This is a genomic window from Bacillus pretiosus, assembly GCF_051294775.1.
Taxonomy (GTDB): domain Bacteria; phylum Bacillota; class Bacilli; order Bacillales; family Bacillaceae_G; genus Bacillus_A; species Bacillus_A wiedmannii.
Window position 1 is genome coordinate 1 of the sequence record NZ_JBPPHF010000001.1, and the last position, 115,343, is coordinate 115,343.

The 115,343-nt window shown below is 35.7% G+C and carries 111 protein-coding genes, 3 other RNA genes, 2 pseudogenes and 3 riboswitches (1 of these 119 running past the window's edge); of the genes and pseudogenes, 94 read left to right on the forward strand and 22 right to left on the reverse strand.

The features are described 5' to 3' along the window. A pseudogene (locus tag ACSG5Z_RS00005) lies at positions 1–338 on the reverse strand (integrase core domain-containing protein); the annotation flags it as partial. A 140-nt stretch (positions 339–478) separates the two neighbouring features. Between ACSG5Z_RS00005 and lhaT the strand changes: the two are divergent. The 5 genes from lhaT to ACSG5Z_RS00030 all read left to right on the forward strand — a co-directional run bounded on the left by lhaT (position 479) and on the right by ACSG5Z_RS00030 (position 4,215). After that, on the forward strand, positions 479–1,072 hold the full coding sequence (gene lhaT / locus ACSG5Z_RS00010; protein ID WP_435710345.1) for a lipoprotein heptaprenylglyceryl N-acetyltransferase LhaT: 594 nt from the start codon (positions 479–481) through the stop codon (positions 1,070–1,072). Positions 1,073–1,097: 25 nt separating this feature from the next. Continuing rightward, on the forward strand, positions 1,098–1,784 hold the full coding sequence (gene lit, locus ACSG5Z_RS00015; RefSeq protein WP_435710346.1) for a lipoprotein intramolecular transacylase Lit: 687 nt from the start codon (positions 1,098–1,100) through the stop codon (positions 1,782–1,784). 107 nt (positions 1,785–1,891) lie between these two features. Next, complete coding sequence (gene ypjB, locus ACSG5Z_RS00020; protein ID WP_088062706.1) at positions 1,892–2,680, forward strand: sporulation protein YpjB; 789 nt, start codon at positions 1,892–1,894, stop codon at positions 2,678–2,680. 101 nt (positions 2,681–2,781) lie between these two features. Next, positions 2,782–3,465, forward strand: a complete 684-nt coding sequence (locus tag ACSG5Z_RS00025) for a zinc metallopeptidase (protein WP_073517780.1) — start codon at positions 2,782–2,784, stop codon at positions 3,463–3,465. A 108-nt stretch (positions 3,466–3,573) separates the two neighbouring features. After that, positions 3,574–4,215 carry a uracil-DNA glycosylase gene (locus ACSG5Z_RS00030; RefSeq protein WP_435710347.1) on the forward strand — a complete coding sequence of 214 codons (642 nt, stop codon included), beginning with the start codon at positions 3,574–3,576 and terminating at the stop codon, positions 4,213–4,215. Positions 4,216–4,243: 28 nt separating this feature from the next. Here ACSG5Z_RS00030 and ACSG5Z_RS00035 read toward each other — a convergent pair whose 3' ends face one another. Continuing rightward, the gene (locus ACSG5Z_RS00035) at positions 4,244–5,125 is read right to left on the reverse strand and encodes a YitT family protein (protein ID WP_000203306.1); all 882 of its coding nucleotides are present in this window, start codon (positions 5,123–5,125) and stop codon (positions 4,244–4,246) included. Between the two features lie 353 nt (positions 5,126–5,478). On the opposite strand from ACSG5Z_RS00035, the gene ACSG5Z_RS00040 reads away from it, so the two are divergent. Genes ACSG5Z_RS00040 through ACSG5Z_RS00070 form a run of 7 tightly spaced genes read left to right on the forward strand, consistent with a single transcriptional unit; the run spans position 5,479 to position 11,034 of the window. After that, a complete protein-coding gene (locus ACSG5Z_RS00040; RefSeq protein ID WP_048543622.1) occupies positions 5,479–5,820 on the forward strand; it encodes a nucleotide pyrophosphohydrolase in 342 nt (113 codons plus the stop codon). Then, positions 5,820–6,620: a dihydrodipicolinate reductase gene (dapB, locus tag ACSG5Z_RS00045; RefSeq protein ID WP_048543525.1), complete on the forward strand. Its 801-nt coding sequence runs from the start codon at positions 5,820–5,822 to the stop codon at positions 6,618–6,620. The genes ACSG5Z_RS00040 and dapB overlap by 1 nt, the downstream gene beginning before the upstream one ends. A gap of 14 nt (positions 6,621–6,634) precedes the next feature. After that, positions 6,635–7,030: a methylglyoxal synthase gene (mgsA, locus tag ACSG5Z_RS00050; protein WP_046955216.1), complete on the forward strand. Its 396-nt coding sequence runs from the start codon at positions 6,635–6,637 to the stop codon at positions 7,028–7,030. Positions 7,031–7,041: 11 nt separating this feature from the next. Next, a complete protein-coding gene (gene bshB1, locus ACSG5Z_RS00055) occupies positions 7,042–7,743 on the forward strand; it encodes a bacillithiol biosynthesis deacetylase BshB1 (RefSeq protein ID WP_137012290.1) in 702 nt (233 codons plus the stop codon). Then, the gene (bshA, locus tag ACSG5Z_RS00060; protein ID WP_435710348.1) at positions 7,744–8,889 is read left to right on the forward strand and encodes an N-acetyl-alpha-D-glucosaminyl L-malate synthase BshA; all 1,146 of its coding nucleotides are present in this window, start codon (positions 7,744–7,746) and stop codon (positions 8,887–8,889) included. Continuing rightward, entirely contained in the window at positions 8,876–10,069 is a 1,194-nt protein-coding gene (locus ACSG5Z_RS00065) for a CCA tRNA nucleotidyltransferase (protein ID WP_435710349.1), read from the forward strand. The genes bshA and ACSG5Z_RS00065 overlap by 14 nt, the downstream gene beginning before the upstream one ends. Beyond that, a complete protein-coding gene (locus tag ACSG5Z_RS00070) occupies positions 10,054–11,034 on the forward strand; it encodes a biotin--[acetyl-CoA-carboxylase] ligase (protein WP_087985554.1) in 981 nt (326 codons plus the stop codon). Before ACSG5Z_RS00065 ends, ACSG5Z_RS00070 begins: the two co-directional genes overlap by 16 nt. Positions 11,035–11,060: 26 nt before the next feature. Here ACSG5Z_RS00070 and ACSG5Z_RS00075 read toward each other — a convergent pair whose 3' ends face one another. Next, positions 11,061–11,450 carry a cupredoxin domain-containing protein gene (locus ACSG5Z_RS00075; RefSeq protein WP_435711245.1) on the reverse strand — a complete coding sequence of 130 codons (390 nt, stop codon included), beginning with the start codon at positions 11,448–11,450 and terminating at the stop codon, positions 11,061–11,063. 408 nt (positions 11,451–11,858) lie between these two features. Here ACSG5Z_RS00075 and panB point away from each other — a divergent pair, with 408 nt between their 5' ends. From panB to ACSG5Z_RS00125, 10 genes are all read left to right on the forward strand, one after another. After that, complete coding sequence (gene panB / locus ACSG5Z_RS00080) at positions 11,859–12,695, forward strand: 3-methyl-2-oxobutanoate hydroxymethyltransferase (RefSeq protein ID WP_435710350.1); 837 nt, start codon at positions 11,859–11,861, stop codon at positions 12,693–12,695. After that, complete coding sequence (panC, locus tag ACSG5Z_RS00085) at positions 12,695–13,543, forward strand: pantoate--beta-alanine ligase (protein WP_435710351.1); 849 nt, start codon at positions 12,695–12,697, stop codon at positions 13,541–13,543. The genes panB and panC overlap by 1 nt, the downstream gene beginning before the upstream one ends. 12 nt (positions 13,544–13,555) lie before the next feature. Beyond that, positions 13,556–13,939: an aspartate 1-decarboxylase gene (panD, locus tag ACSG5Z_RS00090; RefSeq protein WP_088608757.1), complete on the forward strand. Its 384-nt coding sequence runs from the start codon at positions 13,556–13,558 to the stop codon at positions 13,937–13,939. A 128-nt stretch (positions 13,940–14,067) separates the two neighbouring features. After that, complete coding sequence (gene dinG / locus ACSG5Z_RS00095) at positions 14,068–16,872, forward strand: ATP-dependent DNA helicase DinG (protein WP_098857570.1); 2,805 nt, start codon at positions 14,068–14,070, stop codon at positions 16,870–16,872. A gap of 250 nt (positions 16,873–17,122) precedes the next feature. Next, complete coding sequence (locus tag ACSG5Z_RS00100) at positions 17,123–17,293, forward strand: YpmA family protein (RefSeq protein ID WP_000358351.1); 171 nt, start codon at positions 17,123–17,125, stop codon at positions 17,291–17,293. Positions 17,294–17,300: 7 nt separating this feature from the next. Further along, on the forward strand, positions 17,301–17,804 hold the full coding sequence (locus ACSG5Z_RS00105) for a cell wall elongation regulator TseB-like domain-containing protein (RefSeq protein ID WP_088608759.1): 504 nt from the start codon (positions 17,301–17,303) through the stop codon (positions 17,802–17,804). An 18-nt stretch (positions 17,805–17,822) separates the two neighbouring features. Beyond that, positions 17,823–19,010: an aspartate transaminase AspB gene (aspB, locus tag ACSG5Z_RS00110; protein WP_435710352.1), complete on the forward strand. Its 1,188-nt coding sequence runs from the start codon at positions 17,823–17,825 to the stop codon at positions 19,008–19,010. Between the two features lie 121 nt (positions 19,011–19,131). Beyond that, positions 19,132–19,839 (forward strand): DNA replication protein DnaD, encoded by a 708-nt coding sequence (gene dnaD / locus ACSG5Z_RS00115; RefSeq protein ID WP_000728534.1) that lies wholly within the window; start codon positions 19,132–19,134, stop codon positions 19,837–19,839. A gap of 15 nt (positions 19,840–19,854) precedes the next feature. Beyond that, positions 19,855–20,502 (forward strand): endonuclease III, encoded by a 648-nt coding sequence (gene nth, locus ACSG5Z_RS00120; protein ID WP_435710353.1) that lies wholly within the window; start codon positions 19,855–19,857, stop codon positions 20,500–20,502. Positions 20,503–20,505: 3 nt separating this feature from the next. After that, the gene (locus tag ACSG5Z_RS00125; protein WP_098857569.1) at positions 20,506–21,024 is read left to right on the forward strand and encodes a YpoC family protein; all 519 of its coding nucleotides are present in this window, start codon (positions 20,506–20,508) and stop codon (positions 21,022–21,024) included. A 23-nt stretch (positions 21,025–21,047) separates the two neighbouring features. On the opposite strand, the gene ACSG5Z_RS00130 is transcribed toward ACSG5Z_RS00125, so the two are convergent. Next, complete coding sequence (locus ACSG5Z_RS00130) at positions 21,048–23,768, reverse strand: PBP1A family penicillin-binding protein (protein ID WP_435710354.1); 2,721 nt, start codon at positions 23,766–23,768, stop codon at positions 21,048–21,050. A gap of 65 nt (positions 23,769–23,833) precedes the next feature. After that, a complete protein-coding gene (recU, locus tag ACSG5Z_RS00135) occupies positions 23,834–24,436 on the reverse strand; it encodes a Holliday junction resolvase RecU (protein ID WP_046958934.1) in 603 nt (200 codons plus the stop codon). Positions 24,437–24,539: 103 nt separating this feature from the next. Between recU and ACSG5Z_RS00140 the strand changes: the two genes are divergently transcribed. Then, positions 24,540–25,565, forward strand: coding sequence for a DUF2515 domain-containing protein (locus ACSG5Z_RS00140; protein WP_087985630.1), 1,026 nt, complete (start codon positions 24,540–24,542; stop codon positions 25,563–25,565). Between the two features lie 308 nt (positions 25,566–25,873). On the opposite strand, the gene ACSG5Z_RS00145 is transcribed toward ACSG5Z_RS00140, so the two are convergent. After that, on the reverse strand, positions 25,874–26,050 hold the full coding sequence (locus ACSG5Z_RS00145) for a phage portal protein (RefSeq protein WP_087985562.1): 177 nt from the start codon (positions 26,048–26,050) through the stop codon (positions 25,874–25,876). Between the two features lie 85 nt (positions 26,051–26,135). On the opposite strand from ACSG5Z_RS00145, the gene ACSG5Z_RS00150 reads away from it, so the two are divergent. Next, the gene (locus ACSG5Z_RS00150) at positions 26,136–26,378 is read left to right on the forward strand and encodes a hypothetical protein (protein WP_435710355.1); all 243 of its coding nucleotides are present in this window, start codon (positions 26,136–26,138) and stop codon (positions 26,376–26,378) included. A gap of 15 nt (positions 26,379–26,393) precedes the next feature. After that, positions 26,394–26,738 (forward strand): YppE family protein, encoded by a 345-nt coding sequence (locus tag ACSG5Z_RS00155; RefSeq protein ID WP_000872967.1) that lies wholly within the window; start codon positions 26,394–26,396, stop codon positions 26,736–26,738. A 28-nt stretch (positions 26,739–26,766) separates the two neighbouring features. Here ACSG5Z_RS00155 and ACSG5Z_RS00160 read toward each other — a convergent pair whose 3' ends face one another. Beyond that, positions 26,767–26,958 carry a YppF family protein gene (locus ACSG5Z_RS00160; protein WP_000242661.1) on the reverse strand — a complete coding sequence of 64 codons (192 nt, stop codon included), beginning with the start codon at positions 26,956–26,958 and terminating at the stop codon, positions 26,767–26,769. A gap of 177 nt (positions 26,959–27,135) precedes the next feature. Between ACSG5Z_RS00160 and ACSG5Z_RS00165 the strand changes: the two genes are divergently transcribed. The 8 genes from ACSG5Z_RS00165 (at position 27,136) to ACSG5Z_RS00200 (ending at position 34,072) form a co-directional block, all read left to right on the forward strand. Next, complete coding sequence (locus tag ACSG5Z_RS00165; RefSeq protein WP_435710356.1) at positions 27,136–27,759, forward strand: YppG family protein; 624 nt, start codon at positions 27,136–27,138, stop codon at positions 27,757–27,759. 155 nt (positions 27,760–27,914) lie between these two features. Beyond that, positions 27,915–28,331, forward strand: coding sequence for a CotD family spore coat protein (locus ACSG5Z_RS00170; protein WP_088608764.1), 417 nt, complete (start codon positions 27,915–27,917; stop codon positions 28,329–28,331). Positions 28,332–28,387: 56 nt separating this feature from the next. After that, a complete protein-coding gene (locus ACSG5Z_RS00175) occupies positions 28,388–28,942 on the forward strand; it encodes an SLOG family protein (RefSeq protein WP_000862919.1) in 555 nt (184 codons plus the stop codon). Positions 28,943–29,039: 97 nt separating this feature from the next. Continuing rightward, positions 29,040–29,378 carry a cell division regulator GpsB gene (gene gpsB, locus ACSG5Z_RS00180; protein WP_435710357.1) on the forward strand — a complete coding sequence of 113 codons (339 nt, stop codon included), beginning with the start codon at positions 29,040–29,042 and terminating at the stop codon, positions 29,376–29,378. A gap of 87 nt (positions 29,379–29,465) precedes the next feature. Continuing rightward, positions 29,466–29,856: RNase P RNA component class B (gene rnpB / locus ACSG5Z_RS00185), an RNA gene on the forward strand. Between the two features lie 180 nt (positions 29,857–30,036). Next, positions 30,037–31,176, forward strand: coding sequence for a THUMP domain-containing class I SAM-dependent RNA methyltransferase (locus ACSG5Z_RS00190; RefSeq protein ID WP_000521230.1), 1,140 nt, complete (start codon positions 30,037–30,039; stop codon positions 31,174–31,176). Positions 31,177–31,337: 161 nt separating this feature from the next. After that, on the forward strand, positions 31,338–32,249 hold the full coding sequence (locus ACSG5Z_RS00195) for a tyrosine-type recombinase/integrase (RefSeq protein WP_242298019.1): 912 nt from the start codon (positions 31,338–31,340) through the stop codon (positions 32,247–32,249). A gap of 689 nt (positions 32,250–32,938) precedes the next feature. Then, positions 32,939–34,072, forward strand: a complete 1,134-nt coding sequence (locus ACSG5Z_RS00200) for a site-specific integrase (protein ID WP_435710358.1) — start codon at positions 32,939–32,941, stop codon at positions 34,070–34,072. 42 nt (positions 34,073–34,114) lie between these two features. On the opposite strand, the gene ACSG5Z_RS00205 is transcribed toward ACSG5Z_RS00200, so the two are convergent. Continuing rightward, positions 34,115–35,359 (reverse strand): hypothetical protein, encoded by a 1,245-nt coding sequence (locus ACSG5Z_RS00205; protein WP_435710359.1) that lies wholly within the window; start codon positions 35,357–35,359, stop codon positions 34,115–34,117. 325 nt (positions 35,360–35,684) lie between these two features. Between ACSG5Z_RS00205 and ACSG5Z_RS00210 the strand changes: the two genes are divergently transcribed. Continuing rightward, positions 35,685–36,458: a hypothetical protein gene (locus tag ACSG5Z_RS00210; protein ID WP_435710360.1), complete on the forward strand. Its 774-nt coding sequence runs from the start codon at positions 35,685–35,687 to the stop codon at positions 36,456–36,458. Positions 36,459–36,603: 145 nt separating this feature from the next. On the opposite strand, the gene ACSG5Z_RS00215 is transcribed toward ACSG5Z_RS00210, so the two are convergent. Then, positions 36,604–37,116 (reverse strand): hypothetical protein, encoded by a 513-nt coding sequence (locus tag ACSG5Z_RS00215; protein ID WP_435710361.1) that lies wholly within the window; start codon positions 37,114–37,116, stop codon positions 36,604–36,606. 834 nt (positions 37,117–37,950) lie between these two features. On the opposite strand from ACSG5Z_RS00215, the pseudogene ACSG5Z_RS00220 reads away from it, so the two are divergent. The 3 genes and pseudogenes from ACSG5Z_RS00220 to ACSG5Z_RS00230 form a co-directional block, all read left to right on the forward strand. Next, positions 37,951–38,058: pseudogene (locus tag ACSG5Z_RS00220) on the forward strand (N-acetylmuramoyl-L-alanine amidase); the annotation flags it as partial. A gap of 101 nt (positions 38,059–38,159) precedes the next feature. Beyond that, entirely contained in the window at positions 38,160–38,528 is a 369-nt protein-coding gene (locus ACSG5Z_RS00225) for a hypothetical protein (protein WP_435710362.1), read from the forward strand. After that, positions 38,528–38,713 (forward strand): hypothetical protein, encoded by a 186-nt coding sequence (locus ACSG5Z_RS00230; protein ID WP_435710363.1) that lies wholly within the window; start codon positions 38,528–38,530, stop codon positions 38,711–38,713. The genes ACSG5Z_RS00225 and ACSG5Z_RS00230 overlap by 1 nt, the downstream gene beginning before the upstream one ends. A gap of 111 nt (positions 38,714–38,824) precedes the next feature. Here the strand turns inward: ACSG5Z_RS00230 and ACSG5Z_RS00235 are convergent, their stop codons facing one another. Next, positions 38,825–39,292: a stress protein gene (locus ACSG5Z_RS00235; RefSeq protein WP_435710364.1), complete on the reverse strand. Its 468-nt coding sequence runs from the start codon at positions 39,290–39,292 to the stop codon at positions 38,825–38,827. 141 nt (positions 39,293–39,433) lie between these two features. Continuing rightward, on the reverse strand, positions 39,434–39,670 hold the full coding sequence (locus tag ACSG5Z_RS00240) for a helix-turn-helix domain-containing protein (protein ID WP_435710365.1): 237 nt from the start codon (positions 39,668–39,670) through the stop codon (positions 39,434–39,436). A 142-nt stretch (positions 39,671–39,812) separates the two neighbouring features. On the opposite strand from ACSG5Z_RS00240, the gene ACSG5Z_RS00245 reads away from it, so the two are divergent. The 21 genes from ACSG5Z_RS00245 to pbuX all read left to right on the forward strand — a co-directional run bounded on the left by ACSG5Z_RS00245 (position 39,813) and on the right by pbuX (position 60,121). After that, on the forward strand, positions 39,813–40,118 hold the full coding sequence (locus ACSG5Z_RS00245; RefSeq protein ID WP_098646295.1) for a hypothetical protein: 306 nt from the start codon (positions 39,813–39,815) through the stop codon (positions 40,116–40,118). 14 nt (positions 40,119–40,132) lie between these two features. Beyond that, on the forward strand, positions 40,133–40,258 hold the full coding sequence (locus ACSG5Z_RS00250; protein ID WP_435710366.1) for a DUF3961 domain-containing protein: 126 nt from the start codon (positions 40,133–40,135) through the stop codon (positions 40,256–40,258). 156 nt (positions 40,259–40,414) lie between these two features. After that, positions 40,415–40,696: a hypothetical protein gene (locus ACSG5Z_RS00255; protein WP_435710367.1), complete on the forward strand. Its 282-nt coding sequence runs from the start codon at positions 40,415–40,417 to the stop codon at positions 40,694–40,696. Positions 40,697–40,899: 203 nt separating this feature from the next. Further along, entirely contained in the window at positions 40,900–41,316 is a 417-nt protein-coding gene (locus ACSG5Z_RS00260) for a hypothetical protein (protein WP_435710368.1), read from the forward strand. A 394-nt stretch (positions 41,317–41,710) separates the two neighbouring features. Beyond that, positions 41,711–43,591 (forward strand): hypothetical protein, encoded by a 1,881-nt coding sequence (locus tag ACSG5Z_RS00265; protein ID WP_435710369.1) that lies wholly within the window; start codon positions 41,711–41,713, stop codon positions 43,589–43,591. An 823-nt stretch (positions 43,592–44,414) separates the two neighbouring features. Next, the gene (locus ACSG5Z_RS00270; RefSeq protein ID WP_435710370.1) at positions 44,415–44,639 is read left to right on the forward strand and encodes a helix-turn-helix transcriptional regulator; all 225 of its coding nucleotides are present in this window, start codon (positions 44,415–44,417) and stop codon (positions 44,637–44,639) included. A gap of 65 nt (positions 44,640–44,704) precedes the next feature. After that, a complete protein-coding gene (locus tag ACSG5Z_RS00275) occupies positions 44,705–44,941 on the forward strand; it encodes a hypothetical protein (protein WP_305455556.1) in 237 nt (78 codons plus the stop codon). Positions 44,942–44,946: 5 nt separating this feature from the next. Next, positions 44,947–45,093 (forward strand): hypothetical protein, encoded by a 147-nt coding sequence (locus ACSG5Z_RS00280; RefSeq protein WP_435710371.1) that lies wholly within the window; start codon positions 44,947–44,949, stop codon positions 45,091–45,093. A 49-nt stretch (positions 45,094–45,142) separates the two neighbouring features. Next, positions 45,143–45,913 carry a hypothetical protein gene (locus ACSG5Z_RS00285; RefSeq protein ID WP_435710372.1) on the forward strand — a complete coding sequence of 257 codons (771 nt, stop codon included), beginning with the start codon at positions 45,143–45,145 and terminating at the stop codon, positions 45,911–45,913. Between the two features lie 83 nt (positions 45,914–45,996). Next, positions 45,997–47,040 carry a major capsid protein gene (locus ACSG5Z_RS00290; protein ID WP_435710373.1) on the forward strand — a complete coding sequence of 348 codons (1,044 nt, stop codon included), beginning with the start codon at positions 45,997–45,999 and terminating at the stop codon, positions 47,038–47,040. A 44-nt stretch (positions 47,041–47,084) separates the two neighbouring features. Then, a complete protein-coding gene (locus ACSG5Z_RS00295; protein WP_435710374.1) occupies positions 47,085–47,336 on the forward strand; it encodes a hypothetical protein in 252 nt (83 codons plus the stop codon). A gap of 2 nt (positions 47,337–47,338) precedes the next feature. Next, entirely contained in the window at positions 47,339–51,193 is a 3,855-nt protein-coding gene (locus ACSG5Z_RS00300) for a phage tail tape measure protein (RefSeq protein WP_435710375.1), read from the forward strand. A gap of 4 nt (positions 51,194–51,197) precedes the next feature. Continuing rightward, positions 51,198–51,779: a hypothetical protein gene (locus ACSG5Z_RS00305; protein ID WP_435710376.1), complete on the forward strand. Its 582-nt coding sequence runs from the start codon at positions 51,198–51,200 to the stop codon at positions 51,777–51,779. Between the two features lie 12 nt (positions 51,780–51,791). Further along, positions 51,792–52,214, forward strand: coding sequence for a phBC6A51 family helix-turn-helix protein (locus tag ACSG5Z_RS00310; protein ID WP_435710377.1), 423 nt, complete (start codon positions 51,792–51,794; stop codon positions 52,212–52,214). A 364-nt stretch (positions 52,215–52,578) separates the two neighbouring features. Continuing rightward, positions 52,579–52,761 (forward strand): DUF3921 family protein, encoded by a 183-nt coding sequence (locus ACSG5Z_RS00315; RefSeq protein ID WP_000376888.1) that lies wholly within the window; start codon positions 52,579–52,581, stop codon positions 52,759–52,761. 138 nt (positions 52,762–52,899) lie between these two features. Beyond that, entirely contained in the window at positions 52,900–54,837 is a 1,938-nt protein-coding gene (locus ACSG5Z_RS00320) for an ATP-dependent DNA helicase (protein WP_060489642.1), read from the forward strand. 100 nt (positions 54,838–54,937) lie between these two features. Next, the gene (ypwA, locus tag ACSG5Z_RS00325; protein ID WP_088062731.1) at positions 54,938–56,455 is read left to right on the forward strand and encodes a carboxypeptidase; all 1,518 of its coding nucleotides are present in this window, start codon (positions 54,938–54,940) and stop codon (positions 56,453–56,455) included. A 47-nt stretch (positions 56,456–56,502) separates the two neighbouring features. Continuing rightward, on the forward strand, positions 56,503–56,976 hold the full coding sequence (locus tag ACSG5Z_RS00330) for a GNAT family N-acetyltransferase (RefSeq protein ID WP_435710378.1): 474 nt from the start codon (positions 56,503–56,505) through the stop codon (positions 56,974–56,976). Between the two features lie 154 nt (positions 56,977–57,130). After that, complete coding sequence (locus tag ACSG5Z_RS00335; RefSeq protein WP_088062732.1) at positions 57,131–57,877, forward strand: type I methionyl aminopeptidase; 747 nt, start codon at positions 57,131–57,133, stop codon at positions 57,875–57,877. A gap of 116 nt (positions 57,878–57,993) precedes the next feature. Then, a riboswitch (purine riboswitch) is annotated at positions 57,994–58,095 on the forward strand. A gap of 106 nt (positions 58,096–58,201) precedes the next feature. Beyond that, a complete protein-coding gene (locus tag ACSG5Z_RS00340; RefSeq protein WP_000866483.1) occupies positions 58,202–58,795 on the forward strand; it encodes a xanthine phosphoribosyltransferase in 594 nt (197 codons plus the stop codon). 3 nt (positions 58,796–58,798) lie between these two features. Beyond that, on the forward strand, positions 58,799–60,121 hold the full coding sequence (gene pbuX, locus ACSG5Z_RS00345) for a xanthine permease PbuX (RefSeq protein ID WP_000809222.1): 1,323 nt from the start codon (positions 58,799–58,801) through the stop codon (positions 60,119–60,121). Positions 60,122–60,136: 15 nt separating this feature from the next. On the opposite strand, the gene ACSG5Z_RS00350 is transcribed toward pbuX, so the two are convergent. Beyond that, positions 60,137–61,300 (reverse strand): DUF418 domain-containing protein, encoded by a 1,164-nt coding sequence (locus tag ACSG5Z_RS00350; protein WP_088608768.1) that lies wholly within the window; start codon positions 61,298–61,300, stop codon positions 60,137–60,139. A 549-nt stretch (positions 61,301–61,849) separates the two neighbouring features. Between ACSG5Z_RS00350 and ACSG5Z_RS00355 the strand changes: the two genes are divergently transcribed. Continuing rightward, complete coding sequence (locus ACSG5Z_RS00355) at positions 61,850–65,509, forward strand: dynamin family protein (RefSeq protein WP_435710379.1); 3,660 nt, start codon at positions 61,850–61,852, stop codon at positions 65,507–65,509. 3 nt (positions 65,510–65,512) lie between these two features. On the opposite strand, the gene ACSG5Z_RS00360 is transcribed toward ACSG5Z_RS00355, so the two are convergent. Then, positions 65,513–65,767, reverse strand: coding sequence for a DUF3931 domain-containing protein (locus ACSG5Z_RS00360; protein WP_000369740.1), 255 nt, complete (start codon positions 65,765–65,767; stop codon positions 65,513–65,515). Between the two features lie 72 nt (positions 65,768–65,839). On the opposite strand from ACSG5Z_RS00360, the gene ACSG5Z_RS00365 reads away from it, so the two are divergent. From ACSG5Z_RS00365 to ssrS (ACSG5Z_RS00385), 5 genes are all read left to right on the forward strand, one after another. Beyond that, positions 65,840–66,307: a GNAT family N-acetyltransferase gene (locus ACSG5Z_RS00365; protein ID WP_060489657.1), complete on the forward strand. Its 468-nt coding sequence runs from the start codon at positions 65,840–65,842 to the stop codon at positions 66,305–66,307. 21 nt (positions 66,308–66,328) lie between these two features. Beyond that, the gene (locus tag ACSG5Z_RS00370; RefSeq protein ID WP_000451816.1) at positions 66,329–66,601 is read left to right on the forward strand and encodes a YpbS family protein; all 273 of its coding nucleotides are present in this window, start codon (positions 66,329–66,331) and stop codon (positions 66,599–66,601) included. A 2-nt stretch (positions 66,602–66,603) separates the two neighbouring features. Next, entirely contained in the window at positions 66,604–67,437 is an 834-nt protein-coding gene (locus ACSG5Z_RS00375; protein ID WP_000637539.1) for a sulfurtransferase, read from the forward strand. Between the two features lie 116 nt (positions 67,438–67,553). Next, a non-coding RNA gene (ssrS, locus tag ACSG5Z_RS00380) (6S RNA) lies at positions 67,554–67,736 on the forward strand. Between the two features lie 21 nt (positions 67,737–67,757). Beyond that, a non-coding RNA gene (gene ssrS / locus ACSG5Z_RS00385) (6S RNA) lies at positions 67,758–67,941 on the forward strand. Between the two features lie 54 nt (positions 67,942–67,995). Here ssrS (ACSG5Z_RS00385) and ACSG5Z_RS00390 read toward each other — a convergent pair. Next, the gene (locus tag ACSG5Z_RS00390) at positions 67,996–68,445 is read right to left on the reverse strand and encodes a hypothetical protein (protein WP_087985572.1); all 450 of its coding nucleotides are present in this window, start codon (positions 68,443–68,445) and stop codon (positions 67,996–67,998) included. Positions 68,446–68,528: 83 nt separating this feature from the next. On the opposite strand from ACSG5Z_RS00390, the gene ACSG5Z_RS00395 reads away from it, so the two are divergent. From ACSG5Z_RS00395 to ACSG5Z_RS00465, 15 genes are all read left to right on the forward strand, one after another. Beyond that, a complete protein-coding gene (locus tag ACSG5Z_RS00395) occupies positions 68,529–68,840 on the forward strand; it encodes a hypothetical protein (protein WP_000169026.1) in 312 nt (103 codons plus the stop codon). Between the two features lie 3 nt (positions 68,841–68,843). Beyond that, on the forward strand, positions 68,844–70,079 hold the full coding sequence (locus tag ACSG5Z_RS00400; protein WP_137014298.1) for a glutathionylspermidine synthase family protein: 1,236 nt from the start codon (positions 68,844–68,846) through the stop codon (positions 70,077–70,079). Continuing rightward, complete coding sequence (locus ACSG5Z_RS00405; protein WP_000606860.1) at positions 70,076–70,462, forward strand: DUF350 domain-containing protein; 387 nt, start codon at positions 70,076–70,078, stop codon at positions 70,460–70,462. The genes ACSG5Z_RS00400 and ACSG5Z_RS00405 overlap by 4 nt, the downstream gene beginning before the upstream one ends. Before the next feature lie 125 nt (positions 70,463–70,587). Beyond that, a riboswitch (M-box (ykoK) riboswitch) is annotated at positions 70,588–70,753 on the forward strand. Positions 70,754–71,095: 342 nt separating this feature from the next. Continuing rightward, positions 71,096–71,821 carry a P-type ATPase actuator domain-containing protein gene (locus ACSG5Z_RS00410; RefSeq protein ID WP_048543464.1) on the forward strand — a complete coding sequence of 242 codons (726 nt, stop codon included), beginning with the start codon at positions 71,096–71,098 and terminating at the stop codon, positions 71,819–71,821. Positions 71,822–71,951: 130 nt separating this feature from the next. Beyond that, on the forward strand, positions 71,952–72,818 hold the full coding sequence (locus tag ACSG5Z_RS00415) for a 5'-3' exonuclease (protein WP_087980021.1): 867 nt from the start codon (positions 71,952–71,954) through the stop codon (positions 72,816–72,818). Between the two features lie 360 nt (positions 72,819–73,178). Then, positions 73,179–73,319: an FbpB family small basic protein gene (locus ACSG5Z_RS00420; RefSeq protein WP_046955196.1), complete on the forward strand. Its 141-nt coding sequence runs from the start codon at positions 73,179–73,181 to the stop codon at positions 73,317–73,319. Between the two features lie 328 nt (positions 73,320–73,647). Further along, positions 73,648–74,841 carry an acyltransferase family protein gene (locus ACSG5Z_RS00425; protein ID WP_097857373.1) on the forward strand — a complete coding sequence of 398 codons (1,194 nt, stop codon included), beginning with the start codon at positions 73,648–73,650 and terminating at the stop codon, positions 74,839–74,841. After that, complete coding sequence (locus ACSG5Z_RS00430; RefSeq protein ID WP_060489665.1) at positions 74,842–75,585, forward strand: YveK family protein; 744 nt, start codon at positions 74,842–74,844, stop codon at positions 75,583–75,585. It abuts the gene before it with no gap. Continuing rightward, positions 75,572–76,192, forward strand: a complete 621-nt coding sequence (locus tag ACSG5Z_RS00435) for a CpsD/CapB family tyrosine-protein kinase (protein WP_137035195.1) — start codon at positions 75,572–75,574, stop codon at positions 76,190–76,192. The genes ACSG5Z_RS00430 and ACSG5Z_RS00435 overlap by 14 nt, the downstream gene beginning before the upstream one ends. A gap of 18 nt (positions 76,193–76,210) precedes the next feature. Continuing rightward, on the forward strand, positions 76,211–76,849 hold the full coding sequence (locus tag ACSG5Z_RS00440) for a sugar transferase (RefSeq protein ID WP_060489669.1): 639 nt from the start codon (positions 76,211–76,213) through the stop codon (positions 76,847–76,849). Positions 76,850–76,886: 37 nt separating this feature from the next. Further along, the gene (locus ACSG5Z_RS00445; RefSeq protein ID WP_435710380.1) at positions 76,887–78,323 is read left to right on the forward strand and encodes an oligosaccharide flippase family protein; all 1,437 of its coding nucleotides are present in this window, start codon (positions 76,887–76,889) and stop codon (positions 78,321–78,323) included. 3 nt (positions 78,324–78,326) lie between these two features. After that, positions 78,327–79,544: an O-antigen ligase family protein gene (locus ACSG5Z_RS00450; protein WP_087985578.1), complete on the forward strand. Its 1,218-nt coding sequence runs from the start codon at positions 78,327–78,329 to the stop codon at positions 79,542–79,544. Further along, positions 79,516–80,316 carry a glycosyltransferase family 2 protein gene (locus ACSG5Z_RS00455; protein ID WP_087985579.1) on the forward strand — a complete coding sequence of 267 codons (801 nt, stop codon included), beginning with the start codon at positions 79,516–79,518 and terminating at the stop codon, positions 80,314–80,316. The genes ACSG5Z_RS00450 and ACSG5Z_RS00455 overlap by 29 nt, the downstream gene beginning before the upstream one ends. Next, complete coding sequence (locus ACSG5Z_RS00460) at positions 80,313–81,365, forward strand: glycosyltransferase family 4 protein (RefSeq protein WP_087985580.1); 1,053 nt, start codon at positions 80,313–80,315, stop codon at positions 81,363–81,365. The genes ACSG5Z_RS00455 and ACSG5Z_RS00460 overlap by 4 nt, the downstream gene beginning before the upstream one ends. 92 nt (positions 81,366–81,457) lie before the next feature. Next, positions 81,458–83,005 (forward strand): glycoside hydrolase family protein, encoded by a 1,548-nt coding sequence (locus ACSG5Z_RS00465; protein ID WP_435710381.1) that lies wholly within the window; start codon positions 81,458–81,460, stop codon positions 83,003–83,005. A gap of 111 nt (positions 83,006–83,116) precedes the next feature. Here the strand turns inward: ACSG5Z_RS00465 and ACSG5Z_RS00470 are convergent, their stop codons facing one another. Continuing rightward, the gene (locus ACSG5Z_RS00470) at positions 83,117–98,170 is read right to left on the reverse strand and encodes a beta strand repeat-containing protein (protein ID WP_435710382.1); all 15,054 of its coding nucleotides are present in this window, start codon (positions 98,168–98,170) and stop codon (positions 83,117–83,119) included. A gap of 122 nt (positions 98,171–98,292) precedes the next feature. Between ACSG5Z_RS00470 and ACSG5Z_RS00475 the strand changes: the two genes are divergently transcribed. Next, positions 98,293–99,153 (forward strand): GNAT family N-acetyltransferase, encoded by an 861-nt coding sequence (locus tag ACSG5Z_RS00475; RefSeq protein ID WP_435710383.1) that lies wholly within the window; start codon positions 98,293–98,295, stop codon positions 99,151–99,153. A gap of 33 nt (positions 99,154–99,186) precedes the next feature. Here ACSG5Z_RS00475 and ACSG5Z_RS00480 read toward each other — a convergent pair whose 3' ends face one another. Then, positions 99,187–99,747: a cysteine hydrolase family protein gene (locus tag ACSG5Z_RS00480; RefSeq protein ID WP_435710384.1), complete on the reverse strand. Its 561-nt coding sequence runs from the start codon at positions 99,745–99,747 to the stop codon at positions 99,187–99,189. Between the two features lie 182 nt (positions 99,748–99,929). On the opposite strand from ACSG5Z_RS00480, the gene ACSG5Z_RS00485 reads away from it, so the two are divergent. Beyond that, positions 99,930–100,190 carry a DUF6123 family protein gene (locus tag ACSG5Z_RS00485; RefSeq protein WP_001195212.1) on the forward strand — a complete coding sequence of 87 codons (261 nt, stop codon included), beginning with the start codon at positions 99,930–99,932 and terminating at the stop codon, positions 100,188–100,190. A gap of 2 nt (positions 100,191–100,192) precedes the next feature. Here ACSG5Z_RS00485 and ACSG5Z_RS00490 read toward each other — a convergent pair whose 3' ends face one another. The 3 genes from ACSG5Z_RS00490 to ACSG5Z_RS00500 form a co-directional block, all read right to left on the reverse strand. Next, the gene (locus ACSG5Z_RS00490; protein WP_435710385.1) at positions 100,193–101,098 is read right to left on the reverse strand and encodes a DMT family transporter; all 906 of its coding nucleotides are present in this window, start codon (positions 101,096–101,098) and stop codon (positions 100,193–100,195) included. 13 nt (positions 101,099–101,111) lie between these two features. Then, the gene (locus ACSG5Z_RS00495; RefSeq protein WP_435710386.1) at positions 101,112–101,498 is read right to left on the reverse strand and encodes a reverse transcriptase-like protein; all 387 of its coding nucleotides are present in this window, start codon (positions 101,496–101,498) and stop codon (positions 101,112–101,114) included. 70 nt (positions 101,499–101,568) lie between these two features. Continuing rightward, on the reverse strand, positions 101,569–102,441 hold the full coding sequence (locus ACSG5Z_RS00500; protein ID WP_435710387.1) for an aldose 1-epimerase family protein: 873 nt from the start codon (positions 102,439–102,441) through the stop codon (positions 101,569–101,571). Between the two features lie 132 nt (positions 102,442–102,573). Further along, positions 102,574–102,618: riboswitch (PreQ1 riboswitch) on the forward strand. Between the two features lie 6 nt (positions 102,619–102,624). Here ACSG5Z_RS00500 and ACSG5Z_RS00505 point away from each other — a divergent pair. The 3 genes from ACSG5Z_RS00505 to ACSG5Z_RS00515 all read left to right on the forward strand — a co-directional run bounded on the left by ACSG5Z_RS00505 (position 102,625) and on the right by ACSG5Z_RS00515 (position 104,110). Next, positions 102,625–103,113 (forward strand): QueT transporter family protein, encoded by a 489-nt coding sequence (locus ACSG5Z_RS00505; protein WP_001026482.1) that lies wholly within the window; start codon positions 102,625–102,627, stop codon positions 103,111–103,113. Positions 103,114–103,261: 148 nt separating this feature from the next. Further along, on the forward strand, positions 103,262–103,921 hold the full coding sequence (locus tag ACSG5Z_RS00510; protein WP_435710388.1) for a ribonuclease H family protein: 660 nt from the start codon (positions 103,262–103,264) through the stop codon (positions 103,919–103,921). A 12-nt stretch (positions 103,922–103,933) separates the two neighbouring features. Then, positions 103,934–104,110 carry a zinc-finger domain-containing protein gene (locus ACSG5Z_RS00515; RefSeq protein WP_000358801.1) on the forward strand — a complete coding sequence of 59 codons (177 nt, stop codon included), beginning with the start codon at positions 103,934–103,936 and terminating at the stop codon, positions 104,108–104,110. A 33-nt stretch (positions 104,111–104,143) separates the two neighbouring features. Here ACSG5Z_RS00515 and ACSG5Z_RS00520 read toward each other — a convergent pair whose 3' ends face one another. Both ACSG5Z_RS00520 and cspB read right to left on the reverse strand, forming a co-directional pair. Beyond that, on the reverse strand, positions 104,144–104,392 hold the full coding sequence (locus ACSG5Z_RS00520) for a DUF2564 family protein (RefSeq protein WP_000534395.1): 249 nt from the start codon (positions 104,390–104,392) through the stop codon (positions 104,144–104,146). A 119-nt stretch (positions 104,393–104,511) separates the two neighbouring features. Next, on the reverse strand, positions 104,512–104,709 hold the full coding sequence (gene cspB, locus ACSG5Z_RS00525) for a cold shock-like protein CspB (RefSeq protein ID WP_001161731.1): 198 nt from the start codon (positions 104,707–104,709) through the stop codon (positions 104,512–104,514). Positions 104,710–104,975: 266 nt separating this feature from the next. Here cspB and ACSG5Z_RS00530 point away from each other — a divergent pair, with 266 nt between their 5' ends. The 8 genes from ACSG5Z_RS00530 (at position 104,976) to ACSG5Z_RS00565 (ending at position 111,594) form a co-directional block, all read left to right on the forward strand. After that, entirely contained in the window at positions 104,976–105,704 is a 729-nt protein-coding gene (locus ACSG5Z_RS00530; RefSeq protein WP_087985587.1) for a YqcI/YcgG family protein, read from the forward strand. 138 nt (positions 105,705–105,842) lie between these two features. After that, on the forward strand, positions 105,843–106,475 hold the full coding sequence (locus ACSG5Z_RS00535) for a LysE family transporter (RefSeq protein ID WP_000466560.1): 633 nt from the start codon (positions 105,843–105,845) through the stop codon (positions 106,473–106,475). A gap of 19 nt (positions 106,476–106,494) precedes the next feature. After that, positions 106,495–106,788, forward strand: coding sequence for a hypothetical protein (locus tag ACSG5Z_RS00540; RefSeq protein WP_000286360.1), 294 nt, complete (start codon positions 106,495–106,497; stop codon positions 106,786–106,788). Positions 106,789–106,870: 82 nt separating this feature from the next. Next, a complete protein-coding gene (locus tag ACSG5Z_RS00545; RefSeq protein WP_435710389.1) occupies positions 106,871–107,500 on the forward strand; it encodes a sterol desaturase family protein in 630 nt (209 codons plus the stop codon). A gap of 309 nt (positions 107,501–107,809) precedes the next feature. After that, positions 107,810–108,151: a DUF485 domain-containing protein gene (locus ACSG5Z_RS00550; RefSeq protein ID WP_000817375.1), complete on the forward strand. Its 342-nt coding sequence runs from the start codon at positions 107,810–107,812 to the stop codon at positions 108,149–108,151. A 2-nt stretch (positions 108,152–108,153) separates the two neighbouring features. Continuing rightward, complete coding sequence (locus ACSG5Z_RS00555; protein WP_001027730.1) at positions 108,154–109,704, forward strand: solute symporter family protein; 1,551 nt, start codon at positions 108,154–108,156, stop codon at positions 109,702–109,704. Between the two features lie 180 nt (positions 109,705–109,884). Next, complete coding sequence (locus ACSG5Z_RS00560) at positions 109,885–111,234, forward strand: aspartate aminotransferase family protein (RefSeq protein WP_435710390.1); 1,350 nt, start codon at positions 109,885–109,887, stop codon at positions 111,232–111,234. Positions 111,235–111,315: 81 nt separating this feature from the next. Beyond that, positions 111,316–111,594 (forward strand): DUF3986 family protein, encoded by a 279-nt coding sequence (locus ACSG5Z_RS00565; protein WP_435710391.1) that lies wholly within the window; start codon positions 111,316–111,318, stop codon positions 111,592–111,594. 60 nt (positions 111,595–111,654) lie between these two features. On the opposite strand, the gene ACSG5Z_RS00570 is transcribed toward ACSG5Z_RS00565, so the two are convergent. Beyond that, positions 111,655–112,818: a cation:proton antiporter gene (locus tag ACSG5Z_RS00570; RefSeq protein WP_048543422.1), complete on the reverse strand. Its 1,164-nt coding sequence runs from the start codon at positions 112,816–112,818 to the stop codon at positions 111,655–111,657. Positions 112,819–113,140: 322 nt separating this feature from the next. On the opposite strand from ACSG5Z_RS00570, the gene ACSG5Z_RS00575 reads away from it, so the two are divergent. Together ACSG5Z_RS00575 and ACSG5Z_RS00580 are read left to right on the forward strand one after the other, a co-directional pair. Further along, on the forward strand, positions 113,141–114,814 hold the full coding sequence (locus tag ACSG5Z_RS00575; protein WP_435710392.1) for a ribonuclease J: 1,674 nt from the start codon (positions 113,141–113,143) through the stop codon (positions 114,812–114,814). Positions 114,815–114,910: 96 nt separating this feature from the next. After that, positions 114,911–115,343, forward strand: partial view of a MerR family transcriptional regulator gene (locus ACSG5Z_RS00580; protein WP_087985593.1) — the 5' portion only. It continues 413 nt past the right edge of the window; the window shows 433 of its 846 coding nt (coding positions 1–433); its start codon is at positions 114,911–114,913; the stop codon falls past the right edge of the window.

A 115,343-nucleotide genomic window follows, 5' to 3' on the forward strand; every position in this document is an offset into this window, starting at 1 on the left:
TTTAATTTTTCTTGAATTCGCACACAATTGTAGTAATGAATGTATTCTAGCACAATCTTTCGCACAGTTGTGTTGGATACTTTTGTTATCTTTTGTGAATAGAAAGCTTCACTTTTTAAATGACCAAAGAAGCTTTCCATGACGGCATTATCATGGCAATTTCCTCTCCGGGACATGCTGGTGATAATGCCGTTTTCTTTTGCTGTATAAATACTTCCTTGATCCGAGTGAAGAAGGACATCTTTTACTTTTCGCCCTCTCATTGCTTGTAATTCAATGATGACACAACTAATAATTTCACGATTAAAGGCATCCATAATCGTTGATAAATACATGGAAGTGTTTTTTTCATGCACCACTATTCGGGTTCACTTCAAAGTGTAGTGAGTTTTTTATTTTGATGAAAGAAAGTTTACTATATAATAGAGTAGAGTTTGAGGAAAGAATGACTTTGTTTGAAAGGTGTTGGACATACAGCTTGGTTTATTTGTATGCAATGTTAAGACAACGCTCTATATTATTATTTTTATTAGTTGTTAACATATTAGGTACAATATACGGATTTATATGGTATGGAAATCAATTAAAAGAAACCGCACCTATATTTTGGCCGTTTGTACCCGATAGCCCGATGGCGAGTCTCTTTTTTGTCTTTGTTTTAATTGCTTTTTTAAGAAAGAGAAATTGGGGATTAATAGAGGCGCTAGCGATTGTTACTTTGATGAAATATGGTATATGGGCTGTTGTTGTAAATGCAATTATGATCTATGTAAAAGGTCCTATTGGTCTTATGGGGTATATGTTAATGCTTTCGCACTTTGCGATGGCAGTACAAGGATTGTTATATGCACCGTTTTACCGTATAAAAAAATGGCATTTTGCGGTAGCAGCTATATGGACATTACATAATGATGCAATTGATTATTTATTTTGGCAAATGCCGAGATATGGAATTATGCATTTGTTTGTAGAAGAAATTGGTTACTTTACGTTTTGGCTAAGCATCGTCACACTATGTCTTACATATTATTATTATTGCTTGCGTGAGAACCGAAAACAGTTTTCTTTATGATGGTTAGAACATTTAGGGGGAGAAAATGAAGAAAAATAAGAGTGGTACAAAAATATTGGATCGATTGATTACTATAGTTGTTTCATATAGCATAGCATTTTCTATATTTGCACTCGCAACAACAGCGGTTGTATACGGAAAATGGCTATATTATTTTGAAATTGATTTTTTAAACATTCCAGATTTAGCGGATATGACGAAGGATGATATTAAAAGAAATTATGATGTGCTTATTACATATTTATCGCCGTTTTATGATGGAGCATTGCAGTTTCCAACATTAGATATGTCTACAAATGGCCGTATTCATTTTGTAGATGTTAAAAATATTTTAGTAAAGATTCAATATGTAATGTATGCGACAATTATGATTGCAATAATAGGCGGCATTTATTTATTAAAAAAGAAAAATGAAAAGTTTTTACTACACGGATCAATTTTAACAATTATCTTTCCGATAGCGCTTATGTTACCGATCGCTATTAATTTTGAAAAGAGTTTTGTATTATTCCATAAACTTTTATTCAGTAATGATTATTGGATGTTTGATATTGAAACGGATCCAATTATATTAATGTTACCAGAAGAATTCTTTATGCATGCTGCGTGTGCTATTTTATTATTTATTTTATGCGGCAGCATAATTTGTTACAGTTTGTATAGATATTTCGTAAAAAAGAAAAGGGTTTCAAAGGAAAAATTCTCTGTTTAAAGAGAATTTTTTTGTTTGTAAAATGATAATATATTTTTCGGTCCAGTTCTGTTCTATTCTTGTCCAAATTAACATATTTTGTACTAGTAGTTATAGGGGGGACCGTGATGAAGAGAACATTAATTGGATTAATAGCATTTCTAATTATAATGTTTCCGTTACGTATATATGCTGAAGAGTGGAGTGAACTAACAGGGTTGTTAGACGACTCATTACAATTAGTGAAGCGTAATGAAGATGGAAAAGCAGTACAAGTATTACAACATTTCTCCGAGCAGTTTGTTATAAAGGGGAATGAAAAGAAGCAAGAAGTAACGCCAGATCAGGTTAGAGTTATTTCTTTAGCTTACGACAAGGCGAAACAATCTCTCTCGGAAACAGATTTAGGTAAACAAGTTAAAATTGATAATGTGTTAGCCCTGCAGCTCGCTGTTGATGCGCAAGTGTCGAAATATCAACCGCTTTGGATGGAAAGAGAAAGAAAAGTAATGGGTGCCTTTTCTCAAATGGAAAAAGCGATGAAAAAAGAAGATACGGGACAGTTTCAACAAACGTTAAACACATTTTTACATGAATTTAATATTATTTATCCAAGCTTAATGATCGCCCTGCCAGAAAATGAAGTGCAGCGTGTAAATGCCCATTTATCTTATTTGGATGAATTTCGTAACGTTATGTTAAATACGAAAGGGGGGCAAATGCAAGTAGGAATCATTAAAGGGGATTTGCAAAAAATATTTCACACAGTAAAAAAAGATGAAATTGCACCCTCTCTCATTTGGTTTATGACAATTACTGGAGGTCTTATTTTATTCACATTAACTTATGTTGGATGGAGAAAGTATAAAGGAGAGAGAGAAAAAAGAAAAAGTAATGTACACTCTAAGAATAGATAATGCAATAAATAAAGATACGGATTGTAAGTTTTATTCATTGACAATGATGGCAGAAGAAAATAGAATGAGAAGTACTATAATTAAAACTTCAATGGAGGTTCATGATGTTTTATTTAATTTACTTCGCGATCATAATGATCATACCGTTGTATGCACAGTCAAGAGTACGTAGTGCTTATAGCAAGTATTCACAAGTTTATTCAACATCAGGTATGACAGGAGCGGAAGTGGCTCGAAAGATTTTAGATGAAAATGGATTATACAACGTAGCTGTAGAAGAAACACCAGGTCATTTATCAGACCATTATGATCCAACTGCCAAAACAGTTCGATTATCAACAGATAACTATTACGGTCATTCAGTTGCTGGTACAGCAGTGGCAGCACACGAAGTAGGACACGCAATTCAAGATGCAAAAGATTATAACTTTATGCGTATTCGTCATTCGTTAGTGCCTGTGGCGAATTTTGGATCGAATATATCATGGGTATTTATTATGATTGGTATATTTGCGACAATGTCAAAACTATTGTTATTAGGAATTATTTTAATGGCAGCAGGTGTTGTTTTCCAACTCGTTACATTACCAGTTGAGTTTGATGCATCAAAGCGTGCAATGCAACAAATTGAAGCGTTAGGTATCGTATCAACAGATGAATATGGCCAAGCTCGTAAAGTATTAAATGCGGCGGCATTAACATATGTAGCGGCTGCAGCTGTAGCGGTATTTGAATTATTACGTCTCGTATTAATGTATACTGGTATGCAGCGTAGCGACGACTAAAGACTATCATTTGATAGTCTTTTTTTGTATTGTGGATTGAATTATATAATGTACTGCAAATAGAAATAATAGAAGCAATAGAAGTAATGCGGAAAGGCGGTGTGGGAAGTGAAATATCCAAGTCGTTTAGTAAAACAAGTGAAAGAACAAAGCGCTTTTTATCAGTTAGAAGGCTTTTTAAGTGGACAAGGTCCTGAAAATCCAAAATTTATGTTGTTAGGAGAAGCGCCTGGTGAAACAGAAATTCATAATGGGATTCCGTTTAGCGGGAGAGCGGGAAAACAATTAATGGGTTTTTTAGAACGGATTCATGTTACAAGGGAAGAAGTATATATTACGAGCGCTGTACGAAGCAGACCGTATAAGTGGCGAGAGAAAAAAGAACGAAATGGTGAGATCGTACAGAAAAAGTATAATAGAACGCCAAATCAAGGGGAAATACTTGCCCATGCCCCTTTGTTAGATTATGAATTAGAGAAAATAAACCCGAAGCTTATCGTCACGCTTGGAAATATCGGTCTTCAACGTTTAACAGGAAAAAATACAAAAATCACAGATGTACACGGACAATTATTAAAACAGCCTATTCAAAAATTAAAGAATATGCAAAGTGCAGCGTTTACATGGTCAGAGGAAGAATATCATATTTTCCCGACCTTTCATCCTGCTTCCATTTTTTATAATCGGAGTTTATTGGAGCTTATTTATGAGGATTTAGATAAACTTAAAAAATATGTAATAAAAAACTAGAAAAGCTAGAGAGCTTTTCTAGTTGCGTTTATTTATGTAACGGATTTTTATTTTCATCTAACGTAAAACCTTCACCAACTACATCATGTACATCACTTACAGCAACAAAGGCATGAGGATCTACAGAAGTAATAATATTTTTTAATTTCACGATTTCATTTTTAGCAACAACGCAATATAATACGTTCCGTTCCACTTTGGTATACGATCCAACAGCTTTTAAAAAAGTAGCTCCGCGTTCCATATCAGATAAAATTTTGGCAGCAATTTCATCGTTTTTATCTGAGATAATCGTTGCTCCTTTTGCCGCATAGGCTCCTTCTTGCATAAAATCAATGACTTTCGCCCCGATAAAAACAGCAACTAACGTATACATGCCCTCGCGGTATGATAAATAGGTAAGAATAGAGACGATAATGACGATAGCATCAAACATAAACATCGTTTTCCCCATACTCCAGCCAACATATTTATGAGCGAGTCTTGCGATAATATCTACACCGCCAGTAGTCCCGCCATATTTAAATATTATGCCAAGACCGACACCGATAAATGCCCCGGCGAATAAAGCCGCGAGTGTCATATCATTTTGTAAGTTTAAATGTAAGTTAAGAACTTCGTAACGTTGAAAAATCCATAGAAATAAAGATACGCTGAAGGTGCCGATTAGTGTATAGATAAATGTCGTTCTTCCAAGTAACTTCCAACCAATAAAAAATATAGGGATATTTAAAATTAAGTTTGAATAAGAAGGATCAAACTTAAATAGAAAATACAATAATAGTGTAATACCGGTAAATCCACCTTCTGCAAGGTGATTTTCAATATTGATATTCACAATACCGAAAGAAAAAATAGCGGAACCGATTAAAATGAAAATGATATTTCGAATCTTCAAATTTGATGTCATATAGAAATCCTCCTAATTATGTAAATTGCATTGCTCCGCTGATACGGTAAAACATAATGATAAGTAATTTCTAGTTGTTAGTAAAAATAGAGAAGGCTGTAAAAAAACGCAAAAGAAGTTTCTATTTACCTCGTTCCAACGGCTGGTAGGAGATAAAGCTCTGAAGAAGGACAAACCAGCCGTAGGAACCCGATTGGTTCTGGCTGATCTTTTGCAAAAAACGGAAAAGAAAGTTTCACTTTATTATAGTCTATCCAAAAAAGGGTCGCAAATAGGTGTTTGGCGGGGAATAATATTTGTCAAATCGCGATGAATTGGCTAACATGAAAGAGGAAGGATTAGAGGTGAATTGTATGGAAGCAAAAACGATGAAGGATATGCAGAAAGAAGTAGATGCATATATTGGTCAGTTTAAAGAAGGTTATTTCAGTCCACTTGCAATGATGGCTCGTTTAACGGAAGAAATGGGGGAGCTTGCAAGAGAGGTAAATCATTATTATGGTGAGAAACCGAAGAAAACAACTGAAAAAGAACGTAGTCTGGAAGAAGAACTTGGAGATGTATTATTTGTTATGATTTGTATGGCAAATAGTTTAAATATTGATTTAGAAACGGCACATAACATTGTAATGAATAAATTTAATACACGTGATAAAGATCGCTGGACACGTATTGATGAGGGAGAGAAAGAATAATGAAAGAAATTAAAGTAATTATCGCTGGACCAAGAGGACGTATGGGACATGAAGCAGTCCTTCTTATGGAAAGAACGGAACATTTTAATTTGGTAGCAGCAGTGGATTATAAGCATGGTGGAGAGAAAATTTCTGATTTACCGGGCATGCCAGCGTTACAAGCGCCAATTTACGCAGATTTACATACTTGTTTAGAGGAAGTAGAAGCAGATGTGTTGTTAGATTTAACAACGCCAGAAGTTGGGAAACAACACGTTACACTAGCAGTTGAGCGTGGACTTCGTTCTGTTATTGGTACAACTGGATTTACAGAAGAAGAACTAAAGCAATTAAGAGAGAATGCGAAAGAAAAAGCAGTAGGAACAATTATCGCTCCAAACTTTGCAATTGGTGCAGTTCTTATGATGAAATTCTCACAAATGGCAGCGAAGTATTTCCAAGATGTTGAAGTAATTGAATTGCATCATGATCAAAAGTTAGATGCACCATCTGGTACAGCAGTAAAAACAGTAGAATTAATTCGTCAAAATCGTGAATCAAAGCAGCAAGGTCATCCGAATGAAGTAGAACAACTAGAAGGTGCTCGTGGTGCAAATGTAGACGGCATTCACATTCATAGTGTACGTTTACCAGGACTTATTGCACACCAAGAAGTAATGTTTGGTGGAGATGGACAAATGTTAACGGTTCGTCATGATTCATTCAATCGTGCATCATTTATGTCGGGTGTAAAACTATCAATTGATACAGTAATGAATCTAGATCATCTTGTGTACGGTTTAGAAAATATTATCGACTAAAGGGGAGACAACGGATGAAAATTGCCTTAATCGCACATGACAAAAAGAAAGATGACATGGTTTCGTTTGCATACGCATATAAACCAATTTTTGAACAACATGAATTATTTGCAACAGGGACGACAGGACTTCGTATTATGGAGGCAACTGGTTTAGTTGTAACAAGATTTCAGTCGGGTCCTCTTGGTGGCGATCAAGAAATTGGTGCCATGATTGCAAAAAACGATATGGATATGGTGATTTTTTTCCGAGATCCACTAACTGCTCAGCCGCATGAACCAGATGTAAATGCATTGCTTCGTTTATGTGATGTATATGCGATTCCACTTGCAACGAATATGGCAAGTGCTGAAATGTTAATGCACGCATTAGAGCGAGGAGATTTAGATTACCGCAAGTTTAGAAAATGAGGGGAACAATTATGAGTGGATTACATATATTAGCGTTTGGTGCTCATGCCGATGATGTCGAAATCGGCATGGCTGGTACCATTGCTAAATATACGAAGCAAGGGTATGAAGTAGGTATTTGTGATTTAACAGAAGCTGATCTTTCTTCTAATGGAACAATAGAATTGAGAAAAGAAGAAGCAAAGGTGGCAGCTCGTATAATGGGAGTAAAAACGAGACTGAATTTAGCGATGCCAGACCGTGGTTTGTATATGAAAGAAGAGTATATACGTGAAATTGTAAAGGTGATTCGTACATATAAACCGAAACTAGTTTTCGCGCCGTATTATGAAGATCGTCATCCAGATCATGCAAATTGTGCAAAACTTGTGGAAGAAGCTATTTTTTCAGCGGGAATTCGTAAATATATGCCAGAGGTTTCGCCACATCGCGTGGAGTCTTTTTATTATTATATGATTAATGGTTTTCATAAACCGAATTTTTGTATAGATATAAGTGAGTACCTTTCTATAAAAGTGGAAGCATTAGAAGCGTATGAAAGTCAGTTTTCAACAGGGAGTGATGGTGTGAAAACGCCGTTAACAGAAGGTTACGTTGAAACTGTGGTCGCTCGAGAGAAAATGTTTGGAAAAGAAGTTGGAGTCTTATATGCCGAGGGATTTATGAGTAAGAAACCGGTTTTATTACATGCTGATTTAATAGGGGGGATGTAAATGAAATTAAAAATAGGTATTACATGTTATCCTTCTGTAGGTGGTTCTGGAGTTGTTGGAACAGAATTAGGAAAGCAATTAGCGGAACGCGGGCATGAAATTCATTTTATTACATCGGGTTTACCATTCCGGTTAAATAAAGTGTATCCAAACATTTATTTTCATGAAGTGACGGTAAATCAATACTCTGTATTTCAATATCCACCATACGATTTAGCGTTAGCGAGTAAAATGGCAGAGGTTGCACAAAGAGAGAACCTAGATATTTTACATGTGCATTACGCAATACCACATGCCATTTGTGCTTATTTAGCAAAACAAATGATTGGAGAGCGTATTAAAATTGTTACAACCTTGCATGGAACAGATATTACTGTGTTAGGTTCCGACCCTTCGTTAAATAATTTAATTCGTTTTGGTATTGAGCAATCTGATGTTGTGACGGCTGTCTCGCATTCATTGATTAACGAAACGCATGAGCTTGTAAAACCAAATAAAAACATTCAAACGGTATATAACTTTATAGACGAGCGTGTATATTTCAAGCGTGATATGTCTCAATTAAAGAAAGAATACGGTATAAGTGAGAGTGAAAAGATACTGATTCACATTTCAAATTTCCGTAAAGTGAAACGTGTGCAAGATGTTGTTCAGGCATTTGCTAAAATTGTTACAGAAGTAGATACGAAGTTGCTTCTTGTTGGAGATGGACCAGAATTTTGCACGATTTTACAGATAGTAAAAAATTTACATATTGAAGATCGCGTCTTATTCTTAGGGAAGCAAGATAATGTTGCAGAGCTACTTGCGATGAGTGATTTAATGTTGCTTCTTTCAGAGAAGGAGAGTTTTGGTCTTGTTTTATTAGAAGCGATGGCGTGTGGTGTACCTTGTATCGGAACAAGGGTTGGAGGTATTCCAGAAGTCATTCAACATGGTGAAACAGGATATTTATGTGAAGTTGGCGATCCAACAGGAGTGGCAAATCAAGCCATTCAGCTATTAAAGGATGAAGAACTTCACCGTAATTTGGGAGAGCGAGCAAGAGAAAGTGTTTACGAGCAGTTCCGCTCTGAAAAAATCGTCTCACAATATGAAACGATTTACTATGATGTACTAAGGGATGACAAAAATGGAAAGATTTAAAAAAGCTAGTTCTATTATTGAGACTTTAAAGCAACAAGGACATGAGGCCTACTTTGTCGGTGGAAGCGTACGAGATCTTATTATCGATAGGCCGATTGGAGATATTGATATTGCGACATCTGCTTTACCAGAAGAAGTGATGGCTATATTTCCAAGACATGTTCCTGTTGGTCTTGAGCATGGAACTGTAATTGTGGTAGAAAATGGTGAACCTTATGAGGTAACCACTTTTCGAACAGAGAGCGAATATGAAGATTTTCGAAGACCTAGTAGTGTTCAATTTGTTCGTTCATTAGAAGAGGATTTAAAACGTCGTGATTTCACAATGAATGCAATTGCGATGACAGAAGAAGGCAAAATGGTTGATTTATTTGCTGGACAGCAAGCGATTCAAAAGAGAGAAATTGTGACGGTTGGCAATGCTGCGGATCGTTTTCAAGAAGACGCCCTGCGAATGATGCGTGGTATTCGTTTCGTAAGTACGTTAGGTTTTTCTTTAGAAATGAAAACGAAACAAGCAATAGAAACATATGGACATTTGCTAGAACATATTGCAATTGAGCGAATTACAGTGGAGTTTGAGAAACTGTTAACTGGTACATATTGCGTGAAGGGCTTGCAAGAATTAGTAGAAACGAAGCTATTTTCTCATCTGCCATATTTACAAATGTCAGAAGAGAGATTATTAAAAGCTACGCAGTATAACTGGGATTCTTTTGAAACGGACATTGAGGCATGGGCATTCTTCTTATATTGTATTGGGGAAGAGCATCCATCTGTCTTTTTACGTCAATGGAAGTTTTCAAATAAAAAAATAAAAGATATCGTCGCAGTTTTATTAATACTCCGTACGAGAAAGGAGAAGGATTGGGATACAGTCCTTCTTTATAAAACGGGAATTCATATCGCTGAAATGGCAGAAAGAGTATATGAAGCGATGATTGAAAGCTATGATAATACATCTGTGAAACGAGTACAAACGTTGTTTGAAGCATTGCCAATCAAGAATCGACAAGAAATGAATGTGACTGGGAATGATTTATTAAACTGGGCAAATAAAAAGCCAGGTCCGTGGGTTGCTGAAATGATTCAAAAGGTTGAAGAAGCAATCTTACAAGGAAACGTAGTTAATGAGAAAGAGTGTATAAGGGAGTGGCTGCAAGAATGCAATCTACTATAAGAAAGCAGTTATTGCAAGTTTTTTCAGAAGCGGATGGCGCGTTTGTATCTGGCCAAACGATTAGTGATAAACTTGGTTGTTCAAGAACCGCTGTGTGGAAACATATGGAGGACCTTCGGAATGAGGGATATGAACTTGAAGCTGTGCGTCGATTAGGTTATCGAATTGCGAGTAAGCCAGACAAAGTAACTGCTAATGAAATTCAGTTAGGGTTACAAACGAAACATATTGGTAGAACGGTATATTTTGAAGAGTCTATTGAATCTACGCAGCATATTGCAGCAAAACTTGCTTATGAAGGTGCAGAAGAAGGAACGATTGTTGTTGCAGAAGAACAAACAGCCGGCAGAGGTCGTTTAAGTAGGAAATGGCATTCACCAAAAGGAACAGGAATTTGGATGAGTATTATTTTACGTCCATCAATCCCGGTTCATCATGCACCACAACTTACTTTATTAGCGGCTGTTAGCGTTGCACAAGCAATTGAAAAGTGCACGGGTGTAAACGTAGGAATAAAATGGCCGAATGATATTTTAATTCAAGGTAAAAAGGCTGTAGGTATATTAACAGAAATGCAGGCTGATCCTGATAAAATTAATGCTGTCATTATGGGTATTGGTATTAATGCAAATCAAAAGCAAGAGCATTTTGATGAGGAAATTCAGCATATTGCTACTTCTTTAGCGATTGAATCTGGTAAACCAATTGTTCGTGCAGAGCTGATGCAACAAATCTTTTTACAACTAGAAAAATTATATGAAGAGTATTTACAAAATGGTTTCTCTGTCATTAAAATTCTTTGGGAAAGTTACGCTGTGAGCATCGGGAAAGAAATTACCGCTCGAACGATGAGAGAGACAATTACAGGCGTAGCAAAAGGAATTACAGAGGATGGTGTATTGCTTCTGGAGGACCATGAAGGGAAAGTACATCACATTCATTCTGCGGATATCGAAATTAAGTAAAAGAAGTTCCTTTTGGGAACTTCTTTTTATTTGACTATTACTTTGCCTTCCATTCCTTTAAGAAGGTGGTACCGGCATATTAATTCATATGTACCAGTATTTTTAGGTTTCACGGTAATGTCTTTTTCTTTTCCTGACTCGACTACGACATCAATGCCGAGTTTTTTTACTGTAAAGGTGTGTTCATTCTTACCTTTGTTTTTTAATAACAATGTTGTTGACTCTTCAATTGGAATGGTGATGACGTTTGGATGAAAGTAATCATCATTCAGTTCGACCTCAATTACTTTCGTTGAATCGATAGGTTGTGTTACGACGTTAACTGAGGCAAATGCATGGAAGGAGCTAAAAGTTATCATCCCTACAATCATCAGAAGCAAACCGGTGAATAGAAATAACCATTTGTTCATAAACATGCGCAATTCTCCTTTTGTAAGTACTTTTCTCAATTAACCTGCATCATTAGTTTAAGAGTTATACGAGGCATTTTAAACAAAGCTGTATCTTTCTATGATTGAGTTATTTATAAAAATTTCACATACCGTAATAGGAATAAAAAATTATTTTTTCAAAAAAATGTAGTAATTCCTTTTTGGAGTTTGCTATAATTAGTTCGAATGTGGGCAGTATCAGAGCGAACTGCACCATGATTCGAAGCAATACGAAAAATAATAACTTGGATTCTGCCTTGATCCAATAACGGACTGGGACAGAGGGATGAATAATGCCGACTAACACACAACCCTTCTGCCCTTTTATGGCCAGAGGGGTTTTTTATATGATTTCGGCCATCTCCTCTCTCCTGTATAAAGGAGGAGTAGTTTTTGAAAACAAAAACAGATTTTTTGAAGATGAAAGAGCAAGGTGAGCCGATTACGATGCTAACGGCGTATGATTATCCATCTGCTAAGTTAGCAGAAGAAGCTGAAGTTGATATGATTCTAGTTGGAGATTCCCTTGGGATGGTTGTGCTAGGCTACGATTCAACAGTACCTGTAACAGTAGAGGATATGATTCATCATACGAAAGCTGTACGCCGAGGAGCGAAAGAGACGTTTATTGTAACTGATATGCCATTTATGTCGTATCATGTGTCGCCTCAAGATACGATGGTGAATGCACGCCGCATTGTTCAAGAGAGTGGTGCTCATGCACTGAAGGTAGAAGGTGCAGGGGAAGTGGTATCAACTATTCATTACTTGACGAATGCGGGAATTCCTGTTGTGGCACATTTAGGCTTAACTCCTCAATCTGTAGGAGTACTAGGTGGGTATAAAGTACAAGGAAAAGATGCTGAAAGTGCAAAAAAATTAATAGAAGATGCGAAGAGATGTGAGGAAGCTGGTGCGATAGCGCTTGTGTTAGAATGTGTGCCAATGCAGTTAGCGGAAGTAATTTCGAAGCAACTAACAATTCCGACGATTGGAATTGGAGCAGGGAAAAAAGTAGATGGGCAAGTACTTGTTTATCATGATCTTATCTCATACGGCGTAAATCGTGTTCCGAAATTTGTAAAGCAATATACGTCTGTTCAAGAGGAGATTGTGCGAGGGATTTCACAATACGTTACTGAAGTAAAGACAGGGCAATTTCCAGAAGAAAAACATTCATTCACAATGAAAGAGGAAGAATGCTTAGCGTTATACGGAGGAAAACAATAATGAAAATCGTAACTACAGTGCAAGAGATGCAGCAAATTACAAACGAACTTCGTATAAGTGGAAAAAGTATTGGTTTTGTTCCAACGATGGGTTATTTACATGAAGGCCATGCGACTTTATTACGTAAGGCAAGAGAAGAAAATGAAATTGTGGTTTTAAGCGTGTTTGTCAATCCGCTACAGTTTGGGCCGAATGAAGATTTAGATCGATACCCTCGTGATATTGATAGAGATGAAAATGTAGCAAAAGAAAACGGTGTAGATTATTTATTTTATCCGAGCGTAGAAGAAATGTATCCAGCAGAACAAACGACAACAGTAGCAGTTGTGAAGCGTACCGATGTATTATGTGGCAAACAAAGACCTGGTCATTTCGCTGGAGTTGCGACTGTACTAATGAAACTATTTAATATTACATTGCCAACGCGTGCTTATTTTGGTATGAAAGATGCACAGCAAGTTGCTGTCATTGAAGGATTTGTCGCTGATTTTAATATTCCGGTTACGATCGTACCAGTGGATATTGTAAGGGAAGTAGATGGATTAGCGAAAAGTTCTCGTAACGTGTATTTATCACAAGAAGAGCGTGAAGAGGCTCCTCATTTATATCGCAGTCTATGTAAAGCGAAAGAAAGAATTGAAGCAGGCGAACGTAATGCAGAAATCATTACAACTCTTGTGAAAGAGTATATTGAGACGTATACGAAAGGCACTGTAGATTATGCTGATTTATATGCCTATCCTTCACTACAAGTAATAGATAAAATTGAAGGACGAATGATTTTAGCAATTGCAGTTAAATTTGAGAATGTACGATTAATTGACAATGTAACATTAACGGTTAAATAAGGGGGAGCATCTATGTTTCGCACAATGATGAGAGCGAAGTTACATCGCGCTACGGTAACAGAAGCAAATTTAAATTATGTAGGTAGTATTACAATTGATGAAGATTTAATGGATGCAGTAAATATTGTAGAAAATGAAAAAGTACAAATTGTAAATAACAATAATGGTGCGCGCTTAGAGACATATGTTATTAAAGGAGAACGCGGTAGCGGTGTTGTTTGTTTAAATGGTGCAGCTGCAAGGCTTGTACAGCCAGGGGATAAAGTTATTATTATTTGCTACGGTTTAGTGGCAGAAGAAAATATTCATAACCAAGAGCCGAAAATTGCAGTATTAGACGATGATAATCAAATTATCCAAATGTTAGGCACTGAAAAAGCGGGTACGATATTATAAGTAAGAAGGCTATCTCTATTACGGAGATAGCTTTTTTGTGCATCTTTTCATTAAGATGAGATAAAACGTGGTATAGTAACATTATATAATTTTGTGATTGATAGGTAAGAAATTGAGGTGTTACATATATGAGTAAACGTTATGTCGTTGTGGATTTAGAGACGACAGGGAACTCCTGGAAGGACGGGAAGGATAAAATTACCCAAATCGCAGCTGTTGTAGTGGAAGATGGAGAGATACTAGAGATTTTTTCATCTTTTATTAATCCGAAGAGAGAGATTCCGCCATTTATTACAGAATTAACAGGGATTGATGAGAGTATGGTTAAGCAAGCCCCGTTATTTCATGATGTAGCCCCGATGGTTGTTGAGCTATTGCAAGGTGCAGCTTTTGTTGCACATAACGTTCACTTTGATTGGAATTTTTTAACGGAAGAATTAAGGTGGGCTGGATATACAGAAGTACATTGTCCCAAAGTTGATACAGTGGAGTTGGCGCAAATTCTTTTGCCGACAGCTGATAGTTATAAATTACGTGATTTAGCTAAACAACATGAATTAGAGCACGATCAACCGCATCGTGCGGATAGTGATGCTCTTGCAACAGCGGAATTATTTTTACAATTTTTAAATGAAATTGAAAAGTTACCACTTGTCACCTTGCAATCGCTTTATGAATTGAGCGATGTTTTTCAAAGTGATATAGCGGATGTACTTTCTGAAAATATTTTAAAGAAAATGATGCATGGTAGAAAAGTGGCAGAGGGGTATGAAGTGTATCGAAATATTGCGCTTCGAAAACGGAATTATGCTTTAAATCTCAGTGAAACATGTTCATCTAAATTTGATGCTTTCTTGCACAAGGCAATCGATAAACTTGAATTGAATATGCCAAGGTTTGAAAAAAGAGAAAGCCAACAGATTATGATGAAGGAAATATATACAGCACTAAGAGATTCTAGGTTTTCACTAATTGAAGCAGGAACAGGAACAGGAAAGACTCTTGCATATTTACTTCCAAGTATTTATTTTGCAACGAAAAAAGAAGAACCTGTCATCATAAGTACCCAAACAGTACAACTGCAACAACAAATATTAGAAAAAGAAATTCCATTATTACAGAAAATAATGCCATTTTCATTTGAAGTAGCTCTTTTGAAAGGAAGAAAGCATTATCTTTGTCTACATAAATTTGAATATGCTTTGCAAGAGGAAGAGAAAAATTATGATATGGCGCTCACAAAGGCAAAAATTTTAGTGTGGTTATTGCAAACAGAAACTGGCGATCGTGATGAATTAAATATTCCTGAGGGTGGAAAGTTACTTTGGAACCGTATTTGTAGTGATGTACATAGTCCAGGTGGAATGCAAAGCAACTGGTATAGCCGTTGTTTTTATCAACGAGCAAAGAATAAAGCATTATTTGCAGATATCGTTATTACAAATCATGCGTTATTATTTCAAGATTTTTCAAGTGAAGAACCACTATTTGCTTCATGTGAACATATTATTTTTGATGAAGCTCATCATATCGAGGAAGCGGCGAGTAGAATATTAGGTGAACAGTTCTCCTGTATGTATTTTCAATTAGTTTTATCTCGTCTTGGTACGCTAGAAACAGATGATGTACTTTCTAAAGTATATAAAATGATGAAAAAATCAGAGCAAGCCTCTCGTTCGACTTTCCGTATGGTGAGTCATAGTTTGAAGGAATTGAAATTTGATGCGGATGAGCTATTCCAAATGTTACGTGCTTTCATCTTTAAACAAACAAAGCAGGAACAAGGGATAAGCAATATGCCACTCATTTATCGATATAACACGGAAGTAGAGAAAGGTAAGTTATGGGATAGCATTACCGAGTTAACAAATCGTTTTGTATACGATGTAAGAAAATTATTGACTATACTTGAGAAGCAAGTTGATATATTGCAAAGTAAATTAGAATGGGAGATGCATGTTATTACAGGTGAATTTATGCATTTAATTGAGTTGTTGAGAAAGATGGAAAAATCTTTACAATTACTCATTTTAGAAAAAAATTCATATGTGACATGGATGGAGACTGAAACGAAGGGAACAATTCATTCAACCGTTTTATATGCACAGCCTGTTCATATTGGTGAAAGGCTTGCGGATGAATTTTTAACACAGAAAAAGAGTGTTATTTTCACATCAGCAACGTTAACAGTAAACGATTCATTTGACTATATAAAAGAGGAGCTAGGTTTACATGATTTTGCTCCCAATACATTACAGGTTCCATCACCATTCCGTTTTGAAGAACAGATGAAATTAATGGTTTCAACAGATGTGCCTTTTATTAAGCAAGCAAGTAATGAAGAATATATTGAATCTGTGTCGGCACATATTGCAAAAATCGCGAAAGCTACAAAAGGTAGAATGCTTGTTTTATTCACTTCGTATGAAATGTTGAAAGAAGCGTATACGAATTTGAAAAATGATGAGGAATTAGAGGGGTATTTATTATTAACGCAAAGTGTAAATAATAAGAGCCGAAGTCGTCTCATTCGTAAATTTCAAGAGTTCGACAAATCGATTTTGTTAGGAACAAGTAGTTTTTGGGAAGGGATAGATATACCTGGAGATGCCCTTAGTTGTCTTGTTATTGTACGGCTTCCCTTTACGCCTCCTCATCAACCGATGATGGAAGCAAAAGGAGAGTGGTTAAAAAATCAAGGAGAGGACGTATTCGCTAAGTTAGCACTCCCGCAAGCAATCTTGCGTTTCAAACAAGGATTTGGTCGTCTGATTAGAACAAGTACAGATACCGGAACAGTATTTGTATTAGACCGTCGTTTGATAAGCGCTTCTTATGGAAAACGTTTTTTACAATCAATCCCAACTGTTCCGCTTTATGAAGGCCCTCTAGAAGAATTATTAGAACAATTAAAGGCATGGCCAAATAAATAAAATTGGAAGAAAAATACGCCTGAAGTACATTTAAGCTTCAGGCGTAAAAAATGTGGGTAGGAGGAATTTTATTTTTCTTACTTCTTGTATACAAAATGTATTGGTTTTCGACTTGAAACCTTTTTTTGCAGTACATGTCCTGCTATAATAGATGGGTGATGAAGCAGGGGTTGTAAAGAATGTACTCTTATTGTAACCGTATTGCGTTCTTCTATAATTAGAAATTTTTGTGTAACGGAGGAGTTTTTTCATGGATAAGAAAATCGAAGTCCTATCAACGACGCGTATTAAATATTCGTCTGACTTGTATAAAATTGTTGATAGTTTGAATCGTACGTTAAAAGAACAGGACCTCATGTTCGGATTAGCATTAGACGAAAAAGATAAAGAAATAGCTGTATTTACGATTTACAGAACGTAGTGATACAATGAAAAAGTGGATCTTTGCAATCGTTATCGTAATCGTTGCTAGCGGAATATATGGGGCGTATGTTTACAATAAAGCAATGGAAAAGAAAATCCCTAAAGAGGCAAAATCTGTAGAAATTGCGAAAGAAAAGGCAAAGCTTACAAAAGTAAAATCTGTTGATTATTATAATGGAAATTCTTCATATACAGTCGTACAAGGTGTAGACGAAAAAGGAGAACAAATTATTGTTTGGGTGCCTAATAAAAAAGGGAATGTCCTTGTGAAGAAAAAGAGTGAAGGTATTCCTGAAAAAGAAGCTTTGCAAAAGTTGGCTGAACAAGCTACAGGAAAAGGTGATGAGCCAAAGCCAAAGCCAAAAGAAATTATAAAAGTAAAATTAGGTGCTCAAAACGATATTCCGTTGTGGGAAATTACATATATTGATCAGGAAGATCGTTATACGTATTATTATTTAGAGTTTCAAAATGGGGCTTATGCTGGTCACTACAGCATTGAAAAATAGATGTAGGGGGAACTACAAATGAAATTAGCAAAGCGAGTAGCTGCTTTAACACCATCTGCAACTTTAGAAATTACAGCAAAGGCACAAGCATTAAAAGCAGAAGGTCATGATGTAATTGGATTAGGGGCAGGAGAACCTGACTTTAATACGCCAGAACATATTATGGATGCTGCACATAAAGCGATGTTAGAAGGACATACGAAGTATACACCAACAGGTGGATTACAAGCGTTAAAACAAGAAATTGTGAAGAAGTTTACACGTGATCAAGGAATTGCGTATGATCCATCTGAAATTATTGTATGTAACGGTGCAAAGCATGCATTATATACATTATTCCAAGTGTTACTTGATGAAGGAGATGAAGTTATCATCCCAACTCCTTATTGGGTAAGTTATCCTGAGCAAGTAAAGCTTGCTGGAGGTAATCCAGTTTACGTAGAAGGCCTGGAAGACAATGAGTACAAAATTACAGCGAAGCAGCTGCGTGAGGCAATTACAGAGAAAACGAAAGCAGTTATTATTAATTCACCGAGCAATCCAACAGGAATGATTTATAGCAAAGAGGAATTACAACAGCTTGGAGAAATATGTTTAGAACACGATATTTTAATCGTTTCAGATGAAATTTATGAAAAATTAATTTATGGTGGAGCAGAATATACTTCGATTGCCCAGCTTTCTAATGCATTAAAAGAACAAACACTTATTATTAATGGTGTATCTAAATCTCATTCTATGACAGGATGGCGTATTGGATATGCAGCAGGAAATAAGCAGCTTATTAAAGCGATGACGAACTTAGCGAGTCATAGTACGTCAAACCCTACTTCAATCGCTCAATACGGCGCAATTGCAGCATATGCAGGCTCACAAGAACCTGTAGAAACAATGCGTCAAGCATTTGAAGAAAGATTAAACATTATTTATGATAAATTAATTCAAATCCCTGGCTTTACTTGCATTAAACCACAAGGTGCATTTTACTTATTCCCTAATGTAAAAGAAGCTGTAGCTTTATCAGGATACGAAACTGTGGATGATTGGGCAAAAGCTCTATTAGAAGAGGAAAAAGTGGCTCTTGTACCAGGTACAGGATTTGGTGCTCCAAATAACGTTCGTTTATCATATGCGACATCTCTTGAACAAGTCGAGAAAGCATTAGAACGCATTCATACGTTTATGAAAAGTAAAGTGCAAGCTTAATTGTATATTTTATTAACGCAATACAAAAAACCTTCCTACATAATAGGAAGGTTTTTTTGACGAATTGTGGCAAAAAGAAATAGCGAAAGGTGTGTTATACTAGAGAGCGAGGTGTTTGGTGATGAAAAAGAAAATGATGTTACAGTGGTTTGAGCAGGGAAGCATTGCAATTCCAAAATTACTTATGATGCATTATAAAAAATTAGGGTTAAATGAAATGGAATTTATGGTTGTACTTCATGTACACACATTTTTAGAATCGGGCAATTCGTTTCCGACTCCGTCAGAGATTTCAGAACGGATGACGATTACTGAAATGAAATGTATGGAAGTAATTCAGACATTGATTCAAAAAGGTTTTTTATCACTAGAAGGTGGACAAAAATCAGAAGCGATGATGTGTGAAAGTTATTCTTTACAACCACTATGGGAAAAAATATTGCATTTCTTAATGAACGAATCAATAGAGGAAGAACAAAAAGAAATAAAACAACTGCAAGTAAATTTATATACAGTATTTGAAAAAGAATTTGGAAGACCACTTTCTCCGTTTGAATGTGAAACGTTGGGTATGTGGGAAGATCAAGATCAACATCATCCGAATTTAATTCAAGCGGCCCTCAGGGAAGCTGTAATGAGTGGTAAGCTTAATTTCAGATATATTGATCGTATTTTATTTGAGTGGAAAAAGAATGGTATTAAAACAGTAGATCAAGCCCAAAACCAAGGACGGAAATTTAGAGCAAATCAACAACGAACGCAGCAAACGACAAAACAAGAGACGAAATTTACTGGGAAAGTGCCTTTTTATAATTGGTTGGAGCAGTAATGTAGGAGGAAGTATATGTTAAATAAAACGCAAATTCGCTATTGTTTAGACACAATCGCGGATATGTATCCAGAAGCACATTGTGAATTAATTCATGATAATCCATTTGAATTAGTAATCGCGGTGGCGTTATCTGCACAATGTACAGATGCACTTGTAAATAAAGTGACGAAAAATTTATTTCAAAAATATAAAACACCAGAAGATTATTTAAGCGTGTCTTTAGAAGAATTACAACAAGATATACGTTCCATTGGATTGTTTAGAAATAAGGCGAAAAATATTCAAAAATTGTGCCAGATGTTGCTAGATGATTATAACGGGAAAGTTCCAGAAGACCGTGACGAGCTGACGAAATTACCAGGAGTAGGAAGAAAGACAGCGAATGTAGTTGTTTCGGTTGCATTTGGAATTCCAGCGATTGCTGTTGATACGCATGTAGAGAGAGTGAGTAAACGGTTAGCGATTTGTAGGTGGAAAGATTCGGTGTTAGAAGTAGAAAAGACATTAATGAAGAAAGTTCCGATGGATGAATGGGGCGTTACACATCATCGTATGATTTTCTTTGGGCGTTACCACTGTAAAGCACAGCGACCACAATGTGAAGAGTGCCGATTACTAGAAGTGTGTCGTGAAGGAAAGAAGCGAATGAAGGGGAAATAAAGGATGGAGCGAGTTATAGAAATACCGAAAGAATTTCGGTGCTTACCATTTTTTACAGAAAGCGTAACTTCGATTACGTATCATACAGATCAGTCTTTTGAAGAAATAATACAAAATACTTACTTTATATTTGATATTGAAAGACAATATGAGCCGTGGAATGAAATTGAAAATAGTATTCCTGTACTGTTTAATGTATGGAAAAGTAAGCATGAAGACATTGCTACACTATTTCGAAACAGAAATAAGCAAGAAGTTGAAGGTCCAATGATTCTTTTTGCAGCGCATTTGTTATCAATTGTATATTGGTTAAATGAGCAACCTATCCATAGTTTGAACGAAATGGAAGATTACACGAGTATATTGGAAGTACAACCAGTTAATTTTGTAGAGCGATATTCGTTCATTATAAAAAAACCGAATAATTATCATTCTTATATTCAGTTAGCGCAGTTGTATATTGAAATAGAAAAGCTATATGTAAAGAAAATGATAACAAAAAAGAAGTCCTTTTCTCGTTAAGAGAAAGGACTTCTTTTTTTGTATTAAGACTCTGTTATAACAGCATTTCCGTCTGCGTGAGGTGTATCTCCTCCGGTATTTTGTTGTTGTTCTTGTTGCTTGTGTTGTTCTTCTTCAGCTTTTTTTCTAGCAGCCTCTTCTTCAGCTTTCTTTCTAGCAGCCTCTTCTTCAGCTTTCTTTCTAGCAGCTTCTTCATCGGCTTTCTTTCTAGCGGCTTCTTCTTCAGCAGCCTTTTTCTGAGCTTCTTCTTGTTGTTTACGTTGTTGTTCTTGTTGTTGCTGCTGCTCTTGTTGTTTACGCTGCTCTTCAGCAGTTTTTTTCTGAGCTTCTTCTAGTTTTTGTTTATCTTCATTAGCTTTTTTCTGTACTTCCTCATCAGCTTTTTTCTTAGCTTCTTCGTCAGCCTTCTTCTTAGCCTCTTCTTCAGCTTTCTTAGGGTCTGGAGTTCCGCCAGGTGCAGTGAAGGATGCACCAACTGCAGGGCTTGTTCCAGTACCTTTTTTCGCTACTACAGAGAAGCTGTAAGTAACGCCTGGTTTAATACCACCAAGAGTAGCTGTCGTACCATTTATTGATAAACTACCACTTGAACCGTCAGTTGCTTTATAGCTTGCTGCATACGCATCAACTTCTGCTGGTCCAGACCAGTTTAGTGTAACGGTGCTAGCCCCATCGAAAGTAACATTAAGACCACTAGGTGCATCTACTTTAATTTGTTTAATTGCATCTTTTTTCGCACCTTTTACGTATAATTCTCCGTTTATTTCTTGTACAGAAGAAGGACGTTCAAAGCGAGATTTATCTGTAGCAAATTTGCTCATCATTACTTGGAACATTTGTTGTGCAATTCTAGTAGAGCGATCACCAATGTAATTTTCTGGACCATCCTTTTCGTAACCAGTCCAAACAGCCATTGTATATTGTGGTGTATATCCAGCGAACCAGCTATCTCTGTTTGCATCAGCTGGAATACCATATTTTTTAAGAACGTCTTCATCAAAGTTTTGTGTCCCTGTTTTACCAGCTACGTCAAAACCAGAAACGTATGCTGTTGGACCTGTACCACCAGAACCAGGTTTTACTACGTCACGAAGAACGTCAGTAACCATGTAAGCTGTGTAGTCTTGCATTGCACGTTGTTCTTTCGGTTTAAAACTTTTCTTTTTACCGTCTGGGAAGATGACTTCTTTTACGAAGTGCGGTTTATTATAGTTACCATCATTACCAAAGGTTGCATATGCACCTGCTAATTCTAATGGAGAACTATCGTTACTACCAATTGCTGTTGATTCATATGTTTTGCCGTCTTTAAATGTCATACCTAAGCCTTCAGCAAACGCTTGTGACTTAGGAAGACCAACCGCTTGAGCTGTCTTTAAAGCTGGGATGTTTAATGATTTTTTCAAAGCTTCACGTAGTGAAACGTCACCTTTGTAACTTTTTGTTGCATTTCGTATTTTCTTACCATTGGAATACGTATACTCTGAGTCGTTTAATTGATGGTATGTAGACCATTGTAAATTCTCAAATGCTGGACCGTAGTCGAAAATTGGTTTCATCGTTGAACCGACTTGGCGTTTTAAATCAGTTGCCATATTATGACCTTTGAAAGTAGACTTACTTTCTTTACGCCCAGCTCCAATTGCTCGAACTTCGCCAGATTGTGTATCCATAAATACGAATGATCCTTGGAATTGATCGTTCGGATACTTAATAAGGTTGCCATCCATAATTTTTTCAGCGTAATCTTGAGCATCTTGATCAATTGTTGTATGAATTGTTAAACCATCTGAACCGATATTTACATCGGGATATTCTTTTTCAACTTCTTTTACAACAGCATCTAAAAATGCTTGATACTTCATCTCAGTTATTTCTGAAGACGGTTGAAGACCCTCAGTTACAGAGATTTTCATTGCGTTATTCATTTCATCTTTTGTTATATAACCATGTCGATTCATTAATGATAATACGACGTTACGACGTTGTGTAGCTCGTTCAACGTTGTCTTTTTTTGTTGGATCATAAATATTAGGACCTTGTGGTAAACCTGCAAGCATTGCAGCTTCATGTAACTGTAAGTCTTTTAAATCTTTGTTATAATATTTTTTGGCTGCTGTTGCAATACCGTACGAACGATTACCTAAGTTAATCTTATTTAAGTACATTTCTAAGATCTCATGTTTAGAGTATTGTTGCTCTAATTTGTAAGATAGGTACCATTCTTGTACTTTTCTCTTCGCAGTTTTGTCCATCGTTAGAAAATAGTTTTTGACTACTTGTTGTGTAATCGTACTACCACCTTGAGATCCGAACCCTCCAGTGACATTTTCCATAACTGCTTTTGTAGTTCGTTTAAAATCAATTCCATTATGATCATAGAAACGTGAATCCTCAGTTGCAAGGAATGCACTTTCAACTACCTTTGGAATTTGATCATACGTAACGTGGGTTCGTTTTTCAGCACCGTATTCATAGAAAAAGTTCCCATTCTTATCAAGAAACTTTGTTGATAAAGGATTGACAAGTTTTGATTTGTCTAATTTTGGAGCGTCCTTCACCATAACAAAGAAAGCGGAAACGCTAGCTATAAGACCAACGATACCAAGAAGTAGACAACCTATAAGGAATTTTTTAAAAAAGGAGCCTTTTTTCTTTGGTTTTTTTTCTTTATTTGTTTCTTGCTTTTGATTTTGATTTTTTACATGATTTCGTTCTGTACGAGAACGATAATTATCTGACATTATACTTTCTCCTACCTTTCATTCTCTCCCCAAAAGTCGAAAAAAGAGCCTTAGTGATGACTCTATCACGAAAAATAAACCGTGTCTAGTACACGGATATAATCAATCCGAGGGTGATAACCGCATGATAATAAAGATCCATGCTCTTCTATTTCTTCTTTCGTAATCGATTTCCGTCCACCAGTATTTTGACGATTCCAAAATGCAATAATATGTTTTGCATCTAGTAAATAAAGTTCATCAAAAAGTGTAAATTTAATAATAACAAATGCAATTCCATCATGAACGATTACTTGCTTCATATGTTCAATTTGATGAAGGTGGAAGTTTTGAAGTGGAAAGCTGGTTTTATTTTTTGTTTCTTTCGCTTCAAAATCGATGTATTTCCCTTTGTATACACCGTTGTAATCTGTTGTAGAAGGTTGTTTAAAATACGCTTCTTTTACCACTGCAGCACTTCGAGCGGGGTAATCTACTTTTACAATTTGAAGAGGTGTAGGTTTTTTATGTACACATGCAATATTATGGGTTAAGTAATATTCATTTGTTTCATTCAATTCCTCTTCAAGGGACATACCTCTATTACTATAAGTATGTTTTTTAATTGGTGTTTTATGAGGTTGTGAAGCTTGATTGTACCGTTTTCCGTTTGGGTAACGAATGGTCATAGTGTGTCCACTCCCAACTTGCTAAGAATTACTTACAAAGGTGATTATAACAAAAAATGAAAAAAGATGTGACCTTTTTGAAGAAAGGTATGATGACTTATTTATGTTTACATGGAATGATTATGAGAAAATTAAACAATATCGTAAAAATATGGTTTGTACAGACGAAGAAAAAACAATCGTTTATAACATTAAGAGGAAAATAGAAATGGCTAATATGGACAATATTTCTCGAACACAGTCTTATCAAGAATATTATGTAAGGAACAGTGAAATTAGGTGGGCCTTTTTAGCAAGTATGGTCTCGAGAAATGCTGGATGGAATATGACTGATTTAAAAGGGAGATATTATGCTACTGTTTTACCTCAAACAGTAAAAAAACATTTGTTTCTGACTTATGAAGAAGCGAATTGGATTATTTTTTTAGATGCATTTCCTCAGCTATTGTTATACGAAGAAAGTAAGAGGAGGCAGGTACCACTATTCTATTTGTTACAATATTTTAACGTATCAATTTTTATGGAAAAAGAATGGATTTATTTTTGGGAAAAAAAAGATATAAATAGGCTCATGACAGCGCTTATTATAAATGAGCAAAATAAAATTCAAAAACCAGTTATCGAGAATGCATATTTTAAAAAACATGTATTCCATACTGCACTTTTTAAATTGCAAGAAATGCTTCATATTAGTGCTGTTATTTTTCCGACTGTTGAAGGGAGGATGTATGGTTTTTCAGTTTATCAATTTGAAACGTTACAAAAGCGTATAGAACTAGGGCAGAAATTAGCGGAGTTACTGTTTCATCCGAATTATAAAAGTTTATTCCATAGGTTTGCATTGCAAACTATACACACAGGATCAAGAGCAGATTATGAATATTATGTAAGAGAAGCTAGAAAATCTTGTACGCCAGCCCTTAGAGAGGTTTATCCTGTCGTTGCACATAAGGAAATAAGTATGAGAGATTGGTTTTGTAGAGATATGGAAATAAATGAGTTGTTTCTACTGGAAGAGTATAAGGGTGAAGTTGATATAACAGAATGGTATAAAAGAAAGAGGGAGCAAATCTATGTTGCTTCTATCGTAAATCGTTTTGTTAAAAGGATGGATGAGTTCGTGATATAATAAAAAAGAAGTCCCGTCTTCATAAATGAAGACGGGACTTCTTAATGTGAAGTAATCCTGCCGTGTATGCTAACAATTTAATCTCAAAACGTAATGAATATAGGAGATTAAGGATGCTTCAGAAATTAGCTTTTTGTAAAAGTGCTAAAGTTTCACTTTATCCCGCTACTTGCCGGGCAGTAAGACCCACGTCTCAAAATTCAGTGAAAGCAAAGAATTTAGGTGTGGATCAACTGCCCGTAAAAGCCCGATTGAGAAGGCTAATAATCAGTGGGGATGAACAAAACCCCGCTGATTAAAGTTTCACTTTATGTAGCAGGGAAGTTTGGACCATCTAACTTAGGGTTGCCAGTCTCGGGTTTATTTTGTTTGTTTTGTTTTTTCTTTTTGTCGTTTTTGTTCTTTGTCATTTTCATACACCTCCTTTTTGTATTGTTACCATTTCTATAAATGACATACAAAATGATTTCTTTGACGAATAACAACTAGTTTTGTCATGTGAGCAGGAGTGAGGAGTCATTCGGCGAAATTACATGACAAAGGAAAAGCAAAGAAGGGGGCGTTTTGTATATGGCGATGGTTCAGAAGGAAGATGTAATGAAAACAATGGATCAAATGTTAAGTTCTCTCGATTTGCTGGAAATGAATATAGGGATTAGAATGAATCATGCATTGAAGGATACGGGTGAAAAAATATGCAATAAGATAGAAATAACAGAAATGCATATTGAGCATATGGAAAATAAATTAGTGCATCACGAAGAAAAAGGGAATTGGGTGAAGGCATTTCAAAGCGTCGTAGTGAGTGCATAATAAGGTGGGAATAAAATGAAGTATGAAGCATTGATACAATCTTCAGAAAAACTCATGCAGTATAATAATGAAGCGAATGTGAAAAAAAGAGAAATGATTGAGTACGATTTTTATAAGGATATGAAACCATTTGTAGATATGGTAGATGAGGAATTAAAAGTGTGGAAAGAATTAGCTTATAAATGGATTAAGGAAGAAAAACCGAAGTATATACATGTACAGCAAATTGATCAAGTGTACGATAATTTACAGACAAATGTGTTGCAATGTTTTGTAAATAAAGGTAAAGGTAAGCGATTCTTTGAAACACATCAAGCCATTTCGTATACTTTGCAAAATATAATTGAGCAATGTAAGTAACAAGAGGGGAAACCCTCTTGTTTTTTTTTTATGCTTCTGTCATTGTTGTAGGTTTTGTTGCACCGTTTATTTCTAATTCTTTTATTAATGTTCGGTAATCTGAAATGCATATTTTCCCTTCGAGATACCAATGTCTCGCAAAGTCTAACAATTCATTTACATTCTCTGTGTAATACCCCTTTTTTTGAGAAAACGCTTGTTTTAAATCCCCTAATACCATGTTGATTCCTCCCCCATGAGAATCTTCTTCTTCACTATCATAGCATGGAAGGGTTTTCTTTTTTAATTTTTTAAAAATTTAAACTTCCGACAAAAATAGACAGATACTCCGTCACACAAATTATTTTACAAGTACATATTATATATGTAGAAACTTATGTGAAGGAGGAGAGAATGCATGTTTCAACAATCTAACGTATATCAGCAATCTTATCCATATGCACAGCAAAATATGTACCAATATAATACGGATACATATTTACGGTATAATATGTATCCTTTCGAGCCTAATTATGGAAATCAAAATTATTACCAGCCATTTGAAGTATCGTTTATGAATCAACCACAACAACAGCAGCAACCACATACGAATCAACAGCAGCAGCCCTATATGGAGCAACAGCAGCAACCACATACGAATCAACAGCAGCAGCCCTATATGGAGCAACAGCAGCAACCCTATACGAATCAACAACAGCAGCCCTATATGGAGCAACAGCAACAACCCTATACGAATCAACAACAGCAGCCTTATATGAATTCACAATACTATATGCCACCACCATCTCCCTATGGAAATCAACAAGCGATGTTTTATCCACCAAAACAACCGTACCCGACGCAGAATAAACAAAAACAACAACAGCAACCGAGTCAATTTTCTAGTTTTGTTTCCCAATTTAAAAACTCAGATGGTAACTATGATGTAAATAAAATGATGAATACAGCTGGACAAATGATGAATGCGATGAACCAAGTGACAGGTATTGTAAAGCAAGTTGGAGGTTTTTTTGGTAAGTAATTTTGGGGGTTGTCTATAAAAAGCATTACGTATAAAGCAGAAGGCTAGACAAATTTCCTTGTAATAAATGGGTATATATAACAAACGGCTTTCTCTCTTTTCTCATATTGTAAAGTGTAGTCAGATTTTTTTAACGAGAGAGGAGAGAAAAAACTATGCATCATTGTCATCCTTGTTTTGGAGGGCATAAGCCTGTAGGACCTATTTGTACAACTGCTCCTGTCATTCATCCGACGAAACAATGCGTAACACACTCTTTTTCAACAACGGTGGTGCCACACATTTTCCCAACGCATACAACACATGTACACCATCAACAAATTAAAAACCAAAACTTCTTCCCACAAACAAACTCGAATGTAAATGTGGTAGACCCAGTTGATCCAGGATTCGGCGGCGGATGTGGACCATGTGGTCATGGACATCATGGACATTTTGGACATCATGGACATTTTGGACATCAAATATCTCCATTTGGTCCAGGACCAAATGTATCACCATTCTTACCGAATAATGTATCACCAGTAGGTCCGAATATTGGACCAAACGTTGGTGGAATATTTAAAAAGTAAATGATATGTTAGAACTAGCGAAATGCTAGTTCTTTTTTTGTAATTGGAGTGTTGATATGAAAGTTATTGCTGTAACGGGATATAAGCCATTTGAACTTGGTATATTTAAAAATGATCATCCAGGGGTGGAATGTATAAAAAAAGCATTGCATCGAAAATTAACTACTTTTGTAGAAGAAGGTTTGGAATGGGTGATAATAAGTGGGCAGTTAGGAGTCGAATTATGGGCTGCTGAAGTTGTTTTTGAAATTCAAGTAGAATATCCAGATCTAAAATTAGCGGTATTTACTCCGTTTTTAGAACAAGAAGAAAGCTGGAAGGAAGATAACCGTGAATATTACGAATGTATTCTCTCTCAAGCAGACCATATTGATAGTATTACGAAACGGAAGTACGAAAGCCCGGAACAATTTAAATTAAAAAATCAATTTTTTATTGAAAAAAGTGATGCACTTTTAGCTGTATATGATGAAGAAAAACCAGGGAGTCCCAAATATATTGTAGAAGCAGCAAAGAAAAAAGGAGAAATAGAAAATTATCATAGTTATTTTATTCTTTTTTCTGATTTACAAGATATAATAGAAGAGGAACAGTGGAATAATGCTGAGTAATATGTAATATAGTACTCGTATATATGATTGACAAAAGGCATTGTTTCTGAAAAAATTTAGGTAATGAAAGTTTTGGCAAAAATTTGAGGTGAAGAAAATGATTTCGGATAAAATTAAATTAACGGCGAAAGATATTTTAGAAAAAGAATTTAAAACAGGCATGAGAGGCTATCAACAAGAAGAAGTAGACAAGTTTCTTGATATGATCATTAAAGACTATGAAACTTTCCACAAGGAGTTTGATCAATTAAAGCAACAAAATGCTCGTTTAAAGCGTGAATTAGAGGAACAAAAATTAGTAGCAACGCAAGTGCCACAACAACCAGTTGTACAAACACCAGTTGCACAACCTGTATATAACAACACGAATACGGACATTTTAAAACGTCTATCTAATTTAGAAAAAGCTGTATTTGGAAGTAAGTTATACGAATAATTTCTAGTGGTAAAAAGGTTAAAGCATTTTACATAGAAAAAAACATTGCAAAATCTTTTTGTTTCCACTATACTAATGGATGTCATAACGTTTGGGTAATCGCTGCAACGCCAACGTTGTAGAGGAAAGTCCATGCTCGCACGGCCTGAGATGGCTGTAGTGTTCGTGCCTAGCCAATTCATAAGCTAGGGTATTCTGGCTGTAAGGCTGGTTTAACGGCAGGGAAAAAACCTAAGTCCTTTCGGATATGGTTTGACTACCTTTAAAGTGCCACAGTGACGAAGTCCTTGAAGAAATGATAGGAGTGGAACGAGGTAAACCCCACGAGCGAGAAACCCAAATAATGGTAGGGGAATCTTTTCCAAGGAAATGAACGATGGGAAAGGACAGGTTGTATAACCTGTAGATAGATGATTGCCACCGGAGTACGAGGCGTGGGCCGTTTGCAGTACAAAGGAACAGAACATGGCTTACAGAACGTTATGAACCAACTATGAAATAACTCAGCTCTCCTTTGTTAGAGGAGGGCTTTTTATTTGTATGAAGTTATAAATTATGAGTTAAAATGGTTAATGAGAAAATTCTTCGTAAAATGTAATGATTAATAGGACAAATTGCTATTAATTATTGTTTAACTATACATAAGAGGTGAATGCAAATGGGAAAAGTTACTTTAATTGCAACAGCGGCAATGGGTATTGAAGCGTTAGTTGCCCGAGAAGTTCGTGATCTTGGTTATGAATGCCAAGTGGAAAACAGCAAAGTAACATTTGAAGCAGATGAAAAGGCGATTTGTCGCACGAACTTATGGTTACGTACTGCGGACCGTGTGAAAATTAAAGTTGGCGAATTCAAAGCGACAACATTTGATGAGCTGTTTGAAAAGACGAAAGCATTAAACTGGGGAGATTATATTCCAGAGAATGGGGAATTCCCTGTAATTGGTAAATCGTTAAAATCTGAGTTGTTCAGTGTTTCAGATTGCCAACGTATCGTTAAAAAAGCTGTCGTTGAAAAATTAAAAACAACATATAAACGTACAACTTGGTTTGAAGAAGATGGTCCGTTATTCCGTATTGAGATCGCAATGCTCAAGGATATTGCAACATTAACAATTGATGCAAGTGGTGTTGGACTTCATAAACGTGGATACCGTATGGATCAAGGGGAAGCCCCATTAAAAGAAACATTGGCTGCGTCTTTAATTAAGTTAACAAACTGGAAGCCGGATCGTCCTTTCGTGGATCCTTTCTGTGGATCAGGTACAATTCCGATTGAAGCAGCATTAATTGGACAAAATATTGCACCAGGATTTAACCGTGGCTTCGCATCAGATGAGTGGGGCTGGGTTGGTAAACAAAACTGGCGTGAAGCTCGTCAAGAAGCTGAAGATTTAGCGAATTATAATCAACCACTACAAATCATTGGATCAGATATTGATCATCGTATGATCCGAGTTGCTCAAGATAATGCAGAAGAAGTGGGCTTAAGTGATTTAATTACATTTAAACAAATGCAAGTAAAAGATTTCACGACAAAAGAGGATTATGGCTATGTTGTAACGAATCCTCCATACGGAGAACGTTTAAGTGAAAAAGCACTCGTTGAACAATTGTACAAAGAAATGGGACAAGTATTCCGCCCATTAGATACATGGTCAGCGTATGTATTAACCAGCTACGAAGCATTTGAAAAGTGTTATGGAAAAGATGCATCGAAGAAACGTAAACTGTTTAATGGATTTATCCGTACAGATTACTACCAATACTTCGGAAAACGTCCACCGCGTAATTCATAGTATAAAACTCCTCCAGCGCGCATATACTGGCTATTATGTAATGCGTAAAGGAGGACGTGATATGGATAAAATATACTCGGTTCATTGAGAACGGAGTATTATATATCCGTCCTATATTAACCTCATTCTTTTTTCCGACTGGAAGAAAGGGTGGGTTTTTTTTGTTGCATAAATTTGCGATAAAGGAATTTTTAGATGATAGAGAGTTACGGAATTTAAGCCGACATACATTGAAATCGTATAGGGGAATTTTGAAAATATTTGAATCTTTTTGTGTTAGTAAAGGAATATTCGATACCGATGAAATTAAACCAAAAGTAGCGAAAGAGTTTCTAATCTATTGTAAGCACGATCTAAAGAATAATGTTGCAACAATAAATAGTAAAAATCGGGCGCTTAAGGTATTTTTTAAGTATTTAGTAGAGGAAGAAATAGTCGCAGAAAATCCGTTTAAGAAGCTAAAATTTAGTAAGGAAGAAATTATCATGGACGTATTAACTGACGACCAGGTAAGAAAAGTACTAGAGCATTTTGAGCGAGGTCATTTTAAGGGATCTAATTTCGCGCTAATGCGTAATCGACTTGTAATAGTGATGTTAATTGCGACAGGGCTTAGGAGAGAAGAGTTGGTTAATTTAAAGTGGTCAGATGTAGATATGAAGAATCGAACGATTACAACGTATGGAAAAAAGCGTTCAATTGCGACAATCCCTTATACACGAAAATTACAAAAAGAATTAGCGGAATACAAAACTTTTCTCGAATTTTACTTCGAAAAACAGGAATTAATCTATGTATTTACAGATATGAGAAACGGACAATTATCAACGGAAGCGATTTCTACACTATTTAAACGATTAAAAAGGAATTTAAAGATGGAAGGCTTAACATGCCATGCTTTTAGGCGTTACTTTGCTTCTAAATGTTTGAAAATGGGAATGGATTCGTTAAATTTGCAGAAGCTTATGCGTCATGAAACGCTTCAGATGACTGAGAGGTACGTTAAATTATACGGACACGCTTTACATGATGTAAATGATAAATATAATCCGTTGAATTTTATAGAGGTTTAAAAGAAAAAAGTCTCCAGTTGCCGCTGGAGACTCAAAAATAATCGACTTAAAACTAAATAACGGACTCAATCCGATATTCGTTACCTTCATTTTATCGAAAAAAATTCGATGATGCAAGGACTATTAAGTATTGTCTTTTTTAGCTAACTATCGGGTTAGTCACGACGTGGATGCCGTACCAGGTCGTTAATTTAAACACGTAAAAGGTTAGCTGTGCCGATGCAAACAAAAACAGCGTAGACACACATTAAGCGTTCCCTGTTACGTTTGTGTCTAGTCTAGGCGAGGACTGCCATAAAAGGTCTGGACGGTTGCTTGGCGTGTTACGGCACGGATAGCGACGATCATGGAAAGGCGTAATTAGGTTACGAGTAATTGAGGATAACGTCAGTAGTACGATTCCTTCCCTAAGTTTTTCCGCAAGTAGGACAAGCATTACTTGTAGAAAGTTCGTTGTGGGTGAAAACCGACGTTCCAACAGGGTGTACACTACACGGATACCTTAACCCGATAGACCATGGAAGTGACAATGAGCGTCTACTTTATGTCGCTTTAACTATCTGTTTTAGCGATGTAAGGTAGACGTTCTCTGTCCTAGCCGTTGTCCTTACCGCTCATCCCATGATGAAGGACAGAGCGACCAAGGCAAGCGGAAAATACGAAATATATAACGAAGGGAATCGATAAATTTGAGCGGTACGGTAACGAAAGATAAATCGACAGGTAAATGGATGTTTGGTTTCGATAATACGAAGGACCCGATGACTGGGAAGCGGAGGCAAATCCGTAGAAGGGGATTCAAAACGAGACGTGAAGCACACGACGCTATGGTGAAGTTAAAAGCGGAAATATTAGGAGGTGAGCATTCGGACTTATCGAAACTATCATATGCTACGTTTGTGGACGAGTGGATGAAAGAGCGATCATTTCATTTACAAGAGTCTACTTACGAAATTCACAAAATGTATTTAGAAAACGTAATTAAACCTAGAATAGGGCATTTTCAATTAAGGCAGATTGAATCGATACATATGCAGAAGTTTGTTAATGATTTAGTTATTGATGTGGGTTATGCTCCGGCTACCGTTCATATTATTTTTAGGATAGTGAGCGCCTCTTTACGAAAAGCTAAAATTTTAAGATTGATAAGGGATAATCCTACGATAGGGATTACGCTACCAAAGATGAGGAAAAAGCCAGAAATAAACGTATGGAGCTTAGAACAGGTTAATTATTTTATTGATGAGTCGAAGAAAGTTCACCGGCTTACTAGATGTTATATTGTATTTGTAATTGCGTTACTAACAGGTATGAGACAAGGTGAAATTATGGGGTTACGATGGAAAGATATCGATTTTCAGAATCAAATCATATACGTAAGACAAACGTTAACCCAGACCGCTAAAATTAAATTTGGCGCTAAAAATAACGCAAGTGTACGTAATGTGCATTTTCCAGCGAAACTGATAGAAGAACTAGAGTTGCACAAAAAACGAATAGTCGAAGAGAAGAAGTACTATCAACGAGATTACCGGGATCACGGCTTAGTAATATGTACACGTGATGGCCGACCGATGCTACCACGTAATTTGCGAAAAGAATTCTATAACCTAATCGAAAAACTCGGATTACCTAAAATACGTTTTCATGATCTACGACATACGCACGCAACGATGCTAATTCAGCAAAACGTTAATGTAAAGCTTATATCAGAACGGTTGGGGCATACGGATATCCAGACTACCTTGAATACCTATAGTCATGTGCTGCCGACGATGCAGCGTGAGGTGGCGGATAAGCTTGATGAGATGTTTGGGGAGTAGTGAGAAAAAGAGCGCTATGCAAAGCGCTCCAATCATCCCAAGCTACACAACTCTATTTTCTTCTCGCTGATTATCAAACCACCTTATTACTTGTTGAGCAAGAATATCAACACACATAACAAATTCGTAAAGTTGCTCTTTTGGACACTCCATTCCCTTTTTTTCGTAATTAGTTTTCGCATGGGCAAACATATTTCTTGTATTATTGATGGCGGTAGATACTTCTTCAATCGCTTTTTGTTTATTATCTGGAGTGTTAGCTGAAACTAATCGTTTTGTCGCCTTTAAGAAAGGGGGAGCTATTGATAAAATTTCAGAAATATCACAGCAAGTTTGAACTGTTAATTTTATTGCTTGATGCTCTTTTTTGTTATTGCGGTAATCTTCAAATACTTTACCTAATTCAAGTATATACTCTGCATCTGGTTTTAGTGCTTTAGGACTAGCTAGTTTCTTTAAAGCCTCTTCAATTAATTCTTGTTGAATAACTGTTTGAGATACGTATTCTATTACTTTTGTATAATTCAGCATTAAAATTTCTGCATCAGCTGTGGACAATGTAGAATTATATATTTGTAACAACTCTCTAATCCCTTTCCCCTCTAATAAAGGTCGAGCTCTGGAAGGTATGTCATCATCTTCTTCATCATTTGTGTCAGTTAATTCAGGGATTACTCTTTGTGATGTATGTATATTTAATTTAAATGATGATTTTAATTCGAATAGATAAGCCTGTGCTAAATCGTCAATAACGGTTTCATCTATTCCATCGTCACATCTTATCTCTATAAAAATATCCTCGTAATTGAAAGCAGGTATATATTCTGTATACAAATCCTCAATAATAAGAGACATTCCGTAACTAGTTATATCCTCCACAATTTTAATAGTATATTTTTTATTTTTTATATATTGTGTTACGATATCCGGAGCTTGATACCTTGCTTTTAAAATAGAATCATCATGACTATCAATTGGAATTAATGCGACCTTATCTCCTATAAACTTGTAATCATCTATGGTTTTTCTTTTTTTTGCTTCTGATACTACATCTAGCAGCCTTTCGAGGCTAACATTATGATTTTCATATTCATTATTTCCACTATCGAAGTAGAAACTAAATTGTATCTGTCGGTCAACGAAAACATCTTGATCAGTATCTTCCCCGGTATAAAAATAAGATTCTAAATCAAATTCATCATTAGCAGTAATATTGTATTCCTCAAAAAAGGTAAATAACTCCTCTGCTTCATCCTTTAACTTCTCTGGAATAAACTTTATAGACATATATCTCCCACCTTATCTTGAAACGTATCTTAATTATAATGGAATTAAAATGCATATTAAACAAAAAAGGCAGCTATTGCAAGTGACTACCGCTAACTAAGCGAGGTGTAAACGCTAAGGGAGATCGGTAAGAGGACAGAGGGAAGGAAGACGTCAAGTTTAAGCTGAAATAACGAGATAATACATTGATAAAACGGAGGAGGAATTACGGTGATTAGGGATAAGATCGGCCTTGCATATTTCCTTATAATATATAGATAATAAAGAGTGAAATTAGTATAATTGTAGTGAAAATATAAAGGGCATAAAGAAAGGAATTATTTAGATGAATGAATATTACGGGGAACGTCACGGTTTAGCCAATAAGAATAAATATGACCTACGAGACTTAAGGGATTTATTTGTATTATTTCATGATAATTTACGTAAAGATGGGTACCTAATTAAATTCTATGGCGGTAAAGATAGCTGGGGAGGTTTCCATTCAGGTATTTGTGGGGATAATATGGACGTTTTTTGTTTTTCTAAAACTGGATATAAAGGACTCTTGCCAGTAGATTACGGTATCAGATATAAAGAATCTCAAATATTTACTTTGATAGAGATGTTTTATGCATATGTTAACGATAATGATCCTTTTTCTGATGGCGACGGAAAAATAGAGTATAGAAAGCGTATAAACAAAATACTTAACAATTATGGGGAAGGTTGGGAATTGACTGATGAAGGCTATGTGCGTGAATTAGTGGATAATGGATTATCAAATCTTTTAGCACAAGAATACGATGATTCAGATATCTATACTGATATCAGTGAAGCTAAACAAAAATTCCTTAAATATGGAGCAACACTAGACGATAAAAAAGACGCGTTAATCCGTCTAGGTAATATAATGGAGCCCCTTCGTGATGAAATGAAGGCATCACTATCTAAAGCAGATACGAGCGATATTTTTAATCTATTAAACAACTTCCAATTACGCCATAACAATGCTAAACAAAAAACGGATTATGATAAAGAAATTTATTATCCATGGATGTTCTATCAAATGTTAGCTGCGCTAGATGCATTTTTGAAAATCAAAGAGCGAGGGCAATAAAGGCGAGTGATATCTGCCAGGAGTACGGTTATTAAAAAGAGGCTACCTTAATTGGCGGCCTTTTTTGTTTTCCTATAACTGATAGCTAGCAAGGGGAGTAATTAGTGATATTTTACAAAAAAAGTATCTTGTTTATTACACCTATCTATTTTTTATTATATGTATCTTTAATAAAACTAAATGATTTATCCTTTAGATAAAAGCTCAAATGTGGATACTCTAAATTAAATAATAAATAATTAAATAACCCCCAAAATAAACTTTTTACTTTAGTTTCTGAGGTCTCTTTAATCCTCTGGAATATATGTTTTTTAACATTTTTGGGGAGTAAGTTGATAATATCCTCTATTACTCCTTCATCTAAATCCATTTTTAAATCATGTGCTAATCTATTTCTTAAGCGGTTTACTTTTGAAATTGTTTGGTACGTTTCTAATTCAATAAAACCAATACTTCTTATTAGTTCTAGTTTTTGAGAAAAATTAAATATATTCATTTTAGGGGTATTCGGAAAATAATCTACAAGCATCTTGTTCATTATTGATTCTAAATATAAATGACCTTTAATAAAAATATATAACGGTTCTTGATTTTCCATATCACTAAAAAATTCACACATAAAATCAAAGTGTTTATTTATTTTGTTTGTCATTTCCAAGTGATTTTCCCTCCCTCAGACATAAATACCAATTAATATTATTTAATTCTATCATACGAAAAGCACGCAAAAAAGACCGCTTATAGAAAGGGTAATGTCGAAATCGATTCTTTAAATGCTTGAATAAATCTGTTTGTTGATCCTTCCGGCATTTCGCGCGCTTTCTCGAGTTCCTCGTCGGAGTATGACGTTAATTCATATAGAAAGGACATTGTGGTGGGTAATTCATGCACCGGTGCATGTTTCCCGAATCGTTCATACACTCGAATAAATCCACGTAAACCTAACATAACTTAACAAATAAGCGTACTCTCACCGTTATACATTACGTTACATATTATCAGCCGTACGCTCGTGACGCACGTCCATCTCTCGAAACTCACCCTTCACACCAATCATATTAACTTAGTTATGCAAGAATTTATACAGTGCTTATCGGCATGTAAGCCGCTACAAACGTTGATACTACGCATGCATAAAATAAGTAACGGATAAATGAACGATAATAATTGCGCAAACGTTGGTATAATAACGTTTTGAATCGCAGCCGAATGTAACAAAAGATGATTCTGTTACATTGGATATTCGGAAAAATGTATAGAATATGCGAAATTGAATAAGGGGCGGGGGCGTCTTTTTAGTGGCCCGGCGACCAGGCGTGGGAAGAATTGACGAATCGAAAATTTCATCTCAGGCCTCAAATCTTTAAAATATCAGTGTCCTCGTTATGTTTTCTATGTAATAGTTCTTTCCTATGTATTTATAATACTCTGCATATAACATACTCAATTTCGCTGATATTAGTCTAGTAAAAACGATCTTAAAACGTAAGGTATTGACGCCAAAGTTGACGTTAATGGCTCACCGCAATATAAAGTAAACAATTCGAAAGGAAATACGTACTACATTACGGCTAGCCCGACTTATGTGGAAGTACGTTAATGTATCGCAAAGTAAACCGTCTTTGTAAAAGGAAGCGGTTCTTTTTTTATGTGAATTTTTGTTATAATCTATATATAAGGATTTAGGAAGGTGAAAATGAAATGTTAAAAGATAGGGAAGAAAAAAGTTCTCAAAGTGCTTTAATGTCAGTTCAGCAAAAGAGTGAACTTCAATCGCTCCAGAGAGAGTTTGAAAATCAGGTTGTAAATACTACCTTAGAAGCTGTTAAAAACGAATGGAAGATAGCGGTTTACGATGAGGAAACAGTGAGTAAAAAAGTTAAAGATGAAATTAATATAGATACTTTGGAGCTATCAAAAAAAGTAGAAAAGTTGCTAGATATTGATGAGAAAAAGTCTAATGAAGAAATTGCTGTTGAATTATTAAAAGATATTTCAATAAATAGTGAAAGTAAATTCATGAAAAAGTTAGCAACAAAAATGTTAAAAAGGAAATGGTGGGAAAGATAGTGTTAAAACAATTGTTCGGAAAATTGTGGGATAAAATCTTAAAAGTACTAAATAATGAAACCGTCCAAGAATTATTGTGGGAAGTGTTAATGAAAATCATTAAAGTTACAAGGGATAATTGGGATAAAAAGAAAGAGGAAGAAAAAAAGAAGAATCAATCGCAAAATGAACAAACATTTAACTAATTACGTTTTTAATCCCTACGTGTAACCTTATGTTTGAAGTCGTATGTGTTGGACGAGATGGAAGGGGAGTGAATACGAAAAAAAACCGCCTGCAATAGGCGGTTTTTTGCGTTATTTCACTATTTTATCCATTACGTCTTTATATTTAGCGAACTCTTCATCTTTCATATCACCATTCATTTGTAAAAGGAAGTTACCTTTTGCGTATGTATGCGAGAATAACATAGGAGCGGAGTTTCCTAACTCATCGTAATACTTCTTAGCTTTCTCTAAGTCTTCTTTTTTAGTAATCTCGAATAATCTACCGCCTTTATCTTCGCCAAGTGCTGGTATTACAATACGTTTCCCCTCTTTACGTATATTACCAAACTCTTTTTGAGGTAGATCAGTTGGACTTTCCGCTTCTAGCCCAGCGTTTTTAAATTCGGTAATAATAGAATCTACCGTTACCTTCGTTTCTTTCTTTTCTTTTTTCGCTTCTTGCTTTGGTTCAGCGGATGACTTTTCGCCGCCACTACTACACGCGGTTAAAGAAGCTAATGATAAACATAACGCCCCAACAATCAATGTCTTTTTCAAAGTGAACCCTCCCTAAAATACATTACGCATTTAATTATAACAATAAATGTATATATTTTCCTAGTGATATTCAAATTCGAAAAGGTTCATTTTAGATCAAATATGTTATATCGTCGTTTTTCTCCATAAAAAAGAACGCTATTATTTAGTAGCGTCCTCCTCATCTTTTACGATTAGTAGTAATTCATTCATATCGGTAATATTTAATTTATCTGCGATCTTCTCTAGCACTTCTTTCGGGTATCTTTTCATTTTTCCGCTCGTTAGTTCACTTATTGTTCTTGTAGATAATCCATTATCATCATCGATTAAATCCTTCTGATCCATACCACGAGATTTTAATATGTCACGCAGCTTAACTTCTATTCTTTTTGCCACTATGTATCACCTCTTGTCTATATTATATAGTCTAAGTAGAATTACGTAAAATGTAATTTTAGGGTTGACAGTTACGGTAAACGTAATTTATGATATAGACATCAGTTACGGTAAACGTAATTAAGGGAGGGGAAATGAGAAAATGCAATTCCAAAATATCGAAGAGATAAAGGTAAATATCACGGTGGAGAACGGAGATGGATCGAAAGTAACGTTTGCTGAGAAAGCCTTTAAAATCACGGATAAGCACGTTCTATCTATATATGAGGACGGAATTTCAATTGAAGAGTTTACTTATGGAAATAACGATGAAATTATTCTCGGCGCAACGATATTAGATTTACAAGGGGATTTAGACGAAAGTTTGGTCGATATTACTCAAATTGGAAATATAACGGCACTTGATTTTCTACTTGCACTTGCATCGATTAAAAAGGATATCCATTAAGGGAGGCGTTGAGGATGTTCGCAAAACTAAACGGTTACTTCGGGCTTGAAACGTTATCCGATCGCATCTACTATTATGGTGTTTTTGGCGTAGGTGGAGCTTTATTTTTAATCAATATGGCGATTGCGTTTATTTTGTAAATTCGAAAAGGTGAGTCGTTAGGCTCGTGTACTTTAGGCAGGTACATGAGCGGCGGCTGAAGTGGTGTGTTAAGGTGGTATGGAGCCTTAAGGTTGCGCCTTATGGTTGTATGTGACTTTTCGTCATCGGCCTATAAATAAAAGGAGGGAACAGAAATGGAGAAGATCACTATTAATTTTCATTATCAGGATGTAGATGGATTAAAGGAATCGAAATATGAAGCGTATTTATTATCAGATTCGGTATATTATGTGTTTGATGGGGAAAATCTAACGTTCCGAGAAATACCATTGCGAGAACGAGGTAAAAAGGAGTTAACGATTTACGATTCAGATAGTTACAGAGCGGTCGAAATTTACTGTAGAACGGCAATAGAAAATATACACGAAATGAGCGCCGCAGAATTTATTGAAGCGGTACTAGAAGGACAGAATTAAACCAGCGGCAACTGGTCGAAAAACAACCCCCGGGCAAGGCAGACGAAAACAACGACGGCAATTTTATATATAGAGCGAGTAAAGAACGTGCGGCCTACACACGTTCTTTTTTGCGTTTAATTAATCGGAAAGTGCGCGAAGTCGAAAAGTCATGCGTCCTACTTTGTATAAGGTAAAAAATTATAAAAAAGGAGAGATAGATTATGAAAAAAATTTATGAGGTTGTACTATTGGAAAACGGAGAAGAGAATATTGTTGATATTCTACGTATTGAAAGCCAGGAAGAATTAGAAGATAGAAAATCTCACTTGGCAAAAGGCTATTCGATAAGGGGATGTAGTTTAAGTTCGGATGAATTAATTGATTTTCTATTAATGATAAAAGAAATTGAAGAAGATGTTGAGTATATCGGCAGAGTCGGTGTTGATAGTGGGCAACTTTTAATTTCTGATCCATGTTACGTAAATGAAAAATTAGAACCGTTTGAATCCCTTAATAACCATAAACAGGTATTAAATGGACTAGCGCTTGCTTTTTCTTTTGCTAAAGGGGATGGAATTTACGGTGTTTATGCTAAAAAAGATGAAAAAGGACGTATTTATAAAATCGAAATCGAATAAATGAAGCGGCTTCGGCTGGTATCTCAAGGAAGCATCGTTTTATAACGGTGCTTTTTGTTTAATTCGTTAATCACTCCATAGTGACTTAGCAAAACTGGGGCGGAGTAACACAAAACGCACACTTTTACTATTAATTATATAAGCGGATGTGCACTTTTTAAATAACGTTTAAAACCAATGAGTAATTTTTACGCATTAAAAGAATAAAACCTTGCGGCTATAGTTCCGGCTAACGCCTCCACTTCGCCGCTACTATCTCTATTAATTCTATTATCGATAAATAAATACTTTATCGGTGAAGTAATAAAAGAGAGTGTAGCAGACGCCGTTAGGCGGATGCAGGGTCTTATGTATTACAACGGTATTAATACAAAATATTGGAGGGCGATGTGTAATGTTAAACGAAGTAATGAAAGAATCTAAGCAACAGTTAGAGATGGCAACGCCTCACGAAGTAAACGGAGAATCGGAAGTACTTGTTCAGCGATGGGAGTCAGAAATGCGTAAACATGGCGCTAGTCTACCGACACCACAAGACTTTATGTTCGCATATCACACGTTTGAGGCGTGGAATCATTCGAAAATACTAGACAAGCCTATTGTTATCGCAGCACCTCCTGGCTTCGGGAAGTCTACTATGTTATCGGTATATTTACGTTATATGGTCCGAGAACATTCCGACACATTCGGGGTAATAATCGTAAAGGAACGCATCGAGGATATGGAACGGTTAGCTGATTATATAAATAGTGAGGAAACCCAAAGAACAGCGGGATTATTGCGTAAGAAAAAATATGCTTATGTAATAAAAGGGTACGACGAATCTATCATGACGCGTGAACACTACGAAGAACAATTCACAACACAATCAAACTACAACATCGTTATTATGACCACAAAACAATTTGAACTCCAGGTCTTAAAAGATAACTTAAACTCATTTGCATCATTTCGAGATGATACTGACAGCAAGCGACCCCGCCGTACATTAATTATCGATGAAAAACCAAGTTTGACGATACCTTATCGAATAACTTCCGCTGATTTGAACGATTTAGTTGACGATATTCGAAAGGCAAGTAGTAAGTCGGGGCAAAAGTTAAAAAGGTTCTATGGGAGGGCATTACATTTAATTAATAAACTTCGTACGCAAATTGAATCACCCGAAATAGCAAATATCTCTAAAGTTAACCCTGTGGATCGTTTGTATTTGTTACCTCGGGAGTTATTACACCAATTTACCGCTGTACACTCGATTGAGAAGTTAGTGAATTTACGAGCGTTTGAGCATATCGTAAGAACAGGTGGACTAGTTTCACTTTTCCGAGGCGATGTAATAGTCCAATCAACGTTAAAACTTCATTACGAATGGACTCAATTTAATAGTTTTGTATTAGATGGTACAGGTAGAATCGATCCCGAGTATACAGGAGATAATTTTTATTTAATGGAGCCGAACGAGAAGCCTAATTACTCAAACGTTACTTTCCATATTTGCAACGATTTTAGCCTTTCGAAATCTAGTATCGAAAACGATCTTGATGCTTTAGATAGTATTGCTGATGAATGTAAAAGAATAGTTGAGAGTCGTGAGGGGCAGGTTCTTATTGTCACATATAAAGCACATAGTGAGGAACTAGAAAAGCGACTTGTTGACGAAATTGAAAGCGGTAAGGTTATTATGAAACATTTTGATGGTGGGCGAGGTTCCAATCATTATGTTACGGCTGATTCAGCAATTTATATTGGGAACTTGAACAAAGGCGGTCTTTATTATCCTTCAACAGCCCAAGCGACTGTAGGTGATCGCTTAAATATAGAATTATCTTGCGAGTATGACGTGAATAAGAAGAATGGTCTAGTGTATCGTGATCCTATCGTGGAGGAATACAAAAAGCTAGATATGGCGGTTAATATGGTACAGGAAACGAACCGACTTCGTGCCAATCAGAAGCAAAATGAAGTACATTTCTACGTATTTAATAAGGATAACGACATGATTAAACACATTACGGATGCTTATCCGCATTGTAGGACGATAAATTACGTAACAGCAAATAAATTAACGGGAAAGAAAACGTCTGAGGACGCATTAATCGAATACTTTGCGGGTATGCCTAGCGGTCAAGAAATTAAACAGGCGGCAATACGTAATGAGTTAGATATACATCGTAATACATTTACAAAAATTCTTCAAAAAGAACGTGTTCAAATGACTTTAAAGACTCACAGTATTACTAGAAAAGGTAATAAATATATAAAGGAGGTAGTTTAATCTTAGAATATGTGACCGAAATATAAAACCGTAAATTATAACTTCCAAAATGTCGTTTTACGCACCTATAAGGTAGGGAAGATAATTTTTTTTTGAAAAAATACTAGCACAAAATGGTGTTTTAGACACCTATAAAGGGGATAGACTTTTCGTAAAATAATTTGAAATTATAATTTGCTTTTTTGTCTTTTACGCACCTTATAGGTGCGAGAGGAAGAAATTTATCATAAGTAGTACCATTTTATACTGTTAGTTATCTATGCATTATGAGGGGACATAAAGAGGTAAACGTAATTAAAAATGGATTAGAGTACTAACAAATACGTAATATTGTATCAGGAATAGTGAGAAATACATCTAATTTTTGATGGCTCAGTTATCCTATTAAGTGATCCCAATTTTTTTTGGAAAGACTACTATTTTTTAACCTCTTAGTCACCTATACCTTATAGTCGGACATTTTATCGAATACTATTGCTTTTTGCCCTATTAGTTATCTATACGTAATGTAGATTCTACGAAATTAATTACCGTTTGACTATTGTATTTCAGAACGTTTTGCGGTTATACGTATTGAAGAGAGTACTAACTTTTATATCATTTTGTATCCTATTAAGTGAGAAATCCTAATCAAATTTTGAGGTAGTACCGACTGTAAGTAATTATTGTCGTTATTATATAAATTAATTGTTCTAATTTCTAACGCATTCGTTTTGCAAATGTTTAAAGGGCGCTTCCTTAGTGGAGCGTCTTTTTCTTTTACCTTCAATGTGAAGTTTTGGAATGAAAAGATAAAAGTTTATAAGAAAGGGGTTGAATTGGATTGACAATTGACGGCAAGTTGGTTCGTTTAATTCGTTTTGATGAGGGATTAACACAAGAAGCTTTTGCGAAAGCATTGGGCGTAGGATTAACTACGATTGCTAACGTTGAGACGGAGTATCGTCCGGTTTCTAGTTCGTTAAAAGTAAAGCTAATCCGTACGTTTAACTTAACGGACGCTAAATTGGAAGAATTGAAAGCGATAGAAAAGGTGGTTTTTTCATGAAATCAAATCCAACTTTTAGCAAATGACGCATTATCTCGCAAATCAAGTGTGATAGGAGAGGTCGAATGAAACAAATGAAAGAAGCAGTAGCAATTATATTTTTACGCAGCCATCCCGTAGCGGGTTTAGCGGTAAATTGGCACGTTGTTGATAAAGAATTAGGCGAGATCATTCATAATGACGCGTTCAGCCGATACCAATTCGAAATCGTAGACACGATGCATAGCGTTATGCAGGAAATCATCGGCGTGTGTAACGAAGCTGATTTACGCCTAGTTGACATCCAATTGAAACGGGGGTAAATGATATGAAACAAGAAGTCTACCGTGAAAAAAGTAATATCTTTATCGGCAACCAACTACAAGAGGAAACGGAGACTGTTGTTTATTACAACGACAGTAGTTTCGAAATATTACCACCGGAAACAACTTCAAAAGAAGAAGAAGATGAGTAAACCACGCCATATAAGGCGTTAAATATAAAACATTAGGAGGAATTGATTTATGTATAAAGACGTTTTTATGCTGACAAATGAAAATGTAGAAGGGCATTACAAGCAAGAGGGCTATATCTATACGGTGAAAGAGGAGACGGCTGATGAATTGATCAAGCAGAAGAAAGCTTCAGCTCCATATGACTACGGACTAACTCATTGGCGTGATAAAGCGGACAAGCTCAAAGAAGACTTCCAAAAAGAGTTAGACGCAATTAAAACGAATTCTCGCCTTACTGACATCGCTAAAAAAGAAGATATCCGTGCATTAATCGAAAAATATGACGGAGAATTTGCAGTTACACAACGGCTATATAAGGAGGATATCGAATCACGTTTAGCGGATGCTAAAACCGAGGAAGGCGTCGTAGCACTTAAAACTGTAAGTCGATTTGACTCTGAGAGGGTTCGCCAAGAGGCAGGAATCATCGTTACAGAATTAGTCATGGCAAGTAATTTAAAAGAAGTGGCTTCTTATATGGAAGGGAAGTTACAGTCCATTGATCGTGAGGTAGCACGTGAGGTATTGTCTCAATTCTCTAGTATCAAAGGAACATTAGACGATTTAAAAGGAAATACAGCGATGGAACGAGTGCAGGGAGCAACTAAGATTCGAGGTATTTATGAAGATTTAAAACATGCGGCAGCTGATGAGGTCCAAGTAAAAGCGAACTCTAAGGTAGCAATGTATTCAGCTGTTAGAGATCATCGCAGTGACTTGCTATGGAAATGGAACCAAACGAAAACCGCAGTTGAGTCGGCTCAAAAGAGAACGGTATAAAACTAGTTTATTAGGGCGCTTTCGAAAATGAAGGCGTCTTTTTAATACAAAAAATTAACGGAAAAATAGGAGGAATTTTATTTATGGGAATCGCACATATCGAGGCATTTCAGCCCCAAGAATTAAAGCTATCAGTTGAAGAATTGCTACACAATACGCCGCCAACTTTTGCGGATAAAGTATTACCGGACGTCGAATCGTTTGACACCCACTTCGCTTTTGACGTTGTTAGCAATACGAAACATATCGCCGGATTGATCGGTTTTGGAGCAGAGCCGCCGGTAATGGATAAATCCGCGGTCGCTTCTAAAATTGGCGAAGTTGCAAAGATGGGATTAAAGAATATTTACACGGAAGAGGAGTTACTGGAACTAATGACTCCGCGTAGTGAGGGCGAAAGGGCGAGCGCTATTAAAAAGATGTTAATGAAGAACGTCGATATTATTGGTGCGTTGCAGTTACGTATTGCCCTAATGAAATTAGAGTCTGTGATGAAGGGGGAAATCCGATACAACCAAAACGGAGTTAAAATGCACCTTGACTTTGGTATTCCGGAAGGGAACCGCATTGCATTACCAAAAGATAACGATTGGACTGATCCATCGCACGATGTAATTAACGATATTGAGGAATGGCTGTGGAAGTACGAGGATGTGAACGGTGAGCGTCCGGATTTAATTGTCATTCCGCCAGAGGTAGCGAAATTACTACGTGCTAACCAAGGTATTCGTGCAGAGGTTGCATATTTGGAGAATGGTCGTTCTGATATTCCGGTACATGTGACTAATGAGAAAATACAAAAAGTATTCGATGCGTTTGAATTACCGAAGTTGGAGTTTTTAGAACGTCGAGGTGTTATAGCACGCAACGTTTATACAGGCGAAGACGAACAATTTGAATACGCATTGCCAAACCGTATTGTTTTCGTGAAAGAACGTGCTGGCGAATGCGTTTATGGCCCGACCGTAGAGAACGGATTTAAGCCAGGATATTGTTTACAGATTTATGATAAACAAGAGCCTATCGAAAGTATTCAAAGAGGCGTCGTTGCAGCTTTACCGGTAATTAAGAAACCATCTTTAGTAATGTTTGCAGACGTGGTTAATAACGAAGAGCTTACGCAATAAAGCGTGAGTTCTTTTTTATTTTATAAAAATTTAGGAGTGATTATATGAGTACAGTCAAAAATTTAGCTGAAATGGAACAAATTGCATTGGGTTTAATGAAGACGCCAGGACCTCCGACAATAAAAATTCAAGTTGGCAGGTTGCTAGAATTATTTGGTCAAGAATCTCAAAGAGTTATTGAGTTAAATCAAGCTTTAAGCGGTGAACTAGATGAATTAGAAGCACTACGAAAATTCATCGAATCTCAGGGTCTATCAGAGAACTTTGAAGCGTTCCGGAAGATCGGATGTAGATAAATATGGCTACGAACAGAATTGAGGTACAACTTTTAGCCAATATAACTGATCTACAGCGTGGAATGCAACAAGCTACGCAAGCCGTGCGTAATTTTCATCAAGCGGTAAGTCAGCCGATAAATATACCGGCGCCTAACATGAGTGGTTGGAATTCCGCAGTCCAAAGCGCTGGACAACAAGTACAACAATTGAATAATCAAATGCGAAACGTAACACCGCCTTCATCACCAAATATGAGCGCTTGGCAATCTACGTTTCAGAACGTGGGAAATCGAGTGCAGGAAATGGGACATCGAGTACAACAAGCAGGGCAGACGGTACAGAATTCTTTTGCACCAGCTGCCACCGCATCGGGATTTTTTCTAGGGCGTATGGTGAAAGACGCAATGAACTTCGAATCTGAGACTCGTAGAGCGGCCATGTTAACAGGTGGTAGCTATAACAAAGTTAAGAAAGATATTTTAGAGATGGCGACCACTTCGGTGTACTCAACTGGGCAAGTAGCCCAGGCATATGCCGAATTAGGAGCGAAAGGATTTGACGCAGCAAAAGCAACAGCCGCATTACCAGGAGTACTTGTTGCCGCAGCCGCTTCGGGCGAAGACCTTGGACTTGTAGCAGATACAGTTACGAGTGCGCTTAACGCATTCGGGTTAGAAGCAGATAGGAGTGGCCATGTTGCTGACGTTTTAGCACAAGCGGCCAATCAGTCGGCAGCAGGCGTATTAGATATGCAATACGCCTTTAAGTACGCGGCAGGTCCGGCAGCACAGTTAGGTATATCAATGGAAGAACTCGCAGCTTCTGTCGGTATTATGTCTGATAATGGTATTCGTGGAGAGACGGCCGGTACAGCGTTGCGTGCATCTTTACTCCGTTTAGTAAAGCCACCAAAAGCCGCTGCAAACGAGTTGAAACGCCTAGGGGTAACCGTTACAGATCAACAAGGAAACATGCGTCCCCTAAGTCAAATTATAGGTGATTTACAAAAAGGCATGGAAGGTATGACAAAAGCCCAAAAAGGAGCGGCGTTAGCTACCATCTTCGGGACTGAAGCTGTTTCCGGTATGATGGCACTAGTTTCAGCAGGTCCTGATGCTATCAATAAGATGACAGACGCCTTAGTAAAAAGTGATGGGGCGGCAGCCGCTGCAGCTAAAAAAATGAACGAAGGTTGGGCGGGCGCAATAAAAGAAATGTTGTCAGTAGTCGATACCGCATCAAAAGCTTTTGTTGACGCATTAGGACCCGCAATTATCCTCGTCGCAAACACGGTAAGAGACTTAGCGAATTGGTTTACAAACCTCTCTAAACCGATGAAAACAGTCGTTGCAACTACAGCGGTAGCAATAACCGCGTTTTTAGCAATAGCTACTGTTGTTGGGATAATGATAAATGCTATAGGAGCCACCTTACTAGTATTCGGTAAATTATTTTTAGTTATAGGTAAGTTGGGTTCAATTATTGGTGTGCTAGTAGAAGGGGTAACAATTTTAGGTACTGTTATCGCAGCGCTTTTAGGTCCTGTAGGTATAGCAATTGGAATAATAGCTCTATTAGGTGTAGCGCTAATTCAACTATACAAACATAACGAGACGGTCCGTAACGCAATGAATAGTGCGTGGGAATCCATTAAAAACGTTACTGTTTCCGCAGTACAAGCAATGAAATCGGCTCTAGACTCATTTGGTACGTATCTTGCGACAATCCCTGCTAAATTTTCAGCGATGGGCGTTGCGATAGGTGCTTTTTTTAGTTCTGTAACCGCTAAGCTAAGTGGGATCGGACAGAGTATAAGTGGAGCTTTCGGTTCAGCTATTGAAGGTTTAACTGCCAAGTTTTCGGGTATGGGGGCAGCGATTTCACCAGTTGTAGCTTTTATAAAAGCATCGTTCTCATCAATCGGTAACACAATTGCTACATTAACACCGTTAATCGTTCGTTTAGGGTTAACGTTTTTAGGTGTGTCTGGACCTGTCGGTTGGGTCATCGCTATTGTTGCTTCATTAGGTGCTACGATTTTCAAACTCGTAAGCACAAATGAACAAGCGAAATCAGCGTTGATGTCAGCGTGGGAGTCGATAAAAGGCGTCTTTAGTACGGTTGCTTCTGTAATCATGCCGATTATCACTTCGTTAGCACAAGGCTTTATCGATGCCTTTGCGCCACTAGCACCTGAGTTTCAAAAGACAGGCCAAGTAATCGCAGAAAGTTTCGCTACTTTAGGACCAGCACTCGCTGAATTAGGAGCGGCGTTCGGTGAGCTTGGTTCAACAATTGCGAGCCTATTTGGTGAAGTTGTAAAAGCCGCGGTACCAATTGCGACTGAAATGTTCACTGGATTTGGTCAAATTATGCAACAGGTTATGCCGATGGTAACTGATCTTATTCGTATGTTCGCAGATACAACTATCCAAATTATGCCGATGATAAGTGAGGGTATCCAATTTTTATCTCAAATGTTTTCTGAGTTTGCAACTACGGTTTTACCGGTATTTATCGAAGCATTTCAAACTGGATTCCCAATTATTCTACAAGTTGTTCAAGCTGCATTTAGTATAGCTGGAATGTTGATACAAGGGTTTGGAGAAATCCTGACAATTATCGCTACTTCAGTTATTCCGATTATTTTGCAAGCAGTCCAGGCTGTTTTCCCAGTAATTGCAGCTATCATAAGTGCTGCAATATCGGTCGCGATCCCGATCATTCAATTACTAGGTCAAGTAATCTCTATCATAGCAACAACTGTGATACCTTTGATCTTACAAATTGTTCAAGCGGTCTTTCCAGTAATAGTTTCGATTATTCAAGCGGCAATCCCGGTAGCAGTTGCAATTATTCAAGGTTTAGCAACGATTATAACTGGCGTAGTAATTCCTGCGATCCAATTTATTTTATCAGTTGTTCAAGCGGTCTTTCCAGCCGTTATGAGCATAATTACATCTGCGATTGGGATTATAACCAATATCATAAAGTTATTTACTGCAGTTCTACAAGGAGACTGGAGTGGGGCATGGAACGCGGTGAAAGGGATAACCTCAAATGTAATGTCACTAATCGGAAACATAATCCAAGGAGCGATAAATTTAATAAAAGCGGTCGTGACTTCTGGATTAAATTTAGTGCAATCTGTTTTTTCTAGTGTTCTATCCGCAATTAGTTCTCTAGTAAGCTCGATTTTCTCAGGTATAGGTTCGGTGATTTCATCAACAATGTCCGCAGCAGGTAGCATCATTTCCGCAATGTGGAATGCAGCAAGTTCCGCTACATCTAGCATCCTAAACGCTATTTATAACACTGTAACTCAAATCTTTAATAATGTGACGTCATTCTTAAGCGGAATCGATTTAGGGAGCATCGGTCGTAATATGATGCAAGGACTATTAGATGGCATAAGCGGCATGGCGAGTGAAATCTGGGGGAAAATAACAGACATTGGTAACGGTATTAAAGATAAGTTTACAAGCATATTATCGATTCACTCTCCTTCACGCGTTTTCCGTGATTACGGTATATATACCGGCAAAGGTTACGTAAATGGTATTGACGGAATGAAAAGCGCAATAATCAAAACATCGGAGAACATGGCGGATTGGATGAAGCCGGAAATGTTAGCGGTGGATACAGGCTCCGTAAATACAGGCTTAGCGAAAGCCGCAACACCTTCGGTGTATGCAACGGATGCTGGGCGTAAAGCTAGTACGGATGCAACTTCGAACTTCCAACGTGAAATGACGATTGAAAACGTAATTATGATGGACGGTAGGGAAATCGCAAGATCAACAAAAGGATACTTAGACAATATGCGTATGCAGGACGTAAGTATCCAATCATATTTATTAGGAGACAAGGGGTGATTGTGTGGTACAGGAAGCACCAGTAATTGATTACGACAGGTTAGATAAAGAGATTGAGGAAATGCGAGCGAGAAATGAGGCGCACAGACAAGAACGTATCGCAAATGGATTGCCACCTGAGCGTCCGGATCGTTTCGTAGATAGAGAGGTATCAAAAGTATTAGCGGATAAAGTCGAGCATCTTTTCGACTATTTTAAGAAATATAGCGTTCTACTAGTAAAAACGCGAGCATTACAACCAACGGAATATAATACAATTCACCAGAAATATGGCGACTATCTTCTATTATTAAATGAGGCGATTGACCAGGCGCATAATGTAACAGGTTGCAGTCTGCGTGATTTATTAAGTACGATGAAACGTATTGATGCAGACGAAATCAGTTACGAGAAAGCTAGTCGTGAGATTTACTACACATTCAAGCTACTAGACTTACGTAGCATTGGGATAAATCAATTTACCGAAGAACCTTTACCGGAAATAGATGAAGAACGTTTAGAGAAGTTACGGAGTGACGAATCGTTCTTACAATCGGAAGTAGATCGTTATTTAAAACACTACGAGGAAATTAAACATTTAATATAAGGAGGAAATATTTTGGATCTTAGAGATTTACGACAGGAAATAACAGAAGAACAAGCACAAGCCGCCGTTAAATTGGTCGAGAATTCGTTTTCAGGAAGAGAACGAAAGACGCTCGAAGAGATTGCGGAAGAACTCGGCATCAGCCGTACTACATTATGGACTTGGAGCAATGATGTTAACTTTATTCGATATAAAGAATCACTCGCCGATCAATTGTTACGAGATAGCATCGATTTGGCTAACGGGCAATTATTAGCGCTGATTCGAGGAGACTTTACGGCTAATAAAACTCCTTCAATTAAAGCGTTAGAGTTATTCTATAAATTGAGTGGAAAGTTAGTCGAGAAGAAAGAAATTATTACTAACGTCGATAAGCCGAAAGTATCGCAAAGCGAGGTTGAACAGACCCTAGCGGAATTAGGAAAAGGGATTTAATTATGACGGCGGATTCTCCTACGTGGAGGGTTCGCCATTTTTTTTGTATATACAATCGGACGATGTCGTAGTTTATTATTGAGAACGCTAAATAAGTGTGTTATTATACGAAGATGTGTAAATAAACGTCTAATAATGTAAAAGCTATTGTATTTCCATTTCGTACATATTATTATTAGAGTAATAAAATACTGTTCGGAAAAAAGAACATGAGGAAATACGATAGGATTGGGCGAAGAGACGTTTGTTACCGTTACAGATTACTACCAATACTTCGGAAAACGTCCACCGCGTAATTCATAGTATAAAACTCCTCCAGCGCGCATATACTGGCTATTATGTAATGCGTAAAGGAGGACGTGATATGGATAGTTTCCAATTATCTATGATTCAAAAAGCTATTCATCGTACGTATGATGAGATCGGGAAAGAAGTGGATAGCCAAGGTGCGATTGTAGAGGAAATACAAAAAGCACAAGAAGAATATTTGTCAGCTCTTTCACACGAAACAGCGATTGATAAACGGTATTTAAAGTCATTAATATAGAAAAAAATTTTCCTTTTTCGAAAGGAAAATTTTTTTTCGTGTATTTCTATGTATGGCAACAGGGGAAAGTGGCTGCACACATATGAGTAGCAGTTGCTATATCTTTTTATAGAAAAACTTTTTGGTTGGAGGCTAAGGATGTTTACTGAGAAGAGATTACCATTTGAAGTAGGAAAACAAGATAATTTTTATGATAAGTTGAATGAATGGATTGGAGATGTGTTTTACGATATCCTTCCGGAAAAAGGCTTTGAAGAGCGTGATGAACAAATTTTTATGGCGTTTCAATTAGAGCGTGCTTTCCAAGAAAAGAAAGTAATGTTCGCAGAAGCGGGTGTAGGAACAGGGAAAACAATTGTATATCTTCTATATGCAATTTGCTATGCGCGTTATACTGGAAAACCAGCTATTATCGCTTGTGCTGATGAAACGTTAATTGAGCAGCTTGTGAAAGAAGAAGGAGACATTGCTAAGTTATCTGAAGCATTAGGACTATCTGTTGATGTTAGACTTGCGAAATCAATGGATAATTATTTATGTTTACGTAAACTTGAAGATGTTATGAGTGGACGAGCTCCAGAAGTAATTGAAGATGTATACTACGAATTACCACAGTTTGTATTCGATCATGGTACGATGCAAAACTTTACTCACTACGGCGACAGAAAAGAATTTCCACTTTTAAATGATGAGGAATGGTCAAAAGTAAATTGGGATTACTTCCAAGATTGCTTCACTTGTGATTCTCGTCATCGTTGTGGTCAAACTCTTTCTCGTGAACATTATCGTAAAGCGGCAGATTTAATTATTTGTTCTCAAGATTTCTATATGGATCATATTTGGACGTACGATGCTCGTAAGCGTGAAGGGCAAATTCCGTTATTACCTGAAAGTAGCTGCGTTGTATTCGATGAAGGACATCTCGTAGAATATGCAGCTCAAAAAGCTTTAACATATCGTTTAAAGCAAACGATGATGGAGCAACTTTTAACAAGATTGTTGCAAAACGATATTCGTGAAGAGTTTGCACATTTAGTAGAAGAAACAATTTGGCAAACAGAGCGATTCTTTGATGTGTTACAAGAAAATAAAAAGGAAATCGCCGGTTCTGATCGTTTAGAAATTACTGTGACAGAAAAAGTAACAGCTGAAGCGAATAGACTTTATGCGAAAATTGGTGAAGTCGGTGATGCATTAGTATTTGAAAGTGAAATGCATACAGTAAACACGTATGATTTAAATATCGTTGATGAACATTTAGATGTATTAGAACATTCACTTCGTCTGTTCATGCACGAGAAAAATGTAATTACATGGGGTGAAGAAGGTGATGGAGCCTTCACGTTAGTGATTATGCCACGTGCAGTTGAAGAAGTATTACAAGAGAAAGTATTCTCGAAGAAAATCCCGTATATTTTCTCTTCTGCTACATTATCTAACAACGATTCATTCGCATTTACAGCAAATAGCCTAGGGGTAAAAGATTACTTATCATTCTCAGTTGCCTCACCGTTTGATTATGAGGAGCAAATGGCAGTAAACTTACTATCGCATACGAAAGAGAACGAATGGGAAAGAAAGTGTCAATATACACTTGAAAATATACAGAAAACAAATGGACGTACACTTGTATTATTCCGTACAACACAAGAACTTGCAGCGTTTAAAGAATATGTAAGTAAAGAACAAATGTCCGTTCCGTTCCTATATGAAGGGGATCAAGAAATTAGTCAGCTCGTTTCTCGTTTCCAAAATGAAGAAGAGACTGTACTTTGTGCTGTTCATTTATGGGAAGGTTTAGATATTCCTGGTTCATCATTATCGCATGTTATTATTTGGTCATTACCATTCCCTCCAAACGATCCTGTGTTTGAAGCGAAGCGTAAACATGTAAATAATCCATTCTGGGATGTAGATGTACCGTATATGATTTTACGTCTTCGTCAAGGGATTGGACGTTTAATTCGTACGAGCGACGATAAAGGGGCTATATCAATCTTCTTATCTGATACAGAAGATGAGAAAGTGATAGAAGCGGTGAAAAACGTACTACCAGTAGAAGGTAAAGAATTATAAGGAGAAAGCTTGGCGCTTGCCAAGCTTTTTTTCTATTATAAAAGGAATTTAGGTTTCCATGTCGAATTAAGTTTGAGGTAGAAAAGGGAGGTTTTATACGATGACAGTAGCTACATATGAAGTAGAAAAACAATTTTTAACATATGTGAAGAAGATACAAAATTACGGTGAAGCATTAAGCTTAATGTTTTGGGACTTAAGAACAGGTGCGCCTAAAAAAGGTGTAGACCAGCGTTCAGAAGTAATTGGTATGCTTTCATCAGAAGTGTTTGTTATGTCGACTTCAGATGAGATGGGAAATTATTTAACAGAGCTTGAAGCTTTAATAAGTGAAGATAAACTTTCTGAAACGACGAAGAAAATGGTTGAAGAGTGTCGTAAAGAATATGATAGAAATAAGAAAATTCCACAAGCGGAATACGAGGCGTATGTGAAATTAGAAGCGAAAGCGGAAAGTGTGTGGGAAGAAGCTCGGGAAAAATCTGATTTCGAAATGTTCCGTCCGTATTTAGAACAAATAGTTGAATTTAAAAAGAAATTCATTACATATTGGGGTTACGAAACATATAAATATAATACATTGTTAGATATGTATGAGCCAGGTATTACAGTAGAAGTGTTAGATCACGTATTTGGTCAACTTCGTGAGCGTATCGTTCCGCTCGTAAAAGAAATATCGGAGTCACAAAAGAGATTAAAGACAAGTGCTTTATCAGAACATTTTTCAAAAGAAAAACAAAAGAACTTTACATTAGAGTTATTAAAGCAATTGAATTATGACTTTAAAGCAGGTCGTCTTGATGAAACGGTACATCCATTTGAGATTACATTAAATAGAGGGGACGTTCGTATTACAACACGTTATGATGAAAAAGATTTCCGTATGGCAGTGTTTGGAACAATTCATGAATGTGGCCATGCTGTATATGAACAAAATATTGCAGAGAAATTCGAAGGTACACCGCTATGTAGTGGAACTTCTATGGGTATTCATGAGTCACAATCATTATTCTTTGAGAACTTTATCGGTCGTAATAAATCATTCTGGAAGAAAAATTATGATTTATTAAAAGAGTATAGCGATGGTCAATTCAATGATATATCAGTAGATGAGTTTTATGATGCGATTAACGAATCGAAGCCATCGTTCATTCGTATAGAAGCAGATGAGCTTACATATCCGCTTCACGTCATGGTTCGTTATGAACTTGAGAAAGAATTATTTGATGGTACATTACAAGTGAAGGATTTGCCAGTGGCTTGGAATGATAAGATGGAAGCATATTTAGGAATTCGTCCGGAAAGCGATGCACAAGGTGTATTGCAAGATGTTCACTGGGCTGGTGGTTCATTTGGATACTTCCCATCTTATGCGCTTGGTTATATGTATGCAGCGCAATTTAAGCAAAGAATGTTAAAAGACATTCCGAACTTTGATGCATTATTAGAAGAAGGAAACGTAACACCAATTCGTGAATGGTTAACAGAAAATATTCACCAATACGGTAAAACGAAAAAGCCACTTGAAATTTTAGAAGATGTGACAGGTGAAGGATTAAATGCAAACTACTTAGCAGATTATTTAGAAGCGAAGTATAAAGAGATCTATGAGTTATAAAAAAGAGCTGCTTAATTGCAGCTCTTTTTTTCAAGGGGGATAGAAGAATGGCTTATACATATACAGTAATGACGCAAGAAGAAGCAGAAGAAATTGCATATAACTGGCATTATGAAGGGAGGTATTCCTTTTACGATATAGGTGCAGATGAAGAAGATTTAGCTGAGTTTTTACATGATGAGAGTAGAGGAAATCATACATTTTCTGTGAAGGAAAATGGCACTCTCATTGGTTTTTTTACTGTTTGTAAAATAAATGATGGAACGGTTGATATAGGTCTTGGAATGAGACCTGATATAACTGGAAATGGATTTGGTTTACAGTTCGTAAACGCTGGACTAGCTTTTAGTAAAGAAAAATATGGTTGCAATTATATAACACTATCAGTAGCGACATGTAATGAGAGAACGATTAAAGTGTATAAAAGAGCAGGATTTGAAGCTGTTGGAACGTTTATACAGAAAACAAATGGTAGTTGTTTTGAGTTTTTGAAAATGAATTATATATGTAAAAATGATTAAGAAACAGAGGGGATCTTCTGTTTCTTTATTTTGATTTAGAAGTATAGGATACATATTTTTGTACTTGTTGTAATTGAGAGTTTTGAAATTTTGACAGAGGATGTGTATGATTGAACTTTAGTAGCAAATAGCAGGTTTAGCAAGGAGAGGTAGAATGATTACAATTAAAACGAAAAATGAAATAGATTTGATGCATGAATCTGGGAAATTACTTGCTTCATGTCATAGGGAAATTGCCAAAATGATGAAACCAGGTATTACGACAAAAGAAATTGATACGTTTGTTGAAGCTTATTTAGAAAAGCATGGTGCAACATCTCAGCAGAAAGGTTACAACGGGTATCCATATGCGATATGTGCATCTGTAAATGCTGAAATGTGCCATGGGTTTCCCGCCGATGTTCCTTTAACTGAGGGAGATATTGTAACAATTGACATGGTAGTAAACTTAAATGGTGGTCTTTCAGATTCTGCTTGGACGTATAGAATTGGAAATGTTTCTGATGAAGCAGAAAAGTTATTGTTAGTAGCTGAGAATGCTTTATATAAAGGGATTGGTCAGGCGGTAATCGGTAATCATGTAGGAGACATTGGCTATGCAATTGAAAGTTATGTAGCTACTGAAGGTTTTTCGGTTGCAAGAGACTTTACGGGGCACGGGATTGGTAAAGAGATTCATGAAGAACCAGCAATTTTTCATTTTGGGAAACAAGGACAAGGGCCTGAACTACAAGAAGGAATGGTAATTACAATTGAGCCTATTGTCAATGTAGGTATGCGATATTCGAAAGTAGATTTAAATGGATGGGCTGCAAGAACGATGGACGGGAAATTATCAGCGCAATATGAGCATACAATTGCGATTACAAAAGATGGGCCGATTATTTTAACGACACTTTGAAATAATATGTAAGAGTTTACAAAACTCGAACAAAAATGATGTTTTTATAAAATTTGTACGTGTTTTATTAAGAAATGCTTTTCAAAGTATAAAAAATGCGTTATAATCCTTCTATAAAATAAATAGTTAGCTACACTCATATAATCGCGGGGATATGGCCTGCAAGTTTCTACCGAAGTACCGTAAATACTTTGACTATGAGTGAGGACGAATATATTTGCTTGTTTAGCATTCTTTTTTGCGAAACTCCAAAAGCGCGTCTCTCACTTGTAACGAGTGGTGGCGGCTTTTGGAGTTTTTTATTGCATAAGAGGGGGAACAAACATGAAAGTATTACAAGAAAAGATTTTGAACGAAGGAAAGGTTTTATCTGGTGACGTATTAAAGGTAGATGCATTTTTAAATCATCAAATTGACCCAGTACTTATGCAAGAGATCGGAAAAGAATTTGCTAAACGTTTTAAAGAAGAGAACATTACAAAAATCGTGACGATTGAATCTTCAGGCATTGCACCAGCAGTTATGGCTGCATTAGAGCTTGGTGTAAAAGTAATCTTTGCAAGAAAACGTAAATCGTTAACGTTACAAGATAATATGTACGTTGCAAACGTATATTCATTTACGAAACAAGAAACGAATGAAATTTCATTATCTCGAAATCATATCGATGAAAATGATCGTGTTTTAATTATCGATGACTTTTTAGCAAATGGTCAGGCTGCTTTAGGTTTAATGAGTTTAGTAGAGCAAGCAGGAGCAAGTATTGCAGGAATTGGTATTGTTATTGAAAAAGCATTTCAAGATGGAGGAAAGAAGCTTCGTGAACAAGGAGTTCGTGTTGAGTCACTAGCAGAAATTGCATCACTTGATAACGGCACAGTTACATTTGTACAGCAAGAAACTGCGGAGGTGAAATAAACGATGAAGCAACATCCATTTAAAATCGCATCGCTTGGTATGCAGCATATGCTGGCGATGTATGCTGGCGCAATTATCGTTCCGCTTATTGTGGGCGGCGGACTTGGTTTAAATCAAAAAGAGTTAACATATTTAGTCTCGATTGATTTATTAATGTGCGGCGTTGCGACGATTTTACAAGCATTATCAAATCGCTTTTTCGGTATTGGACTTCCAGTCGTACTTGGTTGCACATTTACAGCGGTTGGGCCGATGATTGCAATCGGGAAACAATACGGTGTGTCTTCTATTTATGGAGCAATTATTGCTGCCGGGTTATTCGTTGTTATTTTTGCGAAATTATTTGGAAAGCTTGTAAAACTGTTTCCACCTGTTGTAACAGGATCTGTCGTTACCGTAATTGGAGTTACACTTGTTCCAGCAGCAATTAATGATATGGCTGGAGGAGTAGGAAGTAAGGATTTTGGTAGTCTTGAAAATTTAGCGTTAGCATTTGGTGTATTACTATTTATCATCATTATGTATCGTTTCTTTGACGGGTTTATTCGTTCAATCTCTATTTTACTTGGTCTATTGTTCGGTACAATTGTCGCAGCATTTATGGGGAAAGTAAGTTTGCAAGCGGTTGGAGAAGCGGATTGGTTCCATGGTATTCAGCCGTTTTACTTCGGTACACCAACATTTGAATTAACGCCAATTATTACGATGATTTTAGTTGCTTGCGTAGGGATTGTAGAAGCAACAGGTGTTTACTTTGCATTATCTGATATTTGCAATAAAAAGATTGGTGAAAAAGAATTAACAAAAGGTTATCGCGCAGAAGGATTAGCGATGGTGTTAGGTGGTATTTTTAACGCATTCCCATATACAACATACTCTCAAAACGTAGGACTTGTTCAATTAACTGGAGTAAGAAATCGCGTTATTATTTATACTTGTGGTGGTATGTTAATCGTTCTTGGGTTTATTCCAAAAATCGCAGCTATTACAACAATCATTCCGAAATCCGTACTTGGCGGGGCGATGTTAGCAATGTTCGGTATGGTAATGGCATATGGTATTAAAATGTTAAGTAGCGTTGATTTTGGTAAACAAGAAAACTTATTAATCGTTGCATGTTCTGTCGGAATTGGGCTTGGGGTTACAGTTGTTCCGACATTATTCTCACAACTTCCTGAAAACATTCGTATTTTAACAGATAACGGAATTGTACTTGGAAGTGCGTCAGCAGTACTTTTAAATATCGTATTTAATATGGTGCCGCAGCGTAAAGTGAAAGTAAAAGAAGAGCCAGTGTCTATGCAAAGTGCAGTAAGAGAAGCGTAAAAAAGCAAGGTCTCATTATGAGACCTTGCTTTTCTTTTTAAGTGGCATCATTTTCCCATACGTACCAAGACGCCAAATGTACTCAAGTGGCCCGTATTGATAACGTGACAGCCACCAGCGGCTAATAAAGATTTGTAACGTATAGAAACTAATGCAAAATAGAGGACCTACCCATAATGGAGCAAGATAATCATTTTTGAACAATAGTCCGAATACAAGTAATGTAACAATTGTATGTGAAATGTAGTTTGTTAACGCCATTCGACCAACATACTGGAACGGACGTAATAATGTTTGCCATCTTTCTTTTTGTAATAAACGCATTAACGTGACAATGTAGAAGATGAACAATGTCTTTCCGCTTATCATCGTAATACCCATAAGCGAAAATGGTGTGTATGGTTGATTGTTCATAAAGAAGTAAACCATAATAAACCACATCGGTAATGTTAAAATGAACATAATGATTTGCCATTTTTTAAGTTTTAGATCTAATTCTTTAGCACGGCGGAAAATGTCTTTTTTACCGGCATATAATCCTAGTAAAAACAATCCTAGTGTTTCAGGAAGCATAATAAGACTGTTACTTATTGCTTCAGAATAGAAAGAATGGAATCTGTCTGTAATTTGTAAGCCCCAGTTTTCTAACGGCATAATGGCTATGGAAAGGCCTAGTTCATCTACCGGCACTAATAACATGAGAAGAGAACCTACTAATGTGAACAATTGCATGAAACTTAATAGTACAATTGACCATATTAAAATAGTACGTGGCTTTCTCTTGTAAAATAAAAATAAGAAAAATCCGGTAATTGCATAAGTATGTAAAATGTCCCCGTCCCATAAAAGAACGTAGTGTAAGAAACCAAATAATAATAAAATAAGTAAGCGGCGAACAAACAAAGTTTTTGGACGATCGGTTTTCGCCTCAGCACGATTCATAAAAATATAAAAACCTAATCCGAATAAAAACGAAAAAATTGTATAAAATTTCGTTTGAATAAACATATCGTAAAATAGGCGAATATAGCTGTCTATCCCTTCGTAAATTCCTGTAATATCACGTGAGTCAACCCCGGCGATAATTGGCCAGTTAACAAGAAAAATACCTAGTACAGCTATTCCTCTAATAATATCTATGGAATGTATCCTCTCGCCTTGTGAAATATTTTGTGTCATTATTTTCCTCCTTGTTAAGTAATTCCCTTTTATTATACAAAATGTAAAGAGGAGGGTATATAGGTAATTTCCAATTTTTAAAACTGTTAAGATATGTATTATGAGATATAATAAGAGTGCACAACAAGTTTTAACCTTCTTCAAAACAGGCAGTAAAGCTCCTTTCTATAAGGGGCTTTCTTTATGAAAAGTATTGATAATGATTCTCTTTAATGATAAAATGTATTTAAAAGTGATAATCATTATCAAAAAAGGTTGGTGCATGAGTATGGTATATGCATTAGTAGCAGGTACAGTCACTGTATATGCAGTTATTGCAAAGTATGTTTTAAATGGAGTAGGAACAGCAAAATGAGTGATATGACATAAAATCCCTTTCATTTGTAAAAAGAATGAAAGGGATTTTTTATTTTTAATGAGAATATGCTGAAAATTTAGTATGATAGTAAAGTGAAACTGTAATCGATGAGGGGATGTATCTCCTGATGATTATGAGCTCGCAAATAGCGGGAAAAAGTATATACATCTTGGATAAAGGGGAACAAGGGGATGACAAACATAGTACAGACAAACGGTATGAAAAAACTTGTTTGTTTTTATGAAGAGTGGCAAAAACACGGCGATGCAGAGAATAGTGTAAAGTTGTTTGAGGTGATTCAAAAATATAAACAAGAACAGCTTATGATAGCGTTCTGCGGTCACTTCTCTGCAGGGAAATCAACGATGATGAATCATCTATATAAAGCGCAGTTGTTACCAACAAGTCCAATTCCGACAAGCGCTAACGTTGTCAAAATTGAAAAAGGAATGGATCGTGTTGTTGTAACAGTTAAATCTGGAGAACAGTACGAATATGATGGTGCATATTCAGCTGAAGAATTAAAACAAATTTGTAAAGACGGTGATGAGGTAATTGGTGTTCATATTTATCGGAATGATGCGCCAATTCCTGAGGGTGTTATGTTAGTTGATACACCAGGGATTGATTCAACAGATGATGCCCATCAATTAGCGACAGAATCAACGCTGCATCTAGCAGACGTGATTTTTTATATGATGGATTATAATCACGTCCAATCGGAAGTGAATTTGCAATTTGTTAAAGAATTGAAACAACGTAATAAAACGGTTTATCTCGTTGTAAATCAAATAGATAAACATAAAGAAAATGAATTATCGTTTGAGGATTATAAAGATAGTGTAAAACAATCGTTCTCTAACTGGGATATTGAAGTAGATGGAGTGTATTATACTTCATTACGAATGATGAACCATACACATAATGAAATTGGGAGCTTAGAAACATTAATTACTTCTATTATGAAAGAAAAAGTGCAGTATGTAAGAGATGGAATGGAGCGAGAAACAGAATATTTAATGGGGGAACATTTTTCATTTATTCTTTCAGAAAATGAAAAAGCTCTTTTGAAATATGAGGAAGAGCTAGCATCGTCGCTTTCTATTTCAGAGATAGTTGAAAAGAAAGAAGAGCTAACGGAAACTAAACAACGCGAGGCTAGTAAAGAATCTCATGTGAGAAACGAATTTATAAAAGGCTTACAAGCTATATTAGATAACGCGTATTTAATGCCATTTGAAATGAGAGAATTGGCAAATGCGTATTTAGAAACGAAATTAACTAAATTTAAGGTCGGTTTGTTGTTTGCAAAAGGAAAGACGGAGCAAGAAAAACAGAGACGTTTAGATGCTTTTTATTCTGCTTTGCAAAAGACTGTTGAAACGCAACTTGATTTTCATGTGAAAGAATTTATTGTTGCCTTCTTAAAAGAAGAAGGATTGTTCACAGAGGAAATTGGGAAAGGCATATATGCTTTAGAAATTGCTTTTGGACCAGAAATGTTAGCTGAAGTCATTAAACAAGGTGCAGGTTTCACAGGTGATTACTTACTTCTTTATACAGCGGATGTAGCGAATGAACTGAAGAAACGTTATTTTACAAAAGCGCAGCAAATTTTTGATAAAAGTGCAGTCGTTTTAAAGCAAAAGGTGAAGGAAGCAGTTGCACGCATTGAAGAAGAGATTGAAAAATATATGATGTTGCAAACGGCAAAAGAAACGCAATTGCAATACAGTAACAATTTAGAGACATATGAAAGTTATTTGCAAAATGTTTGGCACGAGCGTGTTGCTACACCAGAAGGCTTGCAAATAGAGGAGATATTGCAAAGTAAAATACAAATTGTTAGTGAGAAATTCACACTACAAGAGCAGGAAAGCGTAAACGATAACGTAATGGCTTGTGAGGAAGAGATGAAAGGAAAAGCAGCTTTAAATATTCAGCGTATATTAGAGAAAGTGAAGAAAGCTGAAACGATATTAGAGCCATTGCCAGCCCTGAAACATGTACAGCAAGAGGTAATAGAAAAAAGGCGTCGTGTGGAAACGAAACAATTTACAGTAGCGTTATTCGGAGCTTTTAGTGCTGGGAAATCATCATTTGCCAATGCATTGCTTGGTGGGAATGTACTTCCTGTATCACCAAATCCGACGACGGCAACGATTAATCAAATTTTGCCGGTTACAGAGGAAAAACCACACGGAACAGTAATGGTTCAATTCAAATCAAAGCAAGCTCTATTAGAAGATATGAAAGCTGTTTATAAGTTGTTTCATTATGAGATTACTACGTTAGATGAAGCGTTAGCACAAATTGATAAAGTTATGAAATATCCTTCACCAACTGGGAAGCAAAAAACAACATTTAGCTTTTTAAGAGCGGTACAAAAAGGGTATGATACGGTTTCTGCTCATTTAGGGGAGCAAGTACAAGTTACATTAGAAGAGTTTTCTGATTATGTAGCGAATGAAGAAAAATCATGTTTTGTTGAGTACATGGAGCTTTATTATGATTGTGCTTTAACAAGGCAAGGAGTAGCGCTTGTAGACACACCTGGAGCGGATTCTATTAACGCCCGCCATACGGACGTTGCGTTCCAGTATATTAAAAACGCAGATGCTATTTTATTTGTAACGTATTATAATCATGTGTTCTCTCGTGCTGACCGTGAATTCTTAATCCAGCTTGGTCGTGTAAAGGATACTTTTGCACTTGATAAAATGTTCTTCTTAATTAATGCGGCCGATTTAGCAGAGTCTGAAGAAGAACTTGAAATGGTAAAAGGTTATATCGCAGACCAGCTACTGCAATACGGTATTAGAAATCCGCGTTTATTTGCAATTTCAAGTTTATGTGCACTTGAAGAGAAGCAAGGAAAGAATATTGAAAAAGAGAAGTACGGTATTTTACAAAACTCTGGGATTGCTAAGTTCGAGGAATCATTTACATCCTTTATGATGAGAGATTTAATGCTCGTATCTGTTCATGCTTTATATGGTACATTGCAAGGAGCAGATCAGCTTTTAGTAAATATGATAAACGGTGCAAAGCAGGGGAATGAAGAGAAAGAGAAGCAAACGAAAAAATATGAAGCAGAGCGTGATCAGCTACTTCATATTATTTCATCATATAGTGTGCTTGCTGAAGAGCAGGCGATGCAAAATGAAGTGAAAGAATTGCTTTATTACGTGCAACAGCGTCTATTCCTACGCTATAACGATGTGTTTACTGAATTTATTAATCCAGCATCGCTGCGAACGGATGGGAATGTGAAAGTGCAGTTGCAACAGTGCGTTATGGAATTAGTGGCATTTATTCAGCATGATTTACTACAAGAAATGCGTGCGACATCATTACGCCTTGAGAAATGGATAGATGAAGCGATGAAGCGTGCAAAGAATGAAATTGTGGTGAACTGTAAAGTAGAAAATGAATCAATTTCTATGAGTGGAACAGTGGATTATGAATATAAAGATATTGCACATAAAGAACCGTTCCCTTCAGTTGAAATAAAAGATTTCAAAAAAGCACTGGCGCATTTTAAAAATGAAAAAAGCTTTTTTGAAAAAAATGATAAAGCTTTCATGCAAGAAGAGGCTAAAGTTGTATTAGAGCCTTTCGTATCAAACTATGTAGCTGATGAAAAAGATTTATTTGTTCATCATTATAAGCAAGAGTGGGATTTGAAATGGAACTTATTCCAAAAAGTGATGCAGCAAGATGTGATGAATTATTATGAAAGTGTATTATTTGCATTGGCTGAAACAATTGATGTATCACTATATGAACAAAGTAAAGAACAATTGCAAAAGCAGTTAGTAGAGATTGAAAAAGAAATTTATGTGATATAGTCGTTATGAGAAAAAGATTCGTTCAATTTTCTTTTGCAATACTGTATCTAAAGATTTGACAAACCCAGCAAATTCATCGGTAGAAATCATATGAGTAAGAACGAGGCGTCTGCCGTCTGGTGTTTCACCGCATAAGACGAATGAAGAAAATTCATATGTTTTGTTTTCTACTACTAATTTTGGGTAGGAATACGTGTCGCTTTTCTTCTTCTTTCCATCAATAGAGATGACGTTGCACTTTTTCTCATTGTTGTCCATGGTGAATCCCTCCTTTCTATTATTTATGGTAGACAAGGAGGGTTTAGAACAATAGAGAAAGGGGAGTTTTTTATGTGTGTAGTAATAGAGTATATTTCGAAAGAAGCTATACCGAAACCTTTATTATTGCTTGCTGATCCAAGTGAGGGGCAAATTGATACATATGTACAAAGAGGGAAAACATATGTAGCTAAGCAAGAGGGGAGAGTTATCGGTGTATATGTTCTTTTGGAAACAAGGCCGAAGACGATGGAAATTATGAATATTGCGGTTGTAGAGCATTTGCAAGGAAAAGGGATTGGAAAGAAGCTATTAAGTCATGCCATAGAAACCGCTAAAGGATATGGTATGTCAAAACTTGAAGTTGGTACAGGCAATTCTAGTGTTTCACAACTTGCTTTATATCAAAAATGTGGATTTCGTATTTTTTCTATTGATTTTGATTACTTTTCGAAGCATTATGAAGAAGAGATTATTGAAAATGGGATTGTATGCCGTGATATGATTCGGCTTGCAATGGAATTGAATGAGAACGTATAACTTATTTAGGGGGAAGAGAAGATGGAAGTACATAAAGCAATTACAGCACATTCTCGTAAACAAAATGAAAGTGTAAAAGCATGTTTACAATTAGATGCGCAGCGTGAAGCAGCTATTGAAGCAGCCGTATCTCTTGCGTCAAATGGGAAAGAATTTTCGGTTGATGTCATTAATGTTGTAACAAAGCAAATTAATGATCTTGCAAAAAATGGTGTTACACTAGAGCGTAAATATGTTACAGAAGAAATGGTTATGGAGTATGTAAGTCGTTTGCAAGAGAAAGAAGGTCGTTAAAGATGATAGTTACAGTCGAATGGTTACGTGAGCATATAGAAGATGAGAATGTCCGTATAATCGATTGTCGTTTTGATTTAGCGAATCCTAATTGGGGTAGAGAAAAGTATGAGGAAGAACATATTCTTCATGCATTATATTTTGATTTGAATTTAGATTTATCAAGTCCTGTAACAGAACATGGTGGTCGCCATCCATTGCCGAATATTGAGGAGTTTGCAGACAAGCTTTCACAAGCTGGTATTGATGAACATACGACAGTAATTGCATATGACAGTCAAGCGGGTGCAAATGCTTCTCGTCTCTGGTGGTTATTAAACTATGTAGGACATGAGAAAGTATATATATTAGATGGTGGATTTCCAGCTTGGAAAGAGAATGGACTACCGATAACAATGGAAATTCCTGTTGCTATACGAAAAACATTCAAAGCAAATGTACAAGATCATATGCTTGTAACGATGGAAACGGTGAGAGAGAATATTCATGCAGGTGCAGATGTTACGTTAATTGATTCTAGAGAGCCAAAACGTTATGCTGGTGTAGAGGAACTAGTTGATCCAAAAGCAGGACATATTCCGACAGCAGTAAACTATTTTTGGAAGGATGGAATTGTACAATCAGGGCAATTTAAGAATGAAGCTGGGCAACAAGAACGATTCCGAAATCTTTCGAAAGATAAGGAAACAATTGTATATTGTGGTTCTGGTGTTACAGCCTGTCCAAATATCCTTGCATTGAAATTAGCTGGATTCCAAAATGTTAAATTGTATGCAGGTAGCTGGAGTGATTGGATTTCTTATCCAGAAAATCAAATTGCAAAAGAAGAAGATTAATCACTTGCATGCAAAAATAATTTGTATTAAAATAAGGTCACAAGCAAGAAATTGCTCGAAAAACTTTGTATTTTACACATTGGAAACAATGTGATAATATAACGACAAGTAAATAATACATCCTGCGGTGTACGTAACTTATTTATGTCTAAAACCGATGTTAGTTATACGGAAGCTCAATATTTAGCGACCATCATCAAGCCTTCCTTGTGGAGGAAGATGTACGGTAACTGTGAGGGCATCCACCTGCGAGTAGCGGGTTTTTGGACATTTACGAGGAGCGGCACGTGCGGGGGTCTTATTTCAACTAACATTATATAAAATTCCTACGGTGTACGTAGCTTATGCATGTCTTAAACCAATAAGTTTAATATGGAAGTTCAATATTTAAATGTAGCTAACATGCCATCTTTTTAAGAAGGAAGTTACAAACATTTGTGAGAGCATCCACCTGTGAGAGCAGGTTTATGGACATCTAGAGAGAACGGCATATGTGGGGCTATATAAAAACCTTACGTTTTATACGTAAGGTTTTTTTGTTGCATACATATATCTATTTTATCTGGATTCACCTGTGAAGTTTCCATAATAAATATAGCACTTTCTATCTTCATCAATCTCTCTTGAATCTAAAGCGAACTCCATATGCATGCCGTCGCGCTGAATATATATAAGGTCTGAATGAAGAGATGGCAAAATTTCTTCATAGTTCCATACATCTTTCCGATCTATTATGCTTGAACTCGTTTCACTTAGTTCTCTAACCTCAAAACCGATGTGAGAGTATGTAGGATCTGAAGAGTCATTTGCAAACTCTTCTTTTTGAATATATATAACTGCTGTTCCGTCTGGATCTACTGAAGTAGCAGTAACAACATATGTCTTGTTATCCTTTATAAAATATTCACACGTCATGCGTGCGATGATTTCAGAGTTAGAAATATTTGCGTAGTTCCATAAAGCAGGATACCTTTTCGTTTCATCATTAAGTCGATATTCTAAGCGCATTTTATCCCTCTTCTTCCTTTTTCTTCTACTTTATCATGCTATCTTATATAATAGGAATAGAATTTAAAAAGGGGAGTGCGAAGGTGACAAAAACGAAATGGCTAGTAGGTGGTGTCGTAACGTCTTTAATGACTGGCACTTTATTTGGCTGCGCACAAGATCTTCCCCCAAAACCGAATGATAATAGTTGTTCAGATTGGGATTGGGATGATGAACTTGGGGTATGGCAGTGTGATGATAGTAGGTCAGGTTATCGTGGGCATTATTTTTATGGTGGGAGTTACTATCAAAATAAATCCACTTTTAAAAATTCATCGGCGTTTAAATCTTATCAATCGTCTGCGGAATTTAAAGGTGGAATTGGAAGCGGTTCAAAGGGAGGATTTGGGGGCTAACATATGTCGCAATATATAAGGGATCGAAAAGAGTTCTATTCGAAATATCCGAATTTTTGGTCGGATTTATATGAATGTGAGTATAGTTTGTTTCATGTTTTCTCTATAACAAATCAGACTATGAAACAATTGCAATTAGCAACTGAACGAATGGGGAAAATATTTTTTAAGACTGCTAAACTTTTGCGGAATTTAAGTGACGAACAGCTTCTTGAACTTGGGTATCCTCCTGCAAGCTTATCGTTTATTAGAATGAAAGGATTATATCCTGAATCTGTTATTTCACGATTTGATTTCGTTTTAACAAGTGATAACCAAATTAAAATGCTTGAGTTTAATAGTGATACACCAACTTTTATTATGGAATGCTTTCAAATGAATGGAAAAGTTTGTGGAAAACTAGGCTATGATGATCCAAACTTGGGTCAAGAACGATTACTATCTTCTGGTGTTACAAAGGCCGTAATGGAAGCGACAAAGGGAATAGATAACCCAAATGTTGTTTTTACAGCACATCATGAACATATTGAGGATTGGAATACGACTATGTATTTGAGTCAGTTATGCCATGTTGAAAATAAAGTAGTGCCAATGTCAGAACTTAGAATTACAAAAGATGCTTTAGTGGATAGGGATGGAGTACAGATTGATATTTTATATCGCCAAACATATCCGATAGAAGATTTAATTGAGGATCAAGATCCTGAAACAGGAGACTTCGTAGGTGTGGAACTGTTGCAACTTGTAAAAGCCGGAAAGCTTTTTATAATAAATCCTTTGTCAGCATTTTTACTTCAGCCAAAATCAATTCAGTGTCTGATTTGGGGGTTAGCAGAAGAAAAGGCCTTTTATACAAATGAGGAACAACAGTGGATTAAAGAATATATGTTACCTACATATTTAGAATCAGATTTATTTTTAGGAAAAGGCTCTTTCGTTCAAAAACCTTCATTTGGTAGAGAAGGAGACACAATTACCGTTCGCGATAAGGACGAAAATATTATGATTCAAAATGCACACCAAACGTATAAAGCGTCACTGCCGATATTTCAAAAGTATACAGAACTTCCAGTCGTATCTTTGGAAACAGAGAAAGGGATGGAGAAACTGTCGTATGTGTTTGGTTCGTTTTTAATTGCTGGAAAAGCGAGTAGTATCGGTATTCGCGCTGGGGAAAAAATTACGGGGAATGAATCGTACTATTTACCGGTAGGTATAAAAAAGGAGGAAAGTATATGATTAATTTTTTATTATATTTAGCAGTAACACTGGGCCTTTTATGCATTGGTCTGTTCCTCATGGAAGTGACAACGAAAGTAAAAGAATTTAAGTTAATGGCCCAAGGGAATAAGGCGGTAAGCTATGTACTTGGAGGACGATTACTTGGGTTAGCTATTGTTTTATATTCGACAGCAGCTAATTCCATTTCACTTCTTGATATGGTTTCGTGGGGAGCCGTTGGGATTTTGGCTCAAATTATCGTCTTTTATTTAGCTGAGTGGCTTACACCACGCTTTAATATAAACAAAAGTCTTGAAGAAGATAATCAAGCAGTCGGTCTTTTTCTTATGTTTTTATCGCTTTCCATTGGGATTGTAATTGCTGGTTGTATAACTTATTAAAACCTTTACGTTTAAACGTAAAGGTTTTTATTTTATATACGTTAGTTCGCCATACCTTTCGAAAAAATTGTAGGCTACTGTTGACATCTATTTTAAATAAGAGTAACATTTTCTATGTAATAAAAATAAGTCTCTGTTAGGTGAGGCTCCTGTATAGAGAAATGCTACTGCCCAAAAATGTCGAGAGACGCCAATGGGTCAACAGGAATGATCGAATTAAGGTTTTTCTTAACGTAGCTGGTAATGTACCTATGCTATACAGTGCTAAAACTCGGCGAGGGAGAGGTCCGTAGATTTCTAATTGTTTAGGAATCGTTTATTTGTGTATGCCATGACCTTTACTCTTTTCGGAGTAAGGGTCTTTTTGTTACAAATCTATGAGTAACTTCATAGTATAAACTATAAAATTAAACGAGGAGGTGAGGAGCATGTCAAATTCTGACTCGGTTCCGTTACCCATATACTTCAAATCAAAAATATATGATGTAGGCAGGAAACGACTTGTTCCTCCCTCTATATTTATCATAATGTAGCGTTTATATGCATGTTTAAGCGCTAAACACTGTTACGGTAAAGTGGATAAATTGAGAAACAAAGCGTTTCTTCCTATGTTGTACAGGAGGAGACGATAATATGTTATATGCAAACAAAACTGTGGGTAACACGTCATATAAATTAAGTAAAAAATCAATGAAAGAACAAACAATGCTTCAAAAAAATAAAGATTTATTAATTGAAATCGCAACGAGAGATGTAAAATCTGTATTTGCGTATTTTAAAACAACAAGAGACGGATTATCTATGAAAGAGGCACAAAAACGTATTCAAGTATACGGCCGAAACGAATTAATTTCAAAAAGAGCGCGTATTGCGGAAGTAATGATGAAGCTAAGTGGAATGATTCCAGGTTTTTCAAAACAACATGTGCGTGATGGATTACAATGTGAGAAAATTACTGTGTCTCGAGTAGAATGTTCTAGTGTAACAGGTTTAAACGGTAAATTAAAAATGATGAATGTGCCAGTACAAGAGCTTGTTCCTGGGGATATGATTTTTCTTTCAGAAGGTGATACAGTACCAGCAGATGTACGTATCATTTACGCGAATGATTTATTAGTAAATGAATCCGTGCTAACAGGAAAAGATGCAAGTATTGAGAAATTTGAAAGTTGCTATCACCTTGAGCGTAAACGATTTATTCCTTTAAAACGAATGAAAGACTATAATCCACTTGAACTTGAAAACGTATGTTTCAAAGGGACTCATATTGTTGGCGGAAATGCAAAGGCTGTAGTTGTTTCGACTGGGAAAAATACGTATACAGGAATTCTTCATACTTGTTGTAGTAGAACGTCTTAATGTGTAAATGATGCTAAATATACAAAAACAATGTATAATAGACAAAGTTGAAAAAACGTAGAATGGTAATCTATTTATATAACCTTACGTGATGACGTGGGGTTATTATTTTTTTGGTAGGAGAGGGATTATGAAAAAAGTATTATTAGTTGATGGTATGGCACTATTATTTCGTGCTTTTTACGCAACAAGTGTCTACGGACAATTTATGAAACGACAAGATGGTACCCCTACAAATGGGATTCATGGTTATATGAAACATTTATTAACAGCTATGCAAGCAATTGAACCGACACATATCGTAACATGCTGGGATATGGGTAGTACGACATTTAGAACAGAATCGTTCTCGAATTATAAAGCGAATCGTGTAGCGCCGCCTGAAGAATTAATTCCGCAATTTGATTTAGTTCAAGAAATGACTGCGAAATTGTCTATTCCAGTTATCGGTATGAAAGGGTATGAAGCGGATGATTGTATTGGTACGCTTGCAAAACAATACTGTAATGAAGCGGAAGTTTATATTTTAACAGGCGATACGGATTTACTTCAGCTTGTTGATAAGAATGTTACAGTTATGCTCTTGCGCAAAGGAATTGGAAATTACGAATATTACACACCAGAGAAAATCATGGAAGAAAAAGGCGTAGAGCCGTGGCAAATCGTGCATGCGAAAGCGTTTATGGGAGATACGAGTGATAATTACCCAGGTGTAAAAGGTATCGGCGAAAAGACAGCGTATAAATTGATTCAAGAGCATGGAACAGTAGCAACCGTACTAGAAAATGTAGCAACATTAACGAAAGCGCAGCGCACAAAGATTGAAAGTGATTTAGAGAACTTAAATATTTCATTACAATTGGCACAAATTCATTGTGAAGTTCCAATTTCATGTTTACTAGAAGAAGGATTACACACAATGGATGAAGAAAAACTTAGATTCGTTTGTGAAGAAATGAATTGGGGAAGACCTGAAATATTAATCAATATGCTATAAATAGTTTTGAAAGAGGGGTGTTATATAAGTCAAACTTTGACTTATATAACACCCCTCTTTTTGTTTTTACGAACAGTATAGTAGTAAATAAAATTATATCGAACTCAATTTTAAATATATAAATGTTTCGACAAAATATATTGATAGAAGTTGATGACAATAGCAACTTTTATAATGAAATGAAGCAATTTCAAAATGGTTTTAGGATGATCACATTTTTGTATGTTCACAAAGTTGTCAGAAAATAAATGAAATTTTCATATAAAGTTCAAATGGAATTCACAACAATCAATTATTATAAGGGCACACAGATAATTCCTTATCTTTTATATAAACCATCCCCCAAGGAGGACAATGAAAATGAGAAAAAAAGTGAGAAAATCTTTTAAACAATTATTAATTGAAAATAAACAATCACTATTAAATAATAAAGAAAATATGAAAGAAATTGAAGAGAGAATTGAGAAACGACATGTAGCATATAGTGGTGCCAATAATTAAATAAAATAAAAAAGATAGCCTTTAAAGGCTATCTTTTTTATTTTATATTGAAAAAACTCTATTCCTCTCTTTAATTTTGTAACTATGCAAGATGTTTTTATAGTGTTTTTCTATCAATATTATTCATTTTTCGAGGTTGTAATTGGTATATATCAATTTTTAAGATTCACTATTCATAATATTACAAAAAATGTTACAATACATTCAAAATTACGCTATAAAATCATTTTAATATGAAAAATTGGAATGAAAAGAAGGGAGAGGAATATGAATAATGGTGTCGCTTTGAAATGATTATTATCATTTCAGTAGGAGTTGATGTAAAACGATGGATAGGTATGAAGAACTGGATTCTATACGAGGAATTTCTTCATTAATAGTAATGATTGGCCATCATTTAATGATTTTTTCAGTATTTCAAAATTACAGTTATGAAGATAATAAACCATTTGTTATTTATCTATTAAAAGAAACACCTGCTCGTCTAATTTTTAGTAGTGGTAACGAATCTGTTATTATCTTTTTTGTTTTGAGTGGATTTGTTTTGTATAGATCCATTCAAAAAAACTACGATAGCTATGGATCATTCCTTTTAAAGCGTATATGTAGAATCTATATTCCATATATCGTAGCAATAAGTATAGCTATTTTATGCCAGACTACAATGAGTAAATATGGTATTTCTAATTTAAGTGAATGGTTTAATCGCTCATGGACGATTGAAAGTTCTTTAAGCTTAATAGCGCAACATATTTTATTAATTGGGAAATATAATACAGATGCATATAACGGCGTAATTTGGTCACTTGTTCATGAAATGCGAATATCGATAATTTTTCCGTTAGTTTTGATGGTTTGTTTACGAAAAACGTTGAGGTATTCATTATTGTCATTGTTTAGTTTTAGTATATGTTCTGTCGTGATTTTATTTTTATTTCACTCAAGTTTAACATTAACTAGTTATGCATTAACGCTGCATTACACAGTGCTGTTTTTACTAGGAGCACTAGTTGCGAAATATAAAAATAATTTAATAGTTTTTTATAGTAATCGTACTAAAAATGAGAAAATTGCATGGTTTTTATTTGCGGTTTTACTTTATATGTATGAAGGGGTTGTTGGAGAAATAAATTTGCTTAATAATTTTATATTTCGAGACTACGTAGTAGCGATAAGTGCATGTTTATTTGTCATATTAAGCTTGTCAGTATCAACTTTGTCATCCTTGCTACGTAATAAATACTTGTTATATTTGGGGAAGATTTCTTACAGTCTTTATTTATACCACATCATATCTTTATTTTCCCTAGTGTATATGCTTCATGAAATATTTCCGTTACCTATTGTTTTAATGTTATCGCTCATTCTTTCGTTTATACTAGCAATAATTTCTTATTTGTTTGTAGAAAAATTTGCATTCAGGATCGGAAAGTATATAACAAAGCAATCGAATTTAGAAAAGAAAAGACTATCTGCAGAAAGTGAGTTGCAGGATGTCATTCAAACAAAGGCGGTGAAATAATTGAAGCAAGAAATTAGTATGAAGGATTTTCAGCAGCTATTGAAAAGAAGAGTAGTAACAATTATTTTGACGATGTGTTGTGTAACAGTTTCTTTAATTCTTATTTCTATGTATATATTAAAGCCTTCGTATCAATATTCAACGCAAATTCTCGTTGGGAATTTAGATGGGTTTAATAAGGAAAATGCAGTGAATAAAACACAGGAAAATAAGCAACTTGTAACGTCGTATGTTGATATATTAAAAAGTCCACTCATTATTTCAACGGTTAAAAAAAATTTGGAATTAGAGCAATCAACTTATGAATTAGCACAAAAAATTTCAGTGGTGAATATGGACAACTCACAAATCGTTACTGTCACAGTAAAAGATTCGGATCCTACAATCGTCAAAGAAATTGTAAAGTCATTGGCAGAACAATCTCAAAAAAGCTTTCAACAGTATACGAATGTACAGGGGATAAAAATATTAACTGACCCTGAGTTACAGGAAAAAGCTGAAAAGTTGTTTCCGAAATTTCAACTTATCATTCCTATCTCTTTAATTGTTAGTTTTTTTGTTGGGATAGGTTTAGCTGTATTTCGAGATTATTTTGATGAGCGTATATACGTGGAACAAGATTTAGAGAAAATAACAACAGTATCTGTTATTGGTCACATAAATATGAAACCGAATAGAAAAAAGAAATCTACAGAAGTTGATGCGCAATCATCTATATATCGAGGTGAACATGTCGATGTTTAAGACAAAGAAAAAGCTGCCATTTAATCCGCATGATGCTTTTATGAAAGAGCAGTTTTATACGGTGTATCACGAGTTGAAAAAATCGGGGAAACAAGTGTTCACAGTTACTTCAACGAAGGATAGAGGTGTTATCGCGTCGCTTATAGTAAATCTAGGGGTAGTGTTTGCAGAGATGAAAAAAAAGGTGTTACTTATCGACGTGAATTTTTCTGATCCTAAACTACATCTACTATTACAAAGCAATTATACGAAAACAGTGAACGATATAATAAACGATTCCCCTTGTAGTTATGAATCTTTTTCTAGTAATTTATCTAAATACTTATATTGTATTCCTGCCCAAAAAACAGTACACACCGGAACGCCTTTAGTTGCTACGGATGAATTTGATCATGTAATGGCGAAGTGGAAAGAAGATTTTGATTATATTTTCTTGTATTCCTCTGAAGTATTTGAGCTTCCTGCTACGCACATGATTGCAGGGAAATGCGATGGAGTGGTCTTAGCAGTCAAAAAGCGAAAAGATTCCCTACGTAAGGTGCAAAAAGTGATAGCAAATATAAAGAGGAAAGAATGTGAATTAATAGGTATAGTTTTATATTCTTGAATGTGGGGGTAACGATCTATGATTCGTGAAACAAATCAAGCCAAGTTGTATACGATTCCGGCTCAAGAAAAGACCAGTATTTTGAATCGAAGTATAAAGCGCTTGTTTGATATTATATTTTCACTCATATTGTTACTATTAACGCTACCAATTATGTTGTTCTTTTGTATTATGATTGCTTTCGAAACAGCAGGAGCTCCAATTTATTTTCAAGAACGTTTAGGGATTAATGGAAGGAAATTTAATGTATTTAAATTAAGATCGATGGTAAAAGATGCTGAAATAAATGGACCACAATGGGCAAATGAAAATGATCCAAGAATTACTAAAGTTGGATCGTTTATAAGGAAAACGAGAATTGATGAGTTACCGCAACTTTTAAATATTTTAAAAGGTGATATGTCTTTTGTCGGACCAAGACCAGAGAGAGAGTATTTTTATAAACAATTTGATACGTATATTCCAGAATTCAAGGATCGTTTAATAGTGAAGCCAGGGTTGACAGGATGGGCACAAATAAATGGAGGATATAATCTTGATCCGAAAGAAAAGTTGAAATTGGATATGGAGTATATTGAATTGAAAACGATTAAGATGGATATTCGGATTTTATGTAAAACTGTTTTAATAGTATTGAACGGTAATGGTGCAAGATAAATATATGTAAGTAGGTTGCTTGCAAAGGAGAGCAGGTATGGGGAGATCTATTTTAAATAATATTATCCATCTATTTTATAGCACAATTTTAGCTAATCTTCTTCAGGCTGTGAGTTTAATTGTTTTAGCAAATTTTTTTAATGCACAAAATTATGGGATGTTTAGTGTTGCCATAGCAGTGACGTTTGTTATGTTATTTTTTACAGATTTAGGACTTACGAATACGTTTCTTCGAGAAGGGGCAAAAGATGGAGTAGACTTAGAGACAATTTTATCGTCGTATATAAAAGTAAGGATGATTCTACTTATTTTTATTTCTATAATCGGCTATATTGCTATTCATTATATGTATGCGGATAGAAATTTGATTTATATGATGATAAACGTAATGTTTTTCATGTTAATAGGATTAACTTGGCAAAATATAGGGATTGCCTACTTTCAGCTGACGGAGCGTATGAAGTATATAGCGCTTATTAAAGTTGTATCAGCGGCAGTTGTCATTATCATTACATGTTTTTGTATTTTCGGAGAGTTACCAGTTTATATAACTGCTCGTTTATATGGATTTGGTTATATGATTGGTGGTGTATTCAGCATATATGTAATGAAAAGAAAGACGAGTATGAATATGAAGGTCGTAATTCATAAAGTGTTATTTTGGCAATTGACACCTTTTATTATTAGTGGTTTTTTAATAATGAGTACGCCACAATTAGCACCTATCTTACTTAACTATACATTGCCATTAAGTATGGTAGGTGTTTTCGCAGTGGCGTATCGGATGCCAGCAGCTTTATATCAAGTGCCAGGGGTGATTGCAGGTGCATTTTATCCAGTACTCTTTAAGCATTATAATCAGAATAATTTAGAAGAGCATACGAAATTAAACTTACTTCAAATAAAATCAATGGCGATTGTGGGAATATGTATGACGATAGGTTTATATCATTTAGCGCCATACTTTATTTCTATATTTTTTCAGGAGGAATGGAGAAATGCAGTAGAACCACTCCAAATATTATCATTTCTCATTGTGCTGCAAAGTTTAAATATTGCTATAGCTGACGGCTTAACAACGAGTGGACGTCAAAATAAAAGAACGGTGGTGCAATGTATAGCATTAGTGATAGGTGGGATTATGCTTTATAGCTTTAGTAGTATTGGTGGAGTGATAGGAGCGGCTTACGCTATGGTTTTATTTGAAATTGTGGCTTTAGTTGGGTATATAGCGGTAAGTGTAGTGAAGAAAAAAATTGTATTTCAAATTGTAATACCGTATACAATTTATTTTGGCGTAACTTTTATTGGAGTGCAATATATATTGCACACATATCATTTCATTGCGCTCGTTCTGAATACGTTAATCGTAGTAGTTGGTATATTCCTATATGATTACGAGCTGAAAAAACTTCTTCTTTCGTTTATAAGAAAAACACGCAAAAAGGATTATATTACGAAACAGGGGATATAGCCTATGGAAAATAATATAAAGATATCGATGAAATGGATTATGCTCTTAATATTATTTGTCATGTTAAGTAAATACAACATATATATTGGATTTTCGCTGAAGATATATATGATTTTTTTAGTTATATATTTTTGTTTAACAATTAAAAACTTTCATATTCAAAAGCTATATTTTCATGAAGTTGTATTTTTACTATTTTATTTCATCTATTGTTTGAGTGGCATTCTTTCTATATATTTAAATGCTAGTATTCGTATGATTCTTGGTGTGCTACTTGTATTAGGGTGTTATTTTATAATGAGAAATTTATTAGGAAATGTTGAAATAGCAACACTCGAATCATCTATCGTCTATGTAGGATTCGTATTTAATGTTGTAAGCCTAATACTTTATATAGTCGGTTTACAGCACTTTGGATTATACGGTGGAGAAGAGAGAGAAATTTTTGCTGGACTATTAGTTGATAGAGGGTATCCAAGATTAATTGGTTTGCTAGATGATCCTAACATTTTTATTTTTTATAATACAATATTTTTGATGTATTATATGACAAATCTACATAATATGACGAACATTATAGGATTGATTTTATGTGTTACGACAAGTTTATTAACTTTTTCAAGAGGAGGGATATTAGCACTTATGCTTGTCGTTTTTGTATATATATGTACATCTAGTTTTGCAAAAAAAATAAAAATAATGATAAGTTTACTATTATTTGGTGTAGTGATTTTTAGTTTATCAAATAGTGTAATGGGTGGCCAATTGGATGACATATTGAATAAACGAATTTCTGATTTTTCGCATGATAATGGAAGTGGTAGATTTACATTATGGGAAGCTGCTTTTAAATATTATTTATCCAATCCATATATCGGAATCGGTGCGTTTAATTTTTCGAATTATTATGAGTTTCAATTTAATGAAAAGTTATATGTACACAATACATTTTTAGAAATTTTATCTGAATCGGGTACAATTGGTTTTCTTTTATATAGCGCTTTTTTATTCATATTAATGTTCAAGTTAACGCAGTATACTTTGTTTCGTGAAAAACCGTACCTTTTATTGACTATGATTGCATTTTTATTTCAGATGATGTCATTGTCACTTATTATTAACGAAGCGTTCTTTTTATTTTTAGCAATGGTTGTGAAGTACATTTCAATATATGAAGGAAGGGGAAAGGTAGATGGTAAAATGTCTATCAGCACACAATAAGGCGCCTCATGTTTCTGTAATAACACCTTCTTATAATAGTATACGATTTATAGGTGAGACGATTTTATCTGTACAGAATCAATCATATGAAGATTGGGAAATGATTATCGTTGATGACGCTTCAACTGACCAATCTCTTGCAAAAATTAAAGAGATAATAGAAGGAGACTCGCGTATTAGATTATTATCATTAAAAGAAAATGTTGGTGCTGCTAAAGCTCGGAATATAGCGATTGAAGAGGCGAGAGGAAGGTATATTGCCTTTTTAGATAGCGATGATATATGGTTGCCTCATAAATTGAAGACGCAATTGTTATTTATGGAAGAAATGAATGCGGCCTTTTCATATGCATCGTATAGTTTAATCGATGAAAACAGTAATGAACTAAATCGTGAAGTGGATGTACCAAAATTTGTTGACTATCATTGTTTGGCAGGAAATACAATTATCGGTTGTTTAACAGTAATGATTGATCGTGAAAAAATTCCGCATATTGAAATGCCTAGTGTACAGCCGGAAGATACAGCGTTATGGCTGAACTTATTACATGAAGGACATGAAGCGAAAGGGATACAGCAAGTGTTAGCGAAGTATAGAATTGTAGCAAATTCTGTTTCGAGAAATAAAATTAGAGCCGCTTTTCGTTATTGGAAATTATTAAGGGAACAAAAGCGACTTAATGCTGTGCAAATCCTTTACTATTTTAGTAAGTATGCTTATCATGCCTATAGAAAAAATAAAATCAATGTAGTTGGGAAGACGCAATTATGAATATATTGTTGATGACAGATAAATTGATAACTGGAGGAGCTGAAAGTTATTTCTGTAAATTGGAAAGCAATTTGCGTGATGAGAAATTTACAGTTTATACAGCTGCAGGTGATGGAGAACTATATGAGTCTCTTACTAGAAAAGAAAATTTCATGTTACTTAGTCGATGGAATCATTTGAGAAATATTCATTACTTACGAAGTGAGATTTGTAAACGAAAGATAGAACTTATTCATGCAAATAGTTTGCGAATGGTATTATATTCCTTTTTAATTCGAAAGTTTATGAAAAAACAGATAAAAGTCGTGTATACGAAACATAATGTAACGATATTAGAAAAGAAAATGCCAACTCTTTTTCGTTATTTTATAAATAAATATGTGAATAATATTATTACAGTAAGTGAGTTTGAAAAAAATAATTTAATTTCAATGCATGTAGCAGAAGAGAAAATAAAGACAATTTATAACGGTGTGGATATTGAAAAGTTTTTATTCCAGCAGAAAAAGACAGAATCTATTTATAAAATAGGGATATTAGCAAGACTATCCAAGGAGAAAAACCATCAATTATTTGTAAAAATTGCAAATGTGTTAAAAAAAAGAGATGACTTTTTGTTTTATATTGCTGGTGATGGACCAGAAAAAGAATCTATTATGAAAGAAATAGAAAAGTATGGATTGCAGCAAAGTGTAAAGATGTTAGGGAATATTTCAGAGCCGCATAGGTTTATAGGAAATATGGATGCCCTACTTTTATTATCTTTTCGTGAAGTGTTTCCAATGGTGGTAATTGAAGCAATGGCTACAGGAACACCGATTGTTTCAATAGATGTTGGCGGAATAAATGAAGCGGTAATAGATGGAGAATCAGGCGTTTTGTTAACTGAATATTGTGAATCTATATTCGCAAGTGCGCTTGAGGAACTACAAGGAAATGAGGAAAAGGTGAATGGTATTAGACTGAAAGCACGAGAGAAAGCAGAGAGATATTTCTCATTAACTAAAATGATAGAAGAAACGAAAAGTATATATGAATTAAACAAATGACCGTGCAAGTCGTTTGTTTTTTTTATTAGAGAAACTTTTAAGAGAAAACTCACATATTATATGAAAAAAGTAATATGAGGAGTGAATTTATTTTGTCAGAATATATTTCTTCCCAAGAAGATTGTGCACCAGAAAATAGTGTCCATATTGATTGTTTTGGTGCAGTTCCGAACTCAGGGAATGATAGCTCATTAGCAATTCAACAAGCTATAAATTATTGTGTAGCGAACCGAATTTCGACGGTTAGAATTACAGGGATAAATACGTACAAAATTGTAAAACCGATTGTTATTAAATCAAATGTAAGATTAGAGCTAGATCCTACTGTTACGTTGCAAATTGATGGAGATTTTAATGCGTTTGAACTGCAACAAAATGCGTCTATTACAGGTGGTACAGTTCAAGTTATAAACCCAGTGTTTCAATCTGCTGTCATTTATGTTTCCGGTTCACAACAAATAGAAGTTCCTAATCACTCTCTTATATCAAATATTAATATAATAAATGCAACGTCGTCATATAAAGGTAAGGCTATACACTTTTATTGTCAAAAAGCATGGGATTATATTAGTTTCTTTCAAGTTAACTTTATTCAAATTAAAAACTTTCAAACTGCAATACATTTGAAGACAGAATATATAGATGATATAAATACACCTTGCTGGATTAACGCAAATGTATTTCAATCTATATTTATTGATGGATGTCAGTATGGGATAGAAGTTGATGGGAACAGTGATTTACCAAATGAAAGTTCAGGAAATACGTTTCAGGATATTCAAGTGCAATGTAGACAGCAAACGAAAAAAGTCATTCGTTGTACGGGTGCCTATAATACATTTGATTGTATGATTTGGGATACGTACCGGATGAGTAGTGAACAGATTGTCATTGAATTTTCTTCTAATTCACATCGTAACTACCTTTTTTCAAATTTACTTTCCACAACTATTGTAGATAAAGGACAATACAATGTTTGTACGTCTACCTATGAAGAATCTCTTCGAATTCAGTTACCGATTACGTTAAATAAACCACATTTAATAGGGAACCAAGATGATATTTTAGTAAACGCTCCGCAAAAGTATACTGTTAAGCAAGTAAGTGGGAAATTACCTTACGGAGGGAATCTTGCAAATTGCTTCAATTTAATAGATGAACAAAGTGTAAACTATATCGATGTTCCAGATAGCAATCCAGTTGTGATTGAGCTAGATTTTACGAAAAATCCAATCAAAATGTTAAATTGTTTTGGAATGTATTTTGGATGGGGAGAGAGCCCGAAGAAAATTAAAATTGAATATGCATTAAGTGCAACTGGAAATTGGGTTGTTGCATCGGATGTTCCATTAAATGTAGGCGATACAATTATATCGAATATGAAGGCGAGTCAACTATATAAAGTAAGAATTACATTGAGTGGTTATTCTCAAGACCATAAACGTTTTCGGATTAATCGTATGTTTGCAAGGTCTTCGATGGAAAATGGGAATGCTTGGTTAGCGACAACTGGTGGAAGAATGTTTGGAGATATTGAAATAGAAGCAAGTAAAGGTATTATTATGAAGACTGCTAGTGGAGCGAAATGGAAAGTAACGATTAATGAGGCTGGTCAGCTTATTACGACTAAAATAACTTGAGATGATGATTGGTTGTAAATGCTTGGATGAGTTATTAGGTATTACGATAAAGGGAATAAAAAAGAGATTGTAATTTGGTTTCAACCAAACTACAATCTCTTTTTGTTTAAATTAACGCCACCAAATCCAAGTCCAAAAGTAATTTCGTATATTTCGAGGGGTAATGCGTATAAAACGTTCGCCGTCAAAGAAACAATTGAAATTTGGAAGTGTTTCATCAGGATTTTTTGGAATAAAAGTGACGATGTTTTCGTTGCTTGTAACGGTTACTGTAATTGGTGGGTCGGTAGGCGAGACTTGAAGTTGTAAAGAAATATCCGCCGTATTTTTAAATTCATTATTAACAGGTGGACTTATCACTTGTACTGTGAATAACACGATAATTGTTTCGTCCGGTTCCAAATTAGTAGCGACTAGGAAACCGATATTCGGATTCGCTAGCGGAGAACGTTCACTGTTAATAAAGACAGTGCCGTTTATAAATTGTAAACCTGCTGGAATGGTATCTTGTAAAGAAACATTTGAAAGTGAAATATCAGAAGTATTCGTAATACGCACCGTATAATCAAAATACTGTTTTAAATAAGCCGAGCTGACGGAAGCATTTTTCGTGACTGTTGTAGTTATAAATTGAACTGGTATACGAACGGTATTTGAATTAACAATAAAAGTAATAATTGGGTCCTGTGGTGTCAATTGGAAGGCGGCTGTGACGGAAGCGGAATTGATAATTGTACTGTTTGAAGGAATAGAAGATACCAGAACTTTAAATGTTATCGTTGCTACTCCATCTGCAGGTAAAGCGCCGATATTAATACCCGTATCTGGACGAACATTTGGAACCGGAGTACCATTAATTGTTACGCTGTTTTCTATAAATGTTGTACCAGCTGGAATTATATCTAGGACGGAAGTACTGATTGTAGGAATTGGTGAATGATTTATTAATTCTAATGTGAAAGCTATAGTATCCCCTGTTGCTACGATAGATTTATCAGCTGTTTTTTCAATGCTAACTAATGGGTCAACTACTGTTGTTGTAACGGTATTTGTTTGCTTTGTAACGGTATTTATTTGCCTTGTAATCGTAATAGGTGGTTCGATTGGACCGACAATAGACGTATAGGAAATAGTCGCATCATTATTAATTGTAGATTGAAGAGTAGAAGAAGAAATTGTTACTTGGAATGTAATAATAATAGAGTCATTAGGAGCAAGAGTTCCTAATGTAGTACCATTTTCAGGATTTACATTAGGTTGATTGATTCCGTTAATTGTAACACTACCAATAACGAATGTTGTATCTACTGGTGCCGTGTCTACTAGAAGAAGATCTTCAATTGTGATATTACCATTATTCGTAATGGTAATGGTGTACGTTAAAGTTTGACCAGGCAAGGCGTTCGTGAAATCAACTGCTTTTATTGCAACGACATTATCATTTTGGACAGTTGTTATGACAGTATTTGTTGTAGTTGTATTCATAACAGGTACGTTATTTGGATTGACTATATAGTTAAAGATAGTAATTGCTTTGTTGTTGAGTGCATTTGGTGTTGGGATAGAAGTTACAGAAACTTGGAATGAAGCGCTAGCATTTCCACCTACAATTATAGTGCCAATTGGTATCCCACTTACTGGATTAACTCCCGGAAGGGCTTCTCCGTTTACAATGACGCTATTTTCTATAAATGTAGTACCTTGAGGAATCGTATCTTGAATGGTTACATTATTCGCTGCCACATTACCAGTTTGATTGAGTGTAATCGTATACGTTAACGTGTCACCGACTGTTGCAAATGCAAGGTCAACAGCTTTATTACTATTTAAATTTGCGTGATGAATTTCTGTTACGGCAGCTGATGAAATGATAGTTTCGGTAATAGGCGGCTGGTTTGGTATGGTGTATTGGTATTCGATTGTACTCGTGTTAGAGATTGGATTTGTTTGCGGAATCGAAGTAACCCGTACTTGAAATAGAATAGTTGCTGGCGTATTAGGCGGAATGTTATCAATTCGTATCCCGCTAAGTGGATTGTCACTTGGACGGGCGTTTCCATTCACAATAACACTATTATCTATAAAGCTCGTATTCGCCGGAATAATATCTGTAACGATAATGTTTTCAACTTGTATATTCCCATTGTTCGTGATGGAAATTGTGTAAGGGATAATCGTTTGTAGGTCAGCGTATTGGATAGGTGTTGTCTTTGTCGCAATTACATGAGCAGAAATAACTTCAGTGATAGTAATATTACTAGTCGATATTTGTTCTTCGCTATTAATTGTATAACGAGAAGTTGATTGATTTTGAATACGACCACTAGCTGGAAGAGCTACCACAGTAACGGAAAATGTGACTGGGATAGAAACGTTAGGAGCAATCGTTCCTACAAGTATACCAGTACTTGGATTCACGTTAAGCTGAGGAATATTATTTACTAAAACGCTACCTTCTATAAAGGTTGTTCCGTCAGGTATATTGTCTGTAAATACAACAGTAGTAGCATCTGCATTTCCTATATTCGTTAAAGTTGTTGTATAAGTTAAAATGTCACCAATCGTTATAGAAGTTAAATCAACAGTTTTCAGTGAAACGATATCAGCATCATTAATTTGGACGAAAGTGGTATTGGAAGTAGTAGATTTTTGAATTGGTGCAAAGTCAGGATTGAAAATAAAGCCGTAGACGATGTTTGCAGTATTAGGCGTTGGATTTAAAGCTGGCAAATTCGTAACGGAAACTTGTAACGTTATTGTAGTCGCTTGCCCTGACGCAATATTAGGAATGAAAAAGCCGATATTCGGATCTGCTGCAGGAAGTACAGTGTTGTTAACTGTTACACTTCCCGGAATAAATACTGTTCCATCTTCTATAGTATCTGTAAAAAAGATGGAGTTAGTTGTAGTAGATCCGTTATTTTGAATGAATACTGTATATTCAATGGTGTCATCAATATTAGCTAATACTTTATTAGCAGATTTTGTAGCGATAAGAATCACATCAATAAATTGTATATTTGTAGTATTGGAAGAGGTTGTTTCTGAAATTGGTGGTGCGCTTTGTTCCGGTTTATATTCATAGTGTATAACAGCGATATTATTAATAGTATTTTGTGCAGGTATAGAGACTACATTTACTTGGAACGTAACAATAATCGTATTATTTGGAAGGATAATACCAAGATTGATACCGGTAATTGGATTTTCGTTAGGTCTTGGTATGCCGTCTACAAGGATGCTATTTGGAACGAATGCAGTGCCAGCAGCAATTGCGTCAATTAGGATAGTATTTGTAATAGGTACTGTACCAGCATTTGTAACTGCGACAGTATATGTGATGATTTGACCGATACGTGTAATAGATCTGTTAGCAGATTTAATTGCACTAACATTTGCCGTCCGCACTTCAGTATTTACTGCATTTGATAATGATCTACGCTGAACAATCGGAGAACTAGGGTCAATTTGGTATTCATACGAAGTGTCTGAAATGTTAATGACAGTGTTGCCCTCTGGTATATTTGTAAGTTGTACTTGAAATGAAATAGTGACTGTTTCATTTTGTTGTATCGTGCCGAGAGTTATTCCATTTTGAGGATTTGCACCAGGCTGAATCACATTATTTATTGATAAGCTATCTTCAATGAATATAGTACCTTCTGGAATGTTGTCAATGAACACCGTATTGTTAGCTGGAACAGTTCCTATATTTTGTATTGTATTTGTGTAGGTAATATTTTGCCCGATGGCTACGAAAGTAACATCCGCCTGTTTAACAGAAATAATATTTGCATTTTGAAGTGATGTTGTAACGATATTAGAATTTGCAGAGCGATTCACTGGTGGAGCTGTAGGAATACTTACATATTGGTAATTTACAGATGATTGATTTACAATTTCGGTTGCAGTTGGTGGATTATTTGTTTGTACTTGAAATAGTATTGTTTTGGAACTGTTTGGTGTAATCGTTCCAATTGGTATTCCATTTTCTGGATTTACACCTGGCTGAAGTACACCGTTAATTGTGACACTGTCGGGAACGAATGTAGTCCCAGCTGGAATAGAATCTGTAAAAATAATATTTATTGCGTCAACGTTGCCGATATTTTTCACTTCAGAAATATAAAGTATAGTTCCGCCAATATCTACAGTTATTGGATTGGACGTTTTTGTAACTGTCAATTGTGCTTGCACGAAATTTGTAATGACAATATTACTTGTAGATGTTTCGGTAATAGGCGGTTGTCCTGGGTCTGGTTGAATTGTATATGTTGTATTAGATTGATTTGTAATCGATTGTTGCGAGAATGGATCGTTAATAAGAATTTGGAACGAAATAAGGTGAGTAGCGTTTGCTACTAGGTTAGGCAAAGTAACACCTGCATTTGGATTTGCACCAAGTATAGCTGTTCCGTTAAGTGTAAAACTATTTTCTACGAATGTAGTCCCTTCTGGAATCGTATCTGAAAATATGAGATTAGTAGCTGGAATATTTCCGGTATTTTCTAGCGTTATCGTATAGGTCAAAATGTCACCGGTTGTTGCTTGTTGTGCATTGACAGCTTTTAAAGAAAGAACATTCGCATCCGAAATTTGTGTGAAAGCTGGATTAGACGTAATTGTTCGAGAGATGATAGGAGCAGTTGGATCGGCGATAAAAGTATAGTCAATACGGGCTATATTAGAAATTGGATTCACGTTTGGAATGGATTGAACGATAACTTGGAATGTGACGGTGACGATTTCTGAAGGTGCAATGGCGTTTAAGGAGATTCCTACGTTTGGATCAGCACCCGGAGCTGAAACGCCATTTATGGTTACGCTATTTGGAATAAATGCAGTTCCTTCTGGGACCAAATCTGTTAAAGTAACTGTATTTGCAGTTGTATTTCCGTTATTTTGAACGACTACCGTGTAAGTGATTGTACCGTCAGTAGATTGTACGAGAGAATCTGTATTTTTAATTACAGATAGCGATGCATCAACGACAGCTGTATTTACCGTATTAGATGAAGATGTTGCTGTAACTGGAGGTTGACTTGGGTCGACAATATAAGTGTAACTTGTAAGTGCTTGATTTATAATCGCTCCTTGTGGTGGAATAGAACTTGCAAGAAATTGGAACGTAATAGTAGCAGAATCACCTGGTGCGATAATACCAACTGGAATACCGAGAGTTGGACTTGCATCTGGAAGTGAAATCCCGTTAAGCGTGACACTATTTGGAACAAATAATGCCCCTTCAGGAACTCCGTTAATGAGTAATACAGAATTTGCAGGGAAGTTTCCAGTATTCGTTAATGTTGCTGTATACGTAATTATATCTAAGGTAGATACGATTGTACGATTTGCTTCTAAAACAGTTGTAACAGTCGCGTTATTAATTTGTGTGGAAGCACTATTAGAATTTATTGTGCCTGTAACGGGAGGAGACGCCGGATTAACTATAAATTCGTATTGAATAGATGCAACGTTTGTAATTGGGTTCGAAGGTGGAGTAGATGTAACTATGACTTGGAACGTAACGGTTAAGGAACTACCGGTGTTCACGGTTCCGATATTCACTCCGTTATTTGGATTTGCACCTGGAATGCTACTTCCATTTACAGTAAAACTATTTTCCACAAAAGTTGTTCCTGCTGGAATCGGATCTGAGAAATTCACATTCGTAGCGTTTGTATTCCCGCTATTTTGAATTAAAACTGTATAAGTGATCGTATCGCCAATATTCGCAAAGGCAGTATTAACAGTTTTTACAGCTGAAAGGATTGCTGAATTAATAGAAGTAACGAAGACGTTCGTTTCCACATTTCCAGGTTGAGCCTGTAATGCATTTCCTATATTATATTGGAAGTTTACAAATCCTAAGTTTTGGAGCTCTGGTGTGAATGTTGTTGGGTTACTTACAATTTGAACTTGGAATACAATTGTTACAGTTTGATTTGGAATGATCGTATTTATGCCAATACCGTCAATGATAGAAGCGGATGGTAACGGAGTGCCATCAACAATAACTGATCCTGCCACAAATTGTGTCCACGATGGTATCGGGTCTGAGAAAATAACGTTATTAGCCGGAATATTTCCTGTATTCGTAATCGTAGTTGTATACGTAATCGTATCACCAATCGTTGCAAAAGCTTTATCTGCAATTTTAATTGTGTTTAAAATTGCACTTTCGATTTTTGTGGAAACAGTAGTAGAAGTAATATTTTTTGAAACGGGAGGATTAGCTGGATTAACGATATGCTGGAAGCTAATGCTAGCTTGATTGGTAATTGGATTTATAGGTGGAATTTCATTGGCATTAATATGAAATGCTACGATGACAAACTGGTTTGGTGCGATATCTCCAATTGGAACGCCAGTCAGTATGTCTGTATTTGGGATGGTAGTTCCGTTAAGTGTAAAACTATTCGGTTCAAAGGAAGTTCCGTCTGGAATTAGGTCGGTAAAAATAACATTCGTCGCACTAACATTGCCGCTATTTGTAATCGTAACTGAGTATACAATATCTTGCCCAATATCTACTGTTTCCACATTTGAATTTTTTTGTGCAGTAAGGATAGCACTATTAACTTGTGTTGTCGTTGTATTAGATTGATTGGAAGTCGAAATGAACGGCTGATCTGAATCAACAATATAACGGTAATTGGTAAGAGCCGAATTAGAAATAGGATTGTTGATTGGCAGGGTTGAAACGATCGCTTGGAATGTGACAATTGATGTGTTTCCACCATTAATTGAACCGATATTTACACCAGTAGATAAATCAGCGTTTGGAATGGTTTGCCCATTAACTGTGAAACTGTTTGGAACGAAACTTAAATTGCTATCAAGTATATCGATAACGGTAACATCAGTTGCAGCCACATTCCCTGTATTAGGAAGGTTAAGTGTAAATGTTATTGTATTACCAACGTCCGCAAAAGCAAGATTTGCTGTTTTTGTACTAATAATAGTTGCGTTGTTTATTTGAAGAAGCGTCGTATTAGAATTAGCTGTGCTTGAAACGGGAGGATTAACAGGATCAACAGTAAACTCATATGTCGTTGATGCTGTATTTGGTGCTGGGTTACTAGGAGGGATATTGTCCACGGTAACTTGAAAAACGATACTATATATTTCATTTGGTGGAAGTGTTACAAGCGATACACCGGTATTTGGATTCGCGTCAGGTTGTAAAACACCATCAACAGTTAATGTGTTAGGAACAAATGTGAGTCCACGCGGTAATACATCCGTGAATACAATATTAGTCGCATCCGTATTTCCTATATTCGAAATAGAAGTAGTATAAAAAGCAGTTTGCCCGATATCTGCAAAGGAGACACTTTCATTTTTCGTCATGGATAATATAGCTTCGTTAATTTGCGTTGAAACAGGATTACTAATTGAAGTTTCTGCATCAGGCGGTGAGACCAATTGATACGATGTTGATGAGAAATTTACAATTTGGTTTTCGGTTGGTAATGACGCCACGTTTACTTGGAATGCAACATTTACTGAAGACCCAGCTGTTATAGGTCCAATATTTACACCGTTCGATGGGTCCGCACCACTTTGAGGAACCCCGTTAATAGAAAATGAGTTTGCAATAAATGTAGTTCCGCTCGGCATTGTATCTGAGAAAATAACATTTTGTGCAGATGAGTTCCCATTGTTTGTTAAAGTGACAGTATAGGTGAGTGTGTCTCCAATACGACTAAAGGATTTATCGACTTGTTTTAATGAAAGAATGATAGCTGTGTTAATTGTAGTGAACACTGTGTTTGAAGTAACATTCCTTGAAACAATAGGGGCATTAGGGTCAGTGATAAATGTGTAAGAAGCACTAGCCGAATTGGCAATAGGATTTTGAACAGGAGTAGAAGTAGCGGTAACTTGAAATGCTATTGCTATTGAGCTGTTAGGAGCAATTGATCCAATTGTAATACCTGTATTAGGATTAAGACCAATTTGTGAGATGCCATTTATTGTGACACTATCCGAAACGAACGTTGTACCGTCTGGAATAAGGTCAGTGAACGTAATATTCGTAGCATTTGTATTCCCACTATTCGTTAAAAGTGTCGTATAGGTAATAGTATCACCTAGTGTTACAAGTGTTTGATCAACTGATTTAATCATCGTTATCATAGCATCTAGTACAGGGTTTGTAACGCTGTTCGTTGAAGTAGAAGTAGTAACAGGAGCTGCGCTTGGATCAACGGTATAAGAGTATAAAATTGTATCGTTATCCATAATTGAACTTGAAGGGGGAATAGAAATAACAGTTACTTGGAAAGTAACGGTTACTGTTTCGCCAGGAGTGATATTGGGTATATTGACTCCAAGTGCTGGCCGTGCACCAAGTTGCTGCATACCATTGATTGTGACCGAATTTGGTATAAATGTAGTGTTGGCTGGAATAGCGCTTGTGAAAGTAATATTCGTTGCTGCAGTATTTCCTGTATTTGTAATAGTAGTTGTATACGTAATCGTATCTCCGACAGAAAGAATGGATTTATCAGCACTTTTTGTAGTAGTTAATATAGCACTATTAATAGTTGTCGAAACAGTATTAGATATATTCGTTTGTGATACGGCAGGTTGGCTAGGATCGACCACATGTGAATACTGTACAGAACTAAAATTTGAAATTGGATTTATACTTGGAATGTTTGTTACAAGTACGTTTATCGTAATAGCAATCGTACTGCCAGGATTTATATTTCCAACTTGAATTCCGTTAGCGGGGTTTCCAATTTGCTGAGCACCAGAATCATTTACAAGAGTACCAGATATAAATGTCGTTCCATCAGGCAAAATATCCGTGAAAAGTATATTTTGTGAAGTGACATTTCCAGGGTTGCTTAATGAAATTGTATAGGAAAGTGTATCCCCGATCTTTGCAAAAGTTTTATCTACAGATTTAATTGCCAAAATTTCTCCGGAATTTATTTGTGTTGAAACCGGATTAGATGTTGTACTTCGTGAAACGAGTGGTAAATTAGACCCTGTCATAAATTGATAATTAATAGAAGCTCCGTTTACAACGGGTGAGTTTGGTCCCCCAGGTCCAATTGTAAAAATAGGATTTGGGATGCTAACTACTTGCACACGGAAGGTGACGTTTATAAAATCTCCTGCAATAATATCCCCAATCGGTATCCCGTTCGCCGGATTTACTCCAGGTAATAAAACCCCACCTACTCGAACGCTATCTTCTATAAATACTGTATTATTTGGAATCGGATCTGTAAAAGTGATATTAGTAGCAGTTGTGTTTCCTATATTCTCCAATAAAACTGTATAAGTTAAAAATGAATTTCCGGGTGCGATGTCAGAAAATAGACGATCGACACTTTTTGTTGCTTGAATAATTGCTTCGTTAATTTGCACTAAAGTTGGATTACTTGTAGCCGTTTCTGTCACTGGCGGCTGGGTAGGATCCACAATGATAGAATATGTCGTACTGGATTGATTCAACATAGGATTTGTAGCTGGTATTGAGCCAACGATAGCTTGAAAGCTAATTGTTGTTGTTCCTCCAACTGGAATGGGGTCTAAAGAAATCCCGCTATCTGGTCTAAATCCAAGTTGTGGGATGGTATTAATTTGTAAGCTATCAGGAACGAATGAAAGTTCAGGTGGTAATATATCGATAAAAACAGGTGTGTTTGCGGTAGTATTTCCGCTATTAGTGAGAGTAGTTGTATACGTAATTGTATCTCCAACAGCAGCAAATGTACTGCTTGCAGTTTTTGTTGCAATAACGGAGGCAGTATTTACTTGAGTAAAAGTTTTATTGGATTGAACGGTTCGTGAAACAGGCGGTTCATTTATATCAACAATAAAGCTATATTGAAGCGATGATTTGTTAGGAATTGGATTAGGATTTGGGATTGTTGTAATGTTTACTTGAAAGCTGAGTATAACTGATGCATTTGAATTTATGTTCCCGATATTGATACCGTTTTGTGGATTTGTATTAGGAATAGTTATTCCATTTACTGTAAAACTATTTGGGGTAAACGTCGTACCATCTGGCAGTAAATCTGTAAAAATAACATTGTTTGCGGTAGTGTTCCCGGAATTAATAATGGTAGAAGTGAAAGTGAGTGTATCTCCAATAGTAGCGAATGTTGAATTGACAGTTTTATTTATAGATAGAGTAGCATCAATAATTGGAGTAACCGTCGTATTCGTAATTGTACTACCAACAGCAGGTGATTGGTTTGGATTCACGTTATATTCATAATTTACAAGAGCATTATTTGTTAATGTGCCACTAGGTGGTATCGCTAAAATTTGTGCTTGAAAAGTAATGAATATATTATCTCCGGGAGGAATGTCTGCTAAGTGAATACCAAGTGATGGATCTAATCCTGGCTGTGGAACATTATTAATAGTTACAGAATTCTGGATAAATGAAGCCCCTGCGCCAAGTCCATCCGTTAAAACAGTTGCACTAGCGGGAATATTTCCTGTGTTCGTAACTGCAATCGTATAGGTAACGATATCTCCAATTGCAGCAGTCGGTGTGTTCACTGATTTCGTAGCGCTGATTGTAGCGTTATTAATTTGAGTAGTTATTACGTTACTTAACGCATTGGAGGATGTTGGAGGTAAGTTAGGATTTACGAAATATTGATACGTTGTGTTACTTTGGTTCGGGATAGGGTTCGGATTCGGAATGGAATTTACTTGCACTTGGAACGAGATGGTCGTATTTGCATTAGGATTTATCGGATCAATTGCTATGCCATTTGCTGGATTTGTATTAGAGAGCGTAGTACCATTTACTGTTACACTATTTGGAATAAAAGATGTCCCGCTTGGAATGGCATCTGTAAATACTATACTTGATGCAAGTGTGTTCCCAATATTCGTTAAAGTAGTCGTATACGTAATAATATCATTTACGTTCGCAAACTGTTTATCAGCAGATTTTGCAGAGGTAATCGTAGCGTTATTAATAGCTGTTTGTACAGTGTTAGAAGCAACCATCTGCATGATGGCTGGTTTGGATGGATCGTACGTGTATTGGAATGTAGTGCCTGATTGATTCGTAATTGGATTTACAGCAGGAATAGTTGGTACAAAAACTTGGAATGAAACGGTACGTGATGAATTTGCCCCGATCGTACCGATCAAAATGCCGTTAGCAGGATTTGCATTTGCTATAGGGACACCGTTAATCGTTACAGTATTAGGAAGAAAGATGGTACCATCTGGAATGATATCTGTAAACGTTACATTAGTAGCAGGGATATTGCTGTTATTCGTTAAAATTGTTGCATAAGTTATGACATCGCCAACATCAGCGAAATTTGTACTTGTTAGTTTCGTAGCAACAAGATTTGCGGTGTTAATTTGTGTCGTTACGATATTGCTAGTGGCATTTCTAACAACAGCAGGTAAATTTGGATCTGCGATAAAGCTATATTGTAGTGCAGCACTATTTTGAACTGGATTTGGTGAAGGTAAACTATTTGCACTAATTTGAAAAACAATGGTTGTAATTCCACCTGTGGGAATTGTTCCAACTTGAAGACCAACACTTGGATCAGCACCTAGCTGTAAAGCGCCGCCTATAAAAATACTATTTGGTACAAGAGTCGTACCAGGAGGGAGTATGTCGGTAACAACTACATTATTCGCTGGAGTATTCCCAAGGTTCGCTAAAGCAATTGTATATGTGATTGGTTGCCCAACATCAGCAATAGTTAAATCTACCTGTTTGACAATAACTACATTTGCTAAATTAATTTGTGTGCTTACAGTGTTACTTAAAGAGGTTTCTATAGTTGATGGATCGCCTGGATTTAGAATAAAGCTATACTGTGTACTAGATGAATTTGTTGTTGGATTTTGTGTAGGTAAAGCAGTGACGGTTACTTGATAAGAAACAGTAATTTCACCGTTAGCAGGAATGGAAGGTAACGGAACACCGGCGTTTGGATCAGCGTTATTTTGGAGTACACCATTAATAAGGAAAGTGTTTGGAATAAAGGTAGTACCGTCTGGATTCGTATCAACGAAAGTAGGGCTATCAGCAGTAACACTTCCTGCATTCGTTAAAAGAATAGTATAAGTTAATACATCCCCAACAGTAGCAAACGCCCGATCCACTGTTTTTGCTGAAATGACATTTGCATCGTTTACTTGAGTAAATGTAGTGGTTGAAGTAGTGTTCTTACTTACAGGTGAAGCGTTTGGATCCACGATAAAGTTATAGGAAATAGAAGCGCTATTTGAAATAGAATTTGGATTTGGGATGCTAGTTATTAATACTTGGAATGAAGCTGTAATTGTAGTATTTGCATTGATGCTACCAATATTGATGCTAGCTGGTGTAACACCTGGCTGAGCAACATTGTTAATTGTAACACTGTTTGGTACAAAGGCAGTACCATTCGCAATTGAATCGGATAGTACTACATTGTTCGCCGCAACATTTCCATCGTTTGTAAGAGCAAAGGTATAAGTTAATACATCTCCAACTTCCGCAAATGTTTTATCTACAGACTTCGTAGCTTGAAGGTTTGCTAGTCTAATTGTTGATGTAACAGAATTAGAATTTGCTGTTTTTGAAGTTGGTGGCAGACTTGGATTAACAGTATATAGATAAGAAGCGAAAGCATTATTAATGATAGGATTTTGGGCGGTAATATTAATAACTGTTACTTGAAAAGAAAGAGTAAAAGTAGCTCCGCCAGGAATTGTTCCGATAGGTAAAGCGACGAGAGAATTTACATTTTGCAAAACTCCATTTAGTGTTACAGTACCAGGAGTCAATATCGTTCCATTTGGAAGTGGATCTGTTAGTTGCACGTTAGTTGCGGCTGTATTTCCACTGTTTGTAATGAGGATTGTATAACTTATCGTTTCGCCAATTGTAGCAAATTGTTTGTTTGTTGATTTTGTTAATGTTAAATTCGCGTTGTTAATTTGAGTGGAAACAAGATTAGAAGAGATATTTTTTGTAACGGGTGATTGGCTAGGATTGACGGTATATTGATAAGAAGCGCTTAATCCATTAGAAACGACATTTGACGCGGGTATTGTGTTTACTACTACTTGAAACGAAATATTTTTTGTTGAGCCAGTTGTGATCAATCCAATGTTCACACCGTTAGTGGGATTTGCGCCCACTTGTGTCGTGCCATCTATTGTTAAACTGTTTAGAACAAAAGTTGTGCCAGTGGGAATGACATCTGTAAAAATAACGTTATTCGCATTCGTATTACCTGTACCTGTAAAGGAAACGGTGTAAGTTAATGTATCACCAATATCTGCAAAATTTTTATCTACTGCTTTCGTCATTGTTACAGTAGCATTATTCACTTGAGTGGAGACAATATTTGTCGTATCAGTCCCGCTTACTGCTGGCTGATTTGGTACAGGAATGTATTGATATGTTGTTGTGCCACTATTTAATATTGGATTTGTTTGCGGGATAGAAGGAACGAATACTTGAAATGAAACAGTAGTCGTAGAATTAGCAGCAATGGTTCCTATGGATATACCATTAGCGGGATTCGCTCCAGCTTGAGTAACGCCGTTAACAGTTACACTCCCTGGAATGAAAGTTGTCCCGCTAGGAATCGGATCCGTATATATAACGTTCGTTGCCGCGATATTTCCTATATTAGCTAAGGCAATACTGTATGTTAACGTTTCTCCAATATCAGTAAAAAGTTTGTTAACTGATTTTGTACCATTAATATCCGCAAGATTAATTTGTGTTCCTGCAGAGTTGCTTGTTGCAAGACCGTTAAAAGTTGTTCCTCCGGCAATTGGTGTATATTGAAATGTAATATTCGCATTGTTAGAAATCGGATTCTGATTTGGAAGGGAAACGACAGTTGCTTGGAAAGTTACTGTACGAGAAGCATTGTTATTAATTGTTCCAAGAGATATACCAGCAGCCGGATTTGCATTTGTTTGTGGTAAGCTATCTACCGTTACAGTGCCAGGTATAAAGGAAGTGCCGTTAGGAAGACTGTCTATAAAAATAACGTTATTGGCGGGAAGAAGCCCGGTATTAGGGATAGTAACGGTATAAGTGAGAACATCTCCAATTGCTGCGACGCTTTTATTCACGCTTTTCGTTGCTTGTATGTTAGGCGAGTTTATATTAATTTGTAATCCGACTGTATTTAACATATATGCATCTCCGTTAGTAGTTAAACGGATTGCGGCAGACACTTGGGAATTTGTTAAATAAGGAGAAATATCAATAGAAGTAATGTCCCAGCCTTGCCTTCCTGCGGAGATATTTGTACTTGTAGAAGCACTTTGATTTCGTGTTCCAAATGTCCCAGTTGTATCTAAATTTCCGGCAGCATTATTCACTTGAGAACCGAAGAAATTATTTACAGCATTATTTGGCCCAGATAATGCATTTAATGAACTGAAATTTGGTCCAAATAATGCTTGATCCCCAGTTAAATCAGCATCCCCTTCAGTAGAACTTATAAATAATCTCCCGCTTACAGGTCCTCCGGCAGGTGTTAAAAACCCTGAGACAGATACATCTGCACTACCAGTTTCTACAGAAACACGGTTACCAGCTACGTAAATTGTTAAATTTCTTGCGGGTAAGGAACCGTTTTGATAAGCGACAATGAGCGTCCATCCAGAAGAATTGATAGCTCCGTTAGAAGCATCTAAAGGATCAACAAGTCCAGGGACAGAACCGGTTGTATAAGAGCCAGATCCTCCAGCTTGAACGAGGGATGTTACATCTGCGGAACGTGTATAAAATCCAAATGTGACAGATCCAGAAACGAATGTTTGATTTGAAGCTGTAACAGCTGAAGGGGTAATCGAGTATGTTGAAACAGGTGTTGTAAAAGAAACCGGGTTTCCTAATACACTCGTAATGTTTTGATCACGAGATAAGTAGTTTCCACCCCAAACGAGTTCTGCGTAAAGAATAGTACTACCAGCAGGGATATTTAAAATAGCGGTAGAACTATTTTGTGTATAGCTTAATGTTGTACCAGCAGGAAAACTCGGTACTTGTAAAGCGGTATTTGTAGTTATAAATGCACCAATTGCCCCGATTGTACCAGCCCGGTTTTGATTACTAATTTTACTTAAGCCTAAAGTATTACCTGTAATCGCGAGTGCGCCGTTAGTGGTGGTAGAAAATCGATTCGTAATGGGCATGTTGTCACCTCATTTATAATATAGTCTTGGTCAAAATAGGATATGTGTGTGACAAATAAAGGGAAACATGTACAAGTTGATTTAATAATAATGATTTAAATGTCTAGGGAAGGGGATGAAGTATGCTTGAATTGGAAATTAAGGTGGAGCGTCTTAGGGAAGAACAAATAGGCGATATTGTAGCATTATCTTCTTATATTGGGTGGGATTATAATAAAGAAGAAATTGAGACTATTTTTGACTCAGGTATTATATACGGTGTGTGGAATAAGAGAAAGGAACTTATTGCTAGCGCGGCAATTATATTATATGGGGAGAAATTAGCGTCTATCGGAATGGTCATTGTACATCCGAAATATGAGGGGAATGGGATTGGAAAGGCGATAACGAATTCATGCATTAAGAGCGTATCGGCTCAAACTCCAATTATGCTTATTGCTACGGATGAAGGAAAGCCGTTATATGAAAAACTAGGATTTAGGGCAGTAAGCTATGTTTCTAAATACATATGTAACTCTTACAATGTGAATGATTATTGTGTAGGAAATGAAGATTATATGATGAATTATGAAGAGTGTGATTTAGAAAAAATAATAAAATTAGATGAAAATGCGTTTGGAACAAATAGAAAAGCATTTTTAACGAAAAGAATTATACAAAGTGAACAGTGCATCGTTGTAAAGGACAACAACCAAAATGTATTAGGTTACGGTTTAAGTATACAAACACCAGAAAATAAAATAATAGGTCCAGTCGCTGCGAAAAATGATGCGATGGCAATGAGAATTGTGCATGATTTAGCAAGAGAGCACCATGGTAAATTAAGAATTGATGTACCAGAAGGAAAGAAAGGTTTCATGAAAGAATTAGAGATTACTGGTTTTCAAAAGGTTAATACACCGCCAATTATGATGAGAAATAGTGATCAATTTTTGAAAAGAAATGGGGAACTATACAGTATTGCAGCGCAAATTTTTGGATAAAAAGAATCCTTCTAAATGAAGGATTCTTTTTTATTAATCACGATATTGGTCGTGAGTTGGTTGGAAGAGGTCTTCCTCGATATCTCTCACCATAGAAAAATGATCCACATTATAATGACCGTGTAGAACTTTATTATGGTGCTCAATAATTTGTTCTGCAGATAACACGTTAGAATCAGTTGTGGAATGACCGTTTTTAATTAATGTAACATCAAATCCTTGTACAGTAGCTGTTCTAACTGCGGTGTCGATGCAATGTTCTGTTTTACATCCACCGATAACGATATGATTAATTTTTTCTTCTTTTAAAAGTTCAAGTAGAGAAGTACCATAGAATGCGTTTGTTGCTGCTTTATTAATAAGGATTGCAGACTGAGGTACTTTAATTTCATTATGTACTTCAAATCCTTCTCCGCTACCAGAAGCAACATCGATATCTCTTACGAAAACAATAAGGGTATTTGCATGTATTGCTTTTTGTACGGCTGTATTTAGTGTAGATAATAACTCTTTTTTGCGAAAAACTTCTTTTTCTTGTTCATTCCCATCCATTAATTCTTGCTGCGCATCGATAATTAATAGTGCTTGTTTCATCGTGTCTCCCCTTTAATATGAAATAAGTTCCACTATACATATTCATTCATATTGCAAGGAAATCCTTTATTGTCTATGCAGTAGACGATAGATTTACAAAGTTGTCAAAGAAATTTCATTCTCATAGCGTGTAAAAACATGTATGATAGGAGATGGAGAATTTTTGAGTAGGTGGGAATATCATGCAAACAGTAGAAGATTATCTTTCATTCTTACATACGAAAGGATTTAAACTATCAGAGGAAGCACAAGGGTTTATTATGTTTGGACAAGGATATACTGGTGCATCTGATGGAATTGTGAACGCAGCAATAGAAGCGACAATTAAACATCAATTACAGTTTGATGGGAGTTATTTTGTTGCGTTATTAGAACGTTTGAAAGAAGAAGAAATTACAGATAAAAAAAGCGCTAAGGCTTTTATGCGGAAGTTACAAGCGTAACTTCACGCAGCCTGCGCTTCTTTTTTTGTTTTGGAAGGTAATTCAACAAAAACCATGCCTAGGAAAATACATAGGCATCCGATAATAGCGGAAATAGAAAGTTGTTCGTTTGCAACGAGAACGCCTGTTAATGCAGCAAAAACAGGCTCCATTGCGAAAATAATTGCTACTCTCGTTGGAGACGTATGTTTTTGTGCTGATGTTTGAATAAAAAAAGCAATGGATGTCGCAAATAGGGAAGTTAGAAATAGAGCGAATAAAAAGGAAGAATTCGTCCATAGTGCTACTGAAAATAATTTTTCCCAATCTTCAAACAAAAAGGCGCAAATAGAAGAAAACATACCGACAGCTAATACTTGCGACGTGCTTAATAATAAAGGTGATATTTTCTTAGAGAAGAAGCCGTTAACAAGAATATGGGCAGCGAAAGCAACTGCACAACCGAGAACGAGTATATCTCCAATGTTTAATTGAAAAGAATCACCAGCAGTTAATAAGTATAAACCTGCTGTTGCTACAGCAATGCCCATTACGATAAAAATGGTAGCTTTTTGTTTTAAAAAGATAAAAGACAAAATTGGTACCATAACGATACTAAGACCTGTTAAGAAACCAGCTTTTGAAGAAGTTGTATAAAGTAAGCCGAATGTTTGTAATACATAGCCAACGCATAAAAAAAATCCAACGATTAATCCAGCGAGACTACTCTGTTTTATATCTTGTTTTGAAGATTTTTTTGAGAAAATCATTTGAACGAATAATAAAATAATTCCAGCGAATAAAAAGCGAATACCATTAAAAGTAAATGGACCAACGAAAGACATAGCATTTTGAACGACAACAAATGTAGCTCCCCAAATAAAAGAGACAAATAATAAAGCAAGAGGAGCAATCCAATCTTTTTTCACACTCATACCCCCGTTAATTTTGTAAGATAGCTTTTCTAGCTAACTCATCAGCAACTTTATTTTGATTACTTGGAATCCACTTAATAAAAAAGAGATCGAAACTTTTTATGTACTGTAATGCTTCTTCTAATAGTGGTGCAAACATTTTATTTTTTGCGTATTCTTTTTCGACAGCTCGCTCGACAAGTTGCGAATCTGTACGAAAAGAGACAATGTTATAATTATGCTCCGTGCAATATTTTAATGCCGCAAGTAAAGCGTGGTATTCTGCTTCATGATTGGACATTGTCCCAAGGGGCAATGATAATTGTACAGCTGGTTGCACCCCTTTAATAAACACTCCAGCACCAGAAGGACCAGGATTTCCTTTTGATGCACCATCAATATATACTTCAATCAAAATGAGAAACCTCCAAATTATAAGATGATCCCCTACTTATATGTTTCTTTGAAGTAGGGGATAGAGTAACTTAGCCGATTGTAATACTATAACGACATGTAAATGTTTCATTCGCTTGTAAAGATTGAATTCCTTTTTTTTCCTTGAAATCTTTTGCTGGATTTACTTCATCAGCAATACCGTACCAAGGTTCAATACATAAGAAAGGTGCGTTCTCACCTGGTGTCCATACGCCAACAAATGGGAAGCCATCAAATTCTACTTTTACAAATTTATTATGTTTATGAGAACGAATAGAGATTTCATCCGTATTCATATTTTCAAAAATAAGCGCATCATTTTTGAATAAATCGTATGTAAGTGGTAATTCATTCGTATTTTCAGCGATTAATTGTTTTTTACTTGAAAGGTAAGGTCCTTCTAATACGCTTGTTTCTAAGCGTTCAGAACCATTAAATGATAAATGATAATCTGTAAATGATTCGCCCTCTAATAAGGGGAAGTTGAACCCAGGATGTGCTCCGATTGAGAAGAACATCTCTTTTGAAGTAGGGTTATTTACTTCATATGTTACATGAACGATTTGTCCGTCTAGCTCATAAGAAACGAGTAATTCGAATTCGTATGGGTATTTTTTTAATGTTTCTTCATTACTAGTTACAATATAAGTGATTTTCGTTTCACCTTGTTCTTGTACAGAGAATGTAAGATCACGAGCAAAGCCGTGCTGTGTTAAAGAATATGGTTTACCATCTACGTAGTATGTATTATCTACTAATCGGCCGACAATTGGGAATAAAATTGGTGAGCGGCGCCCCCAATAAGAAGAATCGCCTTGCCATAAGTATTCAGTGTTATCTTCTTTTAAGCGAACGCTTTGTAATTCTGCACCTTTGTCAGAAATGGAAACGACCACTTTTTCATTTTGAATTGTTGCTGTCATGAAGTGAAACCTCCTAAAACTTTCATATGTTTTATTATACGTTGTCTAAAAGAAAAAAGGTAGTTAATGATAGGAATCTATTGACGAGAGAGTGTGTATTGCGTAGAATATATTCTTGTTGCTTAAAAAACGAATAACGTGGTTCGAAACCATCCCACGTAAAAAAACTAAGGAGATTTTGTCATGAATATAAGAACATTAGTCGGTAATGGTATTTTAGCGGCATTATATATTGCTGTTTCTATGCTTATTCAGCCATTTGGCTTTACGAGTGTACAGTTTCGTATTTCAGAGATGTTTAATCATCTTGTTGTATTTAATAAGAAAGCAATTTACGGAATTGTATTAGGTGTATTTTTAACAAATCTCTTTTTCTCACCTATGATCGCTTACGATTTAGTATTTGGAGTAGGGCAATCTATTCTTGCATTAGTTGCAACGATTATTTCTATGCGATTTATTAAAGGTGTTTGGGCTCGTATGATTTTTAATACAGTTATTTTTACAATTACAATGTTTATGATTGCAATTGAACTTCATCTTGCATTTGATTTACCATTTATGTTGACTTGGTTAACATGTGCCATCGGTGAATTTGTTGTCATGGCAATTGGTATGCCTGTAATGTACTGGATTAATAAACGAGTACAATTTGAAAGATTTATGCAATAGATGAAAGAGCTATTCCTATAGGGATAGCTCTTTTTGTATGTAATCATATTGAATATAATGCTGTGACTCTTGATACAATATAATAAAATAAAGTGAGGCTTTCATTAGCTGACTACATATAAGAAGTCTTATATAAGGGGAATCTAGTATGAAATATAAAATTCATTGGTTGTATAAAACAAAGAGCGGATTGCAGACGGAATTAACGACAGATTATATGAACATAGACGATATATTGCAATTTGCAGAGGATTTCGAGAAAACAGGAAGAGTGAAAGAACTATCATTTTATGATGAAATGGATGCAGAATGGTCATTAAAGGAAATGAAAAAGCTGAGTAAACAAGTGGAGGAAGAGCCCCAAGAAATCCTTGTTTATTTTGATGGCGGTTATGATGTACAGACGAAAGAAGCTGGAGTAGGTATATGTGTATACTATAAAAAAGGAAATACAAAATACCGAATTCGCCGTAATGCATATATAGAAGGTATATATGATAATAATGAAGCGGAATATGCATCATTACTATATGGCATGAATATACTCGAGGAATTCGGAATTAAGTATGAAGCAGTTACACTTCGCGGCGATTCTCAAGTTGTACTGCAGCAATTGGCTGGAGAATGGCCTTGTTATGATGAGCATTTAAATCATTACTTAGATCAAATTGAACAAAAAGCGAAGCAAATGAAACTAAAACTTGTAAGTGAGCCGATATCTAGAAAACAAAATAAAGAAGCGCATCAATTAGCTACGCAAGCATTAGAAGGAACAGTCATTGATAGTCATAAAGAAATAACCGAATAGAGAGGTGCAAAGGTGGATAAAAAGCAACTCATTACAGAGGTAAATGACTTATTAGAAACGTATTGTGAAGGATGTTTCTTGCGAGAACATAATCGAAAGACAAATAGTAAGTATTACGCTCATTCATTTTGTATACGACAATGTACAGTTGGAGAAACATTGAAAAAGTATGGGGAACAGTTATCATGAAAAAACATCCAGAGAAAATTCTCTGGATGTTTTTTAGTGTCTTGCTTCGTTTAGTTGATGCTCGCATTTACTTAATTTCTTTTCCTCATTCATTAAAAATGGCTCATCTAAATCTGTCGCAACAGATTTCATAATTTCAAGCTGAGAGCGAGCGGCTTCTACAGCAGTAGTCGCATGCTCTAATGTATCTGGATCCATTGAAATTGTCGCTGACCCTACCATTTTTTGTGCTGTTTCTACACGGAATTTCACTTCTTCAAAATCATTTACTTCTGATCCCATTATTACTTCCTCCTTTGTATATTGCGCATTTCACATAGTTTTTGCTCTGTAAAACGGAAATATACAAAGGAATAACAAAGGAGGTTACCAAGTAAGGTAACCTCCTGTTATATGTTGGATTAAAGTTTTACTACGTTAGCAGCTTGAGGTCCGCGGTTTCCTTCAGTGATATCGAAAGATACTTCTTGACCTTCTTCTAAAGCTTTGTAGCCGTCACCTTGAATAGCAGAGAAATGTACGAATACATCGTCAGCGCCTTCCATTTCGATAAATCCAAAACCTTTTTCGTTGTTAAACCATTTTACTTTTCCTTGCATGTTACAATTCCTCCTAAAAACATTTGCTTTTTTCATTTAGTGAAATTCATTTGAAAGATAATATAAACTAAAAATGCTATAATCTTGAATATTCTGCTAAATGATTAATTTAAATATACACGAATTGGTAGAAATTAGTCAAGTAAGCGATTTTATTTTTTTGTATTTTTAAATAATTTTTCAGCCGAATTTTTAAATAGGTATAGGACAGGCCGAGTATGTAATATTCTTAATTGAATGCTATACATAATGAGGTGAAAGAAAGAATGAATGAGTCTTATTTATTAGATAATGAAGGAATGAGAACGAGAACTGACATACCAAATTGGGTTACAAAAGAATTTCAAAATTTTTCGAGTGTCGTGCTAGAACCAACTTTCCCATGTTATTTCGGCTTAACAGCTTTGAAAAAGAATGAACTTCGTTATTCATTTCTCTCTCATAATGATTGGAGTCATTTGCCACATACAATGTTATCTTTTTTAGAGTTAATGAAAGAGCGCCCAATTGTAAGAAGAGGATTCTTTCTTTTTGTGGAACCGGAATGTGAGGAACAATCACTGGAATATTATCGTGAGTACTTTTGGAAAGTACTACAATATTTACATGAAAACGATGACCAAACATGGCCGAAGCAAATTCCTGAAGACCCAGACCATTACTTATGGGAATTTTCATTTGGTGGTGAACCGATATTCGCATTTGGAAATGCGCCAGCTTATAAACAACGAAAAACTAGGCATTTAGGAAATTCTCTCGTTATTGGATTTCAACCGCGTACCATCTTTGATGGATTAGAAGGGGAGCGCCCTAAAGGAGCATATTCAAGACAAACGGTCCGAGATCGAGTTGAAAAGTGGGATCAGCTGCCGAAACACCCTAACATTAGTCATTATGGTGATCCAGATCATCGCGAATGGAAACAATACTTCATAGGAGACGATGTAGAGCCGATAAAAGGAAAATGTCCTTTTCTTCATAAGTTAGAAAAGTAAGAGCCATCATCCAGATGGCTCTTTTGCATATTTTGGATAAAAAAGGGTATTTTAGTAGTAAATATTTTGATGAAAGCTAGTCTATTTTTAATCATTACACCATTACTTAATAGTAAAGGAAGTAGAAAGGATAAAGCGATGTTTGGAGCGATTATACAACAAATTGTATTAGGTATTTCATTAGCTGCGCCAGTAGGTCCGATTAATATTGAAATGTTAAAACGAGGAATTGAACGAGGTTTTTGGCATGCATGGGTTGTTGGAATTGGTGGAATGACTGCAGATATTTTGTTTATGCTTCTCATTTATTTCGGTTTATCTTCTGTGTTTATGTATACATATGTACAAGCTTTTATGTATTGTACAGGGTTTTTCTTATTATTTTATTTAGGATTTCAAAGTGTAAAACAAGGAATTTCCCACTCGAATATGGAATATAAAAAGGAAGAGGTAGGTGGCCTTAAACAATCGTTTATGGCAGGTTTTTTAATTGCAATATCCAATCCATTAAATCTTGTTTTTTGGTTTGGTATATACGGAAGTACACTTAGCTCATTGCTTACGAAGGTAACGAAACAAGAAGCCTTTTTGTACAGTCTTTGTATTATCGTTGGCATTATTTTATGGAATTTAAATATTGCTTTTTCTGTCCATTTTGGCAGAACTTTATTAAAGCAAAAAGCACTTGGCTATATAACAGCCGGAGCCGGTATTATTTTAGTAGGATATTCTATCCATTTTGCATACAAAGCTTTACAGTTGTTCACATAAGATTGAAGGGGAGATTTTTATGTATCGAACCACTATTGACGGAAAAGAAATTATTATTACGTTAGCACCCAAAATCCGAAAAGAAATTACTGATAGGAATCCACTATATGAAGCGGTATTTCATAATGCAGCAAGATTACTGCAAACAAAGCAACCAACGTTTGCGTTAAATCATGAAATATTTGGGCTCATTATTGGAGAGGTACAAAGAGGAGAAGTAACAGTGTTTGCGGTGGAACATATTATTCCAAAGCAAAATATATTTGGATCGAACAATTTTTTCTCGACAATAGAGCAGCAGGCAAATTTGTAAAGTGAATAGAATAAAATAAAAAATAGAAGAAATAGTCGTAACGATATGTTGCGGCTGTTTTTTTGGAAAAGGGGGAAGGAAGATGAAGAGAGTGGGGAAAGAGTTCTTTTTACAACATGATATCGTTATTATGTATAGTATTTTATTTATTTTCATCATTATTTTAAAAATGCAATTTTTCACATGGATCGGTATGTTCGCGTGTTTGTTTGGGATTGTTTTTTATACGCTTAACGAATATATGACACATCGGTTTTTATTCCATTTAAAGCCACCTAAAAACGTAGTTTTATTAAAAATGTTAAGAAGATTACATTATGATCATCATGTATATCCAGATGATTTAAAACTATTGTTTTTGCCTGTATGGTTTAGTATACCTAGCTTTACTATATATTTACTTATAGCATATGGTATAACAAAAAGTGCTACTATTACACTTTCATTCGGAATTGGAATGATTATCATGCTTCTCGTTTATGAATGGAAACATTATATTGCACATAAGCCGATTCGTCCGTTCACTAAGTTTGGAAGATGGCTAAAAAAACAGCACATATTACACCATTATAAAAATGAAAAGTTTTGGTTTGGTGTTTCAAATCCAGTATTCGATTTCATATTTGGAACGCTTAAAGATGGGAAAGACGTTGAATTAAGTGAAACAGCTCGTAATTTAGAAAAAGAGAAAAAGACAGAAGTAGTGCGATAAGCACTACTTTTTTTATTTGGAAATTTGCCGGGTGGTAAAACTCCCGCCTCACAATCCGGCAAATATGAGGAAGTTAGATGGAAGATAACTTCCTGTAAAGCTTGACTGGTGAGGAATTGAAGTACGTAATTTTTATGTTGAAAAAGTATATTAAAAACTTAGGAGAAATTGGCGAAAAATGTCTATCGAAAAATCTTTGCAGGAATGTATGGATTGTCTAAAATAGAAATAAGTTTCTGAATATTTATAAAATTTAGTCTTTAGGTATACAAGGGGGAATTGTATTTTCAGTAAGAGAGGGGAATGGGAATGAAAAGAGATGATACATCAGCACGTAAGTTACAAAATGAAGTGAATTATACAGAGGTTGTTCAGTCAGAAGAATTTCAATTGCTATTAAATACGAAAAAGAAGTTTATCGTTCCGATGAGTATTTTCTTTTTAAGCTTTTTTATTGCATTACCTATTTTAACATCGTATTCAAAGGTGCTCAATACACCAGCATTTGGGGATGTTACGTGGGCATGGGTGTTTGCATTTGCGCAATTTATCATGACGTGGTCATTATGTATGATTTATAGCAAAAAAGCAGAATCCTTTGATGAAATCTCGCAAAAAATTCTACAAGATATGCAAAAAGGGAGGGGCTAACTTTGAATATAACTGCTTTTGCATTATTTTTAATCATCGTTCTTGGTACACTCGTCATAACTTATTTTGCGTCGAAGAAAACGAAAAATGCGAGTGAGTTTTATACAGCTGGAGGGGGATTAACTGGTTGGCAAAATGGTCTGGCCATTGCGGGAGATTACATGTCTGCTGCGTCATTTCTTGGTATAGCCGGAGCGATCGCATTAACTGGTTTTGATGGATTCTTTTATAGTATCGGTTTCTTAGTTGCTTACTTAGTTGTATTATACTTAGTTGCAGAGCCACTTCGAAATTTAGGGAAGTACACGTTAGCAGATATGATTGCGGCGCGTTTTGATGCGAAAAAAGTTCGCGGCGTTGCAGCGCTTAATACGATGACGATTTCGATTTTTTATATGATTGCACAATTAGTTGGGGCTGGTGCACTTATTAAATTATTATTAGGGATCGAATATACGACATCCGTTTTAATCGTTGGTACATTAATGACAGTGTACGTTATTTTTGGCGGAATGACTGCGACGAGCTGGGTACAAATTGTTAAGGCTGTATTACTTATGGCTGGTACATTTATTATTTCTGTTATCGTTTTCTCAAAATTTAATTTTAGTGTGACTGAAATGTTCGCTCAAATGAAAACAGCTACGCCATTAAAAGATTCATTTTTAAATCCAGGGGTAAAGTATAAGGATGGTCTTGATACACTGTCTTTAAATTTAGGACTAGTTCTTGGTACTGCCGGATTACCACATATTCTTGTTCGCTTTTTTACAGTACGTGATGCAAAAACGGCACGGCAATCTGTTGTGTACGCTACGTGGTTAATTGGCGCATTTTATATTATGACAATCTTCTTAGGATTTGGGGCAGCAGCATTTGTAGGAAATGAGGCAATTATGAAAGCAAACCCTGCTGGTAATATGGCAGCACCTTTATTAGCTAAAGCGTTAGGTGGAGATTTCTTATTTGCTTTCGTATCAGCAATTGCCTTTGCAACTATTTTAGCTGTAGTGGCAGGCCTTGTATTAACAGCAGCATCAGCATTTGCACATGATTTTTATAATGAAATTATTCGCAAGGGGAAATCAACGGAAAAAGAGCAAGTGTCAATGGCTCGCTATGCGTCTATTGGGGTAGCGGTATTATCCATTATACTAGCGTTATTTGCTCAAACGTTGAACGTAGCATTTTTAGTTTCATTAGCATTTGCAGTTGCAGCGAGTGCAAATCTACCAGTTATATTATTCACAATATATTGGAAACGCTTCAATACAACAGGTGCCATTTCGGGTATGGTCGTTGGTCTTGTATCAGCAATTGTTCTCGTAGCGTTAAGTCCAAATGTTTGGAACCCTGTAGCTGGAAAAGCTATATTTGTTGGGGAAGCGATATTCCCATATACGACACCTGGAATTATTTCAATTCCGCTTGGATTCCTTGCAGCATATTTAGGAACCGTGTTATCTAGTAAGAAAGAAGATGCTGCGAAATTTGATGAGATTCTTGTGAAATCTAATACAGGTCATGGTGTTAGTGATGCATCGTCACATTAAAAAGAGAAGGGCTTTTCGATATATAAGAAAAGCTCTTTTTTTCTTGTAAATATTACTGTATTGTAAGTAGGATTTTGTCTTAATTTTGTGGAATGAAAATAAGCAGGGAGAAAATTAAATCATCATGGCACCAGCACAGCTTTTGTGAAAAATAAGTTGTTATGGAAGGTGGAAGAAATGATGAAAACGAAACAGACTGATGAATTATTAGCAAAAGATGAGCAATATGTTTGGCACGGAATGCGTCCCTTTAGTCCAAATAGTACAATGGTAGGGGCAAAAGCAGAAGGGTGCTGGGTTGAAGATATAGAAGGGAAAAGATATTTAGATGGTATGAGTGGTCTTTGGTGTGTGAATAGTGGATATGGCAGAAAAGAGCTCGCAGAGGCGGCTTATAAGCAATTACAAACATTATCATACTTTCCAATGTCACAATCGCATGAACCGGCTATAAAGCTTGCAGAAAAATTAAATGAGTGGCTTGGAGGAGAGTATGTTATTTTCTTCTCTAATAGTGGCTCGGAAGCGAACGAAACAGCTTTTAAAATAGCAAGACAATACTATGCTCAAAAAGGTGAACCGCATCGTTATAAATTTATGTCACGTTACCGCGGGTATCATGGAAATACAATGGCAACGATGGCAGCGACTGGACAAGCACAGCGTAGATATCAATATGAGCCATTTGCTTCAGGATTTTTACATGTAACGCCGCCAGATTGTTATCGTATGCCTGGAATAGAAAGAGAGAATATTTATGATGTAGAATGTGTAAAAGAAGTAGATCGCGTTATGACATGGGAATTAAGTGAAACGATTGCAGCTTTTATTATGGAACCAATTATTACGGGCGGAGGCATTTTAATGCCGCCACAAGACTATATGAAAGCTGTTCATGAAACGTGTCAAAAACACGGTGCCTTGCTCATTAGTGATGAAGTGATTTGCGGTTTCGGACGTACAGGAAAAGCATTTGGATTTATGAATTATGACGTTCAGCCAGATATTATTACGATGGCAAAAGGGATTACGAGCGCATATTTACCGTTATCAGCGACAGCTGTGAAAAAAGAAATATATGAAGCATTTAAAGGGAAGGGAGAATATGAATTCTTCCGTCATATTAATACATTTGGTGGAAATCCTGCAGCTTGTGCATTAGCGCTTAAAAACTTAGAGATTATGGAAAATGAAAATTTAATTGAGCGATCTACACAAATGGGCTCGCTTTTATTAGAGCAATTAAAAGAAGAAATTGGAGAACATCCACTTGTAGGGGATATTAGAGGAAAAGGCCTACTAGTTGGAATCGAACTAGTAAATGATAAAGAGACGAAAGAACCAATTGATAACGACAAAATTGCAAGTGTTGTAAATGCTTGTAAAGAAAAAGGTTTAATTATTGGACGAAACGGCATGACAACAGCAGGATATAATAACGTCTTAACATTAGCACCACCACTTGTTATTTCAAGTGAAGAAATTGCCTTTGTTGTTGGAACGTTGAAGACGGCGATGGAACGTATTTAATGAATCGAGCGAGCTGTAATATACAGCTCGCTTTTGTTTATTATGTGAAATATGATAAATTTTCAAAGGGAGGGAACTTTTATGAAGAAATATGACCCTAGTCAACATTATCACATCGGGTATTATGAAGATGGATACGATTTAGAAGTGACGGCGTACAAAAGAATAAATGAACCAGTTTGGGACGCTTATATTCCCCACTATGAGGTAGACAATTTTTATAAGAAAGTGGAGAAAATGAAGCTAGGTGAATATATAGATGATTATGGCAGTATGGTGTATTCATTTCGTAATGATATGGATGATGAAGAAGCACGAATTATTTTTGAAAAATGGTTAAAAACGAATAAAATTGTTTAAAGATAAAACGAAAAAGGAGATTGCTATCTTATAAGATAGCAATCTCCTTTTTTATTAAACTTATTTACTTGCTTTCATTGCTTTATCTTTTGCACCAAAAGTGTATTTTAACATTGGTGGTGTAATCATTGTAGTTAAAATAACGACAATAACGATAGCTGTAAAGTAATCTTGTGCTAGTAGACCTGAAGAAAGTCCTGTTCCTGCGATGATAAGTGCAACTTCACCACGAGAAACCATTCCAGCACCGATAATTGCAGAAGACTTAGCGTCAAATCCAGTCATTCGTGCACCAAATCCACAACCAATTAGTTTCGTTAATACAGCGATTACTGTTAATGCTAGGATGAACCAAATTTGATTGCCAATACCGTCAAATGTAATATTCATACCGATACTAACGAAGAATACTGGAACGAACATAGCGTAAGCGATTGGTTCTACTTTCTTTTCTACTTCATGTTTGTAGTTCGTTTGAGAAATAGCGATACCAGCGGCGAAAGCACCGATAATACCAGCAATTCCTAATAGTTCGCCGAAATATGCGAATGAGAAACAGATGATAAGAGCCGCGCTCACGATAGACTCAGATACGCGTAGTGGTGATAACCAGCGCATAATCGCAGGAACACCTTTCCATCCGATTAAAATAATAGAAGCGAAGAATACAACTTTCTTCAAGATAACCATTGTTAAGTTAACATCGTCTGTACCTAAGAAGCTCATTGCAAATGCTAATAAAATAACAACAAGAATGTCATCAAATACAGCCGCGCCAAGCATAGTTGTACTTTCACGTGTTTTCATCTTTCCTAAATCACGAAGTGTTTGTACGGAAATACTAACACTTGTCGCACATAGAAGTAATCCTAAAAATACAGCATTTCCTTGTTCCATTCCCATAACAAGACCAGAAACGTAACCACCTACGAATGGTAGAATGATACCTCCAAGTGCAACAGCTAAAGAAGAATTACGATTTGCATTTAATTCCTCTAAGTCTGTTTCAAGTCCTGCCATAAACATTAAAAGAATAACACCGACATTACTTAATTGTGTTAGAAGCTCTGAATTTTCAATCCAACCTAATATAGCTGGACCGATAACGATACCGACAATTAATTTACCGAGTACAGAAGGTTGACCTAGTCTAACACTAAGGTCACCAGCAAGCTTTGTACTTAATAAAATAAGTGCAATTTGAAAGAAAAATTCGAAATCCATCGGATCATCTCCTCATCATTTTTATTTTTATCATACGATTTCTCGGAATTTGCCTAATGAAAATATGTAAAACCCATTAAACAAAGGGTCTGATTACAAGTTCTTTTGAACTCGTAATTTGAACCTGTAATTAATATATAATAGATTTTACAAAAAATCAATGGAAAAATGGGAGCTTTTTTGGAGAGAAAAGGTGTTATTAGGGATATACATATAAGAATAGCGTGTGAATTTTTATATGTATGAAGCCCTTTTTCATTACAAATAATAAAGCCTAAATACAATTTCAAGAATTATAAATGTGAAAGGGAGGGCTTATCATTTGAAGTCATTAAAAAACAATTTGTCTATCGTTGCTTTAGGTGGAGTAAATGAAATAGGAAAAAATATGTACGCTATTCAATATGAAAATGATATTATCGTTATTGATTGTGGATCTAAATTTCCAGATGAAAGTTTATTAGGAATTGATTTAATAATTCCAGACATCACATACTTACAAGAAAATAAAGAAAAAATTCGCGGGTTAGTCGTGACGCATGGACATGAGGACCATATTGGTGGAATACCATATTTTTTAAAACAACTAAACGTACCAATCTATGCGACGAAGTTAACGTTAGGTTTAATTGAAATTAAATTAAAAGAGCATAATCTTCAAAATGATACAGAATTAATCGTTATTCATGCAGAATCGGAAATTAATTTTGGTTCTATTAAGACGACCTTTTTTAAAACGAATCATAGTATTCCAGATTGCCTCGGTATTGTATTCCATACACCAGAGGGTGCTGTAGTTCATACAGGTGATTTTAAATTTGATTTAACACCAATAAATAATCAACATCCTGATATTCATAAAATGGCTAAAATAGGTAGTGAAGGTGTACTAGCTTTACTATCTGAAAGTACAAATGCAGAACGACCAGGTTTTACCCCATCAGAAAGATCGGTAGGGGAACGGATAGAAGAATTATTTTTGAAAGCTAGCAGAAAAGTAATTATTTCTACATTTGCTTCTAATGTAAATCGTGTTCAGCAAATAGTTGAAGCTTGCATAAAAACAAATCGAAAACTGGCTTTGCTCGGGAGAAGTATGGTAAATGTAGTAGAAGTTGCTCTAGAGAAAGGGTATTTACATATTCCAGACGGCATGTTAATTGAAGCGAGTGAGGTAAATCGTTTAGATCCAAAGCAGGTCGCAATACTTTGTACAGGAAGCCAAGGAGAACCAATGGCAGCTTTAGCGCGCTTAGCTAGTGGAAACTATAGACAAGTGGACGTTTTACCAGAAGATACGGTTATTATAGCCGCAACTCCTATTCCAGGAAATGAGCGTAACGTTTCACGAATTATAGATAATTTATTTGCATTAGGAGCAAAAGTAATTTATGGATCAGGTAGTTCTACTGGAGTCCATGTATCCGGTCATGCATATCAAGAAGAGTTGAAATTGATGCTCACTTTAATGAAGCCAAAGTATTTTATCCCAATTCATGGAGAGTTTAGAATGCTACATCACCATAGTTTGTTAGCAGAATCAATTGGTGTCGAAAAAGAAAATATCTTTATCGTTCGTAATGGAGATGTTGTAGATATAAGTAATGAAGTGGCCATTCAATCTAGAAAAATACAGGCTGGAAATATATATGTAGATGGTTTAGGAATTGGTGATGTTGGAAATGCCTTATTACGTGATCGAAAACAACTTTCAGAAGATGGAATGCTCGTAATAGTTATTACCTTTAATAAAATAGATGGAGAAATTATTTCCGGTCCTGATATTATCTCTCGTGGATTCGTCTATGTTCGTGATTCAGAAGAATTTTTGAAGGAATTAAATAAATTAGCTGTTATTACGATTAATAATTTAAAGAAAGAGAATGTGAATAGCTGGGGTATTTTGAAAAGAGAAGTAAGAGAGGCTTTAGGGAAGTTTATATATACTAACACGAAAAGAAAACCGATGATCCTTCCTATAATAATAGAGGTTTAAGATTTAATAAAAAGAATTCTCTTAGGGGAATTCTTTTTTGTTTTGAAGACAGAATGAACATATAATGAAATAAATAGAAATGGAAGGAAATAAAAGATGTTATTAAATAAACGTTTTACAATTGGAGAAATGGCAAAAATGCATAATATAGCGGAATCTACTTTACGCTATTATGATGAAAAGGGGATTTTTCATCCGTCCATTGTGGACCCGCAAACAAATTATCGCTATTATACGATCGATCAATTTTCACTATTAGATACGATTAAATTTTTACGCCAATTAAATATTCCATTAAAGGAAATTAAGAAATATATTGATGAAAGAAATCCGGCATACGCACTCAATTTACTGGAAAAACAACAAGAAATGATGTTGAAAAAACAAAGAGAAATTGAGTATGCTTTGGCGAAAATGGAACATAAAATTCATTTAATTAAGGAAGCGACAAAAGCAAAAGCTGAACAAATGGTAATTAAAGAGATCCCGCAGCGAAAAATTACAGCAATTGCGGTTGCCCCGAATACGA

Coding starts and splice junctions, on each gene's coding strand:
- ACSG5Z_RS00140 (WP_087985630.1), top strand. CDS start 24,540: ATGTTTACATGGAATGATTATGAGAAAATTAAACAATATCGTAAAAAT.
- ACSG5Z_RS00300 (WP_435710375.1), top strand. CDS start 47,339: ATGGCTACGAACAGAATTGAGGTACAACTTTTAGCCAATATAACTGAT.
- ACSG5Z_RS00530 (WP_087985587.1), top strand. CDS start 104,976: ATGAATGAGTCTTATTTATTAGATAATGAAGGAATGAGAACGAGAACT.
- dnaD (WP_000728534.1), top strand. CDS start 19,132: ATGAAAAAGAAAATGATGTTACAGTGGTTTGAGCAGGGAAGCATTGCA.
- ACSG5Z_RS00070 (WP_087985554.1), top strand. CDS start 10,054: ATGCAATCTACTATAAGAAAGCAGTTATTGCAAGTTTTTTCAGAAGCG.
- panD (WP_088608757.1), top strand. CDS start 13,556: ATGTTTCGCACAATGATGAGAGCGAAGTTACATCGCGCTACGGTAACA.
- ACSG5Z_RS00355 (WP_435710379.1), top strand. CDS start 61,850: ATGACAAACATAGTACAGACAAACGGTATGAAAAAACTTGTTTGTTTT.
- ACSG5Z_RS00410 (WP_048543464.1), top strand. CDS start 71,096: ATGTTATATGCAAACAAAACTGTGGGTAACACGTCATATAAATTAAGT.
- ACSG5Z_RS00290 (WP_435710373.1), top strand. CDS start 45,997: ATGGGAATCGCACATATCGAGGCATTTCAGCCCCAAGAATTAAAGCTA.
- ACSG5Z_RS00025 (WP_073517780.1), top strand. CDS start 2,782: ATGATGTTTTATTTAATTTACTTCGCGATCATAATGATCATACCGTTG.
- bshB1 (WP_137012290.1), top strand. CDS start 7,042: ATGAGTGGATTACATATATTAGCGTTTGGTGCTCATGCCGATGATGTC.
- ACSG5Z_RS00040 (WP_048543622.1), top strand. CDS start 5,479: ATGGAAGCAAAAACGATGAAGGATATGCAGAAAGAAGTAGATGCATAT.
- ACSG5Z_RS00100 (WP_000358351.1), top strand. CDS start 17,123: ATGGATAAGAAAATCGAAGTCCTATCAACGACGCGTATTAAATATTCG.
- ACSG5Z_RS00175 (WP_000862919.1), top strand. CDS start 28,388: ATGAAAGTTATTGCTGTAACGGGATATAAGCCATTTGAACTTGGTATA.
- ACSG5Z_RS00330 (WP_435710378.1), top strand. CDS start 56,503: ATGGCTTATACATATACAGTAATGACGCAAGAAGAAGCAGAAGAAATT.
- ACSG5Z_RS00130 (WP_435710354.1), bottom strand. CDS start 23,768: ATGTCAGATAATTATCGTTCTCGTACAGAACGAAATCATGTAAAAAAT.
- ACSG5Z_RS00065 (WP_435710349.1), top strand. CDS start 8,876: ATGGAAAGATTTAAAAAAGCTAGTTCTATTATTGAGACTTTAAAGCAA.
- ACSG5Z_RS00485 (WP_001195212.1), top strand. CDS start 99,930: ATGCAAACAGTAGAAGATTATCTTTCATTCTTACATACGAAAGGATTT.
- gpsB (WP_435710357.1), top strand. CDS start 29,040: ATGATTTCGGATAAAATTAAATTAACGGCGAAAGATATTTTAGAAAAA.
- ACSG5Z_RS00365 (WP_060489657.1), top strand. CDS start 65,840: ATGTGTGTAGTAATAGAGTATATTTCGAAAGAAGCTATACCGAAACCT.
- bshA (WP_435710348.1), top strand. CDS start 7,744: ATGAAATTAAAAATAGGTATTACATGTTATCCTTCTGTAGGTGGTTCT.
- dapB (WP_048543525.1), top strand. CDS start 5,820: ATGAAAGAAATTAAAGTAATTATCGCTGGACCAAGAGGACGTATGGGA.
- ACSG5Z_RS00150 (WP_435710355.1), top strand. CDS start 26,136: ATGGCGATGGTTCAGAAGGAAGATGTAATGAAAACAATGGATCAAATG.
- mgsA (WP_046955216.1), top strand. CDS start 6,635: ATGAAAATTGCCTTAATCGCACATGACAAAAAGAAAGATGACATGGTT.
- ACSG5Z_RS00500 (WP_435710387.1), bottom strand. CDS start 102,441: ATGACAGCAACAATTCAAAATGAAAAAGTGGTCGTTTCCATTTCTGAC.
- lit (WP_435710346.1), top strand. CDS start 1,098: ATGAAGAAAAATAAGAGTGGTACAAAAATATTGGATCGATTGATTACT.
- ACSG5Z_RS00265 (WP_435710369.1), top strand. CDS start 41,711: ATGTTAAACGAAGTAATGAAAGAATCTAAGCAACAGTTAGAGATGGCA.
- ACSG5Z_RS00250 (WP_435710366.1), top strand. CDS start 40,133: ATGTTCGCAAAACTAAACGGTTACTTCGGGCTTGAAACGTTATCCGAT.
- ACSG5Z_RS00360 (WP_000369740.1), bottom strand. CDS start 65,767: ATGGACAACAATGAGAAAAAGTGCAACGTCATCTCTATTGATGGAAAG.
- ACSG5Z_RS00475 (WP_435710383.1), top strand. CDS start 98,293: ATGCTTGAATTGGAAATTAAGGTGGAGCGTCTTAGGGAAGAACAAATA.
- ACSG5Z_RS00520 (WP_000534395.1), bottom strand. CDS start 104,392: ATGGGATCAGAAGTAAATGATTTTGAAGAAGTGAAATTCCGTGTAGAA.
- aspB (WP_435710352.1), top strand. CDS start 17,823: ATGAAATTAGCAAAGCGAGTAGCTGCTTTAACACCATCTGCAACTTTA.
- ACSG5Z_RS00160 (WP_000242661.1), bottom strand. CDS start 26,958: ATGGTATTAGGGGATTTAAAACAAGCGTTTTCTCAAAAAAAGGGGTAT.
- ACSG5Z_RS00275 (WP_305455556.1), top strand. CDS start 44,705: ATGAAACAAATGAAAGAAGCAGTAGCAATTATATTTTTACGCAGCCAT.
- ACSG5Z_RS00460 (WP_087985580.1), top strand. CDS start 80,313: ATGAATATATTGTTGATGACAGATAAATTGATAACTGGAGGAGCTGAA.
- ACSG5Z_RS00210 (WP_435710360.1), top strand. CDS start 35,685: ATGAATGAATATTACGGGGAACGTCACGGTTTAGCCAATAAGAATAAA.
- ACSG5Z_RS00505 (WP_001026482.1), top strand. CDS start 102,625: ATGAATATAAGAACATTAGTCGGTAATGGTATTTTAGCGGCATTATAT.
- dinG (WP_098857570.1), top strand. CDS start 14,068: ATGAGTAAACGTTATGTCGTTGTGGATTTAGAGACGACAGGGAACTCC.
- ACSG5Z_RS00540 (WP_000286360.1), top strand. CDS start 106,495: ATGTATCGAACCACTATTGACGGAAAAGAAATTATTATTACGTTAGCA.
- ACSG5Z_RS00550 (WP_000817375.1), top strand. CDS start 107,810: ATGAAAAGAGATGATACATCAGCACGTAAGTTACAAAATGAAGTGAAT.
- ACSG5Z_RS00295 (WP_435710374.1), top strand. CDS start 47,085: ATGAGTACAGTCAAAAATTTAGCTGAAATGGAACAAATTGCATTGGGT.
- cspB (WP_001161731.1), bottom strand. CDS start 104,709: ATGCAAGGAAAAGTAAAATGGTTTAACAACGAAAAAGGTTTTGGATTT.
- ACSG5Z_RS00400 (WP_137014298.1), top strand. CDS start 68,844: ATGTCGCAATATATAAGGGATCGAAAAGAGTTCTATTCGAAATATCCG.
- nth (WP_435710353.1), top strand. CDS start 19,855: ATGTTAAATAAAACGCAAATTCGCTATTGTTTAGACACAATCGCGGAT.
- recU (WP_046958934.1), bottom strand. CDS start 24,436: ATGACCATTCGTTACCCAAACGGAAAACGGTACAATCAAGCTTCACAA.
- ACSG5Z_RS00565 (WP_435710391.1), top strand. CDS start 111,316: ATGAAGAAATATGACCCTAGTCAACATTATCACATCGGGTATTATGAA.
- ACSG5Z_RS00545 (WP_435710389.1), top strand. CDS start 106,871: ATGAAGAGAGTGGGGAAAGAGTTCTTTTTACAACATGATATCGTTATT.
- panC (WP_435710351.1), top strand. CDS start 12,695: ATGAAAATCGTAACTACAGTGCAAGAGATGCAGCAAATTACAAACGAA.
- ACSG5Z_RS00170 (WP_088608764.1), top strand. CDS start 27,915: ATGCATCATTGTCATCCTTGTTTTGGAGGGCATAAGCCTGTAGGACCT.
- ACSG5Z_RS00035 (WP_000203306.1), bottom strand. CDS start 5,125: ATGACATCAAATTTGAAGATTCGAAATATCATTTTCATTTTAATCGGT.
- ACSG5Z_RS00245 (WP_098646295.1), top strand. CDS start 39,813: ATGCAATTCCAAAATATCGAAGAGATAAAGGTAAATATCACGGTGGAG.
- ypjB (WP_088062706.1), top strand. CDS start 1,892: ATGAAGAGAACATTAATTGGATTAATAGCATTTCTAATTATAATGTTT.
- ACSG5Z_RS00535 (WP_000466560.1), top strand. CDS start 105,843: ATGTTTGGAGCGATTATACAACAAATTGTATTAGGTATTTCATTAGCT.
- ACSG5Z_RS00420 (WP_046955196.1), top strand. CDS start 73,179: ATGAGAAAAAAAGTGAGAAAATCTTTTAAACAATTATTAATTGAAAAT.
- ACSG5Z_RS00370 (WP_000451816.1), top strand. CDS start 66,329: ATGGAAGTACATAAAGCAATTACAGCACATTCTCGTAAACAAAATGAA.
- ACSG5Z_RS00470 (WP_435710382.1), bottom strand. CDS start 98,170: ATGCCCATTACGAATCGATTTTCTACCACCACTAACGGCGCACTCGCG.
- ACSG5Z_RS00105 (WP_088608759.1), top strand. CDS start 17,301: ATGAAAAAGTGGATCTTTGCAATCGTTATCGTAATCGTTGCTAGCGGA.
- ACSG5Z_RS00560 (WP_435710390.1), top strand. CDS start 109,885: ATGAAAACGAAACAGACTGATGAATTATTAGCAAAAGATGAGCAATAT.
- ACSG5Z_RS00155 (WP_000872967.1), top strand. CDS start 26,394: ATGAAGTATGAAGCATTGATACAATCTTCAGAAAAACTCATGCAGTAT.
- ACSG5Z_RS00125 (WP_098857569.1), top strand. CDS start 20,506: ATGGAGCGAGTTATAGAAATACCGAAAGAATTTCGGTGCTTACCATTT.
- ACSG5Z_RS00255 (WP_435710367.1), top strand. CDS start 40,415: ATGGAGAAGATCACTATTAATTTTCATTATCAGGATGTAGATGGATTA.
- ACSG5Z_RS00480 (WP_435710384.1), bottom strand. CDS start 99,747: ATGAAACAAGCACTATTAATTATCGATGCGCAGCAAGAATTAATGGAT.
- ACSG5Z_RS00335 (WP_088062732.1), top strand. CDS start 57,131: ATGATTACAATTAAAACGAAAAATGAAATAGATTTGATGCATGAATCT.
- ACSG5Z_RS00260 (WP_435710368.1), top strand. CDS start 40,900: ATGAAAAAAATTTATGAGGTTGTACTATTGGAAAACGGAGAAGAGAAT.
- ACSG5Z_RS00280 (WP_435710371.1), top strand. CDS start 44,947: ATGAAACAAGAAGTCTACCGTGAAAAAAGTAATATCTTTATCGGCAAC.
- ACSG5Z_RS00415 (WP_087980021.1), top strand. CDS start 71,952: ATGAAAAAAGTATTATTAGTTGATGGTATGGCACTATTATTTCGTGCT.
- ypwA (WP_088062731.1), top strand. CDS start 54,938: ATGACAGTAGCTACATATGAAGTAGAAAAACAATTTTTAACATATGTG.
- ACSG5Z_RS00285 (WP_435710372.1), top strand. CDS start 45,143: ATGTATAAAGACGTTTTTATGCTGACAAATGAAAATGTAGAAGGGCAT.
- ACSG5Z_RS00340 (WP_000866483.1), top strand. CDS start 58,202: ATGAAAGTATTACAAGAAAAGATTTTGAACGAAGGAAAGGTTTTATCT.
- ACSG5Z_RS00315 (WP_000376888.1), top strand. CDS start 52,579: ATGGATAGTTTCCAATTATCTATGATTCAAAAAGCTATTCATCGTACG.
- ACSG5Z_RS00375 (WP_000637539.1), top strand. CDS start 66,604: ATGATAGTTACAGTCGAATGGTTACGTGAGCATATAGAAGATGAGAAT.
- ACSG5Z_RS00390 (WP_087985572.1), bottom strand. CDS start 68,445: ATGCGCTTAGAATATCGACTTAATGATGAAACGAAAAGGTATCCTGCT.
- ACSG5Z_RS00510 (WP_435710388.1), top strand. CDS start 103,262: ATGAAATATAAAATTCATTGGTTGTATAAAACAAAGAGCGGATTGCAG.
- ACSG5Z_RS00440 (WP_060489669.1), top strand. CDS start 76,211: ATGATTCGTGAAACAAATCAAGCCAAGTTGTATACGATTCCGGCTCAA.
- ACSG5Z_RS00225 (WP_435710362.1), top strand. CDS start 38,160: ATGTTAAAAGATAGGGAAGAAAAAAGTTCTCAAAGTGCTTTAATGTCA.
- ACSG5Z_RS00190 (WP_000521230.1), top strand. CDS start 30,037: ATGGGAAAAGTTACTTTAATTGCAACAGCGGCAATGGGTATTGAAGCG.
- ACSG5Z_RS00425 (WP_097857373.1), top strand. CDS start 73,648: ATGGATAGGTATGAAGAACTGGATTCTATACGAGGAATTTCTTCATTA.
- ACSG5Z_RS00570 (WP_048543422.1), bottom strand. CDS start 112,818: ATGGATTTCGAATTTTTCTTTCAAATTGCACTTATTTTATTAAGTACA.
- ACSG5Z_RS00445 (WP_435710380.1), top strand. CDS start 76,887: ATGGGGAGATCTATTTTAAATAATATTATCCATCTATTTTATAGCACA.
- ACSG5Z_RS00405 (WP_000606860.1), top strand. CDS start 70,076: ATGATTAATTTTTTATTATATTTAGCAGTAACACTGGGCCTTTTATGC.
- pbuX (WP_000809222.1), top strand. CDS start 58,799: ATGAAGCAACATCCATTTAAAATCGCATCGCTTGGTATGCAGCATATG.
- ACSG5Z_RS00165 (WP_435710356.1), top strand. CDS start 27,136: ATGTTTCAACAATCTAACGTATATCAGCAATCTTATCCATATGCACAG.
- ACSG5Z_RS00455 (WP_087985579.1), top strand. CDS start 79,516: ATGGTAAAATGTCTATCAGCACACAATAAGGCGCCTCATGTTTCTGTA.
- ACSG5Z_RS00205 (WP_435710359.1), bottom strand. CDS start 35,359: ATGTCTATAAAGTTTATTCCAGAGAAGTTAAAGGATGAAGCAGAGGAG.
- ACSG5Z_RS00435 (WP_137035195.1), top strand. CDS start 75,572: ATGTCGATGTTTAAGACAAAGAAAAAGCTGCCATTTAATCCGCATGAT.
- ACSG5Z_RS00320 (WP_060489642.1), top strand. CDS start 52,900: ATGTTTACTGAGAAGAGATTACCATTTGAAGTAGGAAAACAAGATAAT.
- ACSG5Z_RS00075 (WP_435711245.1), bottom strand. CDS start 11,450: ATGTTTATGAACAAATGGTTATTTCTATTCACCGGTTTGCTTCTGATG.
- ACSG5Z_RS00350 (WP_088608768.1), bottom strand. CDS start 61,300: ATGACACAAAATATTTCACAAGGCGAGAGGATACATTCCATAGATATT.
- ACSG5Z_RS00450 (WP_087985578.1), top strand. CDS start 78,327: ATGGAAAATAATATAAAGATATCGATGAAATGGATTATGCTCTTAATA.